This is a genomic window from Sphingomonas bacterium, from assembly GCF_903642285.1.
In the GTDB taxonomy this organism is placed as follows: Bacteria; Pseudomonadota; Alphaproteobacteria; order Sphingomonadales; family Sphingomonadaceae; genus Sphingomonas.
In genome coordinates, this window is sequence record NZ_CAHJWJ010000013.1 from 1 (window position 1) to 87,054 (window position 87,054).

An 87,054-nucleotide genomic window follows, 5' to 3' on the forward strand; every position below is an offset into this window, starting at 1 on the left:
GCCCCTCCCCTTCAGGGGAGGGGTTGGGGGTGGGGCCGTGCCGCAGGCATCCACGTCGGCACTCGGGGAGAGTCCCCACCCCAACCCCTCCCCTGAAGGGGAGGGGCTAGCAGACCTCGCCGAACGCGCGGCCCGCCTCGCGAAGGCGGACCTCGTCTCCGGCATGGTCGGAGAATTCCCTGAACTCCAGGGCTTGATGGGCGGCTATTACGCCACGGCGCAGGGCGAAGACCCGCGCGTCGCCGTGGCGGTGCGCGATCACTACAAGCCGGTCGGGCAGGGGGACGACGTGCCCACCGATCCGGTGACGGTGGCGGTGTCGCTGGCGGATAAGCTGGATACGATCACCGCCTTTTTCGGGATTAATGAGCGGCCGACAGGTTCTAAAGATCCGTTTGCTCTGCGCCGCGCTGCTCTTGGCGTCATCAGGTTAGTGACAGTAAATAATTTGAGGCTCGGATTTCGCCGCGTCTTGATCGTCGCATTGATGGAGCACGGTTTTTTCTGGTGGAACCGGCTGCTTGCTGGCGCGCGCCGCATTGATGAGGACTTTCGTCCCAACCTACGTTACTTCATTGAGTTGGCAGATAAGCATAACGTCGATACTCAATCACTTAGAGGTGCGAGTATCGAGGCGGCATTGTCGGCTCGGCTCTCAGCAGCAGATGTGCCGTCCGCAGTGTTTGCGTTTGCTGACATGAAGCAGCAGGAGATCGTGCCCTTTTTTGGTGAACGTTTGACCGTCCAGCAACGCGAAGCCGGTGTCCGGCACGACCTGATCGATGCGGTGTTCGCGATCGGCGGGGAGGACGACCTCGTCCGCCTGCTGGCGCGGGTGCGGGCGTTGCAGGGGTTCGTCGGGACGGCGGATGGGGCGAATTTGCTTGCCGGGTATAAGCGGGCGGCGAATATCTTGAAGAAGGAGGGGTGGCCTTCTTCTTCCCCTCTCCCGTTGGAAGAGGGGCAAGGCGCGCAAGCGCCGCGGGGTGAGGACAGGGGGGAGACGGTGCCGTCCTCACCCGACCTCGCTGCGCTCGGCCACCCTCTCCCAGAGGGAGAGGGGAAGAAAAATCTGTCCTACACGCCCGAAAACGGCGAAGCCGCGCTCATCGCCGCGCTCGACGCGGCGGAGCCCGCCGCCGCGGCCGCGGTGGCGCGAGAGGATTTCGAGGCGGCGATGATGGCATTGGCGAGTTTGCGGGCACCGATCGACGCGTTCTTCGACACCGTCATCGTCAACGATCCCGATCCGGCGAAGCGCGCCCACCGGCTGGCGCTGCTTGCGCGGGTTCGTGCTGCAGTGCACAATGTCGCCGATTTTTCCCGTATCGAGGGATGAATTCTCTTTTTACGTAGTGTCCACTTCGTCCACTTCCGCGCGTTCGCAGACGCAGCAATAGGCATTTAGAGGTCCGATCATGACGCAATATGTTTACCGGTTTGGCGGCGGCGTTTCGGACGGGGGCAAGGGCGACAAGAACCTGCTCGGCGGCAAGGGCGCGAACCTGGCGGAGATGGCGTCGATCGGCCTGCCGGTGCCGCCGGGCTTCACCATCTCGACGCCGATGTGCACGACCTATTACGACGAGGGCGAGCAGTTCCCGCAGGGTCTGCGCGACGAGGTGGCGAACGGCATCGCGCATATCGAGGGGATCACGGCCAAGCGCTTCGGCGATGCGTCGGACCCGTTGCTCGTCTCCGTCCGCAGCGGCGCGCGGGTGTCGATGCCGGGCATGATGGACACCGTCCTCAACCTCGGGCTGAACGATGCCACGGTCGAGGGGCTGGTCGCCGCGTCGGGCGACGCGCGCTTCGCCTGGGACAGCTATCGCCGCTTCATCCAGATGTATGCGGACGTGGTGCTGGAACTCGATCACGGCGCGTTCGAGGAGGCGCTGGAGGTCGCGAAGGAGGATCGCGGCTTCACGCTCGATACCGAGCTTTCCGCCGACGACCTGAAGGCGCTGGTCGCCGAGTATAAGGGCCTGGTCGAGGCGGAATGGGGCAAGCCCTTCCCGCAGGACGTGCACGACCAGTTATGGGGCGCGGTCGGCGCGGTGTTCGGATCGTGGCAGTCCGAGCGGGCGAAGGTCTATCGCCGGCTGAACGATATCCCGGCCAATTGGGGCACCGCGGTCAACGTGCAGGCAATGGTGTTCGGCAACATGGGCGAAACCTCCGCGACGGGCGTGGCGTTCACCCGCGATCCGTCGAAGGGCGACCGCGCCTATTACGGCGAATTCCTGATCAATGCCCAAGGCGAGGACGTCGTCGCCGGCATCCGCACCCCGCAATATCTGACGAAGACCGCGCGCGAAGAGGCAGGCGCGAAGGCGGCATCGATGGAAGAGGCGATGCCCGCGGTCTATGCCGAACTCGCCGCGGTGTTCGACCGGCTCGAAACGCATTACCGCGACATGCAGGACATCGAATTCACCGTCGAGCGCGCGAAATTGTGGATGCTCCAGACGCGGTCGGGCAAGCGCACCGCGAAGGCCGCGCTGAAGATCGCGGTCGACATGGCGGAGGAGGGGCTCATTACCCGCGACGAGGCGATCGCGCGGGTCGATCCGCAGGCGCTTGACCAGCTGCTCCACCCGACGCTCGACCCCAGGGCGACACGCGACGTCATCGCCAAGGGTCTGCCCGCCTCGCCGGGTGCGGCCTCGGGCGCGGCGGTCTTCGACGCCGATACCGCGGAAAAGCGGGCGGCGGCGGGGGATTCGGTGATCCTGATCCGCACCGAGACCTCGCCCGAGGATATCCACGGCATGCATGCGGCGAAGGGCATCCTGACCGCGCGCGGCGGGATGACGAGCCACGCCGCGGTCGTGGCACGGGGCATGGGGCGACCCTGCGTGTCGGGCGCGGGCAGCGTCTCTATCGATGCGAAGGCCAAGGTCATGAGCGTCGGTGGACGCGAGGTGCGCGAGGGCGATACGCTGACCATCGACGGCACGACGGGCGAGGTGATGGCGGGTTCGGTGCCGACGGTACAGCCGGAATTGTCGGGCGATTTCGGGACGCTGATGGGCTGGGCCGACGCGGTCCGCCGGCTGAAGGTCCGTGCCAATGCGGAAACGCCGCACGATTGCCGGACCGCGCGTGATTTCGGCGCGGAAGGCGTCGGGCTGTGCCGGACCGAGCATATGTTCTTCGAAGGATCGCGGATCACCGCGGTGCGGCAGATGATCCTGGCGGAGGACGAGACCGGGCGTCGCGCCGCGCTCGCCAAGCTGCTCCCCGAACAGCGCGCCGATTTCGCCGCGATCTTCGAGGTGATGGCGGGGTTGCCGGTGACGATCCGGCTGCTCGATCCGCCACTGCACGAGTTCCTGCCGCATGAGGAGACGGACTTCGCCGATGTCGCGAAGGCGGCGGGCGTCGACGTCGACATATTGAAGCGCCGCGCCGCCGAACTGCACGAATTCAACCCGATGCTCGGCCATCGCGGGTGTCGGCTGGCCGTGACCTATCCGGAAATCTACGAGATTCAGGCACGCGCGATCTTCGAGGCGGCGATCGATGTCGCGGCGGCATCGGGTGCCGCGCCGATCCCGGAGGTCATGATCCCGTTGGTCGCGACCAGGCGGGAACTGGAACTGATGAAGGCGGTGGTCGACAAGGCGGCGAAGGCGGTGTTCGCCGAGCGCGGGACGACGATCGAGTATCTGGTCGGCACGATGATCGAATTGCCGCGTGCGGCGCTGCGTGCGGGCGAGATCGCCGAGGTCGGCGAGTTCTTCTCGTTCGGGACCAACGATTTGACGCAGACCACGCTTGGTGTCAGCCGCGACGATGCCGCGCGGTTCCTCGGTGTCTATGTCGAACAGGGCATCTACGCGAAGGACCCGTTCGTCAGCATCGACGTCGAAGGAGTCGGCGAACTGGTGAAGCTCGCCGCCGATCGCGGAAGGGCGACGCGGCCCGACATCAAGCTCGGCATCTGCGGCGAACATGGTGGCGACCCGGCGTCGATCGATTTCTGCGAAAGCGTGCGTCTGGATTACGTCAGCGCCTCACCCTACCGTGTGCCGATCGCACGTCTGGCGGCGGCGCAGGCGGCGTTGAAGGCGCGGTAGGCTATCGGGCCGTGCAAACCCTATCGTCACCCCGGCCTTGAGGCGGGGGTGACGGAGAATTGGTGGCAATGCAGCGCATTACGTCCGCGGCGCGAAATCGAACCAGCCGCGGCGCTCGCCCGCCGGATAGGCCGGTCGCGCCACCGGTCGCGCCACCGGTGCCGCGGTCCGCGGTGCCATCGTCTGCGCGGGCACCGGCGCGGCGTCGCGAAACCGGGCGTTCTCGCGTTCCAGTTCGATCTGGCGCGATTTCTCGGCGGCGATCCGGGCTTCGGCGTCCTTGCGGCTGGTGGCATGGGCGTCGCGTTCCGCGGCGTACCGATCCCGCCATTTCCGCCCGCCGGGGTGGCTCGCCAGCCCGAGAAACCACCCCGCGACCAGGACCAGCGCCAGGATCGCGAACTGAGTCGCCGTGAACGTCATCATCGAAATGCCTCCTGTTACGGATGCACAACGACCGACGGCGTGTCGGGTTGCGTTACGAGTGGCCGACCCCGCCCTTGAACGCGTCGCCGATCGAACAGGCCGCCGGCCCCAGGATGACGACGAACAGGACGGGCAGGATGAACAGGATGAGCGGCACCGTCATGATCGCGGGCAGCCGTGCCGCCTTTTCCTCGGCGCGCATCATGCGTTCGTTGCGGAACTCGGCGGACAGGACCCTGAGTGCCGACGCGAGGGGCGTGCCGTATTTTTCGGTCTGCACCATCGTCGTCACCACGCCCTTGATCGCGTCCAGCTTGACGCGCATCGCCAGATTTTCGAACGCGGCGCGGCGTTCGGTCAGGAAGCCGAGTTCGATCGCGGTCAGGGTGAACTCGTCGCCCAGTTCGGGATAGGCGCGGCTCAGTTCCCGCGACACGCGGTGGAACGCGGCATCGACGGTCAGACCCGCCTCGGCGCAGATCACGAGAAGATCGAGTGCGTCGGGCAATCCCTTGCGGATGGCGTCGGTGCGCTTCGTGATCTTGTTCTTCAGGAAGATGTCGGGTGCCTTGTACGACAGGATGAAGCTGACCGCGACGATCCCGTACCGCTTGAGCGGGGTATAGGTCGCGAACATGTCGGTGCCGTAGACGAGATAGACCATCAGCCCGCCGAACACGATCGGCAGGACCAGTCGGCCGAAAATGACCGCGACCGCCCATTCCTTTTTCCGGATGCCCGCCTGCATCAGCTTGATCTGCGCGGCCTTGACCTGACTGTCCTGGAGGACCTTCATCGACTGCAGGATGCCGCGCATCCGGTCGGCGGTGTCGTTGCGCTGGACCAGCTTGGCGCGACGCTTGGTGGAGGCGGTGATGCCGGCCTTCAACTGTTCGCGCCGATCGTTCAGCGCCTTTACCCGCTTCGTCATCGGGTCGCGGACGCTCATGACGGTGTAGATGGCGAACATGACCGCGAAGGCCGCGACACCCGACAGCATCGTCGCCACCCACAGGACATCGATGCCCAGGATCTTCGGTCCGCCCGTCTCGCCCATGGTGCCGTCCGTTCCCCGTCAGATCTCGAAATTGATCATTTTGGCCATCACGAATGCGCCGATGCCCATCCAGCACAGGCCGCCGATACCCCCGATCATCAGCCGTTGGTCTGTGAAGAAGGTCTGCATGTAGCTGCCGTTGATCAGGTAGATCATGATGAACACGATGAAGGGCAGCGCGCCGATGATGTAGGCGGATGCCTTGGATTCGGACGACATCGCCTTGATCTTCAGCTTCATCTGGCCGCGCATACGAAGCACATTGGCCAGATTGGCCAGCGTCTCCGCGAGATTGCCGCCGGTTTCGCGCTGGATGGCGATCGTGATGACGAAGAACTGGAATTCGGGGGTGCCAAGCCGGTCCGCGGTATCCTGAAGCGCCGCGTCCATGGTCTTGCCGATTTTCATCTTGTCGGATACCATGCGGAATTCCTCCCCGACCGGGCCTTCGACTTCATGGCCGACGACCCCAATGGTTTCCGAGATCGGCAGACCCGAGCGGAGCCCGCGAACGAGCAGTTCGATGGCATCGGGGAATTTGGCGGTGAATTTGCCGATCCGGCGCTTGGTCATGTAGCCGACGGCGAAATGCGGCAGGCCGACGCCGACGAACAGCCCGAAAAAGACGGCGAAGAGGATCGGCATGCCCAGGGTTTTCATCGCGACCAGCACGACCAGCGCGATGACGCCCGTCGCGATGCCGTAACCACCGACCGTCCAGTTCTTGCCGGTCATCGCCAACCGCTTCGCCAGCAGTGCCGGGTTTGGCAGCAGACGGCCAAAGGCGAGGTCCATCTTGGTATCGCGATTGTTGCTGATCCGTCGCATCTGCGATTCGACGACCGCGCCCTCGACATGACGCAGGCGCATCGCGCCTATGCGGCGCGTCTGCGCGCGGGCCGGCGACGGTCCGGCAAGGGCGAACGCGATCATGCCGAGCACGACCGTTGCGCCGATCGCGATCATCAGCAGCGGCATTGGGTTCATCGCGCGCAATCCCTTCCCGACGATGGCGCGCCGCCGCGTTTCCGTGGCGGCGGGCGGCTCACTTCTTGGGTTTCTTCGCCATCAGCGACTTGATGTCGCCGAACTTGCCCATCAGCGATCCGCCCTTGACCCGCGGCTTGCCCGCCAGCCCGGCACCGTCGCCCGAACATACCAAAGCGACGCCCTCCGCCAGCTCGACGAGCGGTGCCACGGTCTTCGTATTCTTGCCGGCCTCGGCAAACGGCTTGCCAAGTTTCGCTGCCTGAGCAGCGAGCTTCTGATCGAACGCTATCGCGAAATCGATCTTACGTTCGATCGAGCCTTCGAAATCCTTGCGGCTGATCTCCAGGCCATTCGCATGCAAGCGGTTGGCGACGAGGATGACCGCGGTCTGCGGCGCATTCGTTTTCAGCCAGGACAGGATACGGATGGTGTCGCGCGCCGCGGCAAGCGTCAGTTCGGTCACGATGACTGCGATCTGGACCTCGTTCACCAGGTGCGGATGCTGGACCAGCATGCCGCGGGGCAGATCGACGATGGTGCATTCGAACGCCGCGCGCATTTCCTCCTGCAATTGGTAGAAAGCGGCACCATCGGTCATCATCGGCGCGTTGATCGGGGCTTCGGCGGACAGCACCGCGAGCTTTTCCGATGCCTTCACCATCGCGCGTTCGATGAACAATCCGTCGATACGGCTCGGGTTTTCGATCGCGTCGGTCAGGCCGCGCCCGGGTTCGAGGTCAAGTGCGAGCGCACCGGTGCCGAAATGCACGTCGAGGTCGAGCAAGGCGGTCGATCGGCCATGCTTGTCCGACAGCAGCCAGGCGAGCGAGGTGGCGACCGTCGACGCCCCGACACCGCCGCGCACGCCGATGACCGCGGTCGCGCAGTGCGGCCGGTCGACCGCGACATCCGCCACCTTCGGCGCGTTGAGCATCGCATACGCATGGCTGAACGCCTCGCGCAGCATGTCGGGATGCAGCGGCTTCAGCAGATAATCCTGAATGCCGCTGGCGACGAGATCGCGGTACAGGCGCACATCGTTGACCTGACCCGATGCGATCACCACCGTACCGGGCTCGCACACTTCGGCCAGCGCGTTGATGTCGTTGAGCGGATCACCCGATTCGGCGAGGTCGACGAACAGGATCAGCGGGCTTGCCGAGACCGACAGCGACTGGATCGCGTTGCGCAGGCCGCCCTTGTAGATCTTGTCCGGCGACCAGCCGAGTTCGGTCGCGATCGGGCGCACCGTATCCGCGGTGGTGTCGTCGCAGACATAGGCCATGAAGGGATCGCGTTGCGCCGCGCCGGCGGGTTTCCACGGTGCGTTCATCTCATTTCCCTCCCGTGCTTTCGGCTTTCATTCCCTGCGCACCGGTCGGCAGCGCCTTGCGGAAGGCGGTGATCGCCTTGCCCGATACCGTCGTATCGGTCGTCTCGTCGGACGACCGGCCGTGAACCAGGTCCTCCGGGCGCGCGATCATCGCCGCCAGCGATGCGTTCGTCGCGCAGCCATAGTTAGACGAGGTGTTGCTGTTGAATTCATGCGCCTCGTCGCGGCTCCAGTCGGGGCAACCGGGAACGGTCGCCTTCATCCGGCTGATGACGATCCGCACCGTGCCCGGTGCGATCGGCGCGGCGCTGATCGGCGCATCGTCGCCCAGCAACAGACCATAGCCCGCGATGACGGTGCCGACCTGTTCGTGCACCCGCGCGGCCGGCACGCCGGCATCGTCGATGGCGATGCGGTCGCCATAGCCGACGTGAAGTGCGGCCATCCAGCCGACCAGCCGGCGCTGTTCGCCCGGTGCCAGGCCGCCGCCCGCCGTGGCGAGATCGAGCGCATAGTCGCTGCGGGTCACGACGGCCTGATGGACCGATTCGAGGCCGCGATTCTCGGTACCCATGCAGCCGCCGAGCAGCAATGCCGGGACGAGCGAGCCGAGCGGGACAAGGCGCATCTTCATGGAACGGAATCCTCGGGTGGGGGCGCGGTTACGGCGGATCATTCGGAAAAGCCCGGCATGGCGGCGGGCTGACCCTTTTTGGGGACGACCGCCTTGGGGGCGGAATCACGAAGCGCGTCGGGCGACGGCGCGGGCAAAGCGGGTGCCGCCCCGCCGATCGCCAGCGGCGGCGCGCTGGGTGCCATCGTCGGGACGGGACGCTTCGCGCCCGTGACGCCGCCGCCGAGGTCGCCCTTGAACACGCGGCCCAGGTCGGTCGGTGCCCGGCTGCCGTCGGTAGGCAGGACGATGTCGGACGGATTCTGTACCGGCCTCACGAGATACGGCGTGATGACGATCATCAACTCGGTCTCGTTGCGCTTCCATGCGTTCGAGCGGAACAATGCGCCGAGCACCGGCACGTCGCCTAGCCCGGGTGCCTTGTCGATCGAATTGGCATTGTCGTTCGAGATCAGGCCACCGATGACCATGCTCTGGCCGGACCCCAGTTCGAGCGTGGTTTCCGCGCGTCGTGTGGTCAGGCCGGGAATTGACACGCCATTCAGGGTCACCGCACCGGCCGCCGACAGTTGCGACACTTCCGGGCGGACGCGCAGCGAGATGCGGCCGTCGGACAACACCGTCGGCGTGTAGGAGAGGCTGATACCATATTGCTTGTATTCGATCGATACCGCGCCAAGGCCCTGGCTGACGGGGATCGGGATCTCACCGCCCGCGAGGAAACTGGCCGTCTCACCGGACATAGCCGTCAGGTTGGGCTGTGCGAGGGTCGTCACTTGACCATCGGTCTCGCCCAGATCGAGCGAACTGAGCAGGTCCATCCCAAGCGCATGGCCCGCAAGACCGAGCACGGTGCCGGCACCGGTGCTGCTGCCCGGGAAGGTATATTGCGTGGCGCCCGGCAGTAGGCCGCTGGCGGTCGCGGGTATCGACAAGCCGTTTGCGTCGACGGGGGCACCGTTGACATAGCGCGCGACGGGATTGCCCGTCACCGTCGTAATGCCACCGCCGGCGCGGCCTGATGCGATCCCGAAGATCGCACCGCTGCCGTTCTGTCGGTTCTGCAGATTGATGCCGATATTTTTAACAAACGACCGGCTGACCTCGGCGATGCGGACCTGCAGGTTCACCTGCAACGGCGTTGCCGTCTTCAGTCGATTGATGACCGCGATCTTCAACACCGCACCGGGTGTCGTCACGTCGACGCCGGGGTTCAGCAGTGACGCCACCAGCTGCTGGGCCTGCACCGAGTCCGCGGGCGAGGCGACGGTGCCGGTCAGCACCGCCATCTGGCCGACATTCAGGATCCTTATGTTCGCATCCGGCATCGCCGCCTTCAGCATCGCGTCGACCGACGTGATGTTCTGGCTGACGCGGACGTTCGCGGAATAGACGACCGCACCACTTGCACTGGTCGCGAAAACCGTCGCTTCGCCGAATGCCTTGCCGAACAGGTGGATTCTGCGGGCATTGTCGACATAGACGTCGGCGACGTCGGGGGCGGAGACCCAGATGTCGCTGACCGCAACCGGCAGGTTGATCAGTTCGCCCTGGCCGATCGACAGCAGGACGTTGCGTGTCGGTCGCTCGGCCGTCGGCGGCAACTGGCGAACGCCGGCAGCATGGCCGGTGCGACTGCGTACCGGTGCGGCGACCGCGATGCACGATCCGGCCACCAGGGCCGTCGCGACGCCCGCGGTCAGCGACCGGTGCAGGAAAGCTGGGATCGTCATGTCAGTTCTTCCCCCCGACCGTAACGGCCGTGACTTTGGCATCGGAGCCGTCTGCGGGCTTGCGGGTCACCGTCAGGGTGACCGCGCCTACCGGGACGGCGGTGGCAGTGCTGCCGCGTGCGACGTGGACAAGATCGCCCGATACTGCGGCCGTTGTGGACCCGGGGGCCAGGGCGTTGACCCCGCCAACGCCGGGTGCGCTTTCGGCCTTGCCCGGCACCGTGCTGCGCTGGAAGCGCGAGACGTCGGCACCCGTTGCGAACGAATTGGCTCCGCTCTGCGGCTGACCGGCGACCTGGGCCAGCATCGCCCGCTCCGCCTTGGGATCGGTGCCAGCCGGCACCTTGATCCGGCCGGAGGCGATCGCCTCTTCCAGCTGCGAAGAATTGTCTGCGATCGATCGGAGCGACAGCGACAGCGATCCGACCGTCTGCGCAACGGCGATCTGCTCCGCGATCTTGGGCGTCGCCTCGACCGTCACGGTGCCGAAGGTCTTGACTTGGGTCTTGCCGTCTTCGCCGACGGCATTGTCGGTGCGCTGATCGGTCGCCAGCACGCGCAGGTTGCGCAGAACGGTTTCCGAAACCTTCAGCGGCGATCCGTCACCGCCGCCCGATACCGACTGCGTCAGCACGAGGTCGATGCGGTCGCCCGGGAATACGAAGCCTGCGACCGCGCTCTGGGTCGACACGGGGAAGGTGACCGCGCGCATGCCCGGTCCGAGCGCGGCGGCCAGAAAGCCGCGATCGCCCGGCTTCACCAGCGCGCCCTGCGTGACCGGTTGACCCGCGGTGATGGCGTTACGGACGACTGTGCCCTGCAACGAATGGAGATCGGTCCGGGCGCGAAGATAATAGGCGTTGTCGACCAGTTCCTTCGGCCAGGGCTGGAATTTGAGTGCGGTCGCGTCGAGGATGGTGCCGACGGGCAATGCGCGGGTCGCGACCAGCACTTCCGGGCCATCGATCACGACCGCCGTCGCGGCGTTCGCGCGCGGCGTTGCACTGCCTGCGATCATCGACCGCGCGAAGAACGCGGTAATCCCGGCGACGAACAACGCGCCGATCAGGAGTACGAGCTTGCGACTATCCATCTCTCAACAGGCCTTTCGGGCTACGCCGGGGGGTGAAACCGACGTTAATCATCACGATAATTGGTTAAGGATCGGTTCGCGGATCGTGACGATCGCTGCGAACGCGATCGCGACGCCGTACGGGATCTCGATATTGCCGCTACGGCGACGCAGCCGTTGCTCGGCGATCAGGGCAAGCGTGATCGCGCCGCCCGCCAGCGACATCGCGACCAGCATCGCGACGAACCCGCCGAACGGGAGCCACAGCGCGAGCGCGGCGATCAGTTTCACGTCGCCGCCGCCCATCCAGCCGAAATGGAACGCGGCGGCGAAGATCGCGAAGACGCCGATCGCCAGACCGATCTGGGCCGCGACGTCGGGCCACGGATACAGCCCGTTCGCCCACCACCAGACCGGCGCGAGCAGAACGATCGCGCCGGTTTTCCAGTTCGCGATCTCGCGGCGGCGAATATCCTCCAGCCCTGCCCACAAGAGCAGCGCGATCAACGCGACGAACGGCACCACGACGGAAACGAACCCATGCATGACGGATGGTTCTAGACGCGAGGGCTTATGAAACCGTAACCGTGCCCGCAATGGATCGCACCAGCCCCAATCGCCGCACGATTCCCGCCGGCGCGCAGCTTTCGACCTGGACCGCGCCCGATGGCTGGTCGCTGCGCCGGTTCGACTGGCGGGGCCGCGGCGAGCGGGGCCGTTTGCTGTTCCTGACCGGTCGCGGCGATTTCATCGAAAAATATATCGAGACGTTCGCGCATTTCGTGGGGTGCGGCTGGTCCGTGACCGCATTCGACTGGCGCGGGCAGGGTGGGTCCGGGCGATTCGGAGCCAATCCACGAATCGGTCACATCGCCGATTTCGACATATTGGTACGCGATCTGACGGCGTTTTGGGCGGAATGGGCTGCGGAGCCCGGTCCACGCGTCGTGCTCGGACATTCCCTGGGCGGGCACCTCGTCCACCGCGCTCTGGTGGAAGGTGCGATCGATCCGCAGGCGGCCGTGCTGGTCGCGCCGATGCTCGGGCTGAAGGCACCGCTCGGCGCGGCGCTGAGCGGCTGGGTCGCGCATATGCTGGCCGGGCGCGGCGACCCCGCGCGCGCGGCATGGAAGGAGGGCGAGCGGCCCGGTTCGCGGCTCTCTCGTCAGGCGCTATTGACCCACGACCCGGCGCGCTATGCCGACGAGCAGTTCTGGCTCGATTGCTGTCCGGAACTGAAGCTCGGGCCGCCCAGCTGGGCATGGCTCGCGGAGGCGTTCGCCTCGACCGCCGCGGTCGCGCGCGATCCGCGGTTGGCAGCGATGCCGGTTCCCGTACTGATGCTGCTAGCCGATCGCGATGCGCTGATCGACTCGCGCGCGGCACGGCGGATCGCGCGGGTTATGGCCGACGCGACCGTTGTTCGGTTCGGTGCCGAATCGGCGCACGAGATCCTGCGCGAGGCGGACGGGGTGCGCGACCGCGCGCTGGCGGCGATCGACCGGTTTCTCGACGCGCGGGCACCTCGCGCATGACCTACGATATCGCGATCGTCGGCGCAGGGATCGCGGGTGCGACGCTGGCCGCCGCTCTGGCCCCTCATGCGAGCGTGCTGCTGCTCGAATCCGAATCGATGCCGGGGATGCACGCCACCGGCCGCTCCGCCGCCTTCTGGTCGGAAACCTACGGCGGTCCCGGCATCCAGCCGCTCACCTCCGCGTCCGGCCCCGCACTGCGCACCGGCGGCTTCGTCGATCCGCTCGGTTCGCTGCATATCGGGCGGGCGGGGGATGCGGGCGCGATCGATGCGATGCTGACGGCGTTCGCCGGCTCGGGGGTCGATCTTCGCCGGGTCGATCCCTCGGGCCTCGTGCCGGGATTGCGCGCCGATTGGACGCTCGGTGTCGCCGAACCCAGCTGCGCCTATATCGACGTCGCCGCGCTTCATGCCGATGCGCTGGCGACCGCGCGGCGCGGCGGGGCGATGCTGGTGACCCATGCCGAATTGTCCGCGGCGACCCGGCAGGACGGTCGCTGGTCGATCGCCACGCGCGCCGGGGGGTTCGACGCGACCATCCTCGTCGACGCGGCAGGTGCCTGGGCGGATGTCGTCGCCGTGCGGGCGGGGGTCGCGCCGATCGGCATCCGTGCCTATCGCCGGACGCTGGTGCAGCTTCGTACCGATCCCCCGGCTCCTGCCGGGCTGCCGCATGTCGCGGACATATCGGGGCGCTTCTATTTCAAGCCCGAGCCCGGCGGACGCCTGTGGCTCAGCCCGCATGACGAGATCCCGAGCGATCCGTGCGACGCGCAACCCGAAGAGCTGGACGTCGCGGTCGCGATCGACCGATTCGAGGGCGTGGTCGACTGGCGTGTCGAAGCGGTCGAACGGCGCTGGGCCGGCCTGCGCAGCTTCGCGCCGGACCGGTTGCCGGTGTACGGCTTCGACCCCGCCGCGCCCGGTTTTTTCTGGTTTGCGGGACAAGGCGGCTTCGGCATCCAGACCGCGCCCGCAGCGGCGATGCTGGCGGCGTCGATCCTGTTGGGCCATGCGCCGGACCAGGCGGTCGCGGAGATCGATCCGGGGCGGTACGGGGTCTCGCGGTTCGTTCGTTGAGGGAACCGAGCGACCGGCATTTCTCCGTAACCCCGGGTCAAGCCCGGGGTGACGAGAGTTGGTTGCGTTTCGTCAGCGCGCACGCCCCCCGCTCGCCGTCACCGCCGCGTCGCTCGCCAGCCGGTCGCAACGTTCGTTGTCCGGGTGCCCGGCATGGCCCTTGACCCATTTCCAGTCGATCACGTGCGGCCCCGCGGCGGCGAGCAAGGCCTGCCATAGCTCGGCGTTCTTCACCGGTTTCTTGTCCGCGGTACGCCAGCCGTTGCGCTGCCAACCGTGAATCCACTTGGTCAGGCCGTCCATGACATACCGGCTGTCGGTCGACAGCGTCACCGCGCAGGGCCGGCTGAGCGCCTTCAGTGCCTCGATCGCGGCGGTCAGCTCCATGCGGTTGTTGGTCGTCAGCGCCTCGCCGCCCGACAATTCCTTCTCGTGCGCGCCGCTGCGGATCAGCGCGCCCCAGCCGCCCGGGCCGGGATTGCCCTTGCACGCGCCGTCGGTGGCGATCTCGACACGAGTGAGCGTCATCCGAACACGTCCTGCGTCTCGTAGGTTTCGAGCCGACGCAGATAGGCGAGCGGATCCTTGCGGGTCACCAGCGCATCGGCGGGCGTGTTCAGCCAATCCCAGGCCCGCGTCAGCAGGAAGCGAAGGCACGCTCCGCGCGCCAGCACCGGCAACGCCGCCCGTTCCGCGGCGGACAGGTCGAACCGCGTCGCATAGCCATCGATCAGCGCCTGTCCGATCGCCGGATCGTAGTTCCGCCCGGCACCGTCGAAGCACCATGATGTGTGAATGACCGCCAGGTCGTAGGCGCGGATGTCGGTGCAGGCGAAATAGAAATCGATGACCCCCGTCACCGTGTCGCCCAGCATCAGGACGTTGTCGGGAAACAGATCCGAATGGATCGCGGCGACCGGCAGGTCGGACGGCCAGGCACCGACGACGCTCGCCAGCGCACGCTCGACCCGGTCGAACATGCCGGGCGCGATCGCATCCATGTCTCGGCCGCAGCGCGCCAGCATCGCGGGCCAGTCGCCGATGCCCAGCGGGTTGCGCCGCGTCTGTCCGAAGGTGGCGAGGCTCGTGTGGAGATCGCCAAGCGCGGCACCCGCCGCATGCGCCTGTCCCGCGGTCGGATGCGATACGGACACGCCGTCCAGGAATTCGATGAGGCACGCCGGACGCCCCGCCAGCATCTGTACCGCGACGCCCGTCCGATCCGGCAGCGCGCGCGGTACCGGATTTCCGTCGGCTGCGAGGTGATCGAGCATCGCCAGGAAGAAGGGCAGGTCCCGGGTCTCTGTCCGCTCCTCGTACAGCGTCAGGATGAAACGCTCGCGATCGGTATCGACCAGATAGTTGCTGTTCTGCACACCCTCCGCGATCCCCTTGGCGGACCGCAGGTGGCCGTGATCGTAGCGCGACAGGAACTCCGCCAGCGCCTCCGCGGAGACCTGGGTGTAGACGGCCATCCGCTAAACGCTCAGGCGGCGGCTTCGAGGCCGCGGGGCAGCTTGAACGCGACCGTCTCGCGCGTCGTCTCGACCTCGCGTTCGACGATCTCGTAACGAGTCGCCAATAACGCGATGACTTCGCGGACCAGGATCTCCGGCGCGGACGCGCCCGCGGTCAGGCCTAATGTGCGGACTCCGTCGAGAAGGCTCCAGTCGAGATCGGCGGCGCGCTGCAACAGCCGCGCCCGCACCCCTTCGCGTTCGGCCACTTCGACGAGGCGAACCGAATTGGAGGAATTGGGCGCGCCGATCACGAGCATCGCGTCGCATTCCGCCGCGATCGCCTTCACCGCGGACTGCCGGTTCGACGTCGCGTAGCAGATGTCCTCGCCACGCGGCGGCTGCATCTCGGGAAAGCGGCGCTGCAACACCGCGACGACGGCGGCGGTGTCGTCCACCGACAGCGTCGTCTGCGTCAGGAAGGCGAGGTTCGCCGGGTCCGCAGGCATGAACAGTTCGGCATCGGCCGCGGTCTCGATCAGCGACATCGCCCCCGCCGGTACCTGACCGAACGTGCCGATGACTTCGGGGTGCCCGGCATGGCCGATGAAGACGATGTGGCGGCCCGCGGCGACGAGCCGTTCGGCCTGACGATGGACCTTGGATACCAGCGGACAGGTCGCGTCGAGATAGTCCAGTCCTCGACCCTGCGCCTCGACCGGTACCGACTTCGGAACGCCATGCGCGGAAAAGACGACGGGTGCACCATCGGGGACCTCGTCCAGTTCCTCGACGAAGATCGCGCCTTTTTCGCGCAGCGCATCGACCACGTAGCGGTTGTGCACGATTTCGTGGCGGACATAGACCGGCGCGCCATGTTTTTCGATCGCCAGTTCGACGATCCGGATGGCGCGATCGACACCCGCACAGAAGCCTCGCGGTGCTGCGATCACCAATTCGAGCACCGGCTTGAACGCGGATTTTGTGTCGATGACCATGATCATGCCGTTCTACGCGATTGCTTGCGTGGGCGAAAGCCGGTTCCTATGGTCCCGCCGCCAGCCGGACCGCCCTCGTTCAACCCGGGGTGCGCGCCCGCGACACGAAAAGGTATGCGTGCCCGTGACATTTCCGAAATCCGTCCTCGTCCTGCCGTCCCTGGGTCTTGCTGCCCTCGTCCTGGCGGGTTGCGCCGCCAAGAAGGGTGAACTGGACGAGACTGGCGGCATCACCGCGATCCGCTCCGCCTGTCCCGTGGTCGGCGTGCCCATCGGCACCGGCGACGTGACGCTGTTCGACCCCGCGACCAGCCGCGATTCGACCGCGATCGACGTGACCGCGACGATGACCAACGTGCGGTCGACGTGCAATGACGACGTCGGCGATCAGGTGGCGACCAACGTTACCTTCGACATCGACGCCCGCCGCGCGCGAACCGATGGCGCACGCGATGTCGTGTTCCCCTATTTCGTGACGGTCGTTCGCGGCGGCACGGCGGTCGTCGCCAAGCGAGTCGCCCGGGTGAACGTCCATTTCGACGCCGGACAGGCGCGCGCGCACGCCAGCGGCACCGCGGCCACGTCGATCACCCGGTCGGCCGCGACGCTGCCCGCCGACGTGAAGGAAAAGCTGACCCACAAGCGCAAGGCGGGCGATGAGGACGCCGCGACCGATCCGCTGACGCTGCCCGAGGTACGCCGCGCCGTGTTGAGCGTCACGTTCGAGGCGCTGGTCGGTTTCCAGCTGACCGACGACCAATTGAAGTACAACGCGACGCGGTAAGACGTCGCACTATGATTAGCCTCCCCGGCGAAGGCCGGGGCCCAGTCGCGAGATGTTTACGAGAAGTAGGCCTGCCGTCGACAGGACACGGCGACTGGGCCCCGGCCTTCGCCGGGGTGGGGTGTTTGTCGGAAAGGTGCGGACACCGATTGACGGCAGCGCGACCCGGCGGCAATGTAGAAATTGTCGATGCCGGGCGACCGGCTGCGACGCGCGCGGGAGAGTGTCCTTTCAGGACCGCCGAAGGAGCAACCGCCCCGGAATCTCTCAGGCAACCAGGACCGCGCGGGTCGAATCGACACTCTGGAAAGCGCGCTCGGGCGATCGGGCGCCACCGAAGGTGTAACCCCGGCGACAGGCCGGGGGAAAGCTCTCAGGTTCCGTGACAGAGGGGGTTTCGGATCGACCGGCGGATTCGTCCGCGGCCGACCGCCCTTTGGAGACGGAACGATGCGCGACGCCCCCCCGACTGCCGCCGACGTCATCGATCAGGCCGACGAATATGTCGAGCTTGCCGCCGACCTGCTGCCGCTCGATGCCTGGCACCGCGCGCACGGTGCGCGGATGGTGCAGTTTGCCGGCTATGAGATGCCGATCCAGTATGACGGCATCATGGCCGAGCATGTGTGGACGCGCGAATCCGCCGGGCTGTTCGATGTCAGCCATATGGGCCAGCTGGTGTTTTCGGGCGAAGGCGCGGCACGGGCGCTGGAGAGCGTGTTGCCCGGCGATATCACCGGGCTGGGCGAGGGGCGGATGCGCTATTCGCTGCTGCTCGGCAGCGGCGGAGGGATCCTAGACGACCTGATGGTCACGCGGCGTGGCGATGCGTTCTACGTCGTCGTCAACGGCGCGACCAAATATGACGATATCGCCTATCTGCTCGACGCGCTACCCGACGGTGTCACGATGAACCTGATGGACGACCAGGCGCTGATCGCGGTGCAGGGACCCAAGGCGGTCGACGCGCTGGCGCGGATCGTGCCCGGCGTGGCGGCGCTGACCTTCATGACGGCGGCGGCGTTCGACTGGAACGGCGCGGTGCTGTGGATCAGCCGGTCGGGCTATACCGGCGAAGACGGGTTCGAGATATCGGTGCCGGCGGACAATGTCGTCGCGCTCGCCGATGCGCTGCTCGGCGAACCCGAAGTGAAACCGGTCGGCCTCGGCGCGCGCGACTCGCTGCGGCTGGAGGCAGGGCTGCCGCTTTACGGCCATGACCTCGATCCGGATATCACCCCGGTGATGGCCGATCTGGGCTTCGCATTGTCGAAGCGTCGCCGTGAGGCTGGCGATTTCGCCGGCGCGGCGCGCATCCTTGCCGAACGGGACGCGGGGCCGGTCGTCAAGCGCGTCGGGCTGTTGATCGACGGTCGGCAGCCGGTGCGCGAGGACGCGGCGGTCGTCGACGAAGAGGACAGCACCGTCGGCAAGGTGACCTCGGGCGGCTTCGCGCCAACCGTCGGTGCCCCGATCGCGATGGCCTATGTACCCGCCGCGATGGCTGCGCCCGGTACCCGTATCCGCCTGGTACAGCGCGGGAAGGTCCACATGGCGACCGTCACCGCGATGCCCTTCGTTCCCCATCGCTATGTCCGCGCAGGAGGCAAATCATGAGCCGTTACTTCACGCAAGACCATGAATGGATCGACGTCGAGGGCGGGACCGGCACCGTCGGGATCAGCGAATATGCGCAGAGCCAGCTGGGCGACATCGTGTTCGTCGCCGTGCCCGAGGAGGGCAAGCAGCTGGCCAGGGGCGACGAGGCGGCGGTGGTCGAATCGGTCAAGGCGGCGTCCGACGTCTATTCGCCGGTGTCGGGCACGGTCATCGAGGGCAATGCCGCGCTGGCCGACGAACCCGCGCTGGTGAACACCGATCCGGAAGCGGGGGGGTGGTTCTACAAGATCACGCTGACCGATGTGAGCGAGCTTGGCGCGCTGATGGACGAAGCCGCCTACGCGGCCTTCGTCGCGAAGTTGTAACTTAGTTCGTCATGCCGGGCTCGTCCCGGCATCCATCGTGCCGCGAGGTCGGGGCAAGAGGCTCTGGCGTTCGACGATGCCGCGCGATGGACCCCGGCACGAGGCCGGGCTGACGGAGGATCGTTTGGCCCGAGGCCGGAGAAACATGTTGCGCTATCTGCCCCTTACCCAGCCCGACCGCGACGCGATGCTCAGCGTCGTCGGCGTGTCTTCGATCGACGACCTGTTCGTCGACGTCCCCGAATCCGCCCGCCTGCCCGGCCCCATCGCCGGCCTGCCCAACCACGCGTCGGAAATGGCGGTGGAGCGGCACATGACCGCGCTCGCGCGCAAGAACCTGACCGCGGGCGAGGTGCCGTTCTTCCTCGGCTGCGGCGCGTACAAGCATCACGTGCCTGCCAGCGTCGACCATCTGATCCAGCGCGGCGAGTTCCTGACCGCCTATACGCCCTATCAGCCCGAGATCGCGCAGGGCACGCTGCAGATGCTGTTCGAATTCCAGACGCAGGTCGCGCGGCTGCTCGGCACCGACGTCGCCAACGCATCGATGTACGACGGATCGACCGCGTGCTGGGAAGCGATCGGGATGGCGCGGCGGATCACGAAGCGTGGGCGTGCGATCCTGTCGTCGGGGCTGCACCCCCATTACGTGTCGGTCGCGAAGACGATGGCGAAATATACCGGCGACGTGCTCGACACGACCGCGCCGTGGCTGGTGCCCGCCATGGACGTCGACCGGCTGATCGAGAAGATCGATGACGATACCAGCTGCGTCGTCGTCCAATATCCCGACATCCTGGGCCGTATCGCCGACCTGACCGAGCTGGCCGCGGCGTGTCACGCGAAGAAGGCGCTGCTGATCGCGGTCGTCACCGAACCCGTCGCGATGGGTGCACTGAAATCGCCGGGCGAGATGGATGCGGACATCGTCGTCGGCGAAGGGCAGTCGCTGGGGGTCGGTCTTCAGTTCGGCGGCCCCTATGTCGGGCTGTTCGGGTGCAAGGACAAATATGTCCGCCAGATGCCGGGACGGCTGTGCGGCGAGACGGTGGATGCGGACGGTCGCCGCGGCTTCGTGCTGACGCTGTCGACGCGCGAACAGCATATCCGGCGCGAGAAGGCGACGAGCAACATCTGCACGAACAGCGGCCTGTGCGCGCTGGCGTTCTCGATCCATATGACGCTGCTGGGCGAGGCGGGGTTGCGGCGGCTGGCGGGGATCAATCACGCAGGGGCGTGCCGTGCGGCGGAGCGGCTGGCGCAGGTGCCGGGGGTCGAGCTGGTCAATGAAGGCTTCTTCAACGAATTCACGCTGAAGTTGCCCGTCGAAGCGCGGCCGGTCGTTCGCGCGCTGGCCGATCAGGGGATATTAGCGGGGGTGTCGCTCGGCCGGCTCTATCCCGACGAGGCGGCGCTCGCGAACGGACTTGTCGTCGCGGTGACGGAAACGACGGCGACGGAGGATGTCGAGGCACTGGCGTCCGCATTGACGGACGCGCTGGCATGACGGGGGTGGTTCCAATGTTGGAAAAACCATGCTTCGTGACCGGCATGCCCGCGCTCGCATCCGACCGGCCGAATGCCCCTTTCCGCGGTGGCGTGGCGCGTCTTTCGGAAAGACGCACGCACGCCTCCACTTCCTCCACTTCCAGTTTTTGCAATCGTCGCACGCAGCGTGCGGCATCGATCGGAAAGCGTTGATCCGATGGCATTAAATCAGAGCGGCTGGCGGCCCGAAATGTCGTCGGACGGCCGAGCGACCGCCTCCACTTCCACCGGCAACAAGGCGCTGATGCTGGAGGAGGCGCTGATCTTCGAGATCGGCGACTCCGACACGACGGGCGTGGATTTCGATTTCCCCGGAGCTCCTGCGAACGCAGGAGCACCGGGTTCCGAGGGTGGCGCGCGTGGCCCCGGGTTCCTGCGTTCGCAGGAACACAAGCTGGGCTCGCTCGCCCGCACCGCCCCCATCGGCCTCCCCGGGCTCTCCGAACCGGAAACCGTCCGCCACTACACCCGCCTGTCGCGCCAGAATTACGGCATCGACCTGGGCTTCTTCCCACTCGGCAGCTGCACGATGAAGCACAACCCGCGCCTCAACGAGAAGATGGCGCGGCTGCCGGGGTTCGCCGACGTGCATCCGCTCCAGCCGGTCGATACGGTGCAGGGTGCGCTGGATGTCATCAATCAGCTTGCGGTGTGGCTGATCAAACTCACTGGCATGCACGGTGTGGCAATGACACCCAAGGCGGGCGCGCATGGCGAACTGTGCGGTATCCTTTGCATCAAGGCGGCGCTGGAAGCGCGCGGCGAGGGACACCGCAAGGTCATCTTGGTGCCCGAAAGCGCGCATGGCACCAACCCCGCCACCGCTGCCTTCGCCGGGTATACCGTCGAGGACATCCCGGCGACGCCTGAAGGCCGGGTCGACACCGCCGCGCTCAAGGCGCGGCTTGGGCCGGACGTCGCAGGCGTCATGATTACCAACCCGAATACCTGCGGGCTGTTCGAGCGCGACATGAAGGCGATCTCGGACGCGGTCCATGCGGCGGGCGGCTATGTCTATTGCGACGGCGCGAATTTCAACGCGATCGTCGGTCGCGTCCGGCCCGGCGACCTCGGCATCGACGCGATGCACATCAACCTGCACAAGACGTTCTCCACCCCGCATGGCGGCGGCGGTCCGGGTTCGGGGCCGGTGGTCCTGTCGGAAGCGCTGTCGCCTTATGGTCCGCTGCCCTTCACCGAGCGCTTCGCGGACGGGCACATCACGCTGGTCGAGGAGGAAACGGTCGGCGATCGCCACCCGCGCAGCTTCGGGCGGATGAGCGCGTTCCACGGCCAGATGGGGATGTTCACCCGCGCGCTGACCTACATCCTCAGCCACGGCGCGGACGGGCTCCGGCAAGTGGCCGAGGACGCGGTGCTGAACGCGAACTATGTCCTGCGGTCGCTCGACGACACGCTCGATGCCCCGTTCGGGGGCAGCGGACCGTGCATGCACGAGGCTTTGTTCTCCGACGCTGGCCTCGCCGATGGCTTCTCGACGATCGACATCGCCAAGGGGCTGATCGACGAGGGATTCCATCCGATGACGATGTACTTCCCGCTCGTCGTCCACGGCGCGATGCTGATCGAACCGACCGAGACCGAGAGCAAGGCGGCGCTCGATCAGTTCATCGCCGCGCTGCGATCGGTGGCGGAGCGTGCCAAGGCGGGCGACCGGGCGCTGAAATCGGCACCGCATTTCGCGCCGCGCAGCCGCCTCGACGAGACGCTGGCGGCACGCAAGCCGCTGCTGGTCTGGAAGGAGGCGGTGCCGGTCGCCGAGGCTGCCGAATAACCTTTCCTACACTGTGTCGGTCGTCTAACACACGGTCGGGGAATGGCCGGGGATGAGCGATATATGGGCGGGCAAGCGGTACAGCCGAACGGACTGATGCAATATGTGATCCCGATCGCGGTCATCGCCATCGTGTTCCTGATCCGCGGTCGCCAGATGACCCGGATGCGACGGCTGAAGCTGGAGCAATTGTGGATCGTGCCGGCGATCTACCTCGTCATCGTCGCCGCGGTGTTCGCAACCACGCCGCCGACGGCGAAAGGCTGGCTGGCGGCGGTCGTCGCGCTTGCGGTGGGTGCCGTGCTCGGCTGGCAGCGCGGACGCCTGATGGCGATCCATGTCGATCCGGAAACGCATAGCCTCAGCCAGCGGGCATCGCCGCTCGCCATGCTGTTCCTCTTCGCGATCGTCCTGGTCAGGATGGCGGCGCAGAGCGAGGGGCGGGCAATGCACCTGGATGTCCAGCTGGTGACCGATGCGGCGTTGGCGCTGGCGCTCGGCAATTTCGCGGTGACGCGGCTGGAGATGTACCTTCGCGGCAAGCGTCTGCTGGCGGCGGTGCGGGCGAACCGCTAAGCGCGAGCGCCATGGCCATCAAGCACGCGCTCCCCGTCACCCGCCAGGCCGATTTCGCCGCCTGGTACCAGTCCGTCATCGCCGAGGCCGATCTGGCCGAAGAATCGGGGGTGCGCGGCTGCATGATCATCAGGCCCTGGGGCTATGGCATCTGGGAACGCATCCAGCGTCTGCTCGACGACCGGATCAAGGCGACGGGGCACGAGAATTGCTATTTCCCGCTCTTCATTCCGCTGTCCTATTTCGAGAAGGAGGCGGAGCATGTCGAGGGGTTCGCCAAGGAAATGGCGGTGGTCACGCACCACCGGCTGATCGCGGACGGCAAGGGTGGCCTGACCCCCGACCCCAGCGCGAAGCTTGAGGAGCCGCTCGTCGTCCGGCCGACCAGCGAGACCGTGATCGGCACTGCATTCGCGCGTTGGGTGCAGTCCTGGCGCGATCTGCCGGTGCTCATCAACCAATGGGCCAACGTCGTGCGCTGGGAAATGCGGACGCGGATGTTCCTGCGGACGTCCGAATTTCTCTGGCAGGAGGGACATACCGCGCACGCCTCCGCCGACGAGGCCCGCGAAGAGACGCTGAAGATGCTCGAGGTCTACCGCTCCTTCGCGGAGGACTGCCTGGCGCTGCCCGTCGTGGCCGGCGAGAAGCCGGAGAACGAGCGCTTTCCCGGCGCGGTCGCGACCTATTCGATCGAGGCGATGATGCAGGATGGCAAGGCGCTCCAGTCGGGCACCTCGCATTTCCTCGGCACCAATTTCGCGACCGCGCAGGGCATCCGCTTCCAGAACGCGGCTGGCGAACTGGAATTGGCGAATACCACGAGCTGGGGCGTGTCGACGCGGATGATCGGCGGGGTCATCATGGTGCACGGCGACGATGACGGCCTGCGTGTGCCGCCGCTCGTCGCGCCGTGGCAGGTCGTGATCGTCCCGATGCTGCGCGAGCAGCCCGAGGACGAGGCGATCGTCGCCTATTGCAAGGATTTGCGCGAGGAACTGGGCCGGCGGTCGGCGTTCGGCGAACCGATACGCGCCTTGCTGGACCTGAAGCCCGCCAAGGCCGCCACCAAGCGCTGGGGCTGGGTGAAGAAGGGTGCGCCGATCGTGATCGAGGTCGGTGGCCGCGACATGGCGGGCGGCGCGGTGTCGGTCATCCGACGCGACCGGTTGTACCGGGACGACGGGAAGCTCGACAGCATGGTCGTGCCGCGCGGCGACTTCACCGCGGACGTGCCGGCCATGCTGGAATCGATCCAGACGGTGCTGCACGCACAGGCGACCGATCGGCTGAAGGCCAACATCGCGCCCGTCGACGACTGGGCGGGGATCGCGGCGCTGTTCGCGGAAGGCCACGCCAATCCGGGTTGGGCCGATGTCCGCTGGGCGAAGCCGACGGGCGCGGCGTTGGATGCGGTGGTCGAACGACTGAAGGCGTTGAAGCTGACGATCCGCAACGCGCCGATGGGTCAGGGCAAGACCCAGGGCGAATGCATCTTCACCGGCGAACCGGCGGTGGAGCGGGTGTTGATCGGGCGGTCTTACTGAGCGCCGGTCCTGTTGGGCATCGGGCAGGGTGCCGGCCATTCGCGCGGCATCACGGTCGCCGAAGACCGCGAAGCGCCGGTCAGCCGGGGTACGTCGCGTTCCACCAGGCCGCGAATGCCGCGCGCTCGGCGGACGTCATGTGCAGCCCGAGCTTGGATCGCCGCATCAGGACATCGTCCGCCGCGCGCGCCCATTCGCGATCATGCATCCAGCGCGCCTCGATCTCGGTCAATCCGGCGGCGAAGGCGCGGCCCATGCCGGCCTCGTCGGTGACGCCTGCGAGCATCCGCCGCAGCATAGACCCATAGGCGCGCGCCATCCGTTCGCTGCGCTGGGTGCCGAGACATGGCCAAGTCCGGCGAACCTCGCCCAGAAACACGGCGAAGGGCGCGATATCGCCGCCGGGGAATATCCGGCCTCGAGTCGTCCGCCGGGCCGATCGACCGAGCGTCGGCGCAAGCTTGCCGATCGCCTCCTCCGCCAGATGGCGCGCCGTGGTGATCTTGCCGCCGAACACGGACAACAGGGGCGGGCCGTTGGTATCGAGTTCCAGCACGTAATCGCGCGTCACCGCCCGCGCCTCGCTCGCGCCGTCGTCGTAGAGCGGTCGCACGCCGGACCAGGTCGAGGTTACGTCGCCGGGGGCGACCTGCCGAACGAAATGCTGGTTCACCGCGTCGCACAGATACGCGATCTCGTCGGCGTCGATCACCGCATCCTCCGGGCGATCGACGGGGATGTCGGTGGTGCCGATCTCGGTCGAGTCGCCCAGATACGGGATCGCGAACACGATCCGCCGGTCGGGGAGTTGCAGGATATAGGCGTGGTCGCCGTCGTACAGTCTTGGCACGACGATGTGGCTGCCCTTGACCAGTCGTACCCCGGCCTCGGCATTCACGCCCAACCGCCCGAGCAGCGCAGCGACCCAGGGGCCGGCGGCGTTCACGATCGCGCGCGCGGTGACGTCGTCGCCGTCGGACAGCGTCGCGCGCCAGATGCTGCCGTCTCGACGCGCGGACTCCAGCGCGGTGCCGACGCGAATGTCCGCGCCATTGTCCGCCGCATCGATCGCGTTAAGCAGCGTCAGCCGCGAATCGTCGACGAACGCGTCCGAATATACGAAGCCGCGCGCGCCGCCTTTCAACGGCGCGGTAAAGGCGGTATCGTTTTTGCGGAGCGAGCGCGATCGTTTCAGCGTCATCCGGCCGCCCAGCATATCGTAGAAATACAACCCCAGCCGAACCATCCCCCATGGCCGCACCGCATTTTCGTGCGGCAGGACGAAGCGCAACGGGCGGATGACGTGCGGCGCGGCCGTCACCAGCCGCTCGCGCTCCCGCAACGCCTCCGCCACGAGTTTGAAGTCGTAATATTCGAGGTAGCGCAGGCCGCCATGGATCAGCTTGGTCGAGGCGGATGATGTCGCGCCCGCAAGGTCGCCTTGCTCCACCAGCAGGACCGACAGCCCGTTCAGGACCGCCTCGCGCGCGATCGCCGCGCCGTTGATGCCGCCACCGACGATAAGCAGGTCGTACGTCGCCATTGTCATGTGATCGTTCATAGCGGGTGACGTCCGCTGCGCGAAACCCTATCTCCGGGCGATGCACAAACCCAAGGCAGGGCTTCCGAGCCGCCAGCAGATCCTCGATTTCATCGCGCATTCGGAACAGCCCGCGGGCAAACGCGAGATCGCGCGCGCCTTCGGGCTGAGCGCGCAGGACAAGATCGTGCTGAAGGCATTGTTGAAGGACATGGCCGACGAGGGGCTGATCGATTCGGCGCCCGGCCGCGCGTTCCACAAGATGGGCGGGGTGCCCAAGGTGACCGTGCTGCGGATCGCGGATGTCGACGATAGCGGCAACGTCTGGGCGGTGCCTGACCGGTGGGAGGCGGAAGGCGTGCTGATTCCCCGACTGCGCGTGCGCGAGCGCAAGGGTGGAAGCCTCGGGATCGGCGATCGTATTCTAGCCCGGACGGAAGAGGCCGGGGTCGGGTGGATCGCGTATCCGATGAAGCAGATTGCCGCTGCGTCTGACCGGTTGATCGGCGTGCTGCGCGAGGAAGGCGGGCGGTTGTGGCTGACCGGCGTCGATAAGAAGGAACGCCGCGATTACGCGGTGTCGGACGCCGGCGAGGCGGGGCCGGGCGATCTGGTGCTCGCCGAACGCAGCGGGCGACCGCCGCGGGTCACCGCGCGCGTGGTGCAGCGACTGGGCGATCCGTTCGCGCCGAAGAGCTTCTCGCTGATCGCGATCCACAAGCTGGGTATTCCCGACGTCTTTTCCGTCGAGACGCTGGACGAGGCGCGCGTCGTCGCCGGGTCGGCGCTTGGCGAGGGGCGGGAGGATTTGCGCGACTTGCCGATCGTCGCCATCGATCCGGCCGATGCGCGCGATCACGACGACGCGGTGTGGGCGGCACCGGATGACGACCCGGCCAACGAGGGCGGGTGGAAGGCGATCGTCGCGATCGCGGATGTCAGCTTCTATGTGCGTCCGGGCTCGGAACTGGACCGCGAGGCGCGGCGGCGCGGGAATTCGGTGTATTTTCCCGATCGGGTCGTGCCGATGCTGCCGGAGATGCTGTCCGCGGACATCTGCTCGCTGAAGGCGGGCGCGGACCGCGCGGCATTGGCCTGCCATTTGCGGATCGGGAGGGACGGGGCGCTGTTGTCCTGGCGCTTCACCCGCGCGGTGGTGCGGATCGCCGCGAATATCGCGTATGAGGATGCGCAGGCGGTGATCGACGCTCCTGCCCGCGAACGGGAAGGGGAGTTGTTGCCCATCCTCCAACCCCTCTGGTCCTGCTGGCAGGCTCTCGCCAAGGCGCGCGCCGCGCGCGCGCCGCTCGATCTCGATCTGCCCGAGCGGCGTGTCGTCCTCGACGAACAGGGCCGCCTGCTGTCCGTCGCGCCGCGCGAACGACTCGATGCGCACCGGCTGATCGAGGATTATATGATCGCCGCCAACGTCGCCGCTGCCAAGGCGCTGGAGGCGAAGAAGGCACCGGTCATGTATCGCATCCATGAGCCGCCGAGCCGCGAGAAACTGGTCGCGCTGAAGGACTATCTCGCGACCTTCGACGTCGCCTTCGCGCTCGGTCAGGTCGTCCGGCCGGCGACCTTCAACCATGTCCTCGACAGGATCGGCGACGCCGATTTCCGCCCGCAGGTGATGGAACAGGTGTTGCGCACGCAGACCCAGGCCTATTACGGCCCCGCGAACCACGGCCATTTCGGCCTCGCGCTGGGCAGCTACGCGCATTTCACCTCGCCGATCCGGCGCTATGCCGATCTGCTCGTCCACCGATCGCTCGTCGGCAGCTACACGCTGGGCCCGGGCGCACTGCCCGCGGCGGATGCGGCGAACATGGAGGCGGTCGGCGAGCAGATCAGCCGCCTCGAACGCCGCGCGATGGAGGCGGAGCGCGACACGATGGACCGCTACGTCGCGGCCTATCTCTCCGAACGGATCGGCGAGACGATGCCCGCGCGCATCACCGGTATCGCCAATTTCGGTGTATTCGCGACGGTGGAGGGCGTCGGCGGCGACGGCCTGTTGTCGGTACGTGATCTGGGCGGCGAATATTTTCGCTTCGACGAGGCGGCACGTACGCTGACGGGGGAAACCAGCGGCGACGTCTATACGCTCGGCCAGCGGCTCGATCTGAAACTGGCGGAGGCGAACCCGGTATCGGGCGCGCTGCGGTTCGAACTGCCGGGCGGGAAACAGGCCGCGCCGCCGCGGCGCGTGGATCGGGTGGTGAAGCATCGCGGCCGGCCGATGAACATCCGGCATCAGGGGAAGAAGCGTTAGGGTATCGTCCCCCGGCCTCGTGCCGGGGTCCAGGGCCAGGGAGCGTAACGCTTGCGGCTCCGGATGCCGGGATGAGCCCGGCATGACGCAGTTTCTATCCCGCCCGGAACATCAGCCCCGCCTTGTCCTGCAACCGGTGCCGCAGCGTCGCCCCCAGCAGCGCCCCCGGCGTCCAGATGCCGCCTTCGCCCTCGGTGTTCAGCAGGCACAGTGCGGTTTCCGCGATCATCCTGCTGGTCGACCCATATCCGGGGTCGCGATCGCCGGTGACGACGCAATCCATCCGCGATCCGTCGGGCATCAGGCCGATGAACAGCAGGTCGTAATAACCTGCGTCACGCTCCGCCTTCGACGGTCCCTCGCCCGGCTTCGGCCCCTTGTCGGACGCGAGCGGGTTCAGCTTCGCGATCGCCTCCGCCGCCGCGCGCCCGACATCGCCGAGCCCGGCGACCATCATCTCGTCATAGACGAAATCCTTGCCATAGGCCTGGCCGAGCAGGAAATTGGTGCGGTGCACGTTCTTCGTGTTGATCGGTGCCATGATGAACGGCGCGACCCAGGCGCCGATCGTCGTGTCATATTCGGGCAGCAGGCCCATCGGCTGGTGCGGCCCGGAAAAACCCGGTGTCAGCGCAAACGGATTGGTCAGCAGCGCGACGATCGAGGGACTGCGCGCCGCGGCGGCCAGCGTTGCCTTCAGGCTGGCCGCGGTACCGCCCGAAAAGCCGCCCTGCATCTTGCGGACGCGGCCCTTCACGCGGCGCGCCGGCACGCCGTGCTTCGCGACCGCGCATTCCTGCAAGGACTGTACGCCGAGGTCGAACGGGATCGAGTCGAACCCGCAACTGAACACGATCCGCGCGCCGCTGGCCTTCGCCGCATCCTGGTGCGCGTCGATCATGTGCCGCATCCAGGCGGGCTCCCCGCACAGATCGACATAGCCGGTGCCTGCCTCGGCGCAGGCCGCGACGAGATCGCCGCCATAGAGTTGATAGGGCCCGACCGTCGTCAGCACGACTCGCGCCCGCTCGGCCATCGTCTTGAGGCCGGCAGGATCGGATGCGTCCGCCACCACCAGCGGCGTGTCCGCCGGCGCGCCGATCAGGTCGCGCACCTCCGCCAGTTTCGCCGCGCTGCGCCCGGCCATCGCCCATCGCGGTCCGCCGGTCGGATAGGCCTGTACGAGATATTCGGCGACCAGGCGGCCGGTGAAGCCGGTGGCACCGTAGACGATCAGATCGAAGTCTCGCATGTCGTCGTCTCCCGGTGTCAGGCCGCCTCGTTGAACTGCAAGCTCGCCAGCCGCGCATAAAGGCCGCTGCGGCCGATGAGGGCGGCGTGGCTGCCTTCCTCGACGATCCGCCCTTCCTCCATCACGACGATCCGCCGCGCGGCGCGCACGGTCGCGAGCCGGTGGGCGATGACCAGCGTGGTCCGATCGGCCATCAGCCGTTCCAGCGCCTGCTGCACCAATTGCTCGCTCTCGGCGTCGAGCGCACTCGTGGCCTCGTCCAGCAACAGGATCGGCGAATCGCGCAACAGCGCGCGCGCGATCGTCACACGCTGCCGCTGCCCGCCCGACAATCTCGCGCCGCCTTCGCCAAGGAACGTATCGAGCCCGTCGGGTAGTCGGCGCAGGAATTCGGCTGCGTTGGCGGCCTCCGCGGCGTCCCACAGCTCGGCGTCGGTCGCATCCCAGCGACCATAGCGCAGATTGTCGCGCGCCGACGCGCCGAAGATCACCGTCTCCTGCGGCACCATCGCGATCCGGGCGCGGATATCGGCAGGATCGGCCTCGCGCAGGTCGACGCCGTCCATCGTCACACGGCCGCCGCTCGGATCGTAGAAGCGCTCCGCCAGTTGGAACAGCGTCGTCTTGCCGGCACCCGATGGCCCGACCAGCGCGACCGTCTCGCCGGGGGCGATGGTCAGCGTGAAATCGTGCAGCGCGGCGACGTCCGGCCGCGTCGGATAGCGGAACGCGACATGCTCGAACGCCAGCGCCCCGCGCGCCGGCTCGGGTAGGGCACGGGGCTCGGCCGGTGCGGCGATGCCTGTGACCTCGGTCAGCAGTTCATGCAATCGCTCCGCCGCACCCGCCGAGCGCAGCAGGTCCCCGTAAACCTCGGTCAGCGACCCGAACGAGCCGGCGACCAGGAACGCGGCGACGAGCGATCCGGTGAGCGATCCTCCCGACAGACGCCCCTCCGCAACGTCGGACACGACCGACCAGAGCAGCCAGAGGATCGCGCCGAACAACAGCAGGATGACGAGCGCCGTCATCAGGGCGCGGATGCGAATGCGGCGCTTGGCGGCGGCGAAGCCCTGTTCCACCGCGCTCGCGAAGCGTTCGCCTTCGCGCGCTTCCTGGCCGAACGCCTGAACGATCTTCATCGCGCCAAGCGTCTCCACCGCGATCGCGCCGATATCGGCGATCCGGTCCTGGCTGGTGCGCGAAAAGCCACGCACCCGCCGGCCGAGCAGAACGATCGGCAGGACGATGATCGGTATCGCGAGCAGCAGCGATCCGGCGAGCTTTGGCGCCAGAACGAACATCGTCGCGACGCTGGCGATCCCGGTCAGCGCGTTGCGCAGCGCGACGGAGACGGTGGTGCCGACTGCGGTCTCGATCTGCGCGGTATCCGCGGTAAGGCGCGATGCGATCTCGGCCGGCCGGTTCTCCTCGAAGAAACGCGGCGCGAGGCCGAGGAGATTGCGCTGCACCGCAATCCGCACATCCGCCACCACGCGCTCGCCCAGCCAGGAAACGAAGTAGAAGCGCACCGCGGTACCCAGCGCGAGCAGCAGCACCAGGCCGAACAGCGCATAGAAGACCTGATCGATATGCGCCGCATCGCCGCCATGCGAAAAGCCGCGATCGATCATCGACCGGATCGGATAGGGGATCGACGCCGTCACGAGCGACGTGACGAGCAATGCCGCGAGCGCCGCCGCGACCTGCGCCGGGTAATGCGAGGCGAAGCGCCACACCATTTTCAGGCTACCCAGACGGCGCGGTACGGCTGGAAGCGGAGATGTCGGGGACGGTTGTCGGGCCATGGCCCGATCTAGCAGCCCCGTCGCCTTCGCTCAACGATGATGGGCACCGTGCCCACGCATACGCGATCGTCGATTGTGCACTGCGGAAATGTGGATAGGGATGTCGCGACCCACGCGCCAAGAGGATACCCGATGCTTTACGACATGTACGAGATGCAGCGTTCGATGTTGGCCGGTGCCGGCGCGATGGCGGATCTCGGTGCGTCGATGCTGACCAGTCCCGGTAACCCGTTCGCCCACACCGGCGGCGGATCGGTCATGGCGTCGGCACTGGCGGTATTCGCGCACGCCGCCGCATCGCGCGGCAAGCCCGCGTTCGGTCTCGATTCCACGCTGGTCGATGGCCGGGCGGTCGCCGTGCGCGAGGAGATCGTCGCCCGCCGCGCGTTCGGTCAGCTCAAGCATTTCGTTCGCGACGGTATCGATCATGGGCCAAAGCTGCTGATCGTCGCGCCGATGTCGGGCCACTATGCGACGCTGCTGCGCGGCACGGTGGAACGGATGCTACCGGTCGCGGATGTCTACATCACCGACTGGCGCGACGCGAAAATGGTACCCGTGTCGGACGGTCGTTTCGATCTGGACGATTATATCGATTACCTCGTGGAATTTCTGTCCGTGATCGGTGAGGCCGGCGACGGGGAGCGCGCACATATGCTGGCGGTGTGTCAGCCGTCGGTGCCATGCTACGCCGCCGCCGCGCTGATGAGTGCGGATGCGCACCCCTGGCGGCCGAAGACGCTGACGATGATGGGTGGTCCGGTCGACACGCGTCAGGCACCGACCGCGGTCAACACGCTCGCGACGAAACGTCCTTTCGCCTGGTTCGAACAGAATGTCATCGCGACGGTCCCTGCCAACTATCCGGGCGCGGGGCGGCGGGTCTATCCGGGGTTCCTGCAACTGGCCGGATTCCTGTCGATGAACCTGGGCAATCACATGAACAGCCATTGGGACATGTTCAAGCATCTGGTCGCCGGCGATGGCGAAAGCGCGGATGCCACCAAGGCATTCTATGACGAATACCGCTCGGTCTGCGACATGACCGCGGAATTCTATCTCCAGACGATCGATCTGGTATTCCAGACGCATGCGCTGCCGAACGGGACGATGACCCATCGCGGTCGACCGGTCGATCCGGGGGCGATCGTCGATATCGGTCTACTCGCGATCGAGGGCGAGCGCGACGATATTTCGGGGATCGGCCAGACCAGGGCCGCGCTGTCGCTCGCGACCAACCTTCCGGACGTGAAAAAACGGTATCTAATGGCGCAAGGTGCGGGCCATTACGGGATATTCAACGGCACGCGGTGGCGCGATACGATCGCGCCGGTCGTGGAGGACTGGATGGCGGCGAACGGCTAACCCGTCCGCCGCCATCCGGTCGATCAGGCCACGGTGTCCACGACCGCGTGGCTGCTATTCTCCTGGGGCTTGATCGTACCGCCGAACAGCATCTTCAGCCGTCCCGACAGTGCGATGTCGGTTTCCCACAATTCCGCGCTGTCGATGTCGAAGCGTAGCAGCGTCAGGTCGGGATCGGCCTTTCCGCCCGGGAAATAGGCCTCGGCCGCCTTGTTCCAGAGCTTGTCGATCTCGGCCCGGTCGTCATCGCGCGATACGACGCCGTCGAGACACGCAAAGAAGTCATGCCCCTTGCTGACGAACTGCGCCATCGCACGGCCACCGTCGGCGATGCGATTGCCGCGCCCGGCGAAGAAGAACAACGTATTTGGCTGATCGTCGTCGATCTGGGCGGTCATCGGCTCGCGATGCTGGTCGCTGCCGTCCAGCCCGATCATGACGAACGGGCTCGCCTTCAACTTGTCGATGAACTTGTCTGCGACTTCCTGCGGGGTGTGTTCGGCCATATCGTCCTCCTGATGGGTTGGTGGGAGAACGGGTGGGGGCGGCGTTGGTTGCGAAGCGTTGCCCTGTACGTTTGGGCAGTGCCCGAATGTGCAGGTTGCGTGATTACTTCCCGGTCATCATGATCCGGCGCGGTGGCAATGACGCTGCCAACACATGGAGGAAACACCTATGACGGTGACCGACTTGTGCCTGATCCTGGGCGTTCTCATCGGTTTTGCGACGTTGGTCGTCAAGATCGTGGAGGTACGTAACAAGTAGGGCATACGGGCGGGGCTCGCGCTGACACGCGGGTCCCAAACGATTTGAGCCCCGGCCGCTGACACGACCGGGGCTCGCACAAGAAGGCGCCTATGACGTCGCCGGTCTGCGTTATATCCCTTTCAGGGATGTTTTCAACCTCACAGCACCTCGAACAACCCCGCCGCGCCCATGCCGCCGCCGATGCACATCGTGACGACGACATGCTTCGCGCCGCGACGCTTGCCTTCGATCAGCGCATGGCCGGTCATGCGCGCGCCCGACATGCCGTAAGGGTGGCCGATCGAAATCGCGCCGCCATTGACGTTCAGCAACTCGTCCGGGATGCCGAGTTTGTCGCGGCAATACAGCACCTGCACAGCGAACGCCTCGTTCAGTTCCCACAGGCCGATATCGTCCATCTTCAGCCCGAACCGCTCGAGCAGCTTGGGGATCGCGAAGACCGGGCCGATGCCCATCTCGTCGGGTTCGGTGCCCGCCACCGCCATGCCCACATAGCGGCCAAGCGGCGTCAGCCCCTTCGCCGCGGCGACCTTCTCCTCCATCAGCACGCTGGCGGATGCGCCGTCCGAAAGCTGCGACGCGTTGCCCGCCGTGATCGTGCCCTCGGGCAGCACGGCCTTCAGGCTCTGCAAGCCGTCAAGCGTTGTGTCGGCGCGATTGCCCTCGTCCTTGGACAGGGTCACGTCCTTGTGGCTGACCTCCTTCGTTTCCTTGTTGACGATCGCCATCGTCGCGCTGACGGCGACGATCTCGTCGTCGAACTTGCCCGCGGCCTGTGCGGCGGCGGTGCGCTGCTGCGACTGAAGCGCATATTCGTCCATCGCATCGCGGCCGATGCCGTAGCGGCTGGCGACGACCTCCGCGGTCTGCAGCATCGGCATGTAGATCGCCTTGTGCATCGCGATCAGCTCGGGGTCGGGCGCGACGTTCATCTTGGGCGTCTGGACCAGGCTGATGCTGTCGACGCCGCCGCCGATGGCGACGTCCATATTGTCGACGACGATCTCCTTCGCCGCGGTCGCGATCGCCATCAGGCCCGAGGCGCACTGACGATCGAGGGACATGCCCGACACGCTGGCCGGCAGCCCGGCGCGGAGCAGCGACGTGCGCGCGATGTTGCCCGCCTGTACGCCCTGCTGGAGCGCGGCACCGAACACCACGTCCTGCACTTCGGCACCGTCGATCCCGGCGCGTTCGACCGCCGCCTTGATCGCGTGGCCGGCGAGCGTCGGCGAGGGCAGGTTGTTGAACGCGCCGCGGTAAGCGCGGCCGATCGGGGTACGGGCGGTGGAGACGATGACGGCGGAACGCATGAGCTTATTGCTCCCTGGCTTGCGGAAGTGGAGGAAGGGGAGGGATCAAACGAAAATCTGGCTGATCCATTCCGCGATCATCGCGGGCTTGGACTGGCCTTCGATCTCGACGGTGAATTCGTTGGTCTGTTGATATTGACCGGGACGCTTTTCGTCGAATTCCAGCAGCTTGAAGCGGCCGCGGACCTTTGAACCAGAGCGCACCGGGGTCAGGAAGCGAACCTTGTTGCCGCCGTAATTGACGCCCATCTTCACGCCCTCCAGCTTCGGCGCGTCCGCAACCTTGGACGACAATAGAGGCATCAGCGCCAGCGTCAGGAAGCCGTGCGCGATCGTGCCGCCGAACGGCGTCATCGCCGCCATCGCGGGATCGACATGGATGAACTGGTGGTCGCCGGTCGCATCCGCGAATTTGTCGATCATGGTCTGCGTCACCTCGACCCATTCGGATATGGTTTCGCTGCCGATCCGGCCCTTCATCTCCTCCACGGTGATCGTCGTCACGGCATTCCCCTCGGCGGCGAAATATGGCTTAGCGCGGGCATTCTCTAGGCGCGGGCCGACCGGTTCTGCAAGCCTCAGCTGACCGAAGGTTCGATCATGTCCTACGCCGCAACGTCAGACGCCCGCAAATCCATGGCAAAATTGCACCGCGCCGCCGAACCCGATGTTCTAAAACCGCTATTGGCGCGGGCCGCGCTAACGCCCGATTCGCGCGATCGGGTCATCGGCCATGCGTCGGGGCTGCTCGCCGACCTGCGCGCGGCGCAGTCGCGGGGGTGGGTGAACCAGTTCCTGCAGGAATACCGGCTGAATTCGTCGGAGGGCGTCGCGCTGCTGTCGCTGGCGGAGGCGTTCCTGCGCGTGCCCGATCCGGAAACCGCGGACCTGCTGATCGCCGACAAGCTGGGCGATGCGAACTGGCGTGCGCATACGGGCGAGTCGTCGTCGAAGCTGGTCAATGTCGCGACCTGGGGGCTGGTCGTCGGGCGCGCGCTGGTGGGGGAGGGTGAGCAGGGACCGCTACGCCGTCTGATCGGCCGTGCGGGCGAACCGTTCGTCCGGCAGGCGGTGGGTGCCGCCATGAAGATGATGGGCGAGATTTTCGTCATGGGCCGTACCATCGACGAGGCGATGCGGCGGATGGCGCGCCCGGAGAACCAGGGCTTCACCGCCAGTTTCGACATGCTCGGCGAGGCGGCGCGGACCTTCGTCGACGCGGACCGCTACTTCCAATCCTATGTCGGCGCGATCGATGCGGTGGGCAGCGATCCGGCGGCAGGGCATTCGGTATCGGTGAAGCTGTCCGCGCTCCACCCGCGCTACGAGGTCGCGCGGTGGAGCGAATGCGTCCCCGCGCTGACCGACATGCTGGTCGCGCTGGCCGAACAGGCCGCGGCGAAGGGGATTGCGCTGACCGTCGACGCCGAGGAGTCCGAGCGGCTTGAGATGAGCCTGGACATCATCGGCTCGGTCGCCGCGTTGCCCGGCCTCAAGGGCTGGGACGGGTTCGGCATGGCGGTGCAGGCCTATGGCAAGCGTGCGCGGCCGGTGATCGCCTGGGCGAACGGGCTGGGCCGGCTGATGAACGTGCGCTTGGTGAAGGGGGCCTATTGGGACAGCGAGATCAAGCGGACTCAGGTCGAGGGGCTGGCGGACTATCCGCTGTTTACGCGCAAGGCGGCGACCGACGTGTCCTATCTCGCGGTCGCGCGCGACATGCTGGACGCGGAGCATATTCGGCCGGCCTTCGCCAGCCACAACGCGCTGACCGTCGCGACGATCATCGAATGGGCGGGCAACAGCCGCGACTTCGAGTTCCAGCGGCTGCACGGGATGGGCGACGGCCTGTACGAGCGGCTGGTGCGCGAGAACGGCTATCATTGCCGGGTCTATGCGCCGGTCGGCGGGCACCGCGACCTGCTGGCCTATCTCGTCCGGCGGTTGCTGGAGAACGGCGCGAATTCCAGCTTCGTGCACCAGCTGGCGGATGCGCGATTGAGCGAGGCGGACATTCTGGCGGATCCGGTGGCGAAGGTCGCCGCGGTGGGCGGGGCGCGGCATCCGTCTATTCCGCGACCGGTCGACTTGTTCGGGGCAGGGGGGCATCGGAATTCGAGCGGGTTGGACTTGAGCGATGGGGAGACGTTGGCGGCGGCGGTGGAAGCGGTGAATGCTCCCCTCCCGCTCTCGCCGTTCTCCCGCCTTCGCGGGGGAAGGGCAGAAGCCAGCGCCGCCATCACCCGCGCGCACGCCGCCTTCCCCGCCTGGTCCGCCACGCCCGTCGAAACCCGCGCCGCATGTCTCGACCGTCTCGCCGACCTGCTGGAGTCGAACCGCGACGAGCTGATGGCGATCTGCGTGCAGGAGGCGTTCAAGACCATCCCCGACGCGATCGGCGAAGTCCGCGAAGCCGCCGACTTCTGCCGCTACTATGCGAAGGAGGCGCGCGCCAACCTGCATCCGGTCGAACTCCCCGGGCCGACCGGCGAACGCAACACGCTGCATCTCGAAGGGCGCGGCGTTTGGGCGACGATTTCGCCCTGGAACTTTCCGCTCGCGATCTTTCTGGGTCAAACCGTCGCCGCGCTCGTCGCCGGCAATACCGTCGTCGCAAAGCCGGCACCGCAGACCCCGGCGATCGCCGCCCGGGCGGTGGCACTGGCGCACGACGCGGGTGTGCCCAAGGATGCGCTGATCCTGGTCCCCGGCGGTCCCGACGTCGGCGCAGCACTGACCGGCGATCCGCGGATCATGGGTGTGGCCTTCACCGGATCGACCGCGACCGCGCGCAGGATCGCCCGATCGCTGCTGGAAGACGATGATCGCCCGATCGTCCCGCTGATCGCGGAGACGGGGGGCATCAACGCGATGATCGTCGATTCGACCGCATTGCCCGAACAAGTCGTGGCGGATGTCGTCGCATCGTCCTTCCGTTCGGCGGGGCAGCGGTGTTCCGCGCTTCGTCTGTTGCTGGTGCAGGAGGATGTCGCAGACACCGTCATCGAGATGCTGTCGGGTGCGATCGATACGCTGACGATCGGTGCGCCGGGTGATCCGGCCACCGATGTCGGCCCGGTGATCGACCAGCCTGCGTACGACCGGCTGATGACGTACCGGGCGAGCGTGCAAGCGCAGTGGGTCAAGACGCTCGACGCGCCGGCGGACGGGCTGTTCGTCCCGCCGACGCTGATCCGCTTGAACGCGATCGAGGATCTTCGTCAGGAATGGTTCGGGCCGCTGCTGCATGTCGCGACGTGGAACGCGGGGACGCTGTCCGAGACGATCGCGCGCGTCAACGCGAAGGGCTACGGGCTGACGATGGGCCTCCACAGCCGTATCGCGCGCGCCGCCGAAGTGGCGGAGAGCAAGGCGGCGGTCGGTAATCTGTACGTCAACCGGTCGATGATCGGCGCGGTGGTGGGGTCGCAGCCTTTCGGCGGCGAGGGGCTTTCGGGGACCGGGCCGAAGGCGGGCGGGCCGCATTACCTGTACCGCTTCGTGACCGAGCGGGCGGTGTCGGTCGATACGACGTCGGCGGGTGGGAATGCGACGCTGCTTTCGCTGGACGAGGGTGGGATTTAGCCGATCGAAACCCGGCATTGACGTTCGACCGCTCCACAAATCGTCATCCCGGGCTTGTCCCGGGATCCAGGGTTACAAGCGCCGCGCTCCGCGGCTCTGGATTCCGGGACAAGCCCGGGATGACGGCGACTTGCGCCCGATGCGAATTTGCGCATGCCGAACCGCCGCCTATTCAAGATTGCTCGTCCCTTCGCCCGCATCCTGGTCGACCGCCGACCGGTCGGTCGATACCGGCAGCGGCGTGCCGCGTCGCGGGGCTTTGGCGACCGCTTCGCTCAGCGTCTCCAGCGAGGCGTAGGGCATGATGAGGCCACCGTCCGGGCGCGCGGTAAAGCCGGTCTGGGTCGGATAGGCGAGTTCGATCCCCTCTTCGTTCAATCGCCGCACCAGCGCCACGCCGACCTCATGACGCAGGTCGTAATATTGCTGATACGCCGCGCTCGACGAATCGAACTCGACGCCGAAATCATAGCTCGATTCGCCGAACGCCGCGAAACCGGCACGGACGAACTTGCCCCCGGTCGCCTCGACGACCTCCTTCACCAATGCGGGTAGCCCTTCCATGACGTCGACGGGGGTCCATTGGACGAGCCCCAGCGTGAAGGTTATCCGACGATAATCGCGCCGCGTGTTGTTCAGGATTTCCTTGTCGAGCAGATGCTTGTTCGAGATGATCCGTTCCTCGCCCGTCGGCGCGCGGATCCGGGTGGACTTGATCCCGATCGCCTCGACCGTGCCCGACGACTTGTCGTAGGTGATGGCGTCTCCCCGCCCGAATGGCCGGTCGAAGATGATGGCGATCGCCGCGAACAGGTCGGCGAATATGCCCTGCGCGGCGAGGCCGATCGCGATGCCGCCGACCCCAAGACCGGCGACGAGGCCAGTGACGTTGACGCCAAGATTGTCGAGCACGACGATCAGCGCGATCGCGAACAGCACGAACGTGACGAGGATTCGGATCAGCCCCAACGCGTTCAGCAGCGCCTCGCCCGAATAATGTTCGGAGCTCGTGCGATGCTCGATCGCGCCCAGGATGATCTCGCGCGCCCAGATCGCCGCCTGGAAGACCGATGCGATGGTCCACAGGAAATTGATCGTATGCGCTATTTCCGTCGGTGCGTCCGCATAGCCGGAGACGAGCTTCGCCGCGATCATGACGATGAAGAAATTGTTGGTCCGCATCAGCGCGCGGCCGAACACCGTGCCCCATCCGGCAAGCCGCTGGTCGTGCCGACACAGCCGCTCGCCCAGCCCCCTCAGCGCGCCAAGCGCGAAGACGATGACGGTGCCGACCGCGACCGCGATCAGGATTTGCAGCCAATGCACCTGAAACCACTCGACCGCCGAGGTGACGAGGTCTTCCGCCTGCGCTCGCAGATCGGCGGCGCTCAAATGGTGACCGGTAGCAGCTGCTTTCGCAGGGGCGGTGTTTGGCATGGACGTCTCTGGATCAGGCGGCCGATTCGAGCGCGGGCCGGCCGCGTTCGAGAAAGGCGATGAGGCCGCGTTCGGTACGGCTCAGGTACCGCGCGGCGCGCGGCAGGCGAAGCGCCTTGCGAAAGGCGGTCTGCCCCTCTTTCACGAGGTCGATGAGCGTGGGATGAACATAGGATTTGCGCGCGATCGCCGCGGTGTTCCCCAGCTTGAGCGTGACGGGTTCGAGCAACGTCTTGAGGCTGAGGTCGCGTTCGGACGAAGCCAGCGCCTCGAACGCGGTGACGCTGGCGGCCCAGGTGCGGAAATGCTTGGCGGTGAACGCCTCGCCCGTCGCTTCGCGGATATACGCGTTCACGTCGGACGAGGTGACGGGGTGCGCTTCGCCCGCATCGTCGAGCCAGCCGAACAAATGCTGTTCGGGCAAGTCCTGGCATTTTCGCGCGAACCGCACGAGCGCCTTGTCGGTCATCTTCAGCGTGCACAATTTGCCCGATTTGGCTTTGAACTGCAGCGTCAGCGCCTTGCCCTTCAATGCGGCATGACGCTTGCGAAGCGTCGTTGCGCCGAAGCTCTCGTTGGCCTGCGCATAGGCTTCGTTGCCGACGCGGATATGACCTTCGTCGAGCAGCCTGATGACGCCCGCCACGGCGCGTTCCCGCGTCAGGCCGCGCTTGGCCAGGTCAAGTTCGACGCGCTTTCGCAGACGGGGCAGCGCATGCCCGAACTCGACGCATCGTTCGTATTTCGATGCCTCCTGCGCGGCGCGGAAATCGGCATGATACCGGTATTGCTTGCGGCCCTTCTCGTCCCAGCCGATCGCCTGGATATGTCCGTTCGCGTTCGCGCAGAACCAGGCATTGCGGTAAGCAGGCGGCAAGCCGATGGCGTTCAGCCGGTCGATCTCTTCGCGATCGGTGATCCGTTCGCCCGTCGGGGACCAATAGCTCCAGCCGTTTCGAACCTTCTTCCGGGTGATCCCGGGTTGCTGGTCGTCCGCGTAGACGATGCGCGCCATCGATGCTCCTTCGTAACGACTGGGGAAATGCGCGCGTCGTCGCTTCGTTCCGGAACGGCGACGGCGGCGGGGGGTTCGTAGCGGGCAATCAAGGAGTGCACCGCATGCCCGACCTTTCCAAAGCCCGCATCCTCATGCTCGCGACCGACGGGTTCGAGAATGACGAATTGTTCAAGCCGCGCCAGGCGCTGATCGACGCCGGCGCGACCGTAACCCTCGCGTCGCCTAAAACCGATCCGATCCAGGGCGAAAAAGCGGGTGAGAAGGCCGACACGATCACGCCCGACATGACGCTGGATGAGGTCGATACCGACGATTACGACGCGATCGTCCTGCCGGGCGGCGTCGGCAATCCGGACAAGCTGCGCATGGAGGAACGCGCGATCGAGATCATCCAGGATTTCGCCGAGGACGAGAAGATCATTGCCGCGATCTGCCATGCGCCGTGGCTGCTGATCGAGGCCGATGTCGTCGATGGTCGGCGGATGACCAGCTGGCCGTCGATCCGCACCGACCTGGAAAATGCCGGTGCCGATGTCGTCGACGAAGCGGTCGTGGTCGACGCCAATTTCATCACCAGCCGCAAGCCCGACGATATCCCCGCATTCAACGACGCGATCATCTTGGCGCTGGTGGAAGAACTGGCGGACGCATAATGCCGTGCGCGCCCTTCCGGCCGATGGTCAGGGCAGGGCGCGTGCCTGTTTCATCGATGGACCGAAACCGTCGATGAACCGCTGCGCCGGCCGTTCGACCCGAACGTGGAGGATCGTCGAGCATAGCAGGACGATACCGATATAGACGGCGATCAGGGCCGGCGGGACGTCATCGACCCGGCGGACGAAGACCAGCTTGAAGACGATCCACAGCGGATAGTGACATAGATAGGTGGCGTAGCTGACCTCGCCGAGGAAATGCATCCCGCGGCCCCCGGGCGCACTGGCCACGACCGCGTGAGCGAGCAGGAAGATCAACAGCGCGAACAGCGCGGGCGCGGCGAGCGTTTCGGGTACGCCGATCGCCCACGAGGCCGCGACGCCGACCGCCGTCACGCCCGCTACGCGCACGCCATCGCTGCGCTGCCAAAGCGCACAGACGATGGTTCCGGTGAGGAACTCGCACAGGCAGCGGACGAGGCCGAACCGCGGGATGTCGAAACTGAGCAGCGGCGACGGCTGGATGACGACGCACAATCCGATCGTCAGAATGCCTGCCAGCGCCAGCAATGCGGTGGTCGACAGTCGTCGCCAGTCGAAGATGATCGCGACCACCGGAAAGACGAGATAGGCACCCAGCTCCGCGCTGATCGACCAGGACGGGATGTTCCATGCCAGCCGGTCTAGGAAACCCCAGTTCTGCAGCAGCAGAACGTGCAGCGGCAGATCGGCGAACGGAAAGGAAACGGGGTCCGCCCGGCCGGTCGCGACGAAGACCAGCGCCAGCGCGACCATCGCCGAGAGCATTACGGCATGCAGCGGCCAGACGCGCGCGATCCGTTTGCGCAGGAACGGCACGAACGCATGCCACCGCTCCCGGTGCAGCCGCTCGCCCCAGCTGAGCCACATCACGAAACCCGAAAGCAGGAAGAAGAAATCGACCGCCAGATACCCCTTGGACAACAGCAATGCGATTGCCGGCGGGAGCCCTGCGATCGACTGGCGGATGTGGAACAGGACGACGAACCATGCCGCGATCCCGCGCGCGCCGGTCAGCGCGCGCAGTTCGCCGACGGGTCGAGTCACGCCGGCACCGGTGTCACGCGCGAGCGCCGGATCGGCCGGGCGCTCGCCTGGCCGCTCTTGCGCGCCAGATAGGTGTCGAGCCCGATCTGCGCGCCGATCAGCATGTAGACAAACGGCTGGAACGCGATCGCGATGAACGCCGCGCCGAGCAGATAGACGAGATGCGCGGTCTGCAATGCCCCCGCCAGCCCGCCTGCCCAGGCGAGATCGCCTGCGCGGTAGCGACGGCGCAGGATTTCCATGCGGATCAGTCCGGTGATGCTGATGATCAGCCAGAGCCCGAGTCCCGGATAGCCTTGTTCGCCGAGCATCTCGAAATAGGCGCTGTGATAGGCGCGCGCCTTGTCGACTTCGACGGTGTTCTGCGCCGATTTCGATGCCGGGCCGCCGTCGCTCTTCACCAGGTCATAGCGGATATGGTTGCCGCGATACGCCTCGAACCCGCCGCCGAACGGATGCGTCTTCGCATAATCCCATGTCCAGCCCCAGACCGCGATCCGGGTGGAGGCGGATTCGTCCGCCTGATAGGATTTGATCGTGTCCATCCGCTGCGTGAACTGCGACGGCAGGAAGGGGACGGCGACGACACCGAGCAATGCGAGCACGGCGACGTAACGCGCCCTTTTCTGCACCGCGCGGATCTGCAGCACCGCCAACAGCAGGATGCAGAGCAGCCCCGTCCGCGTGGAGGTGCCGACCGGGATCAGCAGGCAAGCGAAGACCAGCGCGAGACAGAATGTCTTCGATCGCCAGTCGGGCGGAAAAACGGTGCCGTAGCGCATGAACCAGACGATCACGGGAATGATCGCGATCGCGACGGCGGAGATCGTGCTGCCCTCGTACAGACCGCTATTGTTGTCGACCATCAGGTTCAGCTGCCCATAGCCGCCACCGCCGCTCGCCAGCGTCTTTGCGCCACCCACGATGATGATCGACGCCGCCGACAGGATCATGAACAGCAGCAGCGATTCGATCCGTAGCCTGGTCCGCAGCGTCAGCGGCAGGAACGCCGCGAAGAACAACGCCTTCCAGACCCAGTCCCACGTATCGATCGCGTCCGCGGGGAAATCCGCGCCGAGCGTCGTCAGCCCGCAATAGGCCATCAGGATCAGGATGATCCCCTGACGCGGCGCGACCCGAACATCGGCCTTGTCGTCCGCGATGGCCCAGGCCCCGACCGCCAGCGCGACCGCGATCAACGAGATGGGCACCGTGTTCAGCAGGAAATAGGTCAGCCGCTGCGGCGAGACGATGTCGATATAGACATAGGCAAGCACGAACAGGAACGGCCGACGAAACCCCATCCCGAACAGTGCGACGAGGAACGCTACGAAGGCGAGATCACGCAACCGGCGGCTCCCCGTCTGCGGTACGCTTGCGCGGCGCGCGTTTCGCTTCGACCGGGCCCTCCCTGTCCAGATCGGGACGCTTGAGCAGCAGGAACGCGGCGAGCAGCATCAGCCCGTGCGTCAGGCCGAGCGCCAGATTGTCGATCATCGCCGTGCCTTTCGCCCGCACCTCGAATGTGCCGGTCCTGCCTAACGCGGCCCGGTTGACGGCGCGTTAAGCGCTTTGCGGGCAATAGGATGGGATGCGGATTCTCCACGTCCTCGATCACGGTTTGCCGTTGCAGAGCGGCTACACGTTTCGTACCCGCGCGATCCTGAAGGCGCAGGAGGCGATGGGCTGGCAGGTCGCCGCCGTCACCGGGCCGCGACAAGGGCAATGTGCCGCGGCGATGGAACGTCACGACGGCCTTGTCTTCCACCGGACGGCCACGCGCGGGTTGAACAACGCTTTTGACGAGATGGCCGGGATCGCCGCCTTCGCCAGGCGGATCGCGCAAGCGGTCGACTCGTTCACGCCGGACCTCATCCACGCGCATTCGCCGGTACTGGATGCGATCGCCGCGCTGATCGTCGCCCGCCGCCGCGCCCTGCCGCTCGTCTACGAAATCCGCGCCTTCTGGGAAGATGCCGCGGTCGGCAACGGCACCGGCACGCAAGGGTCGCTGCGCTACCGCGCGACTCGCCTGCTGGAAAGCTGGGCGGTGCGGCGTGCGGATGCGGTCGCGGTGATCTGCGAAGGCTTGCGCGGCGATCTGGTCGCGCGCGGGATCGACCCGGGCAAGATCCTGGTATCGCCGAACGGCGTCGATCTGGGATTGTTCGGCGATCCGCCGCCGCGCGACGATGCGCTGGCGGCATCGCTCGGCCTGGACGGGGCCGACGTCGTCGGGTTCATCGGCAGCTTCTACGATTACGAGGGGCTGGACGACCTGATCGCGGCGATGCCGGCGCTGGTCGCGCGGCGGCCCGCCGCGAAGCTGCTGCTGGTCGGCGGTGGGCCGATGGAGGGGGCGTTGCGTGCGCAGGCGGCGACATCGCCGGTCGCCGGCGCGATCCGCTTCGTCGGTCGCGTACCGCACGACGCGGTCGAACGCTATTACGCGCTCGTCGACATCCTCGCCTATCCGCGCAAACGGATGCGGCTGACCGATCTCGTCACGCCGCTGAAACCGCTGGAGGCGATGGCGCAGGGGCGGCTGGTCGCGGCGTCCGATGTCGGCGGTCACCGCGAGCTGATCCGCGACGGCGATACCGGTACGCTGTTCGCGCCGGACGATCCGCGCGCGATCGCCGATGCGCTGGCCGGTATGTTCGCGGACCGCGGCGGTTGGGACGCGCGACGCGAGCGTGCCCGTCTGTTCGTGGCGAAGGACCGTAACTGGTCGTCAAATATTTCGCGTTATACCCCTGTTTACCAACGGCTCGTGGCGGCCGCGCAGATGGATAGATCATGGTCCCGATTCCCCGCCTTCAAAGCGTGAACCCGCGGATCGCCGCGATCGGCGGCGGCGCTTGTGCGTCGATCGTCATCGCCGCGATCGTGTTGATGCCGTCCCACATGCTGGAAACCCTGGTCTGGACCAGCGGCGTCGCCGCGCTCGTGCCGACCGCGCAACCGCCGTTGGGAATCACGGCCCGTGCGGTCCTTGCGATCGCCGCAGGCGGGCTGACGGGCGCGGTCGCGTGGTCGGTTCTCTATCTGTCGTTCGGGCCCGGCGGTTTTCTCGTGGATACGAAGCGCGGCGAGCGTGCCGTCGACGCGCCCCCCCTCGTGCGTCGCGCGGATGCGCATCCCGACGCACCGCCGCGCCGTCCGATCTGCGCCGCCGATCTCGGCCAGCCGATGATGGATGCGCCCCGCGTCGAACGATCGCTGCCGACCAACCTCGAACAGCCGCTGGCCGCGTTCGATCCTGCCGCGATCCCCGCGGCGCCGCTCGCGCCCGTGCGGCCGGTCGCGCCATTGCCCCGCCCGCAGCCCGACGCCCGGATCGAGACGTTCGAACTGCCTCCCGTTCCGCCGGTCCGTATCGCCGCCGTCCAGCCTCGGCCGTTCGCGCCGGTACACGCTCGTTCCGAACCGGCCACGGCACCTTCGATCGAGGCGTTGCTGCGTCGGCTGGAAACGGGCGCGCGGGCGCGGGAACTGGCGCGGTAGACCGACGAGCCGCTCACCCGTCAAATCTCTTCGCGACCGCGCTTTCCTCTGATAACCGGCAAAAACGGTTGGAGGGAGCGGATATGGACGGGATCGCCGATACGGGCGTGCAGCGCGCGCCGCGTTATGCGTGGTACGTTCTCGCCATCTTGGTCCTGGTCTATGTCCTGAACTTCGTCGACCGGCAGATCATCGCGATCCTGGCGAAGGACATCAAACGCGATCTGGGCGTGGACGATCAATTCATCGGTTTCCTGTTCGGCACCGCGTTCGGCGTGTTCTACGCGGTTTTCGGTATCCCGCTCGGTCGCCTCGCGGATAGTTGGCGGCGGACATGGCTGATGACGCTGGGTCTCGCGGTCTGGTCGGGGATGACCACGCTGTCCGGGTTCGCACGGAGCGGCACGACCCTGGCCATCGCGCGCGTGGGGGTCGGTATCGGCGAGGCGACCGCGAGCCCCGCCGCCTATTCGCTCATCTCCGACTGGTTTCCGAAACGGCTGCGCGCGACCGCGCTCGCGCTCTATTCGTCGGGAATCTACATCGGCGGCGGGGCGTCGCTGTTCATCGGTGGATTGATCGTCAAGCGCTGGGACCTTGCGTATCCCGTCCACGCGCCGCTCGGTCTGCGCGGCTGGCAGGCGGCGTTCATGGCGGTCGGTATTCCGGGTCTGATCGTCGCGCTATGGATTGCGACCTTGCGCGAACCCCGGCGCGGGCAGTCGGAGGGGCTGGCGACCCCACCGCCGCACCCACGCCCCTTCGCCGCGTTCCTGGAAGAACTGGCCGCGACGATTCCGCCATTCACGCTGATCGGCGCGGCGCGGCGGGGCGGCAGGGCATTCCGGACCAACGTCCTGGTCGCGGTGCTGGTCGCATTGGCGGCGTTCGCGGCGATCAGGATCGACGGTAGCAAATCGGTCGCGCAATGGGGTGCGGTCGGCATCGGCGTGTACGCGGTCTTTTCCTGGAGCGCGGCGCTTCGCGAGCGCGATCCGGCGACCTTTGCGCTGACGCTCGGCACACCGGCGTTCGTCGGCATAGTGATCGCCTATGGGCTGAATGCGCTGGTGGCGTATGCGGTCGCCGCATTCGGCGCGACCTATGTCCGCGATACCTTCGCGGTGTCCGCCGAGCAGGCCGGGCTGTGGATCGGCGCGCCCGCCGCGCTGTCGGGCTTTCTGGGGATCACGATCGGCGGGCGTGCGGCGGACTGGCTGCGCCAGCGTCATGCGTCGGGCCGGATCATGGTCGTATTGTTCGGCGGGATGACGCCGCTCGTCCCGGTCCTGCTGGCCTTTCGCGCGAGCAGCGCGACCATGTTCTTCGCGATGCTGCCGATCGCGCAATTGCTCGCCAGCAGTGCGCTCGGTGCGTCCGCGGCGGCGACGCAGGATCTGGTGCTGCCCCGGATGCGCGGCACGGCGACCGCGGTGTTCTTCATCGGCACGACGCTGATCGGCCTCTCGTTCGGACCCTATATGGCCGGTCGTATCTCGGTCGCGACGGGCAGCCTGGCGACCGGCGTGTTGTCGCTGCTGATGACGATGCCGGTCGCACTGGTCGCCGGCATCGTCGCCTATCGCCTGGTCCCGGCCGCCGAGGCGACGCGGGTCGCGCGCGCCCGGGCGTCGGGGGAGCCGGCGTAGATCAGCCCGCGGTAAACACGCCGCACGCGATCCGGCCGCCGCTGTTGCCCGACGGATCGGTCATCAGGTCGTCGGGGCCGGCATGGACCACGATCGATGCGCCGTCCGTGTCCATCAGGGTGGCGACCGTCGCGCCCGGGACGACCAGCGCGACGGTGCCGCGGCCGTCGTTGCCGACGATCAGATTGGGCAGATCGCCCTCGTGCGGCCCTTGCGGGTTCATGCTGCCGTGCTTCGCGCCGGTCGGGTTCCAATGCCCGCCCGCGGTCGTGAAGCCGGGCGCATCGCATAGCCCGACCGTATGGACATGAATGCCGTGCGTCCCCGCGGGCAGGCCGTGGAGTTCGGCGGTGAAGCGCACGCCGCCGGCAACCGTCGTCGCCGTCGCATGGCCGATCTCCGCGCCTGTCGCATCGTGGAGGACGGCATGCGCGCCGGGCCCGTCCGCCATCGGCGCACCCATCCGCATCGACGGGCGGTCGCATCCCGCCAGTCCGGCCACGACCACCGCCAGCATCGCCGTTCGTCCGTAAAGCATATCGTTTCTCCCTTGCTTACTGCGAACCGTCCGGCGTTTCACCGGTTCCCAGCGGCCAGCGCATGACGGGCTCATAGGTCGCGCCATCGCGTCCCAAACGACTTTCGTACAGGATCAGATGCGACGGGACGAACGGCGCGCTGGACAGTGCGGCATGCCGGACGAGCCACGCGCCGACCTGTGCTTCGTCATGGCCTGCACGGGGTAACCGCGCGAGCGTGACGTGCGGGCGATAGGCGCGTCCCTCGGGCGAAAGGCCGACGGCGACACAGGCACGATCGACCTTGCGATGCATCGCGGCCAGCGTTTCCGCGGGTGCGACCGCCGCCCATAATGCATCGGTCCGACCCCGCTTCTCGAAGCGCCCGACGCCGGCGATCGACAGGACAGGCGCGACGGCAAAGATACGGGACAATGCGATCGTCAGGTCGTCGGCGACGGTGGCCGTCACCTCGCCGATAAACCGTAGCGTCAGGTGTAGTTGTTCGTCGTCCTGCCACCGCGCGCCATCGATCCCGCTCATGCCCCCGACATCGTCACGCGGACGGCGGGCGGCGGGCGGAGAGCGACGAACAAACGGTGCATACGCGATCATCGCGCGCAGCGGCGTCAGCGCAACCGGTTTCGCTTGAAAAGAGTCGCGCCGACGCCGATATCCGGACGATCCGGCCATGGCGGTCGGCAAAGGAGTTGTTTTCGACATGGCCAATTGGTCTGACCCCCGGCCGAACGCGGCGCCGTTCGGCACCACCGCGAGCGCGACGCGCTCGACCGCGTACGACGCCGGGCTTCGCGCCTATATGCTGTCGGTCTATAATTACATGGGTTCCGGCGTGCTGCTGACGGGCATCGTCGCCATGCTCTTCGCCTGGGGCGGCGCGACGTCGCCGGCCGCACAGGTCTTCATCGGCGGCGGCGCGCTGAAATATGTCATCATGTTCGCGCCGCTCGGGTTCGTGTTCGCGATGAGCGCGGGGCAGGCCCGGATGCAGACCTCGACGCTGAAGCTCCTGTTCTGGGGCTTCGCGGTCGTCATGGGCCTGTCGCTCTCGACGATCTTCCTCGTCTATAGCCCGATGGCGATCGCACAGGCGTTCTTTGCGACCGCCGCCGGGTTCGGCGCGCTGAGCCTTTATGGCTATACGACGAAGAAGGACCTGTCGGCGTTCGGCACGTTCCTGATCGTCGGTGTGGTCGGTCTGCTCGTTGCCAGCATCATCAACATGTTCGTGCATTCGGGTCCGCTGGGCCTGCTGATCAGCCTCGTCGGCGTGTTGCTGTTTGCCGGGTTGACCGCATATGATACGCAGCGGACCAAGAGCATGTACCGTTACGTCGCGGGAACCGGTCAGGAAGACCGGGTGGTCATCATGGCCGCGCTGTCGCTGTATCTCGACTTCATCAATATGTTCCTGTTCATCCTCCGGCTGTTCGGCGGCAATCGCAGCTGATTTCCACGGCATATCGATTCCATCACGGGCCCGGCGGTATCGTCCGCCGGGCCTTTCGTTTGACCGGACCCAATGCGCCTGCACATCGACGTCCACCTGGATTACGCGTTGCCGGCCCCGGCCGATATATTGCTGCAGGTCGAGGCGGCGATGATGCCCGACCAGACGGTTATCGACGACAGGCTGACGATCTGGTCCGACACCCCGATCCGTTCGGTCGAAGGATATGACGGGGTCGGTCGTCGGTGTTGGGCGCACGGGGTCGGTCGACTGACTGTCCATTACCGCGCGACGGTGGACGTGGCCCGTCCTCCCGTGATGCTGGCGGACTATCCGTCGACCACGCCGCGGATGGTACCCGGTGCGGTCACCGCGTATCTGATGCCGAGCCGGTATTGCCAGTCGGATCGGCTGGAGGGCTTCGTCCGGCGGCGTTTCGCCGGATTGCAGGGCGGCGCATTGGCCGAGGCACTGGTCGCCTGGATCGCACGATCGATCGATTACCGAAGCAATTCCAGCACCGGCGATACGACCGCGCTCGACACCTTCGCCGCGCGGTCGGGGGTCTGCCGGGACTATGCGCATCTGCTCGTCGCGTTGGCACGGGCGGGCGACATCCCGGCGCGGTGCGTTTCGGCCTATGCGCCCGGCGTCGATCCGCCCGATTTTCACGCCGTCGCCGAATTGTGGCTGGATGGCGACTGGCGGCTGGTCGACCCCACGGGCATGGCGCATTGCCAGGACCTGGTCCGCGTCTGCGTCGGCCGCGATGCCACCGATATCGCGTTCATGACGATCTTCGGTGCCGCTACGTTGCTCGATCAGCGCGTGGCCGTAAAGTCGGACAGGAACGCGGATGCGCCTGCGTCGTTGTAGGGAAGCAATCAAGGAGTGTCCGTGATGACCGATATCGATGACCGCGCGCTCGACAGCCTGTCGGTCGCACCCGCAGACGACGATACGGTCGGCAGCGGACATGATTCGCGGCAGGGTGCCGGCCAGGACAAGTCGATCGCCGAACGGCTCGAACGAAATCCCGCGAGCGTGGACGCCAAGCTGGACAACGGATTGGACGAGTCGATGGACGCCAGCGATCCGCCTTCCGTAACGCAGCCATCGGGCACCACCGACGCGCCGCCATCGTCGGGTTACGACCAGGAAGCGGAAAAGGCGCTCCGCGACCAGGGCTGAGGGTTCGTCGTCGCCCGATTGTTGCGCGTAAAGCGCATGTCATCGTTAATTCCGCCATTCCGGCTCGGTTCGTCGCAACGGATGTTGCGGCGCACAAGCTTTCATGGTCGCTAGTCGCTGTCATTGGTCGATTTCGTTCAGGTGTCCGTTAACCATCTTGGCGTATCGTCCCAGGACTGAACGAAACGGGCGGGGTAGGGCGATGGGTTCGAGAATGAAGCCGGCCGAAGGCGCAATGACGTTGGCCGAGATGAAGGAATTCGCGGGCTTTCCCGCAGCTACCCAGCGGTACATCCGCCGGTCGCTGGATATCGGGCTCGACCGTGAGGACGCACTGGCGCGTTGGTCGCGCGATGTGGTGGAGGCCGCGAGCATCCGGGCGCAGGCTCGGATGTACCGCAGCCTGCCCGATATCCGGGAGATTGTTCCGGACGACAGCGGGCTCGATGCGATCGAACCTTTCCTCGCACCGTTGGTGACCGTGGTGGCGTTCGATCTGGGGCAGGGGCGGCTGACCAGCTTCTCCGCGTTCCGTTTCCTCTACGAACGGCTGATCGGCGCATCGGTGCGGCCTTGGCTGCCGGCCGCGTTCTGCGCCGCCGCAGCGTTGCCGCACCTGCATCCGGAATTGCGGCGCAAATTGCTGCAATCGATCAGCGAAGCCGCGGCGACCGCGTCGGGCTGGTCGAACCGTCAGCCGGCCTTCTTTCCCTATTGGGTGGAAAAGGTCGACAGCGCCGCACCACTCGCAACCTGAGGCTCATCCGCGGGTCGCGCTGGACAATGGTTCGGACGTAACGGGATAGCCGAGACCCTGGGGTATGCACAGGCGATCGCCATCGGGGCGTCGTTCGATAAACGGCGTGATGGCCTGGATCGGGTGGGCCGCGGCATCCACGACCGCCGCCGCGAAATGCCGATGCTGCGCAAGCCGTTCGAGATTGCGCCGAGTGGGGTAGATGAGGATCGCCCGACCCGCATCGGCTGAGGCCAGCACCGCCGCCGCGCTCGACCAGAACAACCGCGCCGTCTCCCCCTCGTCGGCGGTGGGTTCGGGCGATCCATCGGGCAGCGCCGCGAGGTAGAAGCGCGTATCGAAGATACGCGCGTGCCGGTGCGCCGGTCGCCACCGCGCAAAGGGAACGAGTACGCCGGGGTCGAGCGCGATGCCCGCCGCCGCCAGCACATCCGCGAAGGGCTCGCCCGCGTGCAGCGCGGCGCGGATCGAGGCCAGCGAGGCGGCAGACGGCGTCGGCGACAATCCGATCGCGAGCCCCGCCTCCTCGATCGTCTCGCGAATCGCGGCAACGCGCGCCGCGAGGTCGTCGCCGTCCCCGATCGTCGCCGCCAGCACATCGTCGCCGGGATCGATCCGGCCGCCGGGAAAGACGAGCGCACCCGCGGCGAAACGCATCGCCTTCGCCCGCTCCACCATCAGCAGATCGGCGGGCCCGTCGACCCGGTCGCGCATGACGATAAGGGTCGCGGCGGGAATGGCGTCGGGAAGGTCGGTCATCACCGTCGCCAATGGACGGTCAGTTACAAGCGCGCAATCGCGCGCGGGATCGACGGATAGGGGCGGGTGGTGGAGCCGAAGGGAATCGAACCCTTGACCTCTGCAGTGCGATTGCAGCGCTCTCCCATCTGAGCTACGGCCCCGCGCCCCTACCGGTGCAACCGGGATCGCTGCCATTAACGAGGGACATCGGGGGATGCAACAGGTGCGGCGCGCGAGGTCGCACCCGTTCCGGACGCTTCATCCAGATGTTCCACCGGACCGCCGTCTTGCGGGTGCGCTCACCGGAACAATCCCGCATCTTCAACGCTTTTTCCTCGATACCGGCGGGCTGGCCCACCGGCATAGTGTGAGCGAGCAGGAGAAGACCATGTCGACCATCCGCTACCCGGGTACCACCAACGAACCGAACCCCGACTTTTACGGACGGGACAACCCCGCCGATTACGGGCCGGATCGTTCTCCCGCCGGCAATCCGTCCAGCGCGCGCGAATATGCTGCGGCTGGAGAATATGGTGCCGATCGCGGCGATCGAACGCAAGACCGGAATCGCGGCCCCAATAAGGAGCGCGGCAATTATCAGCAGCAGCGTGGCGGTACCGATCGGCAGAGCGAGCCTTATCGCGGCAGCTACGCGCATGACGGACATCGCTTCGAAGACGTGGGTCGCTACCGCGAATATGAAGACGACGACCGCCGCGGCGGTCGTCAGCCGCAACGGGGCGGTGCCGGTCGTCAACCGCAAGGCTCCGATTATGACGAGCGCAATTTCCTGGCGCGTGCGGGCGACGAGGTGCGATCCTGGTTCGGCGACGACGAGGCGGAACGGCGTCGTAGCCGGGATGCCCGCCACGAAGGCGGCGGCAATGACGACCGCCACCATGAAGAGTATCACCAGTGGCGCACCGGCCAGATCGCCGATTTCGACCGCGACTTCGCCGAATATCGTAAGGAGAACCAGGCCAAGTTCCATACCGAGTTCACCGCGTGGCGCGGCGAGCGCCAATCCCAGCGCCTGTCCCTGACCAAGGTCGAGGAGCACATGGAAATCCTCGGGTCGGACGGCGAGCATGTCGGCACGGTCGACAAGGTCCGCGGCGATCATATCCTGCTGACCAGGACCGACAAGGATGCGGGTGGCCACCACCACATGATCCCGTCGCGGTGGATCCAGACCGTCGACGAGAAGGTGACGCTGCGAAAGACTGCGGCGGAGGCGAAGCAGGAATGGCGCGACGTGGAACGAAGCGAGGACGAAAACCGGTTCGGCGATCGCGGCGGGGTTCAGGACGGTCCGCGCGACGGACAGGGCCGCAAGCTCGATCGGAATGTTCCGCGGACCTATTGATCACGAATCTGCCTGATCGAAGGCGGATCGACGGGCGCGGCATCGCAAGGTGCCGCGCCCTTTTTTTTGCCCGGTCAGATCGCGCCCGAAAACGTGTCGCACTTCGCGGGATCGCCGCTGTCCAGACCGACCTGCAGCCAATGCTGTCGCTCGGCCGAGGTGCCGTGGGTAAAGCTGTCGGGCACGACGCGACCCTCGCTTTGCTGCTGCAACGTATCGTCGCCGATCGCATGTGCGGCCGTCATACCCTCCTGCACGTCGCCGGGGTCAAGCCGGTCCTTGTTCCTGTTGGCCCAGACGCCGGCATAGCAATCCGCCTGAAGTTCCAGACGCACCGATGGCCCGTTCGCACCGCCGGGTCCGCCCGATTGCTCGGCCTGCGCGACCTGGCTGGAGACGCCGAGCAGGTTCTGGATATGGTGTCCGAATTCATGCGCGATCACATAATCCTGCGCGAAGTCGCCGCCCGCGTGGAAGCGGGTCTGCAATTCCTCGAAGAAGCTGGTGTCGAGATAGATTTTGCTGTCGGTCGGGCAGTAGAACGGTCCCATCGCGCTCTGCGCCGCGCCGCAGCCCGATTGGCCGCTGCCGCGGTAGAAGACGAGACCGGGCGCGGTGAACGATTTGCCTTCGTCACCGAAGACCGAAGCCCAGGTCTTGTCCGCGGAACTGAAGGCATCGCAGGCGGATTTGCGGTCGGCATCGGCACGGCAGATCGCGCCGACCGAGGCACCCTTGGTCGACGGACCCACCTGACCGGCCGGTGCGATCGGCTGGCCACCGCCGCCCACAAGCGAGCCGAGGTTGCCGATTCCGCCGAACACCGCGAACAGGATCAGCACGACGACGATACCGCCACAGCCGAATCGACTGCCGATCAGCGGCAACAGCCCGAACAACAACCCGCCGCCGCCGCCCAGGCCGCCGCCGCCGCCACCGCCGGAGCCTTCGTCTTCGACGTTGATATTGGGATCGAAATCGTCGAGCCGCATGGTGCCTTTACCCCGTGATGGCAGTGCCGTGTCCATGCGCCGGGACAGGCGTGCGACGCAAGCACGGTTGATCGCCGCCGCGGTTCGTCCCATGAACGCGCCGATGGCGGATATCGAACCCACCCGCGCACGCAAGCGTGCCTTGCCGTTGCCCGCGCAGGTCGCGCTCGTGCTGCAGGGCGGCGGCGCGCTGGGCAGTTTTCAGGCCGGCGTGATCGAGGCGCTGGCGAATGCCGCGATTCGGATCGACTGGGTCGCAGGTATCTCGATCGGCGCGGTCAACGCCGCGATCGTCGCGGGCAACCCGCCCGAGCGCCGGGTCGAACGGTTGCGCGCGTTCTGGGAACAAATGACGGTGGCGTTGCCCAGCTTTCCGATCTTTCCCGACGACCGCGTGCGCGAATTCGTCCACGAATGGTCGGCGGGTTTCGTCGCGATGGCGGGGGTGCCGGGGTTCTTCGGCCCGCGGTTCGTGCCGCCGTTCCTGGCGGTGCCGGGATCGCTCGACGCGACCAGCTTCTACGATTCGCAACCGCTCGCCGATACGCTGAACCGACTGATCGACTGGGATCTGCTGAACGACGGGCCGATCCGGCTGTCGGTCGGCGCGGTCGATGTCGAAAGCGGCAATTTCCATTACTTCGACACCGCGGACGAGCGGCTGGACGCGCGCCACATCATGGCTTCGGGTGCGCTGCCGCCGGGCTTGCCGCCGATCGAGATCGGCGGGCGCTGGTGGTGGGATGGCGGGCTCGTCTCGAACACCCCGCTGACGCATGTCCTCGATCATCAGCAGGGTGAAACGCTGGTGTTTCAGGTCGATCTGTTCGCCGCAGCCGCGGAGCGCCCGCGGACGATCATGGATGTGTTGGCGCGCGAAAAGGAAATCCGTTTCTCCAGCCGGACGCGGCAGGTGACCGACCAATTGCTGCGGCTGCGCAAGGAGCGCGAGCTGACGCGGCGCGTGCTCGCCAAACTGCCCGACGCATTGGCGAACGACCGCGACGTGAAGGCGCTGGCGGCGCTGGCCGCGGAGAAGCCGGTCAGTCTCGTCCATATCATCTACCGTGCCAATGCCTGGGAGGGCGGGTCGCGCGATTACGAATTCTCGGCACGGACGATGCTGGAACATTGGTCGGCGGGGCAGACGGCGGTCGATCGGACGATGGAGAACGCCGAACTGGTCGCGGAGAATCTGCTGACCGGCCGCACCGCCGCGTTCGATCTGGGGCGATAGGAGAAACGCATGTTCCTGAAGGGTAGGACCGCGATCGTGACCGGATCGACGTCGGGCATCGGCCTTGCCTATGCCAAGGCGTTGGCTGCGGAAGGGGCCGCGGTCGTCATCAACGGTTTCGGCGATGCCGCCGCGATCGAACGCGATCGCGGCGCGTTATCCGCGACGAGCGGTGCGGTCGCACTTTACGACCCCGCCGACATGACGAAGCCGCACGAGATCGCGGCGATGGTCGCGCGGGCGGTCGTGGCCACGGGCAGCGTCGATATCGTCGTCAACAATGCGGGCATCCAGCATGTCGCGCCGATCGAGGATTTCCCGGTCGATCGGTTCGATGCGATCATCGCGATCAACCTGTCGTCCGCCTGGCATGTCATGCGCGCCGCGGTGCCGCACATGCGCGCCCGCAAATGGGGGCGGATCATCTCCACCGGGTCGGCACATTCCAAGGTCGCGAGCCCGAACAAGTCGGCCTATGTCATGGCCAAGCACGGCATCGACGGCCTGACCAAGACGATCGCGCTGGAAACCGCGACCGACGGGATCACGGTCAACTGCATTTCCCCCGGCTATGTCTGGACGCCGCTGGTGGAAAACCAGATCCCCGACACGATGAAGGCGCGGGGGCTGACGCGCGACCAGGTGATGAGCGACGTGCTGCTGGCGGCGCAGCCGACGAAGCAGTTCGTCACCCCGGAACAGGTTGCGGCGTTCGCGCTGTTCCTGTGCCGCGACGAGGCGGCGTCGATCACCGGCGCGAACCTGTCGATCGATGGCGGCTGGACGGCGGCATGACCGTGCGGACGGCAGCAACGCTGGCGTTGATGGCTGTCGTCGCGTCGCAGCCGGTCGGTGCCGCGCGCGACCTGCCGCGCGACTGGCGACGCGTGGCGACGCTGCCCGATCGCGACCGGCTGCGGCGGCTGCGGATGGCGTGGACCGATGGTGTCCGCCTCGCCTATGCGAACGGGCTGGGCGGGTCGGTACGATCGCAGGGCGTGCTGCTCGACCCCGATGTCGCGCTGGCCGACCCTTTGCCGCCGCCGGGCAGATATCGATGTCGGGTCGTCAAGCTGGGCGGCCCGCAAGGGTTTTCGGTCAGGGCGGCGGTGCCGTGCGAGATCGCTGCTACCGGGCCGGTGCTCGGGTTTTCGATGCTGGGTGCGGCTCAACGCACCACGGGCACGCTGTTCGCGGATACCGACGTGCGCGGCGTGTTCCTGGGGTCGCTGGCGATGGCGGACGAGGGCCATGTGCTGGCCTATGGCCGCGACGTGAATCGCAATATGGCGGGTGTGGTGGAACGCGTCGGGCCTTCGCGTTGGCGGATCGGCTTCCCTTATCCGCGCTTCGAAGCCACGCTCGATGTGATCGAACTGGTTCCTAGTTCGTAGCGGCAGTTTTATCGGGCACCGGTACGGTCGGCGTCGCGGCGGTCGGCGTAGCGACGATCGGCGGCAATGCCGCAAGATATTCCTTTCCGTGCTGATCGACCACGATGAGCTGCGACGCGTTCGCCTGTGCGACCGCTTGCAGATACGATCGCGGCTTTTTCATCAGGCCGGGGAAATCCACCTTCGTAAGCCCGACGAGCCGCGCCGCTTCCTCCACGAAATGGACGCAATTATGCGTCTGGAGATTGTAGGTGCTGTCGGGACCCTTGTCGTCCCATGCGGTGGCGAGCGCGACGACGGCGGCATATTGCTGGTCGGTGAGTACGACCGAGAATTGCGCCGTGCTGCCATCGATATAGCCCGGCTTCGCGATATCGAGCCGACCGGGAACGGGACCGAACAGCAAAGCCGGAGTCACCGCCTTCGCCGTAAACCCGAAGTTGCGATCGACCGGCGGGCCACCCGCATCCGGAATCCCGCGCAGGGTAACGAATGCATGGGGAAAACTGTTGCCAAGCTCGTGGCTCCAGAACGTGATCGTCACCGCAGCCTGGGCGGGAAGCGCCGCAAACAACGACAACAGGATCGGGGCGAGCAGGCGGAGCAAGGCTTTCATAGATGAGGAAATACCGCGAAGTTTCGCTGGAATGCAACCCGGATCGGCGGGACCAGATATCGGTTCGGCGCATCACGATCCGTCGCGGCCCGGTGCCGTAGCCACCGCATCCTCGCGCCGTTCCGGCCGGATATAGATCGATGCGAGCATCGGTTCCGCGTTCTTCAGCGCGGTCTCGATCGTCTCGATCAGGCGCTCGCCGTCGCCCATCGTCATCGAATCGACGAAATCCGCGCTGATCGCGACGAAGATGCTGGTCGGTGCGGTGTGGATCGTCCGGACATGGTTCACCGCGGTGATGCCGGGATACCCGTCGACGATCGCGCGGACCCGGGCAATGACCGCCGGATCGGCTCGCTCGCCGATCAGCAGTCCCTTGGCTTCGCGCGCCAGCAGCATCGCGACGAGCGCCAGCACGGTCCCGATCACGATCGACGCGATGCCGTCGATCCGCGGATCGGCGAAATAGTGGCTGGCCCAGACACCGACCGCGGCGACCGCGAGACCGAACAACGCAGCCGAATCCTCGAACAGCACGATGAAGCCAGCCGGGTCCTTCGATCGCCGGACCGCCTGCCACCAGCCGAAGTCGCCCTTGCCCGTCGCGAACTCGCGCACCGCGACGATCCAGGATCCGCCCTCCAGCACCGCGGCGATGCCGAGCACCGCATAATCGACGACCGGATCGGACAGCGCCGCCGGGGCCCGGATATGGCGATACCCCTCGTAGATCGACACGCCCGCGCCGATCGCGAAGATCAGGATCGCGACTACGAACGCCCAGAAATACAGCTCTCGGCCATAGCCGAAAGGGTGAGCATCGTCCGCGGGTTGTGCCGCACGCCTTTGCCCGTACAGCAGCAGGACTTGGTTTCCGCTGTCGACGAAGGAATGGACCCCTTCGGTCAGCATCGACGACGACCCGGTGATGCCGGCGGCAACGAATTTCGCGATACCGATGCCAAGATTGGCGGCTAATGCGGCGTAGAGGACGAGGTTGGCGCGGGTGTGCAAGTGCGCCTAAACCCCCGCGGCGGTCAGCCGGTCGAGCTGATCCTTCGTCAAATCCAGCGTCAGCGCGCCCATCGACTCCTCGAGCTGCTTCACGCTGGTCGCGCTGGCGATCGGCGCGGCGATGCCGGGTTGCGCGATCAGCCACGCGAGTGCGATCTGCGCCAGTGTCGCGCCGGTCTCTTCCGCCACCGCGTCCATCGCCGCAAGGACGGCTGGGCCATTCGCGTCGAGCATCGCGCTCATCCGGCTGCCGCGGACGCTCTGCCCGAAATCCTTCTCGCTGCGGTATTTGCCCGTCAGGAACCCCGAGGCGAGGCCGTAATAGGGCAGCACGCCGATATTTTCGGTGACGCAATAATCCTGCAACTCACCCTCGAACTTGCCGCGGCTGACCAGATTATATTCGGGCTGCAACACGTGATAGCGCGGCAGGCCGGCCCGCTCCGCCACTTCGATCGCCGATTTCAGGCGGCCGGCATGGAAATTGGACGCGCCGATCACGCGGACCTTGCCTGCGTCGATCAGCTTGCCGAACGCTGCGACGACATCCTCCTGCGGCACCGCGTCGTCGTCCTGGTGCGCGTAGTAGAGATCGATCCGGTCGGTGCCGAGCCGCTGCAACGAGGCTTCGCAGGCCGCGGCGATCCGGGCCGGGGCCAGCTTCGCACCGCCCTCGCCCGGCAGCATGCCGACCTTCGTCGCGATCAGCACGTCGTCGCGTCGGCCGCTCGTCTTCAGCCATTCGCCGATCATCGTTTCGGACTCGCCGCCCTGATGGCCCGGCACCCATGCCGAATAGACGTCCGCGGTATCGATCATCGTCCCGCCGCCGGCAACGAACGCGTCGAGGACGGCGAAGCTCGCGTCGCGGTCCGCGGTCCAGCCGAAGACGTTGCCGCCGAGCACGAGGGGGGCGATCTTCAGGTCGGTCGAGCCGAGCCGCCGCAAATTGGTCATCGGGTATCGCTTTCATTGTCGTCGGGGGCGACGGCGTTCGCGTCCATGCTGTTCGAGTCCAGCATCGCCGCGGCATCGTTGAGTTGGCGCGCCTCGTCGGCGGTCACCGCGTCCGGCTGATCGCCGTGTGACGAGCATGCTGCGAGCATCGCGACGGCGGCGACCAGGATCGGCAGGCGGATCATTTCTTCAGCGCGTCGCCGGCCTTGACCAGCGCATTCCCGGTCGCGTCGGCCGCACGGTCCGCGGCGTTGCCGATCGCGTCGCCGGCCTTGCGCGCGCGGGGCGAAAGATCGGTGCCCATATTGTCCATCGACGATTGCGCGGCACCGAGCGCGCGGTCGCTGGCGGCGTCGACATCGCTGATCGCGTTGCGCGTCGTCGCGTTCGCATCGGCGGCGATGCTGTCCGCGGCCTCCGCCGTGTCGTTCTGCGCCTTCGGGCTGCAGGCGGCGATGCCGATCAAGGCGGCGGCGGTGGCGAGCGAAAGGGCGAGGCGCTGCATATTGGTCTCCGCAAAAAGTGATCAACGTTATACACAGCGGGTCGGGTCCGCCAAAGTCGCGGACGAGCGCGTTGACCTCATATAAAGAATTCTTTATATGTCAGGCCGTGACGATCGCACTCGACATCTTCCGGGCTCTTGCCGACGCGACGCGGTTACGCATGCTGGCGCTGTTGCGGTCGATGGAATTGTCGGTCGGCGAACTGGCGCAGGTGCTTGGGCAGAGCCAGCCGCGCGTGTCGCGCCACGTCAAGATCCTGTGCGACGCGGGTCTCGCCGAACGGCGCAAGGAGGGCAGCTGGGTGTTCGTGGCGCTTGGCCGGCCGCAGGCGGTCGCCCCCGTCGCCGCGGCGCTGGACGAATGGTCGAAGGCGGAGCCCGATCACTGGGCGGTCGCGGATGCGGCGCGGCTGGCGGCGGTGCGCGCGGACCGGGCGGCGTCGGCGGCGCAGTGGTTCGAGGCGCATGCCGGCGAATGGGATGCGATCCGGTCGCTGCATGTCGCGGATAGCGAGGTCGAGACGGCGATGGCGTCGGTGCTCGGTGACGCGCCGGTCGGATCGCTGATCGATATCGGTACCGGCACCGGGCGGATGCTGGAACTGTTCGGCGCACAAGCCGATGCCGCGCTCGGGATCGATCGATCGTCCGAGATGCTGCGGCTGGCGCGCGCCAAGCTGGCGGGCGCGGCGAACACCGAATTGCGGCAGGCCGACCTGTACGCGCTGCCGATGACGGACGGTGCGGCCGATGTCGCGATCCTGCACCATGTCCTGCACTTCGCGCAGCAGCCCGGCGCGGCGATCGTCGAGGCCGGTCGTGTCCTGGCGGCGGGCGGACGGCTGCTGATCGCCGACTTCGCGCCCCACGATCGCGAGGAACTGCGGATCAGCGACGCGCATACCCGTTTGGGTTTTGCGGACGACCAGATCGTGGGCTGGTTCGATGCGGCCGGGCTACAGATGGCGCGGATGGAAACGCTCGTCGGCGGCGAGCTGACGGTAAAATTGTGGCTCGGGCGGAAAATCGGCTCGGGCAACGGCGCGAGCCTGAAAGAGGTGAAAGCGGCATGACGACGATATCGGTTCCGCAACTGGAGGAGGCACGCCGCGCGCTGGAGGCACCGCTCTACGCCGATCTGGCGGGCGACATGGCGGTCAGCTTCGAATTCTTCCCGCCCAAGACGGAGAAGATGGAGGAGCAGCTCTGGGGCGCGGTGCGCACGCTGGAGCCGCTCGGGCCGCGCTTCGTGTCGGTCACCTACGGCGCGGGCGGATCGACCCGCGAGCGCACCCATGCGACGGTCGCGCGGATCCAGCGCGAGACGTCGCTGGCGGCGGCGGCACACCTGACCTGTGTCGAGGCGACGCGCGGCGAGATCGACGAGATCGCGCAGGAATATTGGGCGGCGGGCGTGCGGCACATCGTGGCGCTGCGCGGCGATATGCCGACTACGGGCGCGGCGTTCGCGCCGCATGTCGGCGGGTACGAGAATGCGGCGGCGTTGGTCGCGGGGCTGAAGAGGCTGCATCCGTTCGAGATATCGGTCGCGGCCTATCCCGAATGCCATCCCGATTCCTCCGATGCGGCGGCGGACCTCGATAACCTCAAGCGCAAGTTCGACAACGGCGCGACGCGCGCGATCACCCAGTTCTTCTTCTCGCCCGAGGCGTATTTCCGGTTCCGCGACCAAGTGGCGGCGGCGGGGATCGATGCGGAGATCGTGCCCGGGATCATGCCGGTGACGAACTTCGCCAGCGTGAAGCGGATGGCGGCGATGTGCGGCACCGACGTACCGGCGTGGCTGGCGCGGCTGTTCGACGGGCTGGAGGATCATCCCGACGCGCGTCAGCTGATCGCGGCGACGATCGCGGCGGAGTTGTGCCGGCGGCTCTATGCCGGCGGGGTGCGCGGGTTCCACTTCTACACGCTCAACCGGGCGGAACTGGCGTTCGCGATCTGCCATTTGCTGGGGGTTCGCGCGAAGGTCGCCCAGCAGGTGGCGGCGGCGTAACGAAATCCTCCCCGGGCCGGGGCGGGAGTGATGGGTTGGATCGCCCCCGGCAATCCAAGATCGTGCCGGGGGCACGATCGACCCATCACTCGGCCGAAGGCTGGTGGAGGGGGCTCTCCACCAGCGAACCGTTTGCGGAGAGCCCCCTCCACCGGCTGCGCCGGTCCCCCTCCCCGCGAGCGGGGAGGATTTGGAAAAGACCATGACGATCCGCCAAACATTCCTCGCCGAAGCCGCCAAGCGAATCCTCATCACCGACGGCGCGTTCGGCACGGAAATCCAGAACTGGAAGCTGTCCGAAGCCGACTATGCCGGCGATCTGGGCCTGTCCCACGACCAGAAGGGCAACAACGACATCCTCGCGCTGACCAAGCCCGAGGTGCCGGAATCGATCCACCGCGCCTATTTCGCAGCCGGCGCGGATATCGCGGAGACCAACACCTTCTCCGCCAACATCATCAGCCAGGCGGATTATGGTGCGGAGCATCTGGTCCGCGCGATCAACGTCGAATCCGCCAAGATGGCGCGGCGGGTGGCGGACGAGTTCCAGGCGAAGGATGGCCGACCCCGGTTCGTCGCCGGCGCGATCGGGCCGACGAACAAGACGCTGTCGCTGTCGCCCGACGTCAACGATCCCGGCTACCGCGAGATCGACTTCGACTATCTGAAGGGCGTCTATCGCGAACAGATCGATGCGCTGGTCGAGGGGGGGGTGGATTTCATCCTGATCGAGACGGTGTTCGACACGCTGAACGCGAAGGCGGGGATCATGGCCGCGATCGACGCCGCGGACGATCTGGGACGCGATCTGCCGATCATGCTGTCGATGACGCTGACCGACCTGTCCGGGCGCAACCTGTCGGGGCATACGGTCGAGGCGTTCTGGCATGCGGTGCGCCATGCGAAACCGCTGACGGTCGGGCTCAATTGTTCCTTCGGGGCCGAGCAGTTGCGGCCACATGTGAAGACGCTGAGCGAGATCTGCGATACGCTCATCATGGTCTATCCGAACGCGGGGTTGCCCAACGAACTTGGCGCGTATGACGAGGAACCGGCGACGACCGCGGGGCTGGTCGGCGAGTGGGCGCGGGCGGGGCAGGTCAACGTGCTGGGGGGCTGCTGCGGGTCGACGCCCGCGCACATCGCGGCGATCGCCCAGGGTGTTGCGGGGGTTGCGCCGCGCGCGATCCCGGTGCCGGCGGTAAGGACAAGGTTGGCGGGACTGGAGCCGTTCTTCATGGCGGCGTAAAAATCCTTCCCGGCACGGGGAGGGGGACCGCGCAGCGGTGGAGGGGGCTCTCCACCGGCGATACCGATTGCGGAGAGCCCCCTCCACCCCTCGGCAAGTGCCGAGCGGTCCCCCTCCCCGTGCCGGGGAGGATTGAGAAGAAACAATGACCTCGACATCCTCCTCCACCCATTTCGTGAACATCGGCGAACGCACCAACGTCACCGGCTCCGCCGCGTTCAAGAAGCTCGTCATGGCGGGTGACTACGCGCGAGCCGTCGAGGTCGCGCGCAACCAGGTGGAGAACGGTGCGCAGGTCGTCGACATCAACATGGACGAAGGGCTGCTCGACGCCGAATACGCCATGACGACCTTCCTGAAGCTGATCGCCGCCGAACCCGATATCGCGCGCGTGCCCTTCATGATCGATAGCTCGAAATGGTCGGTGATCGAGGCGGGGCTGAAATGCGTCAGCGGCAAGCCGATCGTGAATTCGATCAGCATGAAGGAGGGCGAGGCGCAGTTCCTCGCCCAGGCGCGCAAGTGCATGGCGTACGGTGCGGCCGCCGTCGTGATGGCGTTCGACGAGGTCGGACAGGCGGATACCGAGGCGCGCAAGGTCGAGATCTGCGCGCGCGCCTACGACCTGCTGACCGGCATCGGCTTTCCGCCGGAGGACATCATCTTCGATCCCAACATCTTCGCGGTCGCGACGGGGATCGAGGAGCATAACAACTACGCGGTCGACTTCATCCAGGCGTGCAGGGCGATCAAGGCGCGCTGCCCGCATTGCCACATCTCGGGCGGGCTATCGAACCTGTCGTTCAGCTTCCGCGGCAACGAGCCGGTGCGCCGCGCGATGCATTCGGTGTTCCTGTTCCACGCGATCCCCGCCGGGCTCGACATGGCGATCGTCAATGCCGGGCAGTTGGACGTGTACGACACGATCGACCCCGAACTGCGCACCGCGTGCGAGGATGTCGTCCTCAACCGCGATCCGGAAGCCGGCGACCGCCTCGTCGCGCTCGCCGAACGCTATCGCGGCACCGATGCGGTGGCGGAGAAGCAGGCGGCGGAATGGCGCAGCCTCGCGGTCGGCAAGCGGCTGGAATACGCGCTGGTCAAGGGCATCGACGCGCATGTCGTCGAGGATACCGAGGAATGCCGCCAAGGCTTCGCGCGGCCGATCGAGGTGATCGAGGGGCCGCTGATGGACGGGATGAACGTCGTCGGCGATCTCTTCGGATCGGGTAAGATGTTTCTCCCGCAAGTCGTCAAAAGCGCACGGGTGATGAAGAAGGCGGTGGCGCACCTGCTGCCCTTCATCGAGGCGTCGAAGGAGCCCGGCGCGCGCGGCAAGGGCAAGATCATCATGGCGACCGTGAAGGGCGACGTGCACGATATCGGCAAGAACATCGTCGGCGTCGTGCTCCAGTGCAACGGCTTCGACGTGGTCGACCTGGGGGTGATGGTGCCGTGGTCGAAGATCATCGCGGCGGCGAACGAGAACGACGCGGACATGATCGGGCTGTCGGGGCTCATCACGCCCTCGCTCGACGAGATGGTGACGGTCGGCGAGGAGATGCAGCGTGCGGGGATGACGATGCCGCTGCTGATCGGCGGGGCGACGACGTCGAAGGTGCATACCGCGCTGCGCATCGCACCCGCGTACAAGGGCCCCGTGGTGCATGTCCTCGACGCCAGCCGCGCGGTCGGGGTCGCGACGACGTTGGTCAGCACGACGGGGCGCGACGATTATGTCGCGGGCGTCGCCGCGGATTACGAGGCGGTGCGCGTGGCGCGCGAGGGCAAGGGGCAGAATGCGCTGCTGCCGCTCGCCGAGGCGCGGGCGCGGGGCTTTCCGGCGGACATGATGCTGAAGGCGCCCGCGCCGTTCGCGCCTGGGCGGCATGTGTTCGACGACTGGCCGCTGGAGGATTTGCGCGAATATATCGACTGGACGCCGTTCTTCCGCGCGTGGGAGCTGGCGGGGAATTTCCCGGCGATCCTGGACGATGCGGTCGTCGGGGAGAGCGCGCGGGGCTTGTACGCGGACGCGCAGGCGATGCTCGATACGATCGTTGCGGAGAAGTGGCTGACCGCGCGCGGCGTGGCGGCGTTGTGGCCGTGTCGCAGGGAGGGGGACGACGTCGTCCTTTATTCCTCCCCGCTCGCGGGGAGGGGGACCAGCGAAGCTGGTGGAGGGGGGGCTGCGTCGAGCGGTTCGCTCGCGGGGAGCCCCCTCCACCACGCCTCCGGCGCGGTCCCCCTCCCCACGAGTGGGGAGGAATTTAAGTTGCCCTTCCTCCGCCAGCAGATCGCCAAGCGCGAAGGCCGCGCCAACATGTGCCTTGCCGATTTCATCGATCCCGCGGGCGACTGGATCGGCGGGTTCGCGGTCGGGATCCACGGCATCGACCCGCATATCGCGCGGTTCAAGGCGGGGCACGACGATTATAACGACATCCTGCTGAAGGCGCTCGCCGACCGCCTGGCGGAGGCGTTCGCCGAGGCGCTGCATGGCCATGTCCGCCGCGAACTCTGGGGCTATGCGCCCGACGAGCAGCTGACCAACGAGGCGATGATCCGCGAGCAATATCGCGGCATCCGCCCCGCGCCCGGCTATCCGGCGTGCCCCGAGCACAGCCTGAAGCGCACGCTGTTCGACCTGTTGCAGGCGGAGGATGCGGTCGGGCTGACGCTGACCGAAAGCTTCGCGATGCTGCCGACCGCGGCGGTCTCGGGCTTCTATTTCGGCCATGCGCAGGCGGAATATTTCGGCGTCGCGCGGATCGGGCAGGACCAGGTCGAAGAATATGCCGTGCGGCGCGGGGTCGATCTGGCGCAGGCGACGCGGTGGCTCAGGCCGAACCTCGACTGACGTCTTCCGCACCGTTCCGGGACGGTCTGCCCTTGCGGAAAGGTTGGGAGCAGCGGACGGCCGGCGTTAACCCCGAATACGACTGGCATGGGCAGGCGGTTGCGTACAGGCCGGTGCGGAAAGGATTTCCCATGAAACGATCGTTCCTGGCGCTCGCGCTCCTGACCGCCGCCCCCGCCGCCGCGCAGACGACCGCGCCCTTCACGATCGGCGGGCAGGGGTTCGCGACGTTGCAGGCGGCGGTGGACTCGGTTCGGCTCGGTACCGCGACGATCCTGATCGCGCCCGGCACCTATCGCGACTGCGCGATCCAGCAGGGCGGGCGGATCACCTTCCGCGCCACGACGCCGGGCACCGCGATCTTCCAGGGCGGTGCGTGCGAAGGCAAGGCGACGCTGGTGCTGCGGGGCAGCGCATCGGTGGTGGACGGGCTGGTGTTCCGCGACGTGCATGTCGGCGACGGCAACGGCGCTGGCGTGCGAACGGAACTTGGGGATCTGACCGTCGTCAACTCGATGTTCCTCGACAGTCAGGAAGGGATATTGGGTGGCCAGCCCACCGGCCAGCGGATCACGATCGACCGGTCGACCTTTTCCGGGCTCGGCCAGTGCGACCAGACGCCCGATTGCGCGCATGCGATCTATCTGGCCAACAAGGGCCATGTCACGATCACCAATTCACGGTTCGAGCGCGGTCGCGGCGGGCATTATGTGAAGCTGCGCGTGCCGAACGTCGTCATCACCGACAACAGCTTCGACGATACCGGCGGTCGCAAGACGAACTACATGATCGACCTGCCCGACGGCGCGACCGGGCTGATCGCGCGCAATGTCTTCGTGCAGGGCAGCCACAAGGAAAATCATTCCGGGCTGATCGTCGTCGCCGCGGAGGCACGGACCTATCCCTCGACCGGCTTACGCGTCGAGGACAACGACGCGCGGCTGTCGCCGGGGGATACGACCAGCCCGGCGTTCGTGGCGGATCTGAGCCATGACCGGCTGGCGGTCGGGACGAACCGGCTGGGGCCGGGGCTGCGGGGGTTCGAGACGCGGTAGACCGCATCGCGCTGATCCGATCGGTGCGTATGTCGATCTAGCCCCCACCCCGGCGGAGGCCGGGGCCCAGTTGCAAGACGATAATGGCGACGCGATGCCCTTCATCACGCAAACCGTAGCAACTGGGCCCCGGCCTTCGCCGGGGTGGGGTTAAAGGCTATCCGCCGCAATTCTTCGCCGCGCCGCCGCCCAGTTCCAGACATACCCCGTCCACCACCGGCGTCGGGACCTTCGCGACGCCCGCCAGCGTCGGCGCGATGTCGACCGTTTCGATCGGTGCGGTGCGCGTGTCCTTCGCCGCTCCCGGCCACCAGAACAGGATCGGGACCTGCCGGTCGTAATCCCAGGGGCTGCCATGCCCCGCGACCACGTCGCCCGGTCCGCGCGGCATGCCGAAGCTGGTGCGCGGGGCATAGGCGACCGCGATGTCGCCCGATCGCGTCGGATCATAGCTTTCGTGGAAGCGCTGATCCATCGACAGCTTGTCCGGCGGGGTGTGCGGCGGCACGACTGCGGCCTCGACCTCGGCGCGGGTGAAGATGTCGCGGACCTCGGGCTGTTTCTTCAGCCAGGCGATCGCTGCGGCCTGCACCTTGGCATGCAGGTCCGCGTCGGGGCCGACATTGACGTACAATTGCTGCGGATCGTCGCCGACGATGGGTTCGTAGGACAGGTTCAGCGTTCCCTCGACCGCCTTGTTCAGTCGCCCGACGAACGCGGCGCTGTCGAGGCGGCTCGCATCGGCGTCATGGCGATGTTCGCGCTCCGCCGCGTCGGTGCCGCCATGGTCCGCGGTCATCACGACGACGAAGGGTATGTTCTGGCTGCCGAGGAAGGTCAGGAACTTGCCCAATGTCGCGTCGAGCGCCGCCTGCTGCACGCACATCTCCGGACCGCCATTGCCGTAGCGATGGCCGACATAGTCGTTTGCCGAGAAACTGACCGCCAGCACGTCCGTCGCCGGGCCGTGGCCGAGATGATGCGCCGTCACGACATTCTCCGCAAACGCCTCGAGCGCCTGGTCGAATAGCGGCGAAGCGCGCAGATTGTCCTGGAAATCGGTGGTTTCCAGAAACGCCGGATTTTCCTCGACATGCGCGGCGAGATCGGGCGGGATGGCACCGGACAGCGTGATCTTGCCGAACGTCTCCGGCTTTTCCAGCGCGGCGCAGGTCGGGGACGCGGCGGGCCAGATGACGGGCGGCGCAGCCTTCCAGCGCGCGAACAGCGCGGTGTCGTAGCGCTTGAGCGCGGTCGTCACCGCAGGGCCTGCAGGCCCGGCGAAGGTCGAGGTCGTGAACCCGACCCCGTCGACCCACCAATAGGCACCGTCGGGATGCTGCCCGCCCATCGTGATTGCGGCGCGGTCCTTGCCCGACAGCGCATAGCTGCGCGCGCCGGGTTCGGCGGCCTTCACCCAATCGCCCAGCGTCGTGACGTGCAGGTTCTGCGGCCCGCGCGCGTTCGGATCGGACGATCCCGGCGTCGCGACGCAGTAGATCGCGGAGCCGGTCTTCAGGTCGAACCAGCTGTTCGCGATGATGCCGGTGGCGGCGGGATGACGGCCGGACAGGATCGTCGAATGCCCCGGACAGGTCTCGGTCGCGGCATGGCTTTGATAGCCGACCGGGTAGGCGACGCCGTCGCTCAGCGTGCGCAAGCCGCCGGTGTAGCCGGCGAGATAGCGGCGATAGAGTTCGGACGAGAATTGATCGACCGAGATGGCGACGATGAGTTTGGGTTTCTCCGGCGCGGGTGTGCCGGCGCTCTGCGCCAGCGCCGGGGCGGAGAAGAGGAGTGCCGAGGCGGCTGTGGCGATAAAATTGGTGGCACGCATCGCGTCCATTCTCCGATCGTGTAGATGATGTTTTACCCTGCTACGGTGTCGCAGGCGGTCGGCGCAATTGGAACGATGAACTGATGACGAAACTCGGTTGCCGATTGATGACACTGCTTGCGCTGCTGCTGGCCTGGACGACCGTCGTCCGGGCCGACACCTTCGGCGCGCCGAGCCGGCATCTGCCGATGACGTTGGTCGCGGAAAGCGTCGTGCCCCGCGCCGGCGGCACCGTGACGATCGCGATCGATACGCAGCCCGAGGCGGGGTGGCACGGCTATTGGCTGAACCCCGGCGATGCGGGCTTTCCCGCCAGGCTGGACTGGACGTTGCCCGCGGGCGCGAAGGTCGATGGCCTGCGCTATCCGGTGCCGACGACGATGCTCGTCGCTGGGCTGATGAACTATGTCTACAAGGCACCCTATGCGCCGCTGGTGACGCTGAGCGTCCCCGCCGGGCTCCCGATGGGTGCGAAACTGCCGGTCCGGCTGAAGGCGGATTATCTGGTCTGCACCGACAGTATCTGCGTGCCCGAGGCGCAGACGCTGGCGATGGACCTGACCGTCGGCGACGGCACGATCGCCCCGGCAACTCGTGCCGGCTTCGACGCCTGGCGCAGGGCGATCCCCAGGCCGCTCGGCAGCGCGGCGGCGTATCGGGTGAAGGACGCGAGCCTGCGGATCGCGGTCCCCTATCCGGCCGGCGCGGTGGCGGCCGACGCGTATTTCTTTCCGACCACGACCGGCGCAGTGGATTATGCCGCGCCGCAGACGGTGACGCGCGACGGCGACATGCTGACGATCGCGACCAAGATCGCGGCGGGTTCGAAGCCGGCGGGGCCGATCGAGGGCGTGCTGCGGATCGGAGCGGCGCAGGGGCTGATGCTGTCCGCGGCACCGGGCGGATTGCCGGGGTCGACGGAGACGAACGGGCGCGGGGTGCCGGCGACGACGCTGATCGCATTCCTCGGCGCGGTGCTGGGAGGGCTGATCCTCAACATCATGCCCTGTGTGTTCCCGATCCTGAGCCTGAAGGCGCTTAGCCTGGCGAAGGGCAATACCGACGCCCGGACCGCGCGGCACGATGCGTTGGCGTACACAGCGGGGGTGATCCTGGTGCTGCTGGCGCTTGGCGGCGCGATCCTGGCGCTGCGGGCCGGTGGTAGTGCGGTCGGGTGGGCGTTCCAGTTGCAGGATCCGCGCGCGATCGTCGTGCTGCTGTTGCTGTCCGTCACCATCGCGCTCAACCTGGCCGGACTATTCGAGGTGCCGATGCCGCGCTTCGCAGGGGCGAGCGGGGTCAGCGGTTCGTTCGCGACGGGTGCGCTCGCCGCGTTCGTTGCGACGCCGTGCACGGGGCCGTTCATGGGTGCGGCGCTGGGCGCGGCGCTCGTGTTGCCGTGGTTCGCGGCGCTCGCGATCTTCGGTGGTCTGGGACTGGGGCTCGCGCTGCCGTTCCTGGCGATCGGGTTCGTGCCGGCGCTGCGGCGGCGGCTGCCGAGGCCCGGCCTGTGGATGGAGACGTTCCGGCACATCCTGTCGGTGCCGATGTGGCTGACTGCCATCGCGCTCGCCTGGGTGCTCGGGCGGCAGGCCGGTGTGGATGCGCAGAGTTTCGCGCTTGTCATGGCGCTGGTGCTTGGCATCGTCTTCTGGATCGCCGGCACGCGGCAACGGCGCGGCGCGGCGGCGGGGCTCGTGATGGGTCTTGGTATCGTCGCGATCATGACGGTGGGTGTCCTGGCGTTGCCGAAGGCCGTCCACGGTGCACCGGCGAGCGCAGCGGGCGCGGAGCCGTTCACCGAAACCAGGCTCGCTTCGCTGCGCGCGGCGAAGCGTCCCGTCTTCGCCTATTTCACCGCAGACTGGTGCCTGATATGCAAGGTCAACGAGAAGACCGCGATCGAGGCCGCCGCCACCCGCGCGGCGTTCGCGAAGCACAACGTCGCGGTACTGGTCGGCGACTGGACCGACGGCGACCCCGCGCTCGGTCGCTTCATCCAGGCACATAACCGGGCGGGCGTGCCGCTGTACCTCTATTACCCGCCCGGTGCCGCGGAACCGCAAGTGCTGGCGCAGGTGCTGACGACCGGGATGCTGGAGGCATTGCGATGAAAGCGATGGCGACCGCGCTCATCGCGGTGACGGGCGAAGAGCGTCCCCGACCCCGTCGCCTGGGCGGCGTGACGATGACCGCGCTCAAGACGGTCGGGCATACGCCGGGTTGCACGAGCTGGGCGCTGCCGGTGCGCGACGATGTGCGGATATTGCATGTTCTGTTCGCCTGCAGCCTGACCGTCGGTGGCCATCGGCTTATCGGCAATGCGGGCTATCCAGACATCGTCGAGGTTTCGCAAATGGCGAAGCGCCGGGCCCGGGCCGGCGATCGGAATGCCTGGGTCGATCCGGCGCAGCTCGGCCGGCCCGTCGCTGTAGAGAAGACCGCGGTCGAGAAGGCGCTGGCGCTGAGCTTCGCGAAATGCCCTGTCCCCCTTGTGCGGTGCAGCGAAGCCGGGCAGCATGGAACCGACGCGACCATGGGGATTTTATCGTAACGATGGGGCAACGACCGGCGTTCGACGAGATCATGGGGCATGGCGACGCGACCACCCCGCGCCCCGACCTTGCCGCGCTCGGTCGCTGGCTCGAAACCACGCCCGAAGCCGAACTTCGCCGGCGTCAACAGGCGGCTGAGACGACGTTCCGCCAATTGGGCATCACCTTCGCGGTCTATGGCGACAACGATGCCGGCGAGCGGATCATCCCGTTCGACATCGTGCCGCGCGTGTTCCTGCACGACGAATGGGCGCGGCTGTCCGAAGGGCTGGTGCAGCGGGTCGATGCGATCAACGCGTTCCTCGACGATATCTACGGCGCGCGGCGCATCCTGGCGGAGGGCGTTCTGCCCGCCGACCTGATCTTCGGCAATCCGCAGTTCCGGCCCGAAATCGCCGGCATCCGCCCGCCGCACGGCATCTGGGCGCATATCTGCGGGATCGATCTGGTACGCACCGGTCCCGACGATTTCTTCGTATTGGAGGACAATGCGCGGACGCCGTCGGGGGTCAGCTATATGCTCGAAAATCGCGAGGCGATGCTGCGGCTGTGCCCCGAACTGTTCCGCGAATTCCGCGTCGCTGCGGTCGACAGCTATCCCGACCGGCTGCTGGAGACGATGCAGTCGGTCGCGCCGCATGGGGCGGGGCAGAGCCCGGTCTGCGTCGTCCTGACGCCGGGGCATTATAACTCGGCCTATTACGAACACAGCTTCCTCGCCGATACGATGGGCGTCGAACTGGTCGAGGCGGCGGATCTGGTCGTCGACGACGATATCGTCTGGATGCGGACGATCGCCGGGCGGGTGAAGGTGGACGTGATCTACCGCCGGATCGACGACGATTATCTCGATCCGCTCGTCTTCCGCCCCGACAGTACGCTCGGCGTGCCGGGACTGATCGCGGCGTATGCGGCGGGCAACGTGGCGATCATGAACGCGCCGGGCAACGGCATCGCGGACGACAAGGCGATCTACAGCTACATGCCCGAGATCGTGAAATTCTATTCCGGCGGCGCGCCCAAGCTGCCCAATGTCGAGACCTGGCGCTGCCGCGAGCCGCAGGCTTTGCAATATGTCCTCGATCATCTGGACGAGGTGGTCGTGAAGCTGGTCGACGGATCGGGCGGCTATGGCATGCTCGTCGGCCCGACCGCGTCGCGACAGGAGATCGAGGATTTCCGGGCGGCGCTGATCGCCGAGCCGCATCGCTACATCGCGCAGCCGACGCTGGCGCTGTCCACCGTTCCGACGCTGGTGGATAGCGGCCTCAGCCCGCGTCACGTCGATTTCCGGCCGTTCGTCCTGTCGGGATCGAAGGGGGTGCAGGTCGTACCCGGGGGGCTGACCCGCGTCGCGTTGAAGGAGGGGTCGCTGGTCGTCAATTCCAGTCAGGGGGGCGGGACCAAGGACAGTTTCGTGCTGATGGCGGATCAGGCGCAGTCGATGGGCGCGGGCACGATGACGCAGACGATGGGCGGGATGACGCAGACGCTCGGGCGGATGGCGTGATGCTTTCGCGTACCGCGTCGTCGCTCTACTGGCTCGGCCGTTACTTCGAGCGGGCGGATTTCATCGCGCGGCTGGTGGAGGCGACGGTTCGGCTCGACGTGCTGTCGTCGCGGCCGGCGGGCGAGGCGGCATGGGCATCGGCGCTGGCCGTGCTGGATACCGAGGACGCGTTCGAGGCGGGCGGCGGTTCGTTGACCCAGGGAAGCGTGGCGCGGTTCCTGACGATCGACGCGTCGCACCCCGGCTCGATCGTCCGCTGCCTCGACAGGGCGCGCAACAACGCCAGGGCGGTGCGAACCGCGCTGACCCGCGAAGCCTGGACCGCGATCAACCGTGCCTGGCTGACGTTCGAGCATCGTGCCAGCACCGGCGGGACCGCCGCGACGCTGAACCTGGTGGAGACGGTGAAGACGGAAACGCGCGGTTTCGAAGGTGCCGTCCACCGCATGCTGCGAAACCAGACCACCTGGTTCATCCGCCTGGGGCAGACCGTGGAGCGGGCGGACAACACCGCGCGGCTGCTCGACGTGAAATACCATATCCTGTTGCCCGAAGGCGAAAAGGTCGGCGGTGTCGTCGACCGCGATCAATGGACCACGATCCTTCAGACCGTATCGGCGGTCACCGCCTATCGCTGGCTCTACAGCGAGGGGTTGAAACCGGGCAACGTCATCGACCTGCTGATCGCGCGGCCCGAATTGCCGCGCAGCATCGCCGCATCGGTGGAGGAGGCGGTCGATATCCTGGGTCTGCTCGCCAAGCGGACGGGGCATCACGGCGAAGCGGACCGGATGGCGCGGATGCGATCGACCCGGCTTGGCAAGACGCGGTCCAATGAGGTGATCGTGTCCGGGCTGCACCAGTATCTGCAGGCCTTCATCACCGAAAACGATCTGCTTCACGCGGCGATCGGGCGGCAGTTCAAGTTCCACTAGACCGGTAATTGGGGGACGCATGCGGCTGTCGATCGACCACCGGACGATGTACCGGTTCAGCGCGCCGCAGGAGCGGCTGGTCCAGATGCTGCGGCTGACCCCGGAGAACACGCACGATCAGACGATCGCGTCCTGGCGGATCGACGTCGATTGCGACGCACGGTTGCGTGACGGGCGCGACGGCTTCGGGAACGCGATCACCATGCTGTACGTCGAAGGACCGATCGACGGCCTGGCGATCACCGTGCACGGCGCGGTGCTGACCAGCCATTCGAGCGGCGTGGTGCAGGGCACGAACGAGCCGCTGCCGCCGGCCCTGTTCCTGCGCGAAACCGCCGCGACGCCGCGCGATGCCAGCATCGCCGAATTCGCGCGGGATGTCGACGCGGAGAATAGCGTGCTCGGCCGGCTGCATTCGATCAACCGGGTGCTGAACGACCGGTTCGTACTGGACATCGGCCGCGGCGAGCCGATGCTCGATGCGGCGACCGCGTTCGGCCGCGACAGCGCGACCGCGCGCGACCTCGCACAGATCTTCGCGGTGGCCGCGCGGTCGCTGGATATCCCTGCGCGCTATGTTTCCGGGTATCGGCTGGCGGAGGGGGAGCATCAACCGACCCCGCACGGCTGGGCCGAGGCGCATGTCGACGGGCTCGGCTGGATCGGGTTCGATCCGAGCACCGGCCAATGCCCGGAAGAAGACCATGTCCGTGTCGCGATCGCGCTGGATGCGGCGGGGGCGGCACCCGTCGCGGGATCCCGCCTCGGCGTCGGGGCGGAAATCCTGGACGTGGATGTCGTCGTTTCGCTGGACGTCTAAGCCAGTTCGTCCTGCAACGCCGCCTGGACGGCCGGCGATACCGGTCGGGCATCTTCCGGCATCAATCGCCAGCCGCGGGGGCCAAGCATCTCGATCGGGCGGAAGCGCGTCTTGTAGGCCATGCGCGCCGAGCCCTTCACCCAATAGCCGAGATACACATAGGGCAGGCCAGCGTCGCGGGCGCGCAGGATGTGGTCCATGATGATGAAATTGCCGAGCCCCGGCCGGTCGGCGTCGTCTGCTGCGAAGAAACTGTAGATCATCGAAAGGCCGTCGGCCTGCCGGTCGGTCAGGCACGCCCCGACCAGCCGGCCACGCGCGCCGCCGACCGACGGCTCGCGATATTCCACGATCAGCGAGTTGACGGGCGAATGCTCGATCATGTCGGCATAATCGTCCTCGTCCATTCCGGCCATGCCGCCGCCCGGGTGGCGCGCGGTCAGATAGCGGCGAAGCAGCTGGAATTGCTCGTCCGTCGCCCAGGCACGGCAGGTGCCGATCTCCAGGTCCTGGTGGCGCTTCAGCAGGCGGCGCTGCGTTCCGGTGGGTATGAATTCATGCGTCACGACCCGCACCGACACGCAGGCCGAACACCCCGCGCAGCTCGGACGGTAGGCCACCCCCTGGCTGCGGCGAAAACCGATCCGGCCCAGCGCATCGTTCAGTTCGCCGGCATGCGGCCCCGTCAGCTCGGTGAAGACCTTGCGTTCCTGCCGACCGGGGAGATACGGGCATGGCGACGGGCTGGTCACGAAGAAACGTGGGAAGCGGAATGGCGCGGTCAACGGCAGGTCCTGTCAGCGCGTGATCGTCATCGACCCCGTCGCACCCCGTATTAACCGGCCTGAGCGTCCTGAAAAGCGGCTTTACCACGATTATGGGTTAACGAAGCCACACTGAAGCGCAATTCGGCCGAATGAAGCTTTAAACCCATGACTTAGCGAAAGGGTTGGGCTATTATTATGTTGCATTGCGGAACGATCGCGGTGCATTGGCGTTGGCGATGATTGGTTGGTTTAGAGGGAGAAATGGTATGACGTTGAAGAAAGTGATCGGCAGCTTGGCCGCGATGGCGCTCGGTGTGACATCGATCGCGTCCTCGGCGTATGCCGCCCCCGTCGCCAACCCGGCGGCTTCGCTGTCGCTGGGCGATGCGGCACGCGTCGGTACGGTTTCGCGTCACAAGAGCAAGATCGCCGGTATCGGTCCGCTCTATGCCCTGTTGATCGTCGCCGGCGTGGTTGCGATCGGTGTTGTGGCTGCAACCCAGGATAAGTCGTCGAGCAACTGATCCGACGCGATCTTTGATTGCAGGATTTTGAAGGGCCCGGTCGAAAGACCGGGCCCTTTTCATGTCGGCCGCCTGTTTGCCGGCCAGCCTTTCCGCCGGTTCAATCCTGCTCGACGATGCTCGTATCGTAACCGCCGACGCGTAACGCCGCAACCAAGCGGTCGAGATGCGCCCGGTCGCGCGTTTCGCATTCGATGTCGGTCACCAGGCCCTTTGCGGGCAGCGACGTGAAGATCCGCTGATGATAGACTTCAATGATGTTCACGCGCTGCTGATCGAAGATGCGGGCCACGTTGAACAGCGCACCCGGCTGGTCCTTCAAGCGTATGCGCAGCCGAGCGAGCCGCCCCGATCGCGCCAGATCGCGTAACAGCACGTTGGCAAGCAGCCGCGTATCGATATTCCCGCCGCACAATACGATCCCGACGATCTTTCCGCGGAATTTATCGGGATAGGCCAGCAATGCCGCGAGTCCTGCCGAACCCGCCCCCTCGACCACGGTCTTCTCGATCTGCAGCAACAGGCTGACGGCCTCTTCCAGCGCGCGTTCGCTGACCAGCAGGATGTCGTCGACCAGTTCGGCGACCATATGCGACGTGATCGCGCCTGGTTCCTTGACCGCGATTCCTTCCGCCAGCGTATCGCCCGCGCACGGCATGTCGGTGCCGTTGATCCGGTTGTACATCGACGGGAACAGCTCCGCCTCGACGCCGTAGATCATGATCGGATGATCGGCCTCGCGCGCGACCGTCGCCATGCCGGAGATCAAGCCGCCGCCGCCGATCGGGACGATCAACGTATCGATCGCGGGCACGTCCGCCAGCATTTCGACCGCGACGGTGCCTTGGCCAGCGATGATCCGCGGATCGTCGAACGGATGGACGAAGGCGAGCCCGCGCTCCGCCTCCATCAGCCGCGCATGCGCATAGGCGGCGTCGAACGTCTCGCCTTCCAGGATGACGGTCGCCTTGTGGCCTTCGGTCTGCATGACCTTCACGGTCGGCGTATTGGTGGGCATCACGATCGTCGCCGGGATGCCGAGCCGATCGGCATGATAGGCCAACCCTTGCGCGTGGTTGCCCGCGGACGCCGCGATCACGCCCTTGGCGCGGGCTTCGTCGGACAATTGCAACAGCGTATTGAGCGCGCCGCGTTCCTTGTAGGCGGCGGTGAACTGCAGGTTTTCGAACTTCAGATACACCGTCGCACCCGTCATACCGGACAGCGTCTTGCTGATCAGTGTCGGCGTCCGGACGATCTGGTCCGCGATGCGCGCATGCGCGGTGTGGACATCCGCCAGCGAGACGGGGAGCTTGATGGGCGAAGCGGATGCGAGACTAGCCATGATCTGCGGCTAGACCATCTGGCGCAGCGGGGGAACACGGCTTAGACGCGAACACCATGGCTACACGCATTTCCGACCGATTTGGACCGACCGTTCGCACATTCGCATTGCTGCTGGCGATCGCGCCGATGCCGGCCTTCGCCGATGCGCTGATCGACAATGTCGATGGCATCACGCTCGACAAGGACGGACGGGTCGTTCGCTTCACCGGGCTGCTGATGACGCTCGACGGGCATGTCACGCGGTTGCTGGCTGCAAAGGAGAAGCGCCCGGACAAGCTCGACTGGCGCGCCGATATGAAGGGGCGGGTGATGCTGCCGGGGTTCGTCGATGCGCATGGCCATGTCATGGAGCTTGGGTTCCGCGCCCTCGAACTCGATATTTCGGACACGAAATCGCTGGCCGAGGCGCAGGCGAAGATCGCCGCGTATGTGGCGGCGAACCCCGAACGCAAATGGATCCTCGGCGGCGGCTGGAACCAGGAGCGCTGGGGGCTGGGCCGTTTTCCGACGGCGGCGGAACTGGATGCGGCGGTCGGCGACCGGCCGGTCTGGCTGTCGCGGGCGGACGGCCATGCCGGCTGGGGCAACACCGCCGCGCTGAAGGCGGCGGGCGTGACCGCGAAGAGCGTCGCGCCGGCGGGCGGGCGAATCGAGAAGGCGGGCGGCGTACCGTCGGGCGTCTTCGTCGACGCGGCGCAGGCGCTGGTCGGCAAGGTCGTGCCGCCGCCGCTCGCCAAGGACCGCGACGCGGCGCTGCTGAAGGCGCAGGCCATGCTGCTGGCGTTCGGCATCACCGCGACCTGCGACATGGCGATGAGTCTCGACGACTGGATGACCTATCGTCGGATGGGCGACGTCGGCGCGCTGCGGGTGCGGATCGTCACCTATGGTCTGGGCGTCGAGACGGCGGTGCAGATCGGCGGGACGGGCCCGACACCGTGGCTGTACAACGACCGGTTGCGGATGGTGGGCGTCAAGCTGTTCGCCGACGGCGCGCTCGGTTCGCGCGGCGCATGGTTGAAGGCGCCGTACAGCGATGCACCGGGGCAGGCGGGCGCGGGCTTCATGACCGACGACGTGATCCGCAACCGGATGAGCCGCGCGGCGATGGACGGGTACCAGGTCGCTGTCCACGCGATCGGCGACAAGGCCAACGCGCAGGTCGTGGGCGCGATCGAGGACATGGCGCAGACCTACAAGGGCGACCGGCGCTGGCGGGTCGAACATGCGCAGGTCGTCGACATCGTCGACCTGCCGCGGTTCGGGAAGAACGGCATCGTCGCATCGATGCAGCCGACTCATGCGACCAGCGACCGCGCGATGGCAGAGGCGCGGCTCGGCCCGGCGCGGCTTGCGGGGGCCTATGCATGGAACACCATGCTTCGGAACGGCGCGGTGCTGGCGTTCGGATCGGACTATCCGGTCGAAAGCCCCGACCCCTTTGCCGGCTGGGCCGCGGCCTTCACCAGGCAGGACGCGAATGGCGAGCCGTTCGGCGGCTGGCGACCCGAAGAGCGCGTGACGCGCGAACAGGCCTGGAAGGCGTTCACGATCGATGCCGCCTATGCCGGGTTCGCCGAGGACAAATATGGCCGCCTCGCCCCCGGCCAGCGCGCCGATTTCATCATCGTCGACCGCGATCCGACACTCGCCAGCCCGACCGACCTGCGCCAGACCAGGGTCGAGGAGACGTGGGTCGGCGGAGAGAAGGTGTACGCGCGGCGCTAGGGCGATCGGCTGGATGCCGGACCCATTTGCGAGACCTGATGGTTGGACCAAGACAGATCAGGAGAACAGTCGTGAAAAAGTCCATCCTCGCCGCCACGCTTATGGCGATCGTCGCAACCCCAATGGCGCTGCCCAGCGTCGCGGTGGCTCAGAACCGGGACTATGGACAGAACCGGGACTATGGCTGGCATGGCGACGAGAATCGCGCCGACTGGAATCCGCGCGACAACTATCAGCAGCGTGGTCGCGATGATCGCGCGCTCGGGCGCGACGACCGGGTCTATCGCGGCCGTGACGGCCGTGCCTATTGCAGGCGCAACGATGGCACCACTGGGCTGGTCGTCGGCGCGATCGGCGGCGGTGTGCTGGGCAATGTCCTCGGCGGCGGTACGCTCGGCACGCTGCTTGGGGCCGGCGGCGGCGCATTGCTTGGTCGGTCGGTCGACCGCGGCAAGGTGCGTTGCCGCTGAACGGGCGGCGTCGCGCCGGATCGAAAAAGGCCGCGGCACCCCCCGGTACCGCGGCGTTTCCTGTCTCGAGGACAGGATCGTTCAGGCGACCTGCGCCACCTCGTCGGGTTCGCGCAGCACATAGCCGCGGCCCCAGACCGTCTCGATATAATTCTCGCCGTCGCACGCCAGGCTCAGCTTCTTGCGCAGCTTGCAGATGAAGACGTCGATGATCTTCAGTTCCGGCTCGTCCATCCCGCCATAGAGATGATTGAGGAACATCTCCTTGGTCAGCGTCGTGCCCTTGCGGAGCGAGAGCAGCTCCAGCATCGCATATTCCTTGCCGGTCAGATGCACCCGGGCACTGTCGACCTCGACCGTCTTAGCGTCCAGGTTGACCGCCAGCTTGCCGGTGCGGATGACGCTTTGCGAATGGCCCTTGGAGCGACGGACGACCGCATGGATGCGCGCGACCAGTTCCTCGCGGTGGAACGGCTTGGTGACGTAATCGTCCGCGCCGAAGCCGAAGGAGCGGACCTTGCTGTCCATCTCGTTCACACCCGACAGGATGAGTACCGGCGTGGAGACCCGCGCGACGCGCAGTTTCTTCAGCACGTCGTAGCCGTGCATGTCGGGCAGGTTCAGATCGAGCAGGATGATGTCGTAGTCATACAGCTTGCCGAGGTCCAAACCCTCTTCGCCCAGGTCCGTCGTGTAGACGTTGAACCCTTCGGTCGTCAGCATTAGTTCGATCGCCTTGGCGGTCGTCGGTTCGTCCTCGATCAGCAGTACGCGCATGGCATTCCCCCGTTCTTGAGGACGCGCCAACCCTAGGCTGCGTCGCTCCGGCAAGATTCATTAACCAAAGAACGTCTGAAGGCAAAAGGTTAATTTCAGTTTAATCCAGCGATTCCGGCGAGTCGCGGACGGGCTCCGGGCGTGCGATCAGCAGATCATGGTCCGCCCGGGGTATATCCTCGCCCAGCACCTCGCGCAGATACAGGCTGCGCACGAGCGTGAAGATGACGACGAGCAGCGCCATCGAGAAGAACAGCCCGAACAATCCGAACACCGTGCCGATGCCGATGATCGCGAACACGGTGACCGCGGGCGGGATCGAGACGACCCGGCTGGTGACGAACGGGGTCACGAAATTCGTCTGTACCACGCGCACGACGGCATAGGTGACGAGCGTCCCGATGACCGGCCCGCTGCCGTTGGTCGCCGCCAGCCCAAGCGCCGGCAGCATCGCCGCGGTCGGCCCGATATAGGGGATGAATTCCGACAGCCCGGCCAGAAGCCCGAGCGCCGCCGCTGACGGAACGTCCGCGATCCACAGGCCGACACCGACGAACAGCCCCATCGTCGTCATCTGGATAACCTCGGCGCGCAGCCAGAGCCGCAGCGTCGAGCCGAGATCGAACAGCGCATCCTCGAACGCCGCGCGCTTGCCGGGGGGCACCAGCATCAGGAAGCCGCGTTCGTATTTCCTGGGCTCGACCGCGAAGAACAGGCTGCCGAACAGCAACAATACGAAATTGACGAGCAACTCGCCGCCACCCTGGACGAGCCCGCCGACGTCCTGCGCCGCCTTGCTGCCCGCGTACGCCGCCTGGACCGCGGCGACGATCTTGGCGCCGACCGGCGATTGCGACGCCCACGCCGCGAGTTGTTTCAACAGATCGGGCAGGCGGACGATCAACAGATTGACCTGCGCGCGGAACTGCACGCCGAACAGCCAGCCGAGAAAGCCTATCGCCGCCAGCACGGTCAGCATCGCCAACCCGAGCGCGACCTTTTCGGGCAGGCGCAGCCGTTCCCGGTACGTCCGCGCGATCGCGTGGATCAGGATCGCCCCCAGTGTCGACCCGAACGCCAGGATCAGCAGATCGCCCGCGCGGTACAGCGCGGCGGTGACCGCAGCGATCACGATCAGGATGATGACACGCCGGATGAAGCGGGCGTCCTCGGCGTCGGGGGCAAGCCGGTTCATCGCAGTCGCTCCGTCAGGAAGGTCATCAGCGCCTCGACGCGCGCGGGGCGCAGCGGGCTTGGCGGAGTCAGCAGATGGAGGCCGATCTCGGCGGGCCGCCAGTCCGGCAGGATCTCGACGACCGCGCCCGAGGCCAGATGCTCGCCAAGGATGAAATCGGGCAGCCGCGCGATGCCGAGGCCCGACAGCAGCGCGGGCAGGAGCGCCTCGCCGCTATTGGCGCTGAGCGGGCCACTGGCCTTCACGAACACCTCCGCCCCGCCGGGCCCCGCGAACCGCCACGGCCCGGTCATGTTGGTATAACCGAGCAGCCGGTGCGTCGACAGGTCGGTCGGATGCTTCGGGACGCCGTACCGTTCGAGATAGGCGGGCGCGGCGACGAGATGTGCACCGATCCCGCACAGCCGCCGTGCCCGCAACGAGCTGTCGGGCAATGTCGCGATCCGGAGCGCCACGTCGAACCCTTCCGCCACGATATCGACGCGCGCGTCGGATAGGTGCAGTTCGATCTCGATCGCCGGATGGTCCGCGAGGAATTCGGCGAGCAGCGGCGCGACATTGACGACCCCGAAGCTCATCGGCGCGGCGACGCGGATCCGCCCGGCTGGCAGGCGTGCACCGTCCTGCGCGCTTTCCTCCGCCGCACGCGCCTCCGCCAGGATGCGCGCCGCCTGTTCGGCCAGCGGCCGGCCGGCCTCGGTCAGCGCGAGCCGGCGCGAGGTGCGGTGGAACAGCGACGTGCCGAGATGCCCCTCCAGCCGCGACACCGCTTTCGACACGGTGGCCTTGGACAGGCCGAGCGTATCCGCGGCGGCGCTGAACGAATGATGTTCCACGACGGTCGCGAAGATCGCCCAGGCCTCGAAATCGGGTAATCGCATCGTCCTGTTCCCCCGATTCCAGCAGTTCATGTTAATTGGAGAAACCATCGGTTTCCAGCGTTTCCGTTTACGCGCGGCGCACGCACCTTATCTTGTCCCCAACCAAGGAGGCTCCCATGCTCGCCACCCAGACCCGTCGCGACACGACCACGATCGACCGTCGTCCCTTCGCCAGCCTCGGCCGTGCCGATCACGGCTGGCTCGACGCGCGGCATCATTTCTCGTTTGCCGGCTATCATGACCCCGATCGGATGGGGTGGGGGTCGATCCGTGTCTGGAACGACGACCGGATCGCCGCGAACACCGGCTTCCCGCCGCATCCGCATTCGGACATGGAGATCATCACCTATGTCCGTTCGGGCGCGATCACGCATCAGGATTCGATGGGCAATCGCGGCCGCACGGGGGCCGGGGACGTCCAGGTGATGAGCGCAGGCTCGGGTGTCCGGCACGCCGAATACAATCTGGAAGCCGAACCGACGACGCTGTTCCAGATCTGGATCGAACCCGCCGTCCGCGGCGGTACGCCGAGCTGGGGCGCGAAGCCGTTTCCCAAGGGCGACCGGTCGGGCCGGTTCGTCGTGCTGGCCAGCGGTTTCGCCGACGATGCCGACGCGCTTCGTATCCGTGCGGAGGCGCGCGTCATGGGCGCGACGCTGAAGCCGGGCGAGCGCATCGAACATAGCGTCGGTGTGGGACGACACGCCTATCTCGTTCCCGCCACCGGCGCGATCACGATCGACGGCGAACGAATCGACACCCGCGACGGCGTCGCCCTTTCCGGCGGCCGGACGTTCCGTATCGCCGCGATCGACGAGGCCGAACTGGTCCTCGTCGATGCCGAATAGATCCGCGCCACTCCACCGAAAGGTAGTCCCATGACCAAGGTCCTCGTCCTCTATTATTCCTCCTACGGCCATATCGAACAGATGGCCGACGCCGTCGCCGAAGGCGCACGTTCGGCCGGTGCCGAAGTCGACATCCGCCGCGTCGCGGAAACCGCGCCGCCCGCCGTCGTCGAGGCGGCACATTTCAAGACCGACAGCAAGCATCCCGTCATCGAAAGCCCCGACATACTCGCCGAGTACGATGCGATCGTCGTCGGCGCGCCGACGCGTTTCGGCCGGATGCCCAGCCAGATGGCGGCGTTCTGGGACACGACGGGCGGCTTGTGGTTCAAGGGCGCGCTGATCGGCAAGGTCGGCGGCGCGTTCACCTCCACCGGCAGCCAGCATGGCGGGCAGGAGACGACCCTGTTCTCGATCATCACCAACCTGCTCCATCAGGGCCTGACGATCGTCGGACTCGATTACGGTTTCCAGGCGCAGATGGGGGTCGAAGAGGTGAAGGGCGGATCGCCCTACGGCGCGACGACGATTTCGGACGGCGACGGCAGCCGCCAGCCGCAACCGGAGGAACTCGACGCCGCGCGCTATCAGGGCAAACGGATCGCCGAGACCGCGGCGAAGCTGGCGTAGGGCCATCCAGAAACGCTCCTCCTCCTCCCGGGGGACGGCTAGAATTGATCGTCATCCCGGGCTCGTCCCGGGATCCAGAGCAAAGCAGCGCATCGCTTGCGGCCCTGGATCCCGGCACGAGGCCGGGATGACGAGAGGTGAACCGCCAGCACCATCCTCCCTCTTTACCCGGCGAACGCCGGGGTCCAGGGTTACAGGCGGTTCGCTCGTGATCCTGGGCCCCGGCTTTCACCGGGGAACTAGCGGCGTTTCTCCGCCGCTGGCGTGGCCGCCGGGGCAGGGCTCACCACCGGCACCGGCGGCTGCGCCGTCACCCGCACCATCAGCGGCCCGACCGCCGGGTTCGCGGGGAATCGCACCCGCGCGCAGGCAAACACCCGGCGCGCCGTCGCCGCATCCGGCAGATCGGCATTGCGGCCGACCCAGCGCCAATGCCACGGCTCCCACTTCACCTGCTGCTTGTTGCCGCCGGGGAACGATTGCTCGAACCCGAACCGCGGCGCGTTCGCCAGCAGCCACCGCGCCTGGGGCGACGCGGCCATGCAGGCATCGACGTCGGGGCACCCGTTCGCCGGCCGCACCGCGAAGTCGAGCGCATAGCCGGTGGCATGTTCGCTATAGCCGGGCGGCGCGACCGAGATCGCGCGATCGGCCGCCCCGCCCTCCGGCCGCTCGCGCCCGAAAATCGCGATCTGCCGTTCGACCGATCGGAAACAGGACAAGGCCAGCAATCGGCCACCGGCGCGCGGATCGGTCCTCGCCGCTGCCAGCAATGCCGCGAGATCGGGCAGCACGGCGTTTCGCAACCGGCAATCGCGCCGGACGGTTTCCTCGGATGGAACCGATGCCAATGTCTCTTCGGGCGCGTTGTCGTAGCGGAAATGCCCGAGCAGCCGGAAATCGGGGCAGCTTTGCGCCCCCAGAGGCGTGGCGGTCAGGGCAAGGATCGCGACCGCGAGCGGGATCGTGCTGCGGCGCGTCATCCGACCGGCTCTGGCATGCACACCCGCATGGTGGCAAGGGCGGCGGCATGCTCGTCAACCACGTCCTGTTCCTCGATGGCGAAGCGCTCGTCATCGACAAGCCCGCCGGGCTCCCCGTCGATCGTCCGCGCGACGGATCGCTCAGCCTGGAGAACCAGCTCGACAGCCTGAAGTTCGGCTTCAAGCGCTGGCCGCAGGCGGTCCACCGGCTCGACCGCGACACCAGCGGCTGCCTGCTGCTGTCGCGCAACCCCAAGGCGCATGCGCGGCTGCAACAGGCGTTCGAGCAGGGGCTGGTCGGCAAGCGCTATCTCGCGGTGCTGGACGGCGTGCCGGTGGGCGAGGGCGGCACGATCGACCTTGCGCTTGGCAAGACCAGCACGCGCGAGGATGGCTGGCAGATCGTCCCCGACAAGGCCGGCAAGGCGGCGCGCACCGACTGGCGGCTGCTGACGGTCTTCGAGGGCCGCGCATTGGTGGAGTTCATCCCCGCGACCGGGCGCACGCACCAGATCCGCGTGCATGCGGCATCGGGGCTGGGCGTGCCGGTGGTCGGCGATCCGGTCTATGGCCATGCCGATATCGGGGGGATGCTGCTCCACGCCGCCGAACTGACCGTGCCGCGAGAGGGCAAGGAGACGATCGCGGCGAAGGCGCCGTTGCCGGACCGGTTCGGCTCGTTCCGGGAGGGTTGAGTTGCATGGGGCGGCGATCGTGGTGGCTGATTTTATTGGTGAACCGACATATTCCTAGCCCTCTCCCGCTTTCGCGGGAGAGGGTTGGGTGAGGGTCTTCCTTCTTTACGCCTAATGCCGCTAACCTTACTCCGATGTACCCAGTGCACCGCCAGATCAGCCGTCATGCCGGTCGCCTGAGACGCGAGCGGACCGACGTGGAACAGATCATCTGGCTCGCCGTCCGCAATCGTCGCCTCGGCGGCTTCAAATTTCGCGAGCAACATACGATCGGCAGCCGGTACGTCGCCGATTTCGTCTGCATCGCGGCCCGGCTGATCGTCGAATTGGACGGGAGCCAACACACCGCCGATGCCGATGCGGCGCGCACCGCTTTCCTAGAAGGACAGGGTTATCGGGTCATCCGGTTCTGGAACAGCGAGGTGATCGAGAATCGCGATGGGGTGTTGGAGACTATCCTCGCCATACTCGTAGAACAAACCAAGCGGTAAAAGAAGACCCTCACCCAACCCTCTCCCGCGAAAGCGGGAGAGGGCTAAGAAAGAAGGTTTGCAAGCGGGCGCTTCCTCCCCGACGTTTTATCGTCCCATAGCTTGGGTCTCGTTATGGGTAGGCCTATAGCATAGTCCGCCAACGAACGGCGACAAGTGGTGGAGGCTGTGTGAGAACAGCCTTTAGCGCTGTCGGCAGTCACGCGCAGCGCGTTGGATGTTACGCCTGCATCG

Annotated in this window: 81 protein-coding genes, 1 tRNA gene and 2 riboswitches; of the genes, 43 read left to right on the plus strand and 39 right to left on the minus strand. The window is 66.7% G+C overall.

Going from position 1 to position 87,054, the window contains the following annotated elements; translation table 11 throughout:
• Nucleotides 1-1,339 (plus strand): glycine--tRNA ligase subunit beta (locus tag HUU99_RS08250; protein WP_174286103.1); only part of this gene is annotated, 1,339 nt, incomplete at its 5' end.
• Between the two features lie 79 nt (nt 1,340-1,418).
• Nucleotides 1,419-4,082 carry a pyruvate, phosphate dikinase gene (gene ppdK, locus HUU99_RS08255; RefSeq protein WP_174286104.1) on the plus strand — a complete coding sequence of 888 codons (2,664 nt, stop codon included), beginning with the start codon at nt 1,419-1,421 and terminating at the stop codon, nt 4,080-4,082.
• Between the two features lie 78 nt (nt 4,083-4,160).
• Here ppdK and HUU99_RS08260 read toward each other — a convergent pair whose 3' ends face one another.
• From HUU99_RS08260 to HUU99_RS08295, 8 genes are read right to left on the minus strand one after another with little or no spacing between them, the layout of a single operon-like run.
• A complete protein-coding gene (locus HUU99_RS08260) occupies nt 4,161-4,508 on the minus strand; it encodes a hypothetical protein (protein ID WP_174286105.1) in 348 nt (115 codons plus the stop codon).
• Between the two features lie 52 nt (nt 4,509-4,560).
• The gene (locus HUU99_RS08265; RefSeq protein ID WP_174286106.1) at nt 4,561-5,565 is read right to left on the minus strand and encodes a type II secretion system F family protein; all 1,005 of its coding nucleotides are present in this window, start codon (nt 5,563-5,565) and stop codon (nt 4,561-4,563) included.
• 18 nt (nt 5,566-5,583) lie between these two features.
• The gene (locus tag HUU99_RS08270; RefSeq protein WP_174286107.1) at nt 5,584-6,552 is read right to left on the minus strand and encodes a type II secretion system F family protein; all 969 of its coding nucleotides are present in this window, start codon (nt 6,550-6,552) and stop codon (nt 5,584-5,586) included.
• 58 nt (nt 6,553-6,610) lie between these two features.
• Nucleotides 6,611-7,888, minus strand: a complete 1,278-nt coding sequence (locus HUU99_RS08275; protein WP_174286108.1) for an AAA family ATPase — start codon at nt 7,886-7,888, stop codon at nt 6,611-6,613.
• 1 nt (nt 7,889) lies between these two features.
• On the minus strand, nt 7,890-8,522 hold the full coding sequence (locus tag HUU99_RS08280; RefSeq protein WP_174286109.1) for a CpaD family pilus assembly protein: 633 nt from the start codon (nt 8,520-8,522) through the stop codon (nt 7,890-7,892).
• A 38-nt stretch (nt 8,523-8,560) separates the two neighbouring features.
• The gene (locus HUU99_RS08285; RefSeq protein WP_174286110.1) at nt 8,561-10,255 is read right to left on the minus strand and encodes a type II and III secretion system protein family protein; all 1,695 of its coding nucleotides are present in this window, start codon (nt 10,253-10,255) and stop codon (nt 8,561-8,563) included.
• A 1-nt stretch (nt 10,256) separates the two neighbouring features.
• Nucleotides 10,257-11,348: a Flp pilus assembly protein CpaB gene (gene cpaB / locus HUU99_RS08290; protein WP_174286111.1), complete on the minus strand. Its 1,092-nt coding sequence runs from the start codon at nt 11,346-11,348 to the stop codon at nt 10,257-10,259.
• A gap of 51 nt (nt 11,349-11,399) precedes the next feature.
• Nucleotides 11,400-11,873 carry an A24 family peptidase gene (locus HUU99_RS08295; protein WP_174286112.1) on the minus strand — a complete coding sequence of 158 codons (474 nt, stop codon included), beginning with the start codon at nt 11,871-11,873 and terminating at the stop codon, nt 11,400-11,402.
• A gap of 50 nt (nt 11,874-11,923) precedes the next feature.
• On the opposite strand from HUU99_RS08295, the gene HUU99_RS08300 reads away from it, so the two are divergent.
• Nucleotides 11,924-12,862, plus strand: coding sequence for an alpha/beta fold hydrolase (locus HUU99_RS08300; protein ID WP_174286113.1), 939 nt, complete (start codon nt 11,924-11,926; stop codon nt 12,860-12,862).
• The gene (locus tag HUU99_RS08305) at nt 12,859-13,944 is read left to right on the plus strand and encodes an NAD(P)/FAD-dependent oxidoreductase (RefSeq protein WP_174286114.1); all 1,086 of its coding nucleotides are present in this window, start codon (nt 12,859-12,861) and stop codon (nt 13,942-13,944) included. The genes HUU99_RS08300 and HUU99_RS08305 overlap by 4 nt, the downstream gene beginning before the upstream one ends.
• Nucleotides 13,945-14,016: 72 nt before the next feature.
• Here HUU99_RS08305 and rnhA read toward each other — a convergent pair whose 3' ends face one another.
• The 3 genes from rnhA to ispH are packed head-to-tail and all read right to left on the minus strand — an operon-like array spanning nt 14,017 to nt 16,405.
• Nucleotides 14,017-14,472 carry a ribonuclease HI gene (gene rnhA / locus HUU99_RS08310; protein ID WP_174286115.1) on the minus strand — a complete coding sequence of 152 codons (456 nt, stop codon included), beginning with the start codon at nt 14,470-14,472 and terminating at the stop codon, nt 14,017-14,019.
• A complete protein-coding gene (gene thrB / locus HUU99_RS08315) occupies nt 14,469-15,419 on the minus strand; it encodes a homoserine kinase (RefSeq protein ID WP_174286116.1) in 951 nt (316 codons plus the stop codon). Before thrB ends, rnhA begins: the two co-directional genes overlap by 4 nt.
• 11 nt (nt 15,420-15,430) lie before the next feature.
• Nucleotides 15,431-16,405, minus strand: coding sequence for a 4-hydroxy-3-methylbut-2-enyl diphosphate reductase (ispH, locus tag HUU99_RS08320; RefSeq protein ID WP_254603048.1), 975 nt, complete (start codon nt 16,403-16,405; stop codon nt 15,431-15,433).
• Between the two features lie 118 nt (nt 16,406-16,523).
• On the opposite strand from ispH, the gene HUU99_RS08325 reads away from it, so the two are divergent.
• The 7 genes from HUU99_RS08325 to HUU99_RS08355 all read left to right on the plus strand — a co-directional run bounded on the left by HUU99_RS08325 (nt 16,524) and on the right by HUU99_RS08355 (nt 24,634).
• Nucleotides 16,524-17,183 carry a hypothetical protein gene (locus HUU99_RS08325; protein ID WP_254603049.1) on the plus strand — a complete coding sequence of 220 codons (660 nt, stop codon included), beginning with the start codon at nt 16,524-16,526 and terminating at the stop codon, nt 17,181-17,183.
• Between the two features lie 206 nt (nt 17,184-17,389).
• Nucleotides 17,390-17,477: riboswitch (glycine riboswitch) on the plus strand.
• Nucleotides 17,478-17,582, plus strand: a riboswitch (glycine riboswitch).
• Nucleotides 17,583-17,633: 51 nt separating this feature from the next.
• Entirely contained in the window at nt 17,634-18,800 is a 1,167-nt protein-coding gene (gcvT, locus tag HUU99_RS08330) for a glycine cleavage system aminomethyltransferase GcvT (RefSeq protein WP_174286117.1), read from the plus strand.
• Nucleotides 18,797-19,168: a glycine cleavage system protein GcvH gene (gene gcvH, locus HUU99_RS08335; protein WP_174286118.1), complete on the plus strand. Its 372-nt coding sequence runs from the start codon at nt 18,797-18,799 to the stop codon at nt 19,166-19,168. Before gcvT ends, gcvH begins: the two co-directional genes overlap by 4 nt.
• A 148-nt stretch (nt 19,169-19,316) precedes the next feature.
• Complete coding sequence (gcvPA, locus tag HUU99_RS08340; RefSeq protein ID WP_174286119.1) at nt 19,317-20,675, plus strand: aminomethyl-transferring glycine dehydrogenase subunit GcvPA; 1,359 nt, start codon at nt 19,317-19,319, stop codon at nt 20,673-20,675.
• A 198-nt stretch (nt 20,676-20,873) separates the two neighbouring features.
• The gene (gcvPB, locus tag HUU99_RS08345; RefSeq protein ID WP_174286120.1) at nt 20,874-22,511 is read left to right on the plus strand and encodes an aminomethyl-transferring glycine dehydrogenase subunit GcvPB; all 1,638 of its coding nucleotides are present in this window, start codon (nt 20,874-20,876) and stop codon (nt 22,509-22,511) included.
• A 63-nt stretch (nt 22,512-22,574) separates the two neighbouring features.
• Nucleotides 22,575-23,087: a CcdC protein domain-containing protein gene (locus HUU99_RS08350; RefSeq protein WP_174286121.1), complete on the plus strand. Its 513-nt coding sequence runs from the start codon at nt 22,575-22,577 to the stop codon at nt 23,085-23,087.
• An 11-nt stretch (nt 23,088-23,098) separates the two neighbouring features.
• Nucleotides 23,099-24,634 carry an aminoacyl--tRNA ligase-related protein gene (locus HUU99_RS08355; RefSeq protein ID WP_174286122.1) on the plus strand — a complete coding sequence of 512 codons (1,536 nt, stop codon included), beginning with the start codon at nt 23,099-23,101 and terminating at the stop codon, nt 24,632-24,634.
• Between the two features lie 79 nt (nt 24,635-24,713).
• Here HUU99_RS08355 and glpD read toward each other — a convergent pair whose 3' ends face one another.
• Entirely contained in the window at nt 24,714-26,183 is a 1,470-nt protein-coding gene (gene glpD, locus HUU99_RS08360; RefSeq protein ID WP_174286123.1) for a glycerol-3-phosphate dehydrogenase, read from the minus strand.
• 52 nt (nt 26,184-26,235) lie between these two features.
• On the opposite strand from glpD, the gene HUU99_RS08365 reads away from it, so the two are divergent.
• Complete coding sequence (locus tag HUU99_RS08365) at nt 26,236-28,449, plus strand: ribonuclease R family protein (protein WP_174286124.1); 2,214 nt, start codon at nt 26,236-26,238, stop codon at nt 28,447-28,449.
• 94 nt (nt 28,450-28,543) lie between these two features.
• On the opposite strand, the gene HUU99_RS08370 is transcribed toward HUU99_RS08365, so the two are convergent.
• Nucleotides 28,544-29,701, minus strand: a complete 1,158-nt coding sequence (locus HUU99_RS08370) for a saccharopine dehydrogenase family protein (protein WP_174286125.1) — start codon at nt 29,699-29,701, stop codon at nt 28,544-28,546.
• 17 nt (nt 29,702-29,718) lie between these two features.
• Nucleotides 29,719-31,509 (minus strand): ABC transporter transmembrane domain-containing protein, encoded by a 1,791-nt coding sequence (locus tag HUU99_RS08375; protein WP_174286126.1) that lies wholly within the window; start codon nt 31,507-31,509, stop codon nt 29,719-29,721.
• 132 nt (nt 31,510-31,641) lie between these two features.
• On the opposite strand from HUU99_RS08375, the gene HUU99_RS08380 reads away from it, so the two are divergent.
• Nucleotides 31,642-32,874, plus strand: coding sequence for a polyhydroxyalkanoate depolymerase (locus HUU99_RS08380; RefSeq protein ID WP_174286127.1), 1,233 nt, complete (start codon nt 31,642-31,644; stop codon nt 32,872-32,874).
• A 23-nt stretch (nt 32,875-32,897) separates the two neighbouring features.
• Here the strand turns inward: HUU99_RS08380 and HUU99_RS08385 are convergent, their stop codons facing one another.
• The 3 genes from HUU99_RS08385 to HUU99_RS08395 form a co-directional block, all read right to left on the minus strand.
• Nucleotides 32,898-33,380, minus strand: a complete 483-nt coding sequence (locus HUU99_RS08385) for a pyridoxamine 5'-phosphate oxidase family protein (protein WP_174286128.1) — start codon at nt 33,378-33,380, stop codon at nt 32,898-32,900.
• Between the two features lie 399 nt (nt 33,381-33,779).
• Complete coding sequence (locus HUU99_RS08390) at nt 33,780-34,955, minus strand: acetyl-CoA C-acyltransferase (protein WP_174286129.1); 1,176 nt, start codon at nt 34,953-34,955, stop codon at nt 33,780-33,782.
• Nucleotides 34,956-35,000: 45 nt separating this feature from the next.
• Complete coding sequence (locus tag HUU99_RS08395; protein ID WP_302479981.1) at nt 35,001-35,459, minus strand: MaoC family dehydratase; 459 nt, start codon at nt 35,457-35,459, stop codon at nt 35,001-35,003.
• Between the two features lie 132 nt (nt 35,460-35,591).
• Here HUU99_RS08395 and HUU99_RS08400 point away from each other — a divergent pair, with 132 nt between their 5' ends.
• A complete protein-coding gene (locus HUU99_RS08400) occupies nt 35,592-38,540 on the plus strand; it encodes an L-glutamate gamma-semialdehyde dehydrogenase (protein ID WP_174286130.1) in 2,949 nt (982 codons plus the stop codon).
• 168 nt (nt 38,541-38,708) lie between these two features.
• Here the strand turns inward: HUU99_RS08400 and HUU99_RS08405 are convergent, their stop codons facing one another.
• Together HUU99_RS08405 and HUU99_RS08410 are read right to left on the minus strand one after the other, a co-directional pair.
• Nucleotides 38,709-39,977: a mechanosensitive ion channel family protein gene (locus HUU99_RS08405; RefSeq protein ID WP_174286131.1), complete on the minus strand. Its 1,269-nt coding sequence runs from the start codon at nt 39,975-39,977 to the stop codon at nt 38,709-38,711.
• A gap of 13 nt (nt 39,978-39,990) precedes the next feature.
• Nucleotides 39,991-40,992, minus strand: coding sequence for a DNA topoisomerase IB (locus HUU99_RS08410; RefSeq protein ID WP_174286132.1), 1,002 nt, complete (start codon nt 40,990-40,992; stop codon nt 39,991-39,993).
• A 104-nt stretch (nt 40,993-41,096) separates the two neighbouring features.
• Here HUU99_RS08410 and HUU99_RS08415 point away from each other — a divergent pair, with 104 nt between their 5' ends.
• A complete protein-coding gene (locus tag HUU99_RS08415) occupies nt 41,097-41,648 on the plus strand; it encodes a type 1 glutamine amidotransferase domain-containing protein (RefSeq protein WP_174286133.1) in 552 nt (183 codons plus the stop codon).
• A 27-nt stretch (nt 41,649-41,675) separates the two neighbouring features.
• On the opposite strand, the gene HUU99_RS08420 is transcribed toward HUU99_RS08415, so the two are convergent.
• The 3 genes from HUU99_RS08420 to HUU99_RS08430 are packed head-to-tail and all read right to left on the minus strand — an operon-like array spanning nt 41,676 to nt 44,231.
• The gene (locus HUU99_RS08420; protein WP_174286134.1) at nt 41,676-42,734 is read right to left on the minus strand and encodes an acyltransferase family protein; all 1,059 of its coding nucleotides are present in this window, start codon (nt 42,732-42,734) and stop codon (nt 41,676-41,678) included.
• The gene (locus tag HUU99_RS08425) at nt 42,731-44,083 is read right to left on the minus strand and encodes a putative O-glycosylation ligase, exosortase A system-associated (RefSeq protein WP_174286135.1); all 1,353 of its coding nucleotides are present in this window, start codon (nt 44,081-44,083) and stop codon (nt 42,731-42,733) included. Before HUU99_RS08425 ends, HUU99_RS08420 begins: the two co-directional genes overlap by 4 nt.
• Entirely contained in the window at nt 44,076-44,231 is a 156-nt protein-coding gene (locus tag HUU99_RS08430) for a hypothetical protein (RefSeq protein ID WP_174286136.1), read from the minus strand. Before HUU99_RS08430 ends, HUU99_RS08425 begins: the two co-directional genes overlap by 8 nt.
• A gap of 94 nt (nt 44,232-44,325) precedes the next feature.
• On the opposite strand from HUU99_RS08430, the gene HUU99_RS08435 reads away from it, so the two are divergent.
• From HUU99_RS08435 to HUU99_RS08445, 3 genes are all read left to right on the plus strand, one after another.
• Nucleotides 44,326-45,564 (plus strand): TIGR04063 family PEP-CTERM/XrtA system glycosyltransferase, encoded by a 1,239-nt coding sequence (locus tag HUU99_RS08435; RefSeq protein ID WP_174286137.1) that lies wholly within the window; start codon nt 44,326-44,328, stop codon nt 45,562-45,564.
• Nucleotides 45,534-46,241, plus strand: a complete 708-nt coding sequence (locus HUU99_RS08440) for a hypothetical protein (protein ID WP_174286138.1) — start codon at nt 45,534-45,536, stop codon at nt 46,239-46,241. The genes HUU99_RS08435 and HUU99_RS08440 overlap by 31 nt, the downstream gene beginning before the upstream one ends.
• Nucleotides 46,242-46,324: 83 nt before the next feature.
• Complete coding sequence (locus HUU99_RS08445) at nt 46,325-47,890, plus strand: spinster family MFS transporter (RefSeq protein WP_174286139.1); 1,566 nt, start codon at nt 46,325-46,327, stop codon at nt 47,888-47,890.
• Nucleotide 47,891: 1 nt separating this feature from the next.
• On the opposite strand, the gene HUU99_RS08450 is transcribed toward HUU99_RS08445, so the two are convergent.
• Together HUU99_RS08450 and thpR are read right to left on the minus strand one after the other, a co-directional pair.
• A complete protein-coding gene (locus HUU99_RS08450; RefSeq protein WP_174286140.1) occupies nt 47,892-48,428 on the minus strand; it encodes a superoxide dismutase family protein in 537 nt (178 codons plus the stop codon).
• 16 nt (nt 48,429-48,444) lie between these two features.
• Nucleotides 48,445-48,951, minus strand: a complete 507-nt coding sequence (gene thpR / locus HUU99_RS08455; protein WP_174286141.1) for an RNA 2',3'-cyclic phosphodiesterase — start codon at nt 48,949-48,951, stop codon at nt 48,445-48,447.
• 178 nt (nt 48,952-49,129) lie between these two features.
• Here thpR and HUU99_RS08460 point away from each other — a divergent pair, with 178 nt between their 5' ends.
• From HUU99_RS08460 to HUU99_RS08475, 4 genes are all read left to right on the plus strand, one after another.
• A complete protein-coding gene (locus HUU99_RS08460) occupies nt 49,130-49,879 on the plus strand; it encodes a Bax inhibitor-1/YccA family protein (protein ID WP_174286142.1) in 750 nt (249 codons plus the stop codon).
• Between the two features lie 72 nt (nt 49,880-49,951).
• Nucleotides 49,952-50,755, plus strand: coding sequence for a transglutaminase-like domain-containing protein (locus tag HUU99_RS08465; RefSeq protein ID WP_174286143.1), 804 nt, complete (start codon nt 49,952-49,954; stop codon nt 50,753-50,755).
• Between the two features lie 24 nt (nt 50,756-50,779).
• Entirely contained in the window at nt 50,780-51,070 is a 291-nt protein-coding gene (locus tag HUU99_RS08470) for a hypothetical protein (RefSeq protein WP_174286144.1), read from the plus strand.
• 202 nt (nt 51,071-51,272) lie between these two features.
• Entirely contained in the window at nt 51,273-51,827 is a 555-nt protein-coding gene (locus tag HUU99_RS08475) for a hypothetical protein (protein ID WP_174286145.1), read from the plus strand.
• A 3-nt stretch (nt 51,828-51,830) separates the two neighbouring features.
• Here HUU99_RS08475 and HUU99_RS08480 read toward each other — a convergent pair whose 3' ends face one another.
• Together HUU99_RS08480 and HUU99_RS08485 are read right to left on the minus strand one after the other, a co-directional pair.
• Entirely contained in the window at nt 51,831-52,586 is a 756-nt protein-coding gene (locus HUU99_RS08480) for an NUDIX hydrolase (RefSeq protein ID WP_174286146.1), read from the minus strand.
• Nucleotides 52,587-52,653: 67 nt separating this feature from the next.
• A tRNA-Ala gene (locus tag HUU99_RS08485) sits at nt 52,654-52,729 on the minus strand.
• Nucleotides 52,730-52,956: 227 nt separating this feature from the next.
• Here HUU99_RS08485 and HUU99_RS08490 point away from each other — a divergent pair.
• Nucleotides 52,957-53,934 (plus strand): DUF2171 domain-containing protein, encoded by a 978-nt coding sequence (locus tag HUU99_RS08490; protein ID WP_174286147.1) that lies wholly within the window; start codon nt 52,957-52,959, stop codon nt 53,932-53,934.
• A gap of 74 nt (nt 53,935-54,008) precedes the next feature.
• Here the strand turns inward: HUU99_RS08490 and ypfJ are convergent, their stop codons facing one another.
• Nucleotides 54,009-54,926, minus strand: a complete 918-nt coding sequence (ypfJ, locus tag HUU99_RS08495; RefSeq protein ID WP_174286148.1) for a KPN_02809 family neutral zinc metallopeptidase — start codon at nt 54,924-54,926, stop codon at nt 54,009-54,011.
• Nucleotides 54,927-55,029: 103 nt separating this feature from the next.
• Here ypfJ and HUU99_RS08500 point away from each other — a divergent pair, with 103 nt between their 5' ends.
• The 3 genes from HUU99_RS08500 to HUU99_RS08510 are packed head-to-tail and all read left to right on the plus strand — an operon-like array spanning nt 55,030 to nt 57,557.
• Nucleotides 55,030-56,163: a patatin-like phospholipase family protein gene (locus tag HUU99_RS08500; RefSeq protein WP_174286181.1), complete on the plus strand. Its 1,134-nt coding sequence runs from the start codon at nt 55,030-55,032 to the stop codon at nt 56,161-56,163.
• Between the two features lie 9 nt (nt 56,164-56,172).
• A complete protein-coding gene (locus tag HUU99_RS08505; RefSeq protein ID WP_174286149.1) occupies nt 56,173-56,958 on the plus strand; it encodes a 3-hydroxybutyrate dehydrogenase in 786 nt (261 codons plus the stop codon).
• Complete coding sequence (locus tag HUU99_RS08510; RefSeq protein WP_174286150.1) at nt 56,955-57,557, plus strand: DUF4893 domain-containing protein; 603 nt, start codon at nt 56,955-56,957, stop codon at nt 57,555-57,557. The genes HUU99_RS08505 and HUU99_RS08510 overlap by 4 nt, the downstream gene beginning before the upstream one ends.
• Here the strand turns inward: HUU99_RS08510 and HUU99_RS08515 are convergent.
• The 5 genes from HUU99_RS08515 to HUU99_RS08535 all read right to left on the minus strand — a co-directional run bounded on the left by HUU99_RS08515 (nt 57,547) and on the right by HUU99_RS08535 (nt 60,649).
• Nucleotides 57,547-58,173 (minus strand): hypothetical protein, encoded by a 627-nt coding sequence (locus HUU99_RS08515; RefSeq protein WP_174286151.1) that lies wholly within the window; start codon nt 58,171-58,173, stop codon nt 57,547-57,549. The two genes, HUU99_RS08510 and HUU99_RS08515, sit on opposite strands and share 11 nt — an antisense overlap.
• A 72-nt stretch (nt 58,174-58,245) precedes the next feature.
• A complete protein-coding gene (locus HUU99_RS08520) occupies nt 58,246-59,187 on the minus strand; it encodes a cation diffusion facilitator family transporter (protein ID WP_174286152.1) in 942 nt (313 codons plus the stop codon).
• Nucleotides 59,188-59,193: 6 nt separating this feature from the next.
• The gene (locus HUU99_RS08525) at nt 59,194-60,144 is read right to left on the minus strand and encodes an aldo/keto reductase (protein ID WP_174286153.1); all 951 of its coding nucleotides are present in this window, start codon (nt 60,142-60,144) and stop codon (nt 59,194-59,196) included.
• The gene (locus HUU99_RS08530; RefSeq protein ID WP_174286154.1) at nt 60,141-60,329 is read right to left on the minus strand and encodes a hypothetical protein; all 189 of its coding nucleotides are present in this window, start codon (nt 60,327-60,329) and stop codon (nt 60,141-60,143) included. The genes HUU99_RS08525 and HUU99_RS08530 overlap by 4 nt, the downstream gene beginning before the upstream one ends.
• Complete coding sequence (locus HUU99_RS08535; RefSeq protein WP_174286155.1) at nt 60,326-60,649, minus strand: hypothetical protein; 324 nt, start codon at nt 60,647-60,649, stop codon at nt 60,326-60,328. Before HUU99_RS08535 ends, HUU99_RS08530 begins: the two co-directional genes overlap by 4 nt.
• A gap of 107 nt (nt 60,650-60,756) precedes the next feature.
• On the opposite strand from HUU99_RS08535, the gene HUU99_RS08540 reads away from it, so the two are divergent.
• The 5 genes from HUU99_RS08540 to HUU99_RS08560 all read left to right on the plus strand — a co-directional run bounded on the left by HUU99_RS08540 (nt 60,757) and on the right by HUU99_RS08560 (nt 67,827).
• Nucleotides 60,757-61,722 (plus strand): ArsR/SmtB family transcription factor, encoded by a 966-nt coding sequence (locus tag HUU99_RS08540; RefSeq protein ID WP_174286156.1) that lies wholly within the window; start codon nt 60,757-60,759, stop codon nt 61,720-61,722.
• Nucleotides 61,719-62,663: a methylenetetrahydrofolate reductase [NAD(P)H] gene (metF, locus tag HUU99_RS08545; RefSeq protein ID WP_174286157.1), complete on the plus strand. Its 945-nt coding sequence runs from the start codon at nt 61,719-61,721 to the stop codon at nt 62,661-62,663. Before HUU99_RS08540 ends, metF begins: the two co-directional genes overlap by 4 nt.
• Before the next feature lie 202 nt (nt 62,664-62,865).
• Nucleotides 62,866-63,912, plus strand: a complete 1,047-nt coding sequence (locus HUU99_RS08550; protein ID WP_174286158.1) for a homocysteine S-methyltransferase family protein — start codon at nt 62,866-62,868, stop codon at nt 63,910-63,912.
• A 145-nt stretch (nt 63,913-64,057) separates the two neighbouring features.
• Nucleotides 64,058-66,772 carry a methionine synthase gene (gene metH / locus HUU99_RS08555; RefSeq protein ID WP_174286159.1) on the plus strand — a complete coding sequence of 905 codons (2,715 nt, stop codon included), beginning with the start codon at nt 64,058-64,060 and terminating at the stop codon, nt 66,770-66,772.
• Nucleotides 66,773-66,903: 131 nt separating this feature from the next.
• On the plus strand, nt 66,904-67,827 hold the full coding sequence (locus tag HUU99_RS08560) for a right-handed parallel beta-helix repeat-containing protein (RefSeq protein ID WP_174286160.1): 924 nt from the start codon (nt 66,904-66,906) through the stop codon (nt 67,825-67,827).
• A 157-nt stretch (nt 67,828-67,984) separates the two neighbouring features.
• On the opposite strand, the gene HUU99_RS08565 is transcribed toward HUU99_RS08560, so the two are convergent.
• Nucleotides 67,985-69,673 (minus strand): alkaline phosphatase family protein, encoded by a 1,689-nt coding sequence (locus HUU99_RS08565; RefSeq protein WP_254603052.1) that lies wholly within the window; start codon nt 69,671-69,673, stop codon nt 67,985-67,987.
• 74 nt (nt 69,674-69,747) lie between these two features.
• On the opposite strand from HUU99_RS08565, the gene HUU99_RS08570 reads away from it, so the two are divergent.
• From HUU99_RS08570 to HUU99_RS08590, 5 genes are all read left to right on the plus strand, one after another.
• Nucleotides 69,748-71,778, plus strand: a complete 2,031-nt coding sequence (locus tag HUU99_RS08570; RefSeq protein WP_174286161.1) for a protein-disulfide reductase DsbD family protein — start codon at nt 69,748-69,750, stop codon at nt 71,776-71,778.
• Nucleotides 71,779-71,852: 74 nt separating this feature from the next.
• Entirely contained in the window at nt 71,853-72,218 is a 366-nt protein-coding gene (locus HUU99_RS08575; protein ID WP_174286162.1) for a hypothetical protein, read from the plus strand.
• A 2-nt stretch (nt 72,219-72,220) separates the two neighbouring features.
• On the plus strand, nt 72,221-73,729 hold the full coding sequence (locus HUU99_RS08580) for a circularly permuted type 2 ATP-grasp protein (RefSeq protein WP_174286163.1): 1,509 nt from the start codon (nt 72,221-72,223) through the stop codon (nt 73,727-73,729).
• The gene (locus tag HUU99_RS08585) at nt 73,729-74,664 is read left to right on the plus strand and encodes an alpha-E domain-containing protein (RefSeq protein WP_174286164.1); all 936 of its coding nucleotides are present in this window, start codon (nt 73,729-73,731) and stop codon (nt 74,662-74,664) included. Before HUU99_RS08580 ends, HUU99_RS08585 begins: the two co-directional genes overlap by 1 nt.
• 19 nt (nt 74,665-74,683) lie before the next feature.
• Complete coding sequence (locus HUU99_RS08590; RefSeq protein ID WP_174286165.1) at nt 74,684-75,484, plus strand: transglutaminase family protein; 801 nt, start codon at nt 74,684-74,686, stop codon at nt 75,482-75,484.
• Here HUU99_RS08590 and HUU99_RS08595 read toward each other — a convergent pair.
• On the minus strand, nt 75,481-76,269 hold the full coding sequence (locus HUU99_RS08595) for an arginyltransferase (protein ID WP_174286166.1): 789 nt from the start codon (nt 76,267-76,269) through the stop codon (nt 75,481-75,483). The genes HUU99_RS08590 and HUU99_RS08595 overlap by 4 nt on opposite strands.
• A 164-nt stretch (nt 76,270-76,433) precedes the next feature.
• Between HUU99_RS08595 and HUU99_RS08600 the strand changes: the two genes are divergently transcribed.
• A complete protein-coding gene (locus HUU99_RS08600) occupies nt 76,434-76,775 on the plus strand; it encodes a hypothetical protein (protein WP_254603054.1) in 342 nt (113 codons plus the stop codon).
• A gap of 100 nt (nt 76,776-76,875) precedes the next feature.
• Here HUU99_RS08600 and HUU99_RS08605 read toward each other — a convergent pair whose 3' ends face one another.
• A complete protein-coding gene (locus tag HUU99_RS08605; RefSeq protein WP_174286167.1) occupies nt 76,876-78,120 on the minus strand; it encodes a threonine ammonia-lyase in 1,245 nt (414 codons plus the stop codon).
• Between the two features lie 128 nt (nt 78,121-78,248).
• Here HUU99_RS08605 and HUU99_RS08610 point away from each other — a divergent pair, with 128 nt between their 5' ends.
• Both HUU99_RS08610 and HUU99_RS08615 read left to right on the plus strand, forming a co-directional pair.
• A complete protein-coding gene (locus HUU99_RS08610) occupies nt 78,249-79,850 on the plus strand; it encodes an amidohydrolase (protein WP_375380098.1) in 1,602 nt (533 codons plus the stop codon).
• Nucleotides 79,851-79,921: 71 nt separating this feature from the next.
• Entirely contained in the window at nt 79,922-80,320 is a 399-nt protein-coding gene (locus HUU99_RS08615; RefSeq protein WP_174286169.1) for a glycine zipper 2TM domain-containing protein, read from the plus strand.
• Nucleotides 80,321-80,401: 81 nt separating this feature from the next.
• Here the strand turns inward: HUU99_RS08615 and ctrA are convergent, their stop codons facing one another.
• The 3 genes from ctrA to HUU99_RS08630 all read right to left on the minus strand — a co-directional run bounded on the left by ctrA (nt 80,402) and on the right by HUU99_RS08630 (nt 83,173).
• The gene (gene ctrA, locus HUU99_RS08620) at nt 80,402-81,097 is read right to left on the minus strand and encodes a response regulator transcription factor CtrA (protein WP_174286170.1); all 696 of its coding nucleotides are present in this window, start codon (nt 81,095-81,097) and stop codon (nt 80,402-80,404) included.
• A 100-nt stretch (nt 81,098-81,197) separates the two neighbouring features.
• The gene (locus HUU99_RS08625; RefSeq protein WP_174286171.1) at nt 81,198-82,292 is read right to left on the minus strand and encodes an AI-2E family transporter; all 1,095 of its coding nucleotides are present in this window, start codon (nt 82,290-82,292) and stop codon (nt 81,198-81,200) included.
• Nucleotides 82,289-83,173, minus strand: a complete 885-nt coding sequence (locus tag HUU99_RS08630) for a LysR family transcriptional regulator (protein ID WP_174286172.1) — start codon at nt 83,171-83,173, stop codon at nt 82,289-82,291. Before HUU99_RS08630 ends, HUU99_RS08625 begins: the two co-directional genes overlap by 4 nt.
• A 116-nt stretch (nt 83,174-83,289) precedes the next feature.
• Here HUU99_RS08630 and HUU99_RS08635 point away from each other — a divergent pair, with 116 nt between their 5' ends.
• Together HUU99_RS08635 and wrbA are read left to right on the plus strand one after the other, a co-directional pair.
• On the plus strand, nt 83,290-84,021 hold the full coding sequence (locus HUU99_RS08635; protein WP_174286173.1) for a pirin family protein: 732 nt from the start codon (nt 83,290-83,292) through the stop codon (nt 84,019-84,021).
• Between the two features lie 30 nt (nt 84,022-84,051).
• A complete protein-coding gene (gene wrbA, locus HUU99_RS08640; protein WP_174286174.1) occupies nt 84,052-84,651 on the plus strand; it encodes an NAD(P)H:quinone oxidoreductase in 600 nt (199 codons plus the stop codon).
• 239 nt (nt 84,652-84,890) lie between these two features.
• Here the strand turns inward: wrbA and HUU99_RS08645 are convergent, their stop codons facing one another.
• Nucleotides 84,891-85,634, minus strand: a complete 744-nt coding sequence (locus tag HUU99_RS08645) for a M15 family metallopeptidase (protein ID WP_174286175.1) — start codon at nt 85,632-85,634, stop codon at nt 84,891-84,893.
• A gap of 47 nt (nt 85,635-85,681) precedes the next feature.
• Between HUU99_RS08645 and HUU99_RS08650 the strand changes: the two genes are divergently transcribed.
• Together HUU99_RS08650 and HUU99_RS08655 are read left to right on the plus strand one after the other, a co-directional pair.
• On the plus strand, nt 85,682-86,329 hold the full coding sequence (locus HUU99_RS08650; RefSeq protein WP_174286176.1) for an RluA family pseudouridine synthase: 648 nt from the start codon (nt 85,682-85,684) through the stop codon (nt 86,327-86,329).
• A gap of 134 nt (nt 86,330-86,463) precedes the next feature.
• Nucleotides 86,464-86,820, plus strand: a complete 357-nt coding sequence (locus HUU99_RS08655) for an endonuclease domain-containing protein (protein ID WP_174286177.1) — start codon at nt 86,464-86,466, stop codon at nt 86,818-86,820.
• Nucleotides 86,821-87,054 lie beyond the last annotated feature (234 nt).

Excerpts from the sequence above, each read along its gene's own strand:
- HUU99_RS08480 (WP_174286146.1), bottom strand. The coding sequence starts at position 52,586 with ATGACCGACCTTCCCGACGCCATTCCCGCCGCGACCCTTATCGTCATG.
- HUU99_RS08605 (WP_174286167.1), bottom strand. The coding sequence starts at position 78,120 with ATGGCTAGTCTCGCATCCGCTTCGCCCATCAAGCTCCCCGTCTCGCTG.
- HUU99_RS08505 (WP_174286149.1), top strand. The coding sequence starts at position 56,173 with ATGTTCCTGAAGGGTAGGACCGCGATCGTGACCGGATCGACGTCGGGC.
- HUU99_RS08305 (WP_174286114.1), top strand. The coding sequence starts at position 12,859 with ATGACCTACGATATCGCGATCGTCGGCGCAGGGATCGCGGGTGCGACG.
- HUU99_RS08630 (WP_174286172.1), bottom strand. The coding sequence starts at position 83,173 with ATGCGATTACCCGATTTCGAGGCCTGGGCGATCTTCGCGACCGTCGTG.
- HUU99_RS08465 (WP_174286143.1), top strand. The coding sequence starts at position 49,952 with ATGCGCCTGCACATCGACGTCCACCTGGATTACGCGTTGCCGGCCCCG.
- HUU99_RS08265 (WP_174286106.1), bottom strand. The coding sequence starts at position 5,565 with ATGGGCGAGACGGGCGGACCGAAGATCCTGGGCATCGATGTCCTGTGG.
- HUU99_RS08445 (WP_174286139.1), top strand. The coding sequence starts at position 46,325 with ATGGACGGGATCGCCGATACGGGCGTGCAGCGCGCGCCGCGTTATGCG.
- HUU99_RS08375 (WP_174286126.1), bottom strand. The coding sequence starts at position 31,509 with ATGGCCCGACAACCGTCCCCGACATCTCCGCTTCCAGCCGTACCGCGC.
- HUU99_RS08575 (WP_174286162.1), top strand. The coding sequence starts at position 71,853 with ATGACCGCGCTCAAGACGGTCGGGCATACGCCGGGTTGCACGAGCTGG.
- HUU99_RS08460 (WP_174286142.1), top strand. The coding sequence starts at position 49,130 with ATGGCCAATTGGTCTGACCCCCGGCCGAACGCGGCGCCGTTCGGCACC.
- wrbA (WP_174286174.1), top strand. The coding sequence starts at position 84,052 with ATGACCAAGGTCCTCGTCCTCTATTATTCCTCCTACGGCCATATCGAA.
- gcvH (WP_174286118.1), top strand. The coding sequence starts at position 18,797 with ATGAGCCGTTACTTCACGCAAGACCATGAATGGATCGACGTCGAGGGC.
- HUU99_RS08585 (WP_174286164.1), top strand. The coding sequence starts at position 73,729 with ATGCTTTCGCGTACCGCGTCGTCGCTCTACTGGCTCGGCCGTTACTTC.
- HUU99_RS08645 (WP_174286175.1), bottom strand. The coding sequence starts at position 85,634 with ATGACGCGCCGCAGCACGATCCCGCTCGCGGTCGCGATCCTTGCCCTG.
- HUU99_RS08380 (WP_174286127.1), top strand. The coding sequence starts at position 31,642 with ATGCTTTACGACATGTACGAGATGCAGCGTTCGATGTTGGCCGGTGCC.
- HUU99_RS08350 (WP_174286121.1), top strand. The coding sequence starts at position 22,575 with ATGGGCGGGCAAGCGGTACAGCCGAACGGACTGATGCAATATGTGATC.
- HUU99_RS08565 (WP_254603052.1), bottom strand. The coding sequence starts at position 69,673 with ATGGACGCGATGCGTGCCACCAATTTTATCGCCACAGCCGCCTCGGCA.
- HUU99_RS08515 (WP_174286151.1), bottom strand. The coding sequence starts at position 58,173 with ATGAAAGCCTTGCTCCGCCTGCTCGCCCCGATCCTGTTGTCGTTGTTT.
- ypfJ (WP_174286148.1), bottom strand. The coding sequence starts at position 54,926 with ATGCGGCTCGACGATTTCGATCCCAATATCAACGTCGAAGACGAAGGC.
- cpaB (WP_174286111.1), bottom strand. The coding sequence starts at position 11,348 with ATGGATAGTCGCAAGCTCGTACTCCTGATCGGCGCGTTGTTCGTCGCC.
- HUU99_RS08550 (WP_174286158.1), top strand. The coding sequence starts at position 62,866 with ATGACGATCCGCCAAACATTCCTCGCCGAAGCCGCCAAGCGAATCCTC.
- HUU99_RS08525 (WP_174286153.1), bottom strand. The coding sequence starts at position 60,144 with ATGACCAATTTGCGGCGGCTCGGCTCGACCGACCTGAAGATCGCCCCC.
- HUU99_RS08535 (WP_174286155.1), bottom strand. The coding sequence starts at position 60,649 with ATGCAGCGCCTCGCCCTTTCGCTCGCCACCGCCGCCGCCTTGATCGGC.
- ispH (WP_254603048.1), bottom strand. The coding sequence starts at position 16,405 with ATGATCATGGTCATCGACACAAAATCCGCGTTCAAGCCGGTGCTCGAA.
- HUU99_RS08405 (WP_174286131.1), bottom strand. The coding sequence starts at position 39,977 with ATGCCAAACACCGCCCCTGCGAAAGCAGCTGCTACCGGTCACCATTTG.
- HUU99_RS08415 (WP_174286133.1), top strand. The coding sequence starts at position 41,097 with ATGCCCGACCTTTCCAAAGCCCGCATCCTCATGCTCGCGACCGACGGG.
- HUU99_RS08300 (WP_174286113.1), top strand. The coding sequence starts at position 11,924 with ATGGATCGCACCAGCCCCAATCGCCGCACGATTCCCGCCGGCGCGCAG.
- HUU99_RS08280 (WP_174286109.1), bottom strand. The coding sequence starts at position 8,522 with ATGAAGATGCGCCTTGTCCCGCTCGGCTCGCTCGTCCCGGCATTGCTG.
- rnhA (WP_174286115.1), bottom strand. The coding sequence starts at position 14,472 with ATGACGCTCACTCGTGTCGAGATCGCCACCGACGGCGCGTGCAAGGGC.
- HUU99_RS08370 (WP_174286125.1), bottom strand. The coding sequence starts at position 29,701 with ATGCGAGACTTCGATCTGATCGTCTACGGTGCCACCGGCTTCACCGGC.
- HUU99_RS08285 (WP_174286110.1), bottom strand. The coding sequence starts at position 10,255 with ATGACGATCCCAGCTTTCCTGCACCGGTCGCTGACCGCGGGCGTCGCG.
- HUU99_RS08275 (WP_174286108.1), bottom strand. The coding sequence starts at position 7,888 with ATGAACGCACCGTGGAAACCCGCCGGCGCGGCGCAACGCGATCCCTTC.
- ctrA (WP_174286170.1), bottom strand. The coding sequence starts at position 81,097 with ATGCGCGTACTGCTGATCGAGGACGAACCGACGACCGCCAAGGCGATC.
- HUU99_RS08385 (WP_174286128.1), bottom strand. The coding sequence starts at position 33,380 with ATGGCCGAACACACCCCGCAGGAAGTCGCAGACAAGTTCATCGACAAG.
- HUU99_RS08510 (WP_174286150.1), top strand. The coding sequence starts at position 56,955 with ATGACCGTGCGGACGGCAGCAACGCTGGCGTTGATGGCTGTCGTCGCG.
- thpR (WP_174286141.1), bottom strand. The coding sequence starts at position 48,951 with ATGAGCGGGATCGATGGCGCGCGGTGGCAGGACGACGAACAACTACAC.
- HUU99_RS08400 (WP_174286130.1), top strand. The coding sequence starts at position 35,592 with ATGGCAAAATTGCACCGCGCCGCCGAACCCGATGTTCTAAAACCGCTA.
- HUU99_RS08410 (WP_174286132.1), bottom strand. The coding sequence starts at position 40,992 with ATGGCGCGCATCGTCTACGCGGACGACCAGCAACCCGGGATCACCCGG.
- HUU99_RS08440 (WP_174286138.1), top strand. The coding sequence starts at position 45,534 with ATGGTCCCGATTCCCCGCCTTCAAAGCGTGAACCCGCGGATCGCCGCG.
- HUU99_RS08610 (WP_375380098.1), top strand. The coding sequence starts at position 78,249 with ATGCCGGCCTTCGCCGATGCGCTGATCGACAATGTCGATGGCATCACG.
- gcvPB (WP_174286120.1), top strand. The coding sequence starts at position 20,874 with ATGGCATTAAATCAGAGCGGCTGGCGGCCCGAAATGTCGTCGGACGGC.
- HUU99_RS08295 (WP_174286112.1), bottom strand. The coding sequence starts at position 11,873 with ATGCATGGGTTCGTTTCCGTCGTGGTGCCGTTCGTCGCGTTGATCGCG.
- HUU99_RS08490 (WP_174286147.1), top strand. The coding sequence starts at position 52,957 with ATGTCGACCATCCGCTACCCGGGTACCACCAACGAACCGAACCCCGAC.
- HUU99_RS08590 (WP_174286165.1), top strand. The coding sequence starts at position 74,684 with ATGCGGCTGTCGATCGACCACCGGACGATGTACCGGTTCAGCGCGCCG.
- HUU99_RS08260 (WP_174286105.1), bottom strand. The coding sequence starts at position 4,508 with ATGATGACGTTCACGGCGACTCAGTTCGCGATCCTGGCGCTGGTCCTG.
- HUU99_RS08365 (WP_174286124.1), top strand. The coding sequence starts at position 26,236 with ATGCACAAACCCAAGGCAGGGCTTCCGAGCCGCCAGCAGATCCTCGAT.
- HUU99_RS08450 (WP_174286140.1), bottom strand. The coding sequence starts at position 48,428 with ATGCTTTACGGACGAACGGCGATGCTGGCGGTGGTCGTGGCCGGACTG.
- HUU99_RS08635 (WP_174286173.1), top strand. The coding sequence starts at position 83,290 with ATGCTCGCCACCCAGACCCGTCGCGACACGACCACGATCGACCGTCGT.
- ppdK (WP_174286104.1), top strand. The coding sequence starts at position 1,419 with ATGACGCAATATGTTTACCGGTTTGGCGGCGGCGTTTCGGACGGGGGC.
- HUU99_RS08470 (WP_174286144.1), top strand. The coding sequence starts at position 50,780 with ATGACCGATATCGATGACCGCGCGCTCGACAGCCTGTCGGTCGCACCC.
- HUU99_RS08530 (WP_174286154.1), bottom strand. The coding sequence starts at position 60,329 with ATGATCCGCCTGCCGATCCTGGTCGCCGCCGTCGCGATGCTCGCAGCA.
- HUU99_RS08625 (WP_174286171.1), bottom strand. The coding sequence starts at position 82,292 with ATGAACCGGCTTGCCCCCGACGCCGAGGACGCCCGCTTCATCCGGCGT.
- HUU99_RS08430 (WP_174286136.1), bottom strand. The coding sequence starts at position 44,231 with ATGATCGACAATCTGGCGCTCGGCCTGACGCACGGGCTGATGCTGCTC.
- HUU99_RS08570 (WP_174286161.1), top strand. The coding sequence starts at position 69,748 with ATGACGAAACTCGGTTGCCGATTGATGACACTGCTTGCGCTGCTGCTG.
- metH (WP_174286159.1), top strand. The coding sequence starts at position 64,058 with ATGACCTCGACATCCTCCTCCACCCATTTCGTGAACATCGGCGAACGC.
- HUU99_RS08270 (WP_174286107.1), bottom strand. The coding sequence starts at position 6,552 with ATGAACCCAATGCCGCTGCTGATGATCGCGATCGGCGCAACGGTCGTG.
- metF (WP_174286157.1), top strand. The coding sequence starts at position 61,719 with ATGACGACGATATCGGTTCCGCAACTGGAGGAGGCACGCCGCGCGCTG.
- HUU99_RS08500 (WP_174286181.1), top strand. The coding sequence starts at position 55,030 with ATGGCGGATATCGAACCCACCCGCGCACGCAAGCGTGCCTTGCCGTTG.
- HUU99_RS08560 (WP_174286160.1), top strand. The coding sequence starts at position 66,904 with ATGAAACGATCGTTCCTGGCGCTCGCGCTCCTGACCGCCGCCCCCGCC.
- HUU99_RS08390 (WP_174286129.1), bottom strand. The coding sequence starts at position 34,955 with ATGCGTTCCGCCGTCATCGTCTCCACCGCCCGTACCCCGATCGGCCGC.
- HUU99_RS08655 (WP_174286177.1), top strand. The coding sequence starts at position 86,464 with ATGTACCCAGTGCACCGCCAGATCAGCCGTCATGCCGGTCGCCTGAGA.
- glpD (WP_174286123.1), bottom strand. The coding sequence starts at position 26,183 with ATGACAATGGCGACGTACGACCTGCTTATCGTCGGTGGCGGCATCAAC.
- HUU99_RS08475 (WP_174286145.1), top strand. The coding sequence starts at position 51,273 with ATGGGTTCGAGAATGAAGCCGGCCGAAGGCGCAATGACGTTGGCCGAG.
- gcvT (WP_174286117.1), top strand. The coding sequence starts at position 17,634 with ATGCGCGACGCCCCCCCGACTGCCGCCGACGTCATCGATCAGGCCGAC.
- HUU99_RS08650 (WP_174286176.1), top strand. The coding sequence starts at position 85,682 with ATGCTCGTCAACCACGTCCTGTTCCTCGATGGCGAAGCGCTCGTCATC.
- HUU99_RS08435 (WP_174286137.1), top strand. The coding sequence starts at position 44,326 with ATGCGGATTCTCCACGTCCTCGATCACGGTTTGCCGTTGCAGAGCGGC.
- HUU99_RS08580 (WP_174286163.1), top strand. The coding sequence starts at position 72,221 with ATGGGGCAACGACCGGCGTTCGACGAGATCATGGGGCATGGCGACGCG.
- HUU99_RS08355 (WP_174286122.1), top strand. The coding sequence starts at position 23,099 with ATGGCCATCAAGCACGCGCTCCCCGTCACCCGCCAGGCCGATTTCGCC.
- thrB (WP_174286116.1), bottom strand. The coding sequence starts at position 15,419 with ATGGCCGTCTACACCCAGGTCTCCGCGGAGGCGCTGGCGGAGTTCCTG.